The sequence below is a fragment of the Sphingomonas sp. PvP055 genome, assembly GCF_040546365.1.
GTDB lineage: Bacteria > Pseudomonadota > Alphaproteobacteria > Sphingomonadales > Sphingomonadaceae > Sphingomonas > Sphingomonas echinoides_A.
This window is the reverse complement of record NZ_JBEPNS010000001.1, coordinates 1760321-1874417: the sequence shown is the minus strand read 5'-3', so window position 1 is coordinate 1874417 and position 114097 is coordinate 1760321. Positions and strand designations below refer to the sequence as shown.

Annotated in this window: 103 protein-coding genes, 1 tRNA gene and 1 pseudogene (2 of these 105 cut by a window edge); 44 read left to right on the top strand and 61 right to left on the bottom strand. The window is 65.4% G+C overall.

Features of this window, described 5'->3' with window-relative positions:
* The 7 genes from rpoD to ABIC16_RS09020 form a co-directional block, all read left to right on the top strand.
* Positions 1 to 680, top strand: partial view of an RNA polymerase sigma factor RpoD gene (rpoD, locus tag ABIC16_RS09050; RefSeq protein ID WP_354290824.1) — the 3' portion only. It extends 1348 nt beyond the left edge of the window; only the last 680 of its 2028 coding nucleotides appear in the window; its start codon lies beyond the left edge, outside the window; the stop codon is at positions 678 to 680.
* Between the two features lie 122 nt (positions 681 to 802).
* Positions 803 to 1411 (top strand): hypothetical protein, encoded by a 609-nt coding sequence (locus tag ABIC16_RS09045; protein WP_354290823.1) that lies wholly within the window; start codon positions 803 to 805, stop codon positions 1409 to 1411.
* A gap of 306 nt (positions 1412 to 1717) precedes the next feature.
* Positions 1718 to 2383 (top strand): DUF6975 family protein, encoded by a 666-nt coding sequence (locus ABIC16_RS09040; RefSeq protein WP_354290822.1) that lies wholly within the window; start codon positions 1718 to 1720, stop codon positions 2381 to 2383.
* A 69-nt stretch (positions 2384 to 2452) separates the two neighbouring features.
* Positions 2453 to 3307: an AAA family ATPase gene (locus ABIC16_RS09035; protein WP_277970893.1), complete on the top strand. Its 855-nt coding sequence runs from the start codon at positions 2453 to 2455 to the stop codon at positions 3305 to 3307.
* 97 nt (positions 3308 to 3404) lie between these two features.
* Positions 3405 to 3965: a CHAP domain-containing protein gene (locus ABIC16_RS09030; RefSeq protein WP_354290821.1), complete on the top strand. Its 561-nt coding sequence runs from the start codon at positions 3405 to 3407 to the stop codon at positions 3963 to 3965.
* 58 nt (positions 3966 to 4023) lie between these two features.
* Positions 4024 to 5409 carry a glycosyltransferase family protein gene (locus ABIC16_RS09025; protein ID WP_354290820.1) on the top strand — a complete coding sequence of 462 codons (1386 nt, stop codon included), beginning with the start codon at positions 4024 to 4026 and terminating at the stop codon, positions 5407 to 5409.
* 9 nt (positions 5410 to 5418) lie between these two features.
* Positions 5419 to 6597, top strand: coding sequence for a vWA domain-containing protein (locus ABIC16_RS09020; protein WP_354290819.1), 1179 nt, complete (start codon positions 5419 to 5421; stop codon positions 6595 to 6597).
* A gap of 327 nt (positions 6598 to 6924) precedes the next feature.
* Here the strand turns inward: ABIC16_RS09020 and ABIC16_RS09015 are convergent, their stop codons facing one another.
* Genes ABIC16_RS09015 through ABIC16_RS09005 form a run of 3 tightly spaced genes read right to left on the bottom strand, consistent with a single transcriptional unit; the run spans position 6925 to position 9831 of the window.
* Complete coding sequence (locus tag ABIC16_RS09015; RefSeq protein WP_354290818.1) at positions 6925 to 8121, bottom strand: exo-beta-N-acetylmuramidase NamZ family protein; 1197 nt, start codon at positions 8119 to 8121, stop codon at positions 6925 to 6927.
* Positions 8118 to 8657: a DOMON-like domain-containing protein gene (locus ABIC16_RS09010; protein WP_354290817.1), complete on the bottom strand. Its 540-nt coding sequence runs from the start codon at positions 8655 to 8657 to the stop codon at positions 8118 to 8120. The genes ABIC16_RS09015 and ABIC16_RS09010 overlap by 4 nt, the downstream gene beginning before the upstream one ends.
* Positions 8658 to 8664: 7 nt before the next feature.
* Entirely contained in the window at positions 8665 to 9831 is a 1167-nt protein-coding gene (locus ABIC16_RS09005; protein WP_354290816.1) for an isovaleryl-CoA dehydrogenase, read from the bottom strand.
* An 86-nt stretch (positions 9832 to 9917) separates the two neighbouring features.
* Here ABIC16_RS09005 and ABIC16_RS09000 point away from each other — a divergent pair, with 86 nt between their 5' ends.
* The 5 genes from ABIC16_RS09000 to ABIC16_RS08980 all read left to right on the top strand — a co-directional run bounded on the left by ABIC16_RS09000 (position 9918) and on the right by ABIC16_RS08980 (position 16858).
* The gene (locus tag ABIC16_RS09000) at positions 9918 to 10100 is read left to right on the top strand and encodes a hypothetical protein (protein WP_277970908.1); all 183 of its coding nucleotides are present in this window, start codon (positions 9918 to 9920) and stop codon (positions 10098 to 10100) included.
* 132 nt (positions 10101 to 10232) lie between these two features.
* On the top strand, positions 10233 to 11435 hold the full coding sequence (locus tag ABIC16_RS08995) for an efflux RND transporter periplasmic adaptor subunit (protein ID WP_431358428.1): 1203 nt from the start codon (positions 10233 to 10235) through the stop codon (positions 11433 to 11435).
* A 6-nt stretch (positions 11436 to 11441) separates the two neighbouring features.
* Entirely contained in the window at positions 11442 to 14657 is a 3216-nt protein-coding gene (locus tag ABIC16_RS08990) for an efflux RND transporter permease subunit (RefSeq protein WP_354290815.1), read from the top strand.
* Positions 14654 to 16243 (top strand): efflux transporter outer membrane subunit, encoded by a 1590-nt coding sequence (locus tag ABIC16_RS08985; protein ID WP_354290814.1) that lies wholly within the window; start codon positions 14654 to 14656, stop codon positions 16241 to 16243. Before ABIC16_RS08990 ends, ABIC16_RS08985 begins: the two co-directional genes overlap by 4 nt.
* 90 nt (positions 16244 to 16333) lie before the next feature.
* Positions 16334 to 16858 carry a GNAT family N-acetyltransferase gene (locus ABIC16_RS08980; RefSeq protein ID WP_354290813.1) on the top strand — a complete coding sequence of 175 codons (525 nt, stop codon included), beginning with the start codon at positions 16334 to 16336 and terminating at the stop codon, positions 16856 to 16858.
* 31 nt (positions 16859 to 16889) lie between these two features.
* Here the strand turns inward: ABIC16_RS08980 and ABIC16_RS08975 are convergent, their stop codons facing one another.
* From ABIC16_RS08975 to ABIC16_RS08950, 6 genes are all read right to left on the bottom strand, one after another.
* Positions 16890 to 17225: a phasin family protein gene (locus ABIC16_RS08975; RefSeq protein WP_277970883.1), complete on the bottom strand. Its 336-nt coding sequence runs from the start codon at positions 17223 to 17225 to the stop codon at positions 16890 to 16892.
* Positions 17226 to 17361: 136 nt separating this feature from the next.
* Positions 17362 to 18777 carry a hypothetical protein gene (locus ABIC16_RS08970; RefSeq protein ID WP_354290812.1) on the bottom strand — a complete coding sequence of 472 codons (1416 nt, stop codon included), beginning with the start codon at positions 18775 to 18777 and terminating at the stop codon, positions 17362 to 17364.
* 1 nt (position 18778) lies between these two features.
* Positions 18779 to 20173 (bottom strand): dihydrolipoyl dehydrogenase, encoded by a 1395-nt coding sequence (gene lpdA, locus ABIC16_RS08965; RefSeq protein WP_354290811.1) that lies wholly within the window; start codon positions 20171 to 20173, stop codon positions 18779 to 18781.
* Complete coding sequence (locus ABIC16_RS08960; protein WP_354290810.1) at positions 20166 to 20564, bottom strand: acyl-CoA thioesterase; 399 nt, start codon at positions 20562 to 20564, stop codon at positions 20166 to 20168. The genes lpdA and ABIC16_RS08960 overlap by 8 nt, the downstream gene beginning before the upstream one ends.
* The gene (locus ABIC16_RS08955; RefSeq protein ID WP_354290809.1) at positions 20557 to 20778 is read right to left on the bottom strand and encodes a hypothetical protein; all 222 of its coding nucleotides are present in this window, start codon (positions 20776 to 20778) and stop codon (positions 20557 to 20559) included. Before ABIC16_RS08955 ends, ABIC16_RS08960 begins: the two co-directional genes overlap by 8 nt.
* A gap of 1 nt (position 20779) precedes the next feature.
* Positions 20780 to 22144 (bottom strand): pyruvate dehydrogenase complex dihydrolipoamide acetyltransferase, encoded by a 1365-nt coding sequence (locus ABIC16_RS08950; RefSeq protein WP_354290808.1) that lies wholly within the window; start codon positions 22142 to 22144, stop codon positions 20780 to 20782.
* A 128-nt stretch (positions 22145 to 22272) separates the two neighbouring features.
* Between ABIC16_RS08950 and ABIC16_RS08945 the strand changes: the two genes are divergently transcribed.
* Both ABIC16_RS08945 and ABIC16_RS08940 read left to right on the top strand, forming a co-directional pair.
* Positions 22273 to 22728, top strand: coding sequence for a universal stress protein (locus ABIC16_RS08945; RefSeq protein ID WP_277970877.1), 456 nt, complete (start codon positions 22273 to 22275; stop codon positions 22726 to 22728).
* Positions 22729 to 22839: 111 nt separating this feature from the next.
* Positions 22840 to 23523, top strand: coding sequence for an HAD-IA family hydrolase (locus ABIC16_RS08940; RefSeq protein ID WP_354290807.1), 684 nt, complete (start codon positions 22840 to 22842; stop codon positions 23521 to 23523).
* Here the strand turns inward: ABIC16_RS08940 and ABIC16_RS08935 are convergent.
* Together ABIC16_RS08935 and ABIC16_RS08930 are read right to left on the bottom strand one after the other, a co-directional pair.
* Positions 23520 to 25571 carry a TonB-dependent receptor gene (locus ABIC16_RS08935; protein WP_354290806.1) on the bottom strand — a complete coding sequence of 684 codons (2052 nt, stop codon included), beginning with the start codon at positions 25569 to 25571 and terminating at the stop codon, positions 23520 to 23522. The genes ABIC16_RS08940 and ABIC16_RS08935 overlap by 4 nt on opposite strands.
* Positions 25572 to 25654: 83 nt before the next feature.
* Entirely contained in the window at positions 25655 to 26065 is a 411-nt protein-coding gene (locus ABIC16_RS08930) for a hypothetical protein (RefSeq protein ID WP_354290805.1), read from the bottom strand.
* A gap of 135 nt (positions 26066 to 26200) precedes the next feature.
* Here ABIC16_RS08930 and ABIC16_RS08925 point away from each other — a divergent pair, with 135 nt between their 5' ends.
* Positions 26201 to 27538 (top strand): M20/M25/M40 family metallo-hydrolase, encoded by a 1338-nt coding sequence (locus ABIC16_RS08925; RefSeq protein ID WP_354290804.1) that lies wholly within the window; start codon positions 26201 to 26203, stop codon positions 27536 to 27538.
* A 79-nt stretch (positions 27539 to 27617) separates the two neighbouring features.
* Here ABIC16_RS08925 and ABIC16_RS08920 read toward each other — a convergent pair whose 3' ends face one another.
* Positions 27618 to 27980 (bottom strand): hypothetical protein, encoded by a 363-nt coding sequence (locus ABIC16_RS08920; RefSeq protein ID WP_354290803.1) that lies wholly within the window; start codon positions 27978 to 27980, stop codon positions 27618 to 27620.
* A gap of 96 nt (positions 27981 to 28076) precedes the next feature.
* Positions 28077 to 28562: a free L-methionine (R)-S-oxide reductase MsrC gene (gene msrC / locus ABIC16_RS08915; protein WP_354292291.1), complete on the bottom strand. Its 486-nt coding sequence runs from the start codon at positions 28560 to 28562 to the stop codon at positions 28077 to 28079.
* 128 nt (positions 28563 to 28690) lie between these two features.
* Here msrC and arfB point away from each other — a divergent pair, with 128 nt between their 5' ends.
* Positions 28691 to 29113 (top strand): alternative ribosome rescue aminoacyl-tRNA hydrolase ArfB, encoded by a 423-nt coding sequence (arfB, locus tag ABIC16_RS08910; RefSeq protein WP_354290802.1) that lies wholly within the window; start codon positions 28691 to 28693, stop codon positions 29111 to 29113.
* Between the two features lie 183 nt (positions 29114 to 29296).
* Here arfB and ABIC16_RS08905 read toward each other — a convergent pair whose 3' ends face one another.
* Both ABIC16_RS08905 and ABIC16_RS08900 read right to left on the bottom strand, forming a co-directional pair.
* On the bottom strand, positions 29297 to 29947 hold the full coding sequence (locus ABIC16_RS08905) for an RluA family pseudouridine synthase (RefSeq protein WP_354290801.1): 651 nt from the start codon (positions 29945 to 29947) through the stop codon (positions 29297 to 29299).
* An 87-nt stretch (positions 29948 to 30034) separates the two neighbouring features.
* On the bottom strand, positions 30035 to 32368 hold the full coding sequence (locus tag ABIC16_RS08900) for a TonB-dependent receptor (RefSeq protein WP_354290800.1): 2334 nt from the start codon (positions 32366 to 32368) through the stop codon (positions 30035 to 30037).
* A 259-nt stretch (positions 32369 to 32627) separates the two neighbouring features.
* Here ABIC16_RS08900 and ABIC16_RS08895 point away from each other — a divergent pair, with 259 nt between their 5' ends.
* Positions 32628 to 33818 (top strand): molybdopterin molybdotransferase MoeA, encoded by a 1191-nt coding sequence (locus tag ABIC16_RS08895; RefSeq protein WP_354290799.1) that lies wholly within the window; start codon positions 32628 to 32630, stop codon positions 33816 to 33818.
* A gap of 56 nt (positions 33819 to 33874) precedes the next feature.
* Positions 33875 to 34549 (top strand): transcriptional repressor LexA, encoded by a 675-nt coding sequence (gene lexA, locus ABIC16_RS08890; protein WP_354290798.1) that lies wholly within the window; start codon positions 33875 to 33877, stop codon positions 34547 to 34549.
* On the opposite strand, the gene ABIC16_RS08885 is transcribed toward lexA, so the two are convergent.
* Positions 34510 to 36669: a ComEC/Rec2 family competence protein gene (locus ABIC16_RS08885; RefSeq protein WP_502958345.1), complete on the bottom strand. Its 2160-nt coding sequence runs from the start codon at positions 36667 to 36669 to the stop codon at positions 34510 to 34512. The two genes, lexA and ABIC16_RS08885, sit on opposite strands and share 40 nt — an antisense overlap.
* Before the next feature lie 202 nt (positions 36670 to 36871).
* Between ABIC16_RS08885 and gltX the strand changes: the two genes are divergently transcribed.
* The 3 genes from gltX to ABIC16_RS08870 are packed head-to-tail and all read left to right on the top strand — an operon-like array spanning position 36872 to position 39816.
* Entirely contained in the window at positions 36872 to 38329 is a 1458-nt protein-coding gene (gltX, locus tag ABIC16_RS08880; protein WP_354292290.1) for a glutamate--tRNA ligase, read from the top strand.
* 18 nt (positions 38330 to 38347) lie between these two features.
* Positions 38348 to 39634, top strand: coding sequence for a citrate synthase (locus ABIC16_RS08875; protein WP_277970716.1), 1287 nt, complete (start codon positions 38348 to 38350; stop codon positions 39632 to 39634).
* Positions 39631 to 39816: a hypothetical protein gene (locus ABIC16_RS08870; RefSeq protein ID WP_354290796.1), complete on the top strand. Its 186-nt coding sequence runs from the start codon at positions 39631 to 39633 to the stop codon at positions 39814 to 39816. The genes ABIC16_RS08875 and ABIC16_RS08870 overlap by 4 nt, the downstream gene beginning before the upstream one ends.
* Before the next feature lie 131 nt (positions 39817 to 39947).
* Here ABIC16_RS08870 and ABIC16_RS08865 read toward each other — a convergent pair whose 3' ends face one another.
* Both ABIC16_RS08865 and ABIC16_RS08860 read right to left on the bottom strand, forming a co-directional pair.
* On the bottom strand, positions 39948 to 40898 hold the full coding sequence (locus ABIC16_RS08865; protein ID WP_354290795.1) for a cation diffusion facilitator family transporter: 951 nt from the start codon (positions 40896 to 40898) through the stop codon (positions 39948 to 39950).
* Positions 40899 to 40926: 28 nt separating this feature from the next.
* Positions 40927 to 42339 (bottom strand): amino acid permease, encoded by a 1413-nt coding sequence (locus tag ABIC16_RS08860; protein WP_354290794.1) that lies wholly within the window; start codon positions 42337 to 42339, stop codon positions 40927 to 40929.
* A gap of 210 nt (positions 42340 to 42549) precedes the next feature.
* On the opposite strand from ABIC16_RS08860, the gene ABIC16_RS08855 reads away from it, so the two are divergent.
* The 4 genes from ABIC16_RS08855 (at position 42550) to otsA (ending at position 47736) form a co-directional block, all read left to right on the top strand.
* A complete protein-coding gene (locus ABIC16_RS08855) occupies positions 42550 to 43749 on the top strand; it encodes a multidrug effflux MFS transporter (RefSeq protein ID WP_354292289.1) in 1200 nt (399 codons plus the stop codon).
* A gap of 55 nt (positions 43750 to 43804) precedes the next feature.
* On the top strand, positions 43805 to 44488 hold the full coding sequence (otsB, locus tag ABIC16_RS08850) for a trehalose-phosphatase (protein WP_502958297.1): 684 nt from the start codon (positions 43805 to 43807) through the stop codon (positions 44486 to 44488).
* A 69-nt stretch (positions 44489 to 44557) separates the two neighbouring features.
* Entirely contained in the window at positions 44558 to 46339 is a 1782-nt protein-coding gene (locus ABIC16_RS08845; protein WP_277970721.1) for a glycoside hydrolase family 15 protein, read from the top strand.
* Complete coding sequence (gene otsA / locus ABIC16_RS08840) at positions 46336 to 47736, top strand: alpha,alpha-trehalose-phosphate synthase (UDP-forming) (protein ID WP_354290793.1); 1401 nt, start codon at positions 46336 to 46338, stop codon at positions 47734 to 47736. Before ABIC16_RS08845 ends, otsA begins: the two co-directional genes overlap by 4 nt.
* On the opposite strand, the gene ABIC16_RS08835 is transcribed toward otsA, so the two are convergent.
* A complete protein-coding gene (locus tag ABIC16_RS08835; RefSeq protein WP_354290792.1) occupies positions 47717 to 49033 on the bottom strand; it encodes an MFS transporter in 1317 nt (438 codons plus the stop codon). The two genes, otsA and ABIC16_RS08835, sit on opposite strands and share 20 nt — an antisense overlap.
* A gap of 153 nt (positions 49034 to 49186) precedes the next feature.
* Here ABIC16_RS08835 and ABIC16_RS08830 point away from each other — a divergent pair, with 153 nt between their 5' ends.
* From ABIC16_RS08830 to ABIC16_RS08815, 4 genes are all read left to right on the top strand, one after another.
* The gene (locus tag ABIC16_RS08830; protein ID WP_354290791.1) at positions 49187 to 49921 is read left to right on the top strand and encodes a SapC family protein; all 735 of its coding nucleotides are present in this window, start codon (positions 49187 to 49189) and stop codon (positions 49919 to 49921) included.
* The gene (locus ABIC16_RS08825; RefSeq protein WP_502958296.1) at positions 49908 to 50966 is read left to right on the top strand and encodes a cupin-like domain-containing protein; all 1059 of its coding nucleotides are present in this window, start codon (positions 49908 to 49910) and stop codon (positions 50964 to 50966) included. Before ABIC16_RS08830 ends, ABIC16_RS08825 begins: the two co-directional genes overlap by 14 nt.
* Complete coding sequence (locus ABIC16_RS08820) at positions 50963 to 52456, top strand: tryptophan halogenase family protein (protein WP_354290789.1); 1494 nt, start codon at positions 50963 to 50965, stop codon at positions 52454 to 52456. Before ABIC16_RS08825 ends, ABIC16_RS08820 begins: the two co-directional genes overlap by 4 nt.
* A 94-nt stretch (positions 52457 to 52550) precedes the next feature.
* Positions 52551 to 53837 carry an MFS transporter gene (locus ABIC16_RS08815; RefSeq protein ID WP_354290788.1) on the top strand — a complete coding sequence of 429 codons (1287 nt, stop codon included), beginning with the start codon at positions 52551 to 52553 and terminating at the stop codon, positions 53835 to 53837.
* Positions 53838 to 53896: 59 nt separating this feature from the next.
* On the opposite strand, the gene scpC is transcribed toward ABIC16_RS08815, so the two are convergent.
* From scpC to ABIC16_RS08785, 6 genes are all read right to left on the bottom strand, one after another.
* Complete coding sequence (gene scpC, locus ABIC16_RS08810; protein WP_354290787.1) at positions 53897 to 55405, bottom strand: succinyl-CoA:acetate CoA-transferase ScpC; 1509 nt, start codon at positions 55403 to 55405, stop codon at positions 53897 to 53899.
* A 37-nt stretch (positions 55406 to 55442) separates the two neighbouring features.
* The gene (locus ABIC16_RS08805) at positions 55443 to 55994 is read right to left on the bottom strand and encodes a GNAT family N-acetyltransferase (protein ID WP_354290786.1); all 552 of its coding nucleotides are present in this window, start codon (positions 55992 to 55994) and stop codon (positions 55443 to 55445) included.
* Between the two features lie 128 nt (positions 55995 to 56122).
* The gene (locus tag ABIC16_RS08800; protein WP_354290785.1) at positions 56123 to 56797 is read right to left on the bottom strand and encodes a 2-dehydro-3-deoxy-6-phosphogalactonate aldolase; all 675 of its coding nucleotides are present in this window, start codon (positions 56795 to 56797) and stop codon (positions 56123 to 56125) included.
* A 28-nt stretch (positions 56798 to 56825) separates the two neighbouring features.
* Entirely contained in the window at positions 56826 to 56948 is a 123-nt protein-coding gene (locus tag ABIC16_RS08795; protein WP_354290784.1) for a DUF2474 domain-containing protein, read from the bottom strand.
* Entirely contained in the window at positions 56948 to 57955 is a 1008-nt protein-coding gene (gene cydB, locus ABIC16_RS08790; RefSeq protein ID WP_354290783.1) for a cytochrome d ubiquinol oxidase subunit II, read from the bottom strand. The genes ABIC16_RS08795 and cydB overlap by 1 nt, the downstream gene beginning before the upstream one ends.
* Positions 57956 to 57960: 5 nt before the next feature.
* A complete protein-coding gene (locus tag ABIC16_RS08785; protein WP_354290782.1) occupies positions 57961 to 59352 on the bottom strand; it encodes a cytochrome ubiquinol oxidase subunit I in 1392 nt (463 codons plus the stop codon).
* Between the two features lie 309 nt (positions 59353 to 59661).
* On the opposite strand from ABIC16_RS08785, the gene hemA reads away from it, so the two are divergent.
* Both hemA and asd read left to right on the top strand, forming a co-directional pair.
* Positions 59662 to 60876: a 5-aminolevulinate synthase gene (gene hemA, locus ABIC16_RS08780; RefSeq protein ID WP_354290781.1), complete on the top strand. Its 1215-nt coding sequence runs from the start codon at positions 59662 to 59664 to the stop codon at positions 60874 to 60876.
* 138 nt (positions 60877 to 61014) lie between these two features.
* A complete protein-coding gene (asd, locus tag ABIC16_RS08775; protein WP_354290780.1) occupies positions 61015 to 61866 on the top strand; it encodes an archaetidylserine decarboxylase in 852 nt (283 codons plus the stop codon).
* Between the two features lie 19 nt (positions 61867 to 61885).
* Here the strand turns inward: asd and ABIC16_RS08770 are convergent, their stop codons facing one another.
* Positions 61886 to 62317: an Rrf2 family transcriptional regulator gene (locus ABIC16_RS08770; RefSeq protein WP_354290779.1), complete on the bottom strand. Its 432-nt coding sequence runs from the start codon at positions 62315 to 62317 to the stop codon at positions 61886 to 61888.
* An 84-nt stretch (positions 62318 to 62401) separates the two neighbouring features.
* Between ABIC16_RS08770 and ABIC16_RS08765 the strand changes: the two genes are divergently transcribed.
* A complete protein-coding gene (locus ABIC16_RS08765; RefSeq protein ID WP_354290778.1) occupies positions 62402 to 63181 on the top strand; it encodes a class I SAM-dependent methyltransferase in 780 nt (259 codons plus the stop codon).
* Positions 63182 to 63246: 65 nt separating this feature from the next.
* On the opposite strand, the gene ABIC16_RS08760 is transcribed toward ABIC16_RS08765, so the two are convergent.
* The 3 genes from ABIC16_RS08760 to ABIC16_RS08750 form a co-directional block, all read right to left on the bottom strand.
* The gene (locus tag ABIC16_RS08760; protein WP_354290777.1) at positions 63247 to 64299 is read right to left on the bottom strand and encodes a DUF2332 domain-containing protein; all 1053 of its coding nucleotides are present in this window, start codon (positions 64297 to 64299) and stop codon (positions 63247 to 63249) included.
* A 51-nt stretch (positions 64300 to 64350) separates the two neighbouring features.
* Complete coding sequence (locus ABIC16_RS08755) at positions 64351 to 66198, bottom strand: methyl-accepting chemotaxis protein (protein WP_277970739.1); 1848 nt, start codon at positions 66196 to 66198, stop codon at positions 64351 to 64353.
* 97 nt (positions 66199 to 66295) lie between these two features.
* Positions 66296 to 68803 carry a TonB-dependent receptor domain-containing protein gene (locus tag ABIC16_RS08750; RefSeq protein ID WP_354290776.1) on the bottom strand — a complete coding sequence of 836 codons (2508 nt, stop codon included), beginning with the start codon at positions 68801 to 68803 and terminating at the stop codon, positions 66296 to 66298.
* A 495-nt stretch (positions 68804 to 69298) separates the two neighbouring features.
* On the opposite strand from ABIC16_RS08750, the gene ABIC16_RS08745 reads away from it, so the two are divergent.
* On the top strand, positions 69299 to 70285 hold the full coding sequence (locus ABIC16_RS08745) for a GGDEF domain-containing protein (RefSeq protein WP_354290775.1): 987 nt from the start codon (positions 69299 to 69301) through the stop codon (positions 70283 to 70285).
* A gap of 68 nt (positions 70286 to 70353) precedes the next feature.
* Here the strand turns inward: ABIC16_RS08745 and ABIC16_RS08740 are convergent, their stop codons facing one another.
* On the bottom strand, positions 70354 to 72720 hold the full coding sequence (locus ABIC16_RS08740; protein ID WP_354290774.1) for a putative bifunctional diguanylate cyclase/phosphodiesterase: 2367 nt from the start codon (positions 72718 to 72720) through the stop codon (positions 70354 to 70356).
* Complete coding sequence (locus ABIC16_RS08735; protein ID WP_354290773.1) at positions 72717 to 73322, bottom strand: methylamine utilization protein; 606 nt, start codon at positions 73320 to 73322, stop codon at positions 72717 to 72719. Before ABIC16_RS08735 ends, ABIC16_RS08740 begins: the two co-directional genes overlap by 4 nt.
* Positions 73323 to 73432: 110 nt before the next feature.
* Here ABIC16_RS08735 and ABIC16_RS08730 point away from each other — a divergent pair, with 110 nt between their 5' ends.
* Together ABIC16_RS08730 and ABIC16_RS08725 are read left to right on the top strand one after the other, a co-directional pair.
* Complete coding sequence (locus tag ABIC16_RS08730) at positions 73433 to 74317, top strand: DUF3034 family protein (RefSeq protein ID WP_354290772.1); 885 nt, start codon at positions 73433 to 73435, stop codon at positions 74315 to 74317.
* An 18-nt stretch (positions 74318 to 74335) separates the two neighbouring features.
* Positions 74336 to 74803 carry a group I truncated hemoglobin gene (locus tag ABIC16_RS08725; RefSeq protein ID WP_354290771.1) on the top strand — a complete coding sequence of 156 codons (468 nt, stop codon included), beginning with the start codon at positions 74336 to 74338 and terminating at the stop codon, positions 74801 to 74803.
* 317 nt (positions 74804 to 75120) lie between these two features.
* On the opposite strand, the gene ABIC16_RS08720 is transcribed toward ABIC16_RS08725, so the two are convergent.
* Positions 75121 to 76980: a glycoside hydrolase family 97 protein gene (locus tag ABIC16_RS08720; protein WP_354290770.1), complete on the bottom strand. Its 1860-nt coding sequence runs from the start codon at positions 76978 to 76980 to the stop codon at positions 75121 to 75123.
* Positions 76981 to 77018: 38 nt separating this feature from the next.
* On the opposite strand from ABIC16_RS08720, the gene ABIC16_RS08715 reads away from it, so the two are divergent.
* The 3 genes from ABIC16_RS08715 to ABIC16_RS08705 all read left to right on the top strand — a co-directional run bounded on the left by ABIC16_RS08715 (position 77019) and on the right by ABIC16_RS08705 (position 79258).
* Positions 77019 to 77354 carry a hypothetical protein gene (locus tag ABIC16_RS08715; protein ID WP_354290769.1) on the top strand — a complete coding sequence of 112 codons (336 nt, stop codon included), beginning with the start codon at positions 77019 to 77021 and terminating at the stop codon, positions 77352 to 77354.
* Positions 77355 to 77754: 400 nt separating this feature from the next.
* Entirely contained in the window at positions 77755 to 78684 is a 930-nt protein-coding gene (locus tag ABIC16_RS08710) for a hypothetical protein (protein ID WP_354290768.1), read from the top strand.
* A gap of 394 nt (positions 78685 to 79078) precedes the next feature.
* Entirely contained in the window at positions 79079 to 79258 is a 180-nt protein-coding gene (locus tag ABIC16_RS08705) for a DUF5808 domain-containing protein (RefSeq protein WP_354290767.1), read from the top strand.
* 534 nt (positions 79259 to 79792) lie between these two features.
* Here the strand turns inward: ABIC16_RS08705 and ABIC16_RS08700 are convergent.
* From ABIC16_RS08700 to ABIC16_RS08675, 6 genes and pseudogenes are all read right to left on the bottom strand, one after another.
* Positions 79793 to 80455 carry an alpha/beta fold hydrolase gene (locus tag ABIC16_RS08700; RefSeq protein ID WP_354290766.1) on the bottom strand — a complete coding sequence of 221 codons (663 nt, stop codon included), beginning with the start codon at positions 80453 to 80455 and terminating at the stop codon, positions 79793 to 79795.
* Positions 80452 to 81522, bottom strand: coding sequence for an AbrB family transcriptional regulator (locus ABIC16_RS08695; RefSeq protein WP_354290765.1), 1071 nt, complete (start codon positions 81520 to 81522; stop codon positions 80452 to 80454). The genes ABIC16_RS08700 and ABIC16_RS08695 overlap by 4 nt, the downstream gene beginning before the upstream one ends.
* A complete protein-coding gene (locus ABIC16_RS08690) occupies positions 81519 to 82172 on the bottom strand; it encodes a YjbE family putative metal transport protein (protein WP_277970240.1) in 654 nt (217 codons plus the stop codon). Before ABIC16_RS08690 ends, ABIC16_RS08695 begins: the two co-directional genes overlap by 4 nt.
* 5 nt (positions 82173 to 82177) lie before the next feature.
* Positions 82178 to 83479, bottom strand: coding sequence for a CitMHS family transporter (locus ABIC16_RS08685; protein ID WP_354290764.1), 1302 nt, complete (start codon positions 83477 to 83479; stop codon positions 82178 to 82180).
* Between the two features lie 22 nt (positions 83480 to 83501).
* Positions 83502 to 85002: pseudogene (locus ABIC16_RS08680) on the bottom strand (OprO/OprP family phosphate-selective porin).
* Positions 84999 to 86072, bottom strand: coding sequence for an ABC transporter substrate-binding protein (locus ABIC16_RS08675; RefSeq protein ID WP_277970243.1), 1074 nt, complete (start codon positions 86070 to 86072; stop codon positions 84999 to 85001). The pseudogene ABIC16_RS08680 and the gene ABIC16_RS08675 overlap by 4 nt, the downstream one beginning before the upstream one ends.
* Positions 86073 to 86172: 100 nt before the next feature.
* On the opposite strand from ABIC16_RS08675, the gene ABIC16_RS08670 reads away from it, so the two are divergent.
* From ABIC16_RS08670 to ABIC16_RS08660, 3 genes are all read left to right on the top strand, one after another.
* Complete coding sequence (locus ABIC16_RS08670) at positions 86173 to 86838, top strand: response regulator (RefSeq protein WP_277970244.1); 666 nt, start codon at positions 86173 to 86175, stop codon at positions 86836 to 86838.
* A complete protein-coding gene (locus ABIC16_RS08665) occupies positions 86828 to 88228 on the top strand; it encodes a sensor histidine kinase (protein WP_354290763.1) in 1401 nt (466 codons plus the stop codon). Before ABIC16_RS08670 ends, ABIC16_RS08665 begins: the two co-directional genes overlap by 11 nt.
* A 366-nt stretch (positions 88229 to 88594) precedes the next feature.
* The gene (locus ABIC16_RS08660; protein ID WP_354290762.1) at positions 88595 to 90685 is read left to right on the top strand and encodes an epoxide hydrolase family protein; all 2091 of its coding nucleotides are present in this window, start codon (positions 88595 to 88597) and stop codon (positions 90683 to 90685) included.
* Positions 90686 to 90759: 74 nt separating this feature from the next.
* Here the strand turns inward: ABIC16_RS08660 and ABIC16_RS08655 are convergent, their stop codons facing one another.
* From ABIC16_RS08655 to ABIC16_RS08615, 9 genes are all read right to left on the bottom strand, one after another.
* The gene (locus ABIC16_RS08655; protein WP_354292288.1) at positions 90760 to 90984 is read right to left on the bottom strand and encodes an SDR family oxidoreductase; all 225 of its coding nucleotides are present in this window, start codon (positions 90982 to 90984) and stop codon (positions 90760 to 90762) included.
* A gap of 80 nt (positions 90985 to 91064) precedes the next feature.
* Positions 91065 to 91451, bottom strand: a complete 387-nt coding sequence (locus ABIC16_RS08650; RefSeq protein WP_354290761.1) for an SDR family oxidoreductase — start codon at positions 91449 to 91451, stop codon at positions 91065 to 91067.
* A 96-nt stretch (positions 91452 to 91547) separates the two neighbouring features.
* Complete coding sequence (budC, locus tag ABIC16_RS08645; RefSeq protein ID WP_277971284.1) at positions 91548 to 92309, bottom strand: meso-2,3-butanediol dehydrogenase; 762 nt, start codon at positions 92307 to 92309, stop codon at positions 91548 to 91550.
* Positions 92309 to 92878: a type 1 glutamine amidotransferase domain-containing protein gene (locus ABIC16_RS08640; protein ID WP_277971281.1), complete on the bottom strand. Its 570-nt coding sequence runs from the start codon at positions 92876 to 92878 to the stop codon at positions 92309 to 92311. The genes budC and ABIC16_RS08640 overlap by 1 nt, the downstream gene beginning before the upstream one ends.
* Before the next feature lie 37 nt (positions 92879 to 92915).
* Entirely contained in the window at positions 92916 to 94001 is a 1086-nt protein-coding gene (locus ABIC16_RS08635) for a catalase family protein (protein ID WP_354290760.1), read from the bottom strand.
* 76 nt (positions 94002 to 94077) lie between these two features.
* The gene (locus tag ABIC16_RS08630; protein WP_354290759.1) at positions 94078 to 95169 is read right to left on the bottom strand and encodes a catalase family protein; all 1092 of its coding nucleotides are present in this window, start codon (positions 95167 to 95169) and stop codon (positions 94078 to 94080) included.
* A gap of 69 nt (positions 95170 to 95238) precedes the next feature.
* Positions 95239 to 95700 (bottom strand): hypothetical protein, encoded by a 462-nt coding sequence (locus ABIC16_RS08625; protein WP_209566703.1) that lies wholly within the window; start codon positions 95698 to 95700, stop codon positions 95239 to 95241.
* On the bottom strand, positions 95697 to 96305 hold the full coding sequence (locus ABIC16_RS08620; RefSeq protein ID WP_354290758.1) for a carboxymuconolactone decarboxylase family protein: 609 nt from the start codon (positions 96303 to 96305) through the stop codon (positions 95697 to 95699). The genes ABIC16_RS08625 and ABIC16_RS08620 overlap by 4 nt, the downstream gene beginning before the upstream one ends.
* Before the next feature lie 85 nt (positions 96306 to 96390).
* Positions 96391 to 97512 (bottom strand): alpha/beta hydrolase, encoded by a 1122-nt coding sequence (locus ABIC16_RS08615; protein ID WP_354290757.1) that lies wholly within the window; start codon positions 97510 to 97512, stop codon positions 96391 to 96393.
* A gap of 96 nt (positions 97513 to 97608) precedes the next feature.
* On the opposite strand from ABIC16_RS08615, the gene ABIC16_RS08610 reads away from it, so the two are divergent.
* Positions 97609 to 98376, top strand: coding sequence for a Crp/Fnr family transcriptional regulator (locus ABIC16_RS08610; protein WP_354290756.1), 768 nt, complete (start codon positions 97609 to 97611; stop codon positions 98374 to 98376).
* 112 nt (positions 98377 to 98488) lie between these two features.
* On the opposite strand, the gene ABIC16_RS08605 is transcribed toward ABIC16_RS08610, so the two are convergent.
* Positions 98489 to 98725: an LbetaH domain-containing protein gene (locus tag ABIC16_RS08605; RefSeq protein WP_354290755.1), complete on the bottom strand. Its 237-nt coding sequence runs from the start codon at positions 98723 to 98725 to the stop codon at positions 98489 to 98491.
* Between the two features lie 53 nt (positions 98726 to 98778).
* Between ABIC16_RS08605 and ABIC16_RS08600 the strand changes: the two genes are divergently transcribed.
* Positions 98779 to 99411, top strand: a complete 633-nt coding sequence (locus ABIC16_RS08600) for a tyrosine-type recombinase/integrase (RefSeq protein ID WP_354290754.1) — start codon at positions 98779 to 98781, stop codon at positions 99409 to 99411.
* A 124-nt stretch (positions 99412 to 99535) separates the two neighbouring features.
* On the opposite strand, the gene ABIC16_RS08595 is transcribed toward ABIC16_RS08600, so the two are convergent.
* The 9 genes from ABIC16_RS08595 to ABIC16_RS08555 all read right to left on the bottom strand — a co-directional run bounded on the left by ABIC16_RS08595 (position 99536) and on the right by ABIC16_RS08555 (position 111642).
* Positions 99536 to 100495, bottom strand: coding sequence for an SUMF1/EgtB/PvdO family nonheme iron enzyme (locus tag ABIC16_RS08595; RefSeq protein WP_354290753.1), 960 nt, complete (start codon positions 100493 to 100495; stop codon positions 99536 to 99538).
* Positions 100492 to 102159 (bottom strand): arylsulfatase, encoded by a 1668-nt coding sequence (locus tag ABIC16_RS08590; RefSeq protein ID WP_354292287.1) that lies wholly within the window; start codon positions 102157 to 102159, stop codon positions 100492 to 100494. Before ABIC16_RS08590 ends, ABIC16_RS08595 begins: the two co-directional genes overlap by 4 nt.
* 81 nt (positions 102160 to 102240) lie before the next feature.
* Positions 102241 to 103182, bottom strand: coding sequence for a TauD/TfdA dioxygenase family protein (locus ABIC16_RS08585; protein ID WP_354292286.1), 942 nt, complete (start codon positions 103180 to 103182; stop codon positions 102241 to 102243).
* 31 nt (positions 103183 to 103213) lie between these two features.
* The gene (locus ABIC16_RS08580) at positions 103214 to 104596 is read right to left on the bottom strand and encodes an MFS transporter (protein WP_354290752.1); all 1383 of its coding nucleotides are present in this window, start codon (positions 104594 to 104596) and stop codon (positions 103214 to 103216) included.
* A 12-nt stretch (positions 104597 to 104608) separates the two neighbouring features.
* Complete coding sequence (locus ABIC16_RS08575; protein WP_354292285.1) at positions 104609 to 107035, bottom strand: TonB-dependent receptor; 2427 nt, start codon at positions 107033 to 107035, stop codon at positions 104609 to 104611.
* Between the two features lie 1237 nt (positions 107036 to 108272).
* Positions 108273 to 109067, bottom strand: coding sequence for a tyrosine-type recombinase/integrase (locus tag ABIC16_RS08570; RefSeq protein ID WP_354290751.1), 795 nt, complete (start codon positions 109065 to 109067; stop codon positions 108273 to 108275).
* Positions 109068 to 109582: 515 nt separating this feature from the next.
* Positions 109583 to 110125 carry a hypothetical protein gene (locus tag ABIC16_RS08565; protein ID WP_354290750.1) on the bottom strand — a complete coding sequence of 181 codons (543 nt, stop codon included), beginning with the start codon at positions 110123 to 110125 and terminating at the stop codon, positions 109583 to 109585.
* A gap of 226 nt (positions 110126 to 110351) precedes the next feature.
* A tRNA-Gln gene (locus tag ABIC16_RS08560) sits at positions 110352 to 110426 on the bottom strand.
* A gap of 64 nt (positions 110427 to 110490) precedes the next feature.
* Positions 110491 to 111642 carry a branched-chain amino acid aminotransferase gene (locus tag ABIC16_RS08555; RefSeq protein WP_277970748.1) on the bottom strand — a complete coding sequence of 384 codons (1152 nt, stop codon included), beginning with the start codon at positions 111640 to 111642 and terminating at the stop codon, positions 110491 to 110493.
* A 72-nt stretch (positions 111643 to 111714) separates the two neighbouring features.
* Between ABIC16_RS08555 and ABIC16_RS08550 the strand changes: the two genes are divergently transcribed.
* Positions 111715 to 112203 carry a MarR family transcriptional regulator gene (locus tag ABIC16_RS08550; RefSeq protein WP_277970749.1) on the top strand — a complete coding sequence of 163 codons (489 nt, stop codon included), beginning with the start codon at positions 111715 to 111717 and terminating at the stop codon, positions 112201 to 112203.
* 10 nt (positions 112204 to 112213) lie between these two features.
* Here the strand turns inward: ABIC16_RS08550 and proC are convergent, their stop codons facing one another.
* The 4 genes from proC to ABIC16_RS08530 form a co-directional block, all read right to left on the bottom strand.
* On the bottom strand, positions 112214 to 112993 hold the full coding sequence (gene proC / locus ABIC16_RS08545; protein WP_354292284.1) for a pyrroline-5-carboxylate reductase: 780 nt from the start codon (positions 112991 to 112993) through the stop codon (positions 112214 to 112216).
* A gap of 34 nt (positions 112994 to 113027) precedes the next feature.
* Complete coding sequence (locus tag ABIC16_RS08540; RefSeq protein WP_026046515.1) at positions 113028 to 113528, bottom strand: type III secretion system chaperone family protein; 501 nt, start codon at positions 113526 to 113528, stop codon at positions 113028 to 113030.
* Between the two features lie 108 nt (positions 113529 to 113636).
* Entirely contained in the window at positions 113637 to 113915 is a 279-nt protein-coding gene (locus tag ABIC16_RS08535; protein ID WP_354290749.1) for an accessory factor UbiK family protein, read from the bottom strand.
* A gap of 21 nt (positions 113916 to 113936) precedes the next feature.
* A protein-coding gene (locus tag ABIC16_RS08530) for a TspO/MBR family protein (RefSeq protein ID WP_354290748.1) crosses the window boundary here: on the bottom strand, positions 113937 to 114097 show its final stretch. 412 nt of this gene lie beyond the right edge of the window; 161 of the gene's 573 nt are visible here — the last part of the coding sequence; its start codon lies beyond the right edge, outside the window; the stop codon is at positions 113937 to 113939.

Below are 114097 nucleotides of genomic sequence, written 5' to 3'. Positions count from 1 at the left end.
TCTCGATCGCGAAGAAATACACCAACCGTGGCCTGCAGTTCCTGGATCTCATCCAGGAGGGCAACATCGGCCTGATGAAGGCGGTCGACAAGTTCGAGTATCGCCGCGGTTACAAGTTCTCGACCTATGCGACCTGGTGGATCCGTCAGGCGATCACGCGTTCGATCGCGGATCAGGCGCGGACGATCCGTATCCCGGTCCACATGATCGAGACGATCAACAAGCTGGTCCGCACCAGCCGCCAGTTCCTCCACGAGCAGGGCCGCGAGCCCACGCCCGAGGAAATGGCCGAGCGTCTGTCGATGCCGCTCGAGAAGGTCCGCAAGGTGATGAAGATCGCCAAGGAGCCGATTTCGCTCGAAACGCCGATCGGCGACGAGGAGGACAGCCACCTCGGCGATTTCATCGAGGACAAAAATGCGATCATCCCGGTGGATGCCGCGATTCAGGCGAACCTCAAGGAAACCGTCACGCGGGTTCTGGCGAGCCTCACCCCGCGCGAGGAACGCGTGTTGCGGATGCGCTTCGGCATTGGCATGAACACCGATCACACGCTCGAGGAAGTCGGCCAGCAGTTCTCGGTCACCCGCGAGCGTATTCGCCAGATCGAAGCGAAGGCGCTGCGCAAGCTCAAACACCCGAGCCGCAGCCGCAAGATGCGGTCGTTCCTCGACCAGTAAGGCGCGGTGCCTGTAGGGACGTCGATACGGCGATGGTGGGCACCCCCCACCATCGCCGTTTTCATAATCACATCCGTTTTGGCGCGAACCCGTGGCGTCCTCGCCCCGATCGCGCGATCTACTTGGCGATGATTGTCACACCACCGTTCTTCGCCGACGCGTCGATGCCGCGATCCGGCGATTCGTGCGTCACTTCCTCCATTTTGGTGCGGCATTTTGGCCTGTGGGGCCAGCGCGCCGCCAAGTCGCCCGTCGCGATCCTGCAGCATGGGCGCCCCCGCCTGATGCTGGCCTCGTGCGATCACTGGAATGCGCTGGTGGCCAAGGCAGCGGAAACGGCCTCGGTCGGGGCGATTGCGGCCGTCGAGGTGCTGGATGCCATTTCGGATCTGGTGATCGGCGCCAACTCCAAGGCGGTCGTCACCGAGACCAGCAGGACCGCACGTACCCATTTCGGCAGGATCGTGGAGCCCGGCGCGCTGCTGGAGACGATCACTCCGGAAGCCAACCGGGCAATGCTGCACGATGCCATCCGGAACGTGCTGGCGTCCGGGACCGAGGCCATGCTCGTCCTGCCATCCGCGGCCCGGGCCGGACGCACGATCCGATGGCTAATCGTTCCGCAACGCTACGGGATCGCGCTGATCGGTCGAAACGACCCCGCGATCGACCCAAGTTCGATCGGCAATACAGAAACCGACGATCTTGTTTGCCCGGATACAAGGACATGACAGGGTTCGCGCAAAGACATGCAAACGTTTCCGGCTTCGTCAGGACGTTTTCGACTACACGGCGGTTCGTGATTGCACCGGTGTAAAGTCTTTCTCGGGCAAACACTTGTAGAGTATTCTGCAAGAACGATCCTTTCGAAACAGGCTCGAAAAACCGGCTGTACAGGTAACCTGGCATTATTATTGGATGCGCACGAAAGGCCTTAAACAAAGTCTTTACGGTATTTGGCGTAGTCCTTGGGATCAATGGTGCCGTAGCCAGCGTGATCTGCCCACGTGTAGCCGGCATGAGGACGCGTACGAACCATGCCGAGCCGATCGCCCAACACGCCCCGACGCGATCTCGAACCAAGCGGCTTCGCAGTGCTTGCAGCGGCAGACGGAAGCGCCAGCCATCCCCTTCTCGCGCAATTGAGCGACGTTGCCGCGTGGGGCCGCGATATCGCAGATGCAATTCATTGTATTTGCGCGGTTCACGGCGGCACCACGGGCAATTTCAGGGCTGCTGCGCTGCATCCCGTTCCCGGCGTCGCGCAGCATTGGATGGAGGACGCCGCCATCGCGTTCGCAGGCGAGCGTGCCTATCTTGCTGCGGTCACCGCGGCGGTCGGGCCCCTGCCCTCCACACCGGGCCAAGCGGCCAGCGACAGTGCCTTTGCGGCGCTGCGCCACGCGTTCAATATGCTCGCGACGTCCGACCGGGTCGGCTGCTCGGCTGGTGCGGCAATTGCGCTGTTGACGGACTGGACGAGTTTCCGCCAGATTTTTGACACGGCGGCGGATCGGCTCGGTGTCGAGATTCCCGTCAACGCGCTGCCAGACACTACCGCCGTCATCGCAGCCTATGCAGCGCCGGAAGTCCCGGCAGCAGCGCAACGCGCGATCCGGTTCGGGGCACAACAGGCGTTCGCCCAGCATCGCGGTTTGCTCGACCTGCTCGAGGCGCGCGCCGCCGCACGCGATCACGCGTAGCGGCTTGCACTCGACCCGCCTTTGCCTCTATCGCCGTACCCGGAATTCAAACGGACGGGACCGATCGCGATGAAGCGTTTCGAAGGCACGCAAGGCTATGTCGCAACCGCCGATCTGAAAGTCGCGGTCAACGCCGCGGTGACGCTTCGTCGCCCGTTACTTGTCAAGGGCGAGCCTGGGACCGGAAAGACCGTGCTGGCCTATGAAATCGCCAAGGCGCTCGACGCAGAGCTGATCGAATGGAACATCAAGTCGACCACCAAGGCACAGCAAGGGCTGTACGAATATGATGCGGTGGCGCGGCTGCGCGACGGCCAGTTGGGCGACGAACGCGTCCACGACATCGGCAATTACATCCGGCGCGGCAAGTTGTGGGAAGCGTTCACGCGGCCCAAGCCGCCGGTTCTGCTGATCGACGAGATCGACAAGGCGGACATCGAATTTCCCAACGATCTGTTGCAGGAACTCGATCGGATGGAATTCCACGTTTACGAAACGCGCGAAACCGTTCGGGCGATCGAGCGGCCGATCGTCATCATCACGTCGAACAACGAGAAGGAACTGCCCGACGCGTTTCTACGGCGGTGCTTTTTCCACTATATCAAATTCCCCGACCGCGAGACGATGCAGGCGATCGTCGACGTCCATTTTCCGGGGATCCAGAAGATCCTGGTCAACCGCGCGATGGACATCTTCTACGACGTGCGCGACGTGCCGGGGCTGAAAAAGAAGCCAAGTACGAGTGAGTTGCTCGATTGGCTGAAGCTACTGTTGCATGAGGACATGCCGCTCGACGTGCTCCAGAATCGCGATCCTACTAAGGCGATCCCGCCGCTCCACGGGGCGCTGCTCAAGAACGAACAGGACGTCATGTTGTTCGAACGGCTCGCCTTCATGGCCAAGCGGCAGCAGAACAAGGGCTGACCGCGCGCTGGAATTGCCAACAGCCCCGGGTTTGCGGTAACGAGTCGTTACGGTCTTGCCGCTACGGGACGCTCGGGGGTGTCCGTTGGGATACGAGATGCGCAAAACGCTACCGATTGTTGCGGGAATGGCGCTGATCGCCACCGCTTTACCCGCGAATGCCGCCTCTTTGCTCGACTATATCGGCCAATGCGTGCCGTTTGCGCGCGCCGCTTCGGGGATTCAGCTGTTCGGCGATGCGTGGACCTGGTGGGACCAGGCGGACGGACGATACCGCCGCGGCGAACGCCCGCAACCCGGTGCGGTGCTCGTCTTCGCGCGCACCAGCCGATTGCCGCTCGGGCATGTCGCGGTGATCAGCCGGGTGGTGGATTCGCGCGTGGCGATGGTGACGCACGCCAATTGGTCGCGGATGAACGGCGAACGCGGGCATGCCGAACAGGACGTGACGCTGACCGACGTTTCGCCAGACAACGACTGGAGCAAGGTCAAGGTGTGGTTCCGCGACAATGCGGGGCTCGGGGGATCGGTGTTTCCGACCTACGGCTTCATCTATGGCACCCGCACGACCACCGGGGCGAGCGCACGCGCCGATACCGAGCTGACCGGGCGCAGCCCGGATTACGTGGGCGCGTTGATCGACTCCTACGCGCACTGACATCCTTAACGGTCGCGTAAGACGCAGTCGCTACCCCGGGGCCCAACAGGGGTTCCACTTGGTCGACCGGCACTATTCCTTCTTCATCGTGGCGATCGTGGCAGTGGGCCTGCTGCTGCGGATAGCGGCCGCGCAGGGCGGGCTGTGGCTCGACGAAGCGTGGTCGGCGGAATTCGCGCGGCAAGCGGGGACGCCGCTGGGTGTGCTGCTGAGCATCAATCACGACAACAATCATCACCTCACGTCGCTCTGGCTGCTCGCGGTCGGCGAGGCGGCGGCGCCCGTCGTGCAGCGCGCGCTTTCGATCGTCACCGGGACGATCGGCATCATAGTTGCCGCCGAGATTGTCCGTCCGCGCAACCGTGGCGTGGCGGTGATCGCCGCCGCGCTGTTTGCGGTTACGCCGATCCTCGTGACGATGGGGTCCGAAGCGCGCGGATATGCGGGGATGACGCTCGCGCTGCTTACCGCGATCCTGCTCGTCGACCGCTGGTTGGTGGAGGAGCATGGGGACAGGACGGCCTTTCGGCTGGGCCTCTGCTTTTTGCTTGGGGCGCTGTCGCAGCTGACGATGGTGTTCGGGTGCGTCGCGCTGGTCGGGTGGACGTTCGTCACGCTGGCGCAGCGCCATGGGGCCGGGATCGCCGCGCGCCGGACGCTGGCGCTGTTTGCGGCACCGTTGCTGGTCCTGGCGGCCGTGCTTGGGCTCGTCGCGGTTGCGGCGCTGGCAAGCCCCGCCGGATTTCAGATCGGCAGCTACATCCCGTTCCAGAGGAGCCTGTTCGTCCGAGCGCTTACCGATGTCGTCGGCTATACCGTCGGATGGGCGCCGCTGTCGGCGTGGGCGATCGTGCCGGTCCTCATTCTCGTCGCCGTAGCGCGGCGGGCGGGTGCACGGCATGTCGGCTTTTACAGCCTTGCGATCGTGGCGTTCCCGGCGATGCTCGTCCTGCTTCAGATCGGCAATACCGGCTATCCGCGCTACTACATGCTCACCGCCGTCGCGCTGCTGCTGCTGATGGCGGAAACGCTTGGCATCGCCGTCGCACGCGGTGGGTGGCGGCGCGGCGCGGCGCTGGCGGTGCTTGCCGCGATGCTGTCGGGCGGGCTGTGGCAGGATGCCGCGCTGATCCGCAACCAACGCGGTGACCCCGATCGCGCGATCGCCGCGCTGCGCGCCAGAGCACCGGGCGGCGCGACGGTCCTGCTCGATCCCGCAAGCGGCCTGGCGATCCTGCGAGTCGCCGCCGCGCGCCGGCATTACCCGATCGCGTTCGTAATGTCCGGGTGCCGCCCTGCCCGCTTCCTGTTCGCCCATTACTTCGCCGGGGAAAGCGTTCCGCTCGCGCCGATCCGCTGTGGCGTCCGCTATCGCCCGATCGCGAGCGCCACCGCGCAGGGTCTCTCCGGAACCCACTGGACACTGTACGAGCGCCGGCCCTAGCATGACGGCATGTTCCTCACCTTCCTCGACGAGCTGCGCAGCGCAGGCATCCCCGCCAGTTTGAAGGAGCATCTGCTGTTGCTCGAGGCACTCGACGCCGAGGTGATCGATCGCACCCCGGAGGCGTTCTATTATCTGTCGCGCGCGGTGTACGTGAAGGACGAGGGCCTGCTCGATCGGTTCGATCAGGTGTTCGCCAAGGTGTTCAAGGGGATCGCCACCACCTTCGGCGAGACCAGCGCGGAGATCCCGGCGGACTGGCTGCGCGCGGTCGCCGAGAAATATCTCAGCCCCGAGGAAATGGCCGCGATCGAGTCGCTCGGGTCGTGGGACGAGATCATGGAGACGCTCAAGAAGCGGCTCGAGGAACAGCAGGGGCGCCATCAGGGCGGGAACAAATGGGTCGGGACCGGCGGCACCTCGCCCTACGGTAACAGCGGCTATAATCCAGAAGGCGTTCGCATCGGCGGCGAGAGCACGCACAAACGCGCCCTGAAGGTGTGGGACCAGCGCGCGTTCCGCAACCTGGACAACACGCGCGAGCTCGGCACGCGCAACATCAAGGTCGCGCTTCGCCGCCTGCGCAAGTTCGCGCGCGAAGGCGCCGCCGACGAACTGGACATCGACGCGACGATTGCTGGCACGGCGCGGCAAGGCTGGCTCGACGTCGTGATGCGCGCCGAACGTCGCAACGCGGTTAAGCTGTTGCTGTTTCTCGACGTCGGTGGATCGATGGACCCGTGGGTCAAGCTGTGCGAGGAACTGTTCTCCGCCGCCACGACCGAGTTCAAGAACCTGGAGTTCTTCTACTTCCACAACTGTCCGTACGAAGGCGTGTGGAAAGACAATACCCGTCGTTTCGCAGAGCGGACCCCGGTGTGGGACGTGCTCCACAAGTTCGGCCATGATTACAAACTGGTGTTCGTCGGAGACGCGTCGATGAGCCCGTATGAAATCAGCCATCCGGGTGGATCGGTCGAGCATTTCAACGAAGAATCGGGGGGGACGTGGATGCATCGCCTGACGACGACATACCCTGCCGCCGTCTGGCTGAATCCGATCCCCGAACAGCAATGGGGCTATTCGCAGAGCGTGCGAATCATCCGCGAGTTGATGTCCGACCGGATGTATCCCCTAACGCTCGCCGGACTGGACGCGGCGATGCGCGAACTGACCCGCAAGCGTTAGGTCAGGCGGCCGTCAAGTCGGCAGACAGTGCCTGCAGCTTTGCCAAATACGATTGGACGAGGACCAAACGACGGTCGCGCGCTTCAACGGTAATCGCGCGGGCTGCGGCAAGACGTTCTGCCGTAACACGACGCTGGTAAAAAAGACGGTCCGATTCCACGTGATCCACCCTCCATGGCGATCCGACAACCCCCCAGCCGCCGCGAATCACCTGACAATTACTTGTACGATGATTCTGCTGTGCGCCATCGTCAAACAGGACCGTATCCGTGAATGGTTACTGAATTACGACCAATGGAGTATTACATAGCACATACGGGGAATTGCTTAGTATCGCAGCAATGCTTTGCGCTGTTGCGACCATAGTGTTTCATCGCCTGCGCTCATCGCATCGAGATCGCCCGGCGTCGCTTCTCCGTCGTCGACCCAAGTGCGCAAGCCGGGACCACCGTTGATGACGTCGATCGGCAACTTGCCGAATGCATATTCGTACGGGAAGTCACGCCACAAAGGGTAATCGGGATACAACTGCCGGATCACTTTGAACGCCAGCGCCTGGACTCGCCATGGCTTGAAGGCGTCGTGATTGTAATACGGGCCTTCGGCGTGGATGTGCACCCCGTTGCACAATTGGTGAACGTGCTTGTGGAAGGTCGGTTCGAACCAGATCTCCCGCAAGCGGCACCCCGCGAGCCATTCGGGCGCGAGCCGCTGCATTTCCGCGATCACGGCGGGGGCGGAAATGTCGGGCGCGCCGAACAGTTCGAGCGGGCGCGTCGTCCCGCGTCCCTCCGATAGCGACGTTCCCTCGAGCATGACGGTGCCGGGATAGGCGCGCGCCATCATTACGTTGGGCGCATTGGGGCTCGGGTTGATCCAGGTCCGCTCGGTCGGCCAGCCGAAGCCGGGCGCGGCATCGGGGTGCCAGCCTTCCATTTCGACGACCTGATAGTCGACGTCGAGCTTGAGCAGGTCGACGAACCAGTCGCCGAGTTCGCCCATCGTCAGCCCGTGGCGCATCGGCATCGGCCCTGCCCCGACGAAACTCTCCCACCCCGGCAGCAGGGTGAGCCCCTCGACCGGCCGACCGACCGGATTGGGGCGATCGAGCACCCATACCGCCTTGCGGTGCTCGGCGGCGGCTTCAAGCACGTAGCGCAGCGTCGTGATGAAGGTGTAGATCCGCGTGCCGAGATCCTGCAGGTCGACCAGCATCACGTCGAACAGGTCCATCGACGCAGCGGTCGGCCGCCGGACTTCGCCGTACAGGCTGAAGACGGGCATCCCGTAGGTCGGATCGGTGAAGTCAGGCGACTCCATCATATTGTCCTGCAGGTCACCGCGCACGCCGTGCTGCGGGCCGAACATCGCGGTGACGTTCAACCCGACCGCGACCAGCGCATCGACCGAATGGGTCAGGTCTGCGGTGACCGAGGCGGGATGTGCGAGCAGCGCGATGCGCTTCCCCTCGAGCGGCTTGCGCAAGGCGGGGTCGGCGAGCAGGCGATCGATACCGAAGTTCATGCGCCGGTTGGTGCCGGGAGGGTCGCGATAAAGCAATCCCGGTTGTGGAAATCGGGCGGGCCGGGTGCATGTGCGAGCGCCCAATAGGATTTGGTGCCGTTGGTTTCTTCGATCACGGCGGAGAGGTTTATTTGCAGCGGGCCCGGCGGAAGATCGGACAGGATCTGACTAACCGTGACCAACGCGTCGGCCGCGGATGTCCCGCCAACGACCTGCGGTTCGAACGACAGCGCGAGGTCGCATCCGCCGGTTCGGTAGGAGTCGAACCGATATGCCGCCCATTGCGTCGACGGCGCATAGTTGAACTCGAAATAGGCGTCCGACCCGGCAGGGGCGAGGAACAATTCGCAGCAGGTGGTCTTCCACAGGCCGTCGGCGCGGGTGGCGGGCGTCGGATCGGGGATCCGGACCGCATCCTTGCCCGCGACGGAGAACTCCAGCTGCAGCCCTCCGGCGTCCGCGCGGACGTCGACCGTCACGCCCCGGACCGCCGCGGGCGGCGTGTCCGGGTGCGACACTAGCCCGTACGTCGCCATCAGCGCGTCACTGCGCCTTGGGGGCGTCGTGGCCGATCAGTTCGCGGCCGATCAGCATGCGGCGGATCTCGTTGGTCCCCGCCCCGATGTCGAGCAGCTTGGCGTCGCGATAATAGCGCTCGACCGGCCAGTCCTTGGTGTAGCCTGCGCCACCCAGCGCCTGCACCGCCTCGTTCGCGACGCGCACCGCATTCTCGCTCGCGAGCAGGATCGCGCCCGCCGCATCGAACCGCGTGGTCTTGCCCGCATCGCACGACCGCGCGACCGCATAGACATAGGCCCGCGCCGAGTTGAGCGCGACGTACATGTCGGCGATCTTCCCCTGCATCAGCTGGAACGCGCCGATCGGCTTGCCGAACTGCTGCCGCTCGCGGACATAGGGCACGACCACGTCGAGGCACGCCTGCATGATCCCGAGCTGGATCCCGGCGAGCACGGTGCGCTCATAATCGAGCCCCGACATCAACACGCCCGCGCCGCCGTTGACCGGGCCCATGACGTTCTCTTCGGGCACTTCGCAATCGGTGAAGACGAGCTCGGCGGTCGGCGAGCCGCGCATCCCCATCTTGTCGATCTTCTGCCCGATCGCGAACCCGGGCATGTCCTTCTCGATCAGGAAGGTGGTGATCCCGCGCGATCCCTCGCCGGTCTTGGCATAGACGACCAACGTATCAGCATAGGCCGCGTTGGTGATCCAGAACTTAGTGCCGTTGAGGACATAGCCGCCCTGCACCTTGTCCGCCTTGAGCTTCATGCCGATGACGTCGGACCCTGCCCCCGCCTCGGACATGGCGAGGCTGCCGACATGCTCGCCCGAGATCAGCTTGGGGAGATACTTCGCCTTCTGCTCCGGGTTGCCCCAGCGCGCGATCTGGTTGACGCACAGGTTGGAATGCGCGCCGTAGCTGAGCCCGACCGAGGCGGACGCGCGCGACACTTCCTCGCACGCGACGACATGGTCGAGATAGCCGAGCCCCAGCCCGCCATCCTCTTCCGCCACGGTGATCCCATGCAGCCCGAGTGCGCCCATCTCGGGCCACAGCGCTTGCGGGAACCAGTCCTCCGCATCGACCTTGGCGGCCAGCGGCGCGATCCGGTCGGTGGCGAAGCGTTGCGTGGTGTCGCGAATCATGTCCGCGGTCTCGCCCAGCGCGAAATCCATTTCGGCGATCATATCCGTCTCCTTTTGCGCCCCGCCTAAACGTCCCCCCGGTATCGGGCAATGGTATGTCGCCGCGCGATGCGATACCGCTTGTCGACATGAGTGAAGACCGATTCGAGCGCCATCGCCAGCCCTGGACGACGGATGAAATCCAGAAACTGCACACGCTTGCCAAGAAAGGCATGGCGTTGAAGGCGATTTCCAAGGCGCTCAAGCGCAGCGAGGAATCGACCAAGGATCGGGCAAAGGCGGACGGTCTTACGATCGCAAAATTGCGCTAGCGTTGCCGGACCGTGATAGGTCCGTACCGAGACAGTTGCTCGCCCTCCGGAACAAGCCCTATGTGGCCACGTTTGACGACGATTGCGCAGGGTATCCTCCTGTGGCGCATTCCCTGCGGAGCAGCGGCCCGAATGAAATTGCGGTCTTTTCCGGTGTGCGCGGTCGGCGCACTTGGTATCGTGACGCTGGCCATCGGCGGTTGTGCGCAGAAGACGGAAACGAAGGGCGGACGCGGCGGACCCAAAGGTCCCCCCGAAGTCGGCTATATCGAGATCCAGAAATCGAGCGTGCCGTCGATCACCGAGCTGGCTGGCCGCACCTCTGCCTATCAGATGGCTGAAGTCCGCCCGCAGGTTACCGGGCTGATCACCAAGCGCCTGTTTACCGAAGGGTCGATCGTCCAGAAGGGCCAGGCGCTCTACCAGATCGATCCGCGGCTGTACCGGGCATCGGCGAACCAGGCCGCCGCGAACCTCGCCAGCGCCGCCGCCAATGCGACCGCGACCAAGGCCAAGGCGGAGCGCTACAAGCCGCTCGCCGACATGCAGGCGGTCGCGGCGCAGGATTATACCGACGCGCAGGGGCTCGCGCAGCAGGCCGCCGCCTCGGTCCAGCAGACCCGCGCCGCGCTCGAAACCGCGCGGATCAACCTCAAGTTCACCACGGTGCCCGCGCCGATCACCGGCAAGATCGGGCGTTCGCTCTACACCGAGGGGGCGCTCGTCACCTCCAGCCAGACCGACCCGCTGACCGTGATCCAGCGGCTCGACCCGATCTTCGTCGACATCCAGCAGGCGAGCGCAGACCTGTTGCGGCTGCGGCGCGCGCTGGCGGGCGGCGGCGCTTCCGCGGCGAGCCGCGCCGATGTCCGGCTCAAGCTCGAGGACGGCAGCGACTATGGCATGGTCGGCGACGTCCAATTCTCGGAAGCGATGGTCGATGCGACGACCGGGACCGTCACGCTGCGCGCGCGCTTCCCCAACCCCAACGGGTTGCTGCTGCCGGGCATGTTCGTCCGCGCGAGCTTCGCGCAGGCGATCGACAACAACGCGTTCCTCGTGCCGCAGCAGTCGGTAGCGCGCGATGCCAAGGGCAATGCGACCGTGTTCGTCGTCGGCCCCAACAACAAGGCGGTGCAGAAGACCGTGACGACATCGCGCACGGTCGGGACCAACTGGGTGGTGACGAGCGGGCTCGAGCCCGGCGACAAGATCATCACGCAGGGCGTGGGCAAGGTGAAGGCGAACGAAACCGTCAGACCGGTCCCCGCCAACGCGCCGCAGCAGATTCGCAAGCCGGGCAAAGACGCCACCGCCGACCAGAAAAAGAACTGACGCGCAATGCTCTCGCGGATCTTCATCGACCGGCCGATCTTCGCCTGGGTCATCGCGATCATCATCATGCTCGGCGGCGTGGGCGCGATCTACACGCTTCCGGTCGAACAGTTCCCCGACATCGCGCCACCCCAGGTCAACATCCGCGCGAGCTATCCCGGCGCGAACGCGCAGACGCTGGAGAATTCGGTCGCGCAGGTAATCGAGCAGCAGCTGACCGGCATCGACGGCCTGCTGTACTTCACAACCAGCTCGTCCTCGCGCGGACAGGTGACGATCGCGGCGACCTTCTCCAAGGGCACCGACCCCGACATCGCGCAGGTCCAGGTCCAGAACAAGGTCCAGCAGGCGATCTCGCGCTTGCCGCAACAGGTCCAGCAGCAGGGCCTGACCGTTACCAAGTCGAACCCCGACTTCCTGCTGATCGCCGCGATCTACGACACCAGCGACCGCCAGACAAACCAGGACGTGTCCGACTATCTCGTCTCCAACCTGCAGGACACGATCGGCCGCATCAAGGGCGTCGGCGACATCAACGTCTTCGGCGCGCAATATGCGATGCGGATCTGGCTCGATCCCAACAAGCTCGCCAGCTACAGCCTGATGCCGTCCGACGTGACCGCCGCGATCCAGGCGCAGAACGCCGAAGTCGCCGCGGGTGAGATCGGGGGCACGCCCACCACGCCCGAGCAGGTGCTCGACGCGACCGTGACCTCGCAGGCGCGGCTGTCGACGCCCGAGCAGTTCCGCGCGATCGTGCTCAAGACGCAGACCGACGGGTCGGCGGTGCATCTGTCCGACGTCGGACGGATCGAGCTGGGCGCGGAAAGCTACGCGGTCACCAGCCGCGTCAACGGCCATCCGGGCGCGGGCATCGCGGTCAGCCTCGCGCCAGGTGCCGACGCGCTCGGCACCGCCGAACTCGTCAAGGCGGAGATCGAACGCTCGTCCAAGAGCTTCCCCGACGGCTTCGCCTACAGCTTCCCGCAGGATTCGACTGCGTTCATCAAGCTGTCGGTCGAAGAGGTCGAGAAGACGCTGTTCGAGGCGATCATCCTCGTCGTCATCGTGATGTTCGTGTTCCTGCAGAACTGGCGCGCGACGTTGATCCCGACGATCGCGGTGCCGGTCGTGCTGCTCGGCACGTTCGGGATCTTCGCGCTGGCGGGCTTCTCGATCAACACGCTGACGCTGTTCGGGCTGGTGCTCGCGATCGGCCTGCTGGTCGACGATGCGATCGTCGTGGTGGAGAACGTCGAGCGTCTGCTCGAGGAAAACCCCGAGATGACGCCGCGCGAAGCGACGATCCAGTCGATGAACGAGATTACCGTCGCGCTGATCGCGATCGCGCTGGTGCTGTCGGCGGTGTTCCTGCCGATGGCGTTCTTCGGCGGGTCGACCGGCGTGATCTACCGCCAGTTCTCGATCACGATCGTCTCGGCGATGGTGCTGTCGGTCGTGGTCGCGCTGGTGCTGACGCCCGCGCTGACCGCGACCCTGCTCAAGCGCAAGGACGAAGAGAAGAAGGACAGCTGGTTCGCCCGCAAGAGCCAACGCGCCAAGGACTGGTTCAACAATGGGTTCGACCGCACCGTCGACCGGTACAGCAAGGGCGTGCAGAAGGTCGTCGATCGCAAGTGGATCTTCCTGCTGATCTACGCCGGGCTGATGGCGATCCTGGTGTTACTGTTCGTCCGCTTGCCGACCGGGTTCCTCCCGACCGAGGACCAGGGCATCGCCCAGATCCAGTACAACCTCGCGCCGGGTGCGACACTCAACCAGACGCGGGTCGCGCAGCTTCAGATCGAGAAGTATTTCAGCGAGCAGGAAGGCAAGAATGTCGGCGGCTATCTGACGGTCGCGGGCGGCGGCGGCGGTGGTGGCGGGTCGAACGCGGGTCGCGGCTTCATCGCGCTGAAGGACTGGGCGGACCGCAAGGGCGTCGAGAATGGCGCGGATGCGATCACCAGCCGCGCGACCAAGGCGTTGAGCGGCCTGCGCGACGTCGAATTCTATGCGACCGTTCCGTCGGCGGTGCGGGGCCTCGGGCAGTCGAACGGCTTTACGATGGAATTGCAAAACTCGGGCGGTTTGCCGCGCGAGAAGTTCAAGGCGGCGCGTGATGCGTTGCTGGCGGCGGCGCGCGCGGATTCGACGCTTGCGGCGGTTCGCCCGACCGATCTGGAGGACCAGCCTACACTCAAGGTCGCGCTCGATTCGCAGAAACTGAGCACACTCGGGCTGACGCAGACCAACGTGAACTCCACGCTGTCGACCGCCTGGGGCGGCAGTTACGTCAACGACTTCAACGATCGCGGGCGCGTGAAGCGCGTCTATGTGCAGGGCGATGCGCCGTATCGCTCGTCGCCGGACGATCTGTCGAAATGGTTCGTGCGCGGCAGCACGGGGACGATGGCGCCCTTCTCCGCCTTCTCGTCGATCTCGTGGAGCACGGCGCCGCCGACGCTGGCGCGGTTCTCGGGCGTGTCGTCGTACGAAATCTCGGGCCAGGCCGCGCCCGGGCAGAGCTCGGGCCAGGCAATGGACCGGATGGCCGAACTCGCCGCGAAATATCCGGGGACGAGCGTCGCCTGGGCTGGCCTGTCGTATCAGGAGCGCCTGTCCTCGGGTCAGGCGCCGTTCCTCTACGCCATCTCGCTGCTGGTCGTGTTCCTGTGCCTCGCCGCTTTGTATGAAAGCTGGTCGATCCCGGTCGCGGTGCTGCTGATCATTCCGCTCGGCCTCGTCGGCGCGGTGTTCGCGGTGACGCTGCGTGGGTTGCAGAACGACGTGTATCTGCAGATCGGGCTGCTGACGACCATGGGGCTCGCCGCGAAGAACGCGATCCTGATGATCGAGTTCGCCGAGCAAGCCGAGAAATCGGGCATGCGCGTGATCGAGGCGGCGCTGGAAGCCGCGCGGATCCGACTGCGCCCGATCCTGATGACGAGCTTCGCGTTCATCTTCGGCGTGCTGCCGCTGGCGATCTCGACGGGTGCCGGCGCCAACAGCCGGATCGCGATCGGCACGGCGGTAATCGGCGGGATGGTGACCGCGACGATCCTCGCGATCTTCTACATCCCATTGTTCTTCGTGCTCGTCCGCCGGGGGACGCGCGACGTGCTCAAGCATTTCCACCACGACACGCCCGACGACACCGCGTCGGAGCCCTATGGTCCGCCCGCCCCCAAGGCGTCGGACCGCCCGGAGGCAACGGCATGATCCGGAAAATCCTGCTCGGCGTATCGCTCGTCGCGGTGTCCGCCTGTTCGATGGCGCCGAAATATGTTCAGCCCGCGCTGCCGGTGCCGCCGAGCTGGCCGACCGGGGATGCCTATCTGCGGCAAAGCGAAGCGAGCTTGCCGAGTGTCACCTATCGCGACATCTTCCGCGATCCGCGGTTGCAGGCGATCATCGCGCAGGCGTTGACCAACAATCGCGACTTGCGCGTCGCGGCGGCCAATATCGAAACGGCGCGGGCGCAATATCGCATCCAGCGGGCGGAGCTGTTCCCCGCGATCGGCACCACCGCCAATTTCCAGCGGCGCGACAATGGCTCGGGCGGGGTCATTACCAACACCGGGACGGGCACCGGAAACGGCGGCGGGATCGGGGGCGGTACGACCAACCCCGGAACCGGCACTGGGACCGGCACGGGCGTGGGTAACGACAACACCGGCGCTGGCGGCGTGACGAACATCACCGGCGCGCGGAGCAGCTTCTCGCTCAACGCGGGGATTACCGCGTTCGAAATCGATCTGTTCGGCCGGATCCGCTCGCTCACCACCGCCGCGCAGAACCGCTACTTCGCGACCGAGGCGACCGCACGCGCGACCCGGTTGACGCTGGTGGGCGATATCGCCTCGGCCTGGCTGACCTATGCGTCCGACCAAAGCCTGCTGCGGATCGCCCAGGAGACCGCGTCGAGCGCACAACGCAGCGTCACGCTGACCAAGGCGCGGCTGGACGGCGGGATCGCCCCGCGCACCGATCTCGCACAGGCGCTGATCGTGCTGCAGACCGCGCAGTCCGACCTTGCGACGCAGACGACATTGGTCGCGCAGGACGCCAATGCGCTGCAACTGCTCGTGGGTGCCCCGGTGGACGCAGCGCTGCTCCCCAAATCGATCGAGGAAGTCGCACCGACCGTCGCCGAGTTACCCGCCGGGCTCAACTCGGCAATCCTGTTGCGTCGGCCTGACGTGCTCCAGGCGGAATATGAATTGCGCGCGACCAATGCCGAAATCGGCGCGGCGCGAGCGGCGCTGTTCCCGCGCATCTCGCTAACTGCGCTTGCCGGTCTCGCCAGCACGTCGCTGTCGAGCTTATTCACGGGGGGCGCGTTCAACTATTCGGTGTCGCCGAGTGCGACCTATTCGATCTTCCAGGCGGGCGCGGCGCGCGCTGGCGTCGCGCAGACGCGTGCCCAACGCGATGCCGCGCTGGCGACGTATGAGAAGGCGATCCAGACCGCGTTCAGCGAGGTCGCCGATGCGCTGGCGCGGCGCGGGACGATCGATCGTCAGCTTGCCGCGCAGGTCGCGTTGTCGGCGGCGGCGGGGGACAATTACCGGCTGTCGGACGCGCGCTATCGCGGCGGGATCGACACGTTCCTGCAAAGCCTCGATGCGCAGCGGTCGCTCTACTCTGCGCAGCGGACGCTGGTCACGACGCGGCTGACCGGGGCGACCAATCTCGTGACGCTGTACCGCGTACTGGGCGGGGATTCGCTGCTCGACCCGACGGTGGACGGGCCACGTCCCGTTCCCGTACAGGCGACGGACGGAGCTTCGCCACGGAACGGGTGACTTTGCGGAGTCTTTCTGCAAGGGTTCCGGCGGGGCGATGGTGACCGGGCGGTACTGGCCATCCGGTGGATCGGCTGGGATACGATCGACATGAGCCACCGCATCCGGCGTTTTACCGCTGCCGATCAGCCTGCGATGATCGCCTTCGCGCAGCAATTGCCGGAGCACGACCTGCTTTTCCTGGGACGCGATCTGCGCCATCCCCGAGTCGTTGCCGCATGGGTCGATGCGATGGACGAGGGCTATATCGACGGTCTGGTCGCGGAAGAGAGCGGCCAATTGGTCGGCACCGCGGCGCTGGTCTGCGACCCGCTCGGCTGGAGCGGACACGTCGGGGAAGTCCGCTTGCTCGTCACGCCGCCGCGCCGCGGGGTCGGGGTCGGGCGGGATCTCCTCGAAGGGATTTACGTGATCGCGCAGGAGCGCGGGCTGACCAAACTCATCGCGAACCTCACGCCCGACCAGATCGGATCGGTCATGCTGTTCGAAAGCCTGGGGTTCCGCGCCGAGGCGCTGCTGCGCGACCATGTGCGGGATCGCGAGGGCGTGTACCACGACCTCGCGATCATGAGCGCGGACATCGGGCGGGAGACGGCCGCGGCAGCGGGCGCCTAGCCTCTAGTCGGCGGCGCCCGCCCGGAAGGGGTCAGCCCTTCTCGCCGCGTACCATGCCGACGGTGTCGCGCCCGAATTTCAGAATCAACTCGCCGATCTCGCGTGCCTGGGTCATGTTCCGCGCGCTTTGCTCGCGGATGAAATCGCCCTGGATCTTCATCACCTCGGAAAGATCGGTCGCCGACGCTGCGGCGCGCATCGCGTTGAACGCTTCGCGCGTGTTGGTCTCGGCCTGATCGAGCATCTTGAGGCTGACGGTCGACCCGTTCTCGGCCATCTTGCCGCCCGCGTCGCGCAACGCTTCGCCGGCCTTGCGGGCGGGGTCGACGATCTTTTCCTTGAACGCGTCCTGCATATGGTCGGTCATGCCTTGGCTCCTTCTGCTTGGATGCCGCTCTCCGAACGGCCGGTCCCGACGGTACGTGCCGGTATTGCGTGCGGGTGCCGACAGACGCGCCGCCGATCACCCATAAATGTAACGCACCAAACGGCTTTTCGAACCGTCACAGCAATTGCGCCGCGTAGGTCGCCGGTGCCTGTGGCAGCACGATCCTGGCGATCGTCCCGCTTACCGTGATCAGCAGCAACGCCGCGCCACCGGCCAGCCATTCGCGCCGAGTCGGCCGCCGCTCCGCTATCAGCAGAACGAGCGCGACCGACGTCGCCACCATCGACCACAGATGATAGCGCAGATCGGACGCGATGCTGAGGACGAGGAAGCTGGTTTCGAGCAGGATTGCCGACACGAGCAGCGCGAGCGCGATCTCACGAAGCGCCCCCGCCGGTCGACGCACCGCCACGACGAACCCCACCAGCGCCAACACATAGAACGCAATCGGCCAGCCGAGCGGCGTGTCGACCGTAACGCGCTCGACGTTCAGCCACAGCCGAACCGTCGGCGCGGGGCTGGCCAGTCCCAGCGTGTTGGCCTCGCTGACCACCGGCGGAAGCGCGCCCGGTGCCCCTGCCCCGACCAGCCAGCGCTCGGTCGAATTCCAATGCGCCATCCGATGCGCGAGATAGGTGCCGGGCGCGCGGACGATCGCGGCAGCGAGCAGGCCGTACAACGTTCCGGGCGGATAGGCGTGCAGCGCATCGACCAGCCCGCCACAGCGCGTCGCCTCGCCGAGCGGGTCCCAGAAATACGGTTTGACGCAGTGGCGTGCCGCGATCTCGCGGACGCTCGCAGCCGACAGGCCGGTCGGCGTCCCCGGCGCCCCGACGGCGATCGCTGACAGATCGTAGATCGCCTCGGTCCGCTCGACCCCGCTGCTGGCCGCACCGAACAAGCCGTGGTTGATCGGCGACGACACCGCGAGCACGGCGCCGACCCCGACGAGCGCCAGCGCGCCGCGTCCCCACCAGTTGCGCGGACCGACGAGCATCACCGCGAGCGCGACGGTCGCGAACACCGCATTGGCGCGCACCAGCGTCGCATAGCCCAGCAGGACGCTCACCAGCAGCCATGCCCAGGCCGGAACCGGCACCGCGCGCAACCGCCACCAGGCGACCAGCCCGACCGCCGCCAGCATCGCGCCCAGCATCTGCGCGTCCTTGAGCACGGTGCCCTGCCAGCCGAGGAACAGCGGCGTCAGCCCGATCGCGAGCACCGCCACGCCCGACCGCGCCTTGCCGGTCCGGGCGAGCGCGGTGGCGACCAAGCCGAGCCCAGTCCAGTACAGCGTCATTTGCAGGACGAGCATGGGCGCGGCTTCGCCACCGACGGCGCCGTGCAGCACGGTCCAGAGCCGCGCCATGATCGGGGGATGCCAGTCGTCGAAGCGACCGGACACCACCTGACCGAATTGCGCGATCGTGTCGTACATCGCGACGCCCGGCCAGAACAGGCCGAGCGCTACGACGCAGAGCGCCAGCGCCACCCCGGCCAGGATTGCGGGGTTGCGCTGGTCAACGGTCATATCAGAAGTGGATCGCTCGGCCGTACGCGCCGAGGACGCTCTCGTGCATCATCTCGCTGAGGGTCGGATGCGCGAACACCGTCTCCATCAGCTCTGCCTCGGTCGTCTCGAGCTGCCGCGCGACGACATAGCCCTGGATCAGCTCGGTGACTTCCGCGCCGACCATGTGCGCGCCGAGCAACTCGCCGGTCTTGGCGTCGAACACGGTCTTCACGAAGCCTTCCGCCTCGCCGAGCGCGATCGCCTTGCCGTTGCCGATGAACGGGAATTTGCCGACCTTGAGCTCGTATCCGGCCTCCTTGGCCTTCGCCTCGGTGAAGCCGACGCTCGCGACCTGCGGGCGCGAATAGGTGCAGCCCGGGATGTTCCACTTCTCGAACGGATGCGGCTTCAGCCCGGCGATCGCCTCGACGCAGACAATGCCCTCGTGGCTCGCCTTGTGCGCGAGCCACGGTGCGCCGGTCACGTCGCCGATCGCGTAGATCCCCTCGACGTTGGTGCGCGCATAGCCATCGACCTTGATGTGCCCGCGCTCGGTCTCGATCCCGAGCGTGTCGATCCCGATGTTCTCGGTGTTGGGGACGATCCCGATCGCGACGATGACATGGCTATACTCTTCCGAGGTAACCTTCCCGTCCTTGCCCTTGATCTTGGCGGTGACACCCTTGGCCGAGGTCTCGATGCCTTCGAGCCCGGTCCCGACGAGCAGCTTGATCCCCTGCTTGGTCAGTGCCTTGTCCATGAACGCGGAGACTTCCTCGTCCTCTACCGGCAGGATCCGCGGGAGCATCTCCACGATCGTAACGTCCGCGCCCATGTCGTTGTAGAAGCTCGCGAATTCCACGCCGATCGCGCCCGATCCGATGACCAGCAGCTTGGTCGGCATTTCGGGCGGGACCATCGCGTGCCGGTACGTCCAGATCCGCTCGCCGTCCGCCTTGGCGAACGGCAGGTCGCGCGCACGCGCGCCGGTCGCGACGATGATGTGCTTGGCTTCGAGCTCGGTGGTCTTGTCGCCCTGCTTGACCGTAAGCTTGCCCTTCCCCGTCAGCGCGCCGACGCCTTCGAACACCTGGATCTTGTTCTTCTTCATCAGGCCTTTGACGCCAGCGTTGAGCTGGCCCGCGACCTTGCGGCTGCGCTCGACCACCTTGTTGAGGTCGAAGCTGACGTTGTCCGCACTGAGGCCGTAGCTCTCGGCATTCTGCATGTAGTGATAGATTTCGGACGTGCGCAGCAGCGCCTTGGTCGGGATGCAGCCCCAGTTGAGGCAAATGCCGCCCAGGCGCTCGCGCTCGATGATCGCGGTCTTGAGACCGAGCTGCGAAGCGCGGATCGCGGCGACATAGCCGCCGGGGCCGGAGCCGAGGATGACGAGGTCGAACGTATCAGCCAAGGGAGGATCCTTCTTCTTGCAACGGGCTTGGACGGTCGTCCGCCCCCATCGAAACCAGGGTAAAGCGCCCGCTTGCCGCGCGGGCAGTGTGTTCGCCGTGCCGATCGCGCCGCCAGACGGTGACCGCGACGGTCATCGAGGTGCGGCCGGTGGCGGTGATCTCGGCGTGGAAGCTGACTTCGTCGCCGATCTCCACCGGCGCGGTGAAGCTGAAGCCGTCCGCCGCGACGACGGGGGCCCGCCCGCCGCAATGACGCGACGCGACCGACCCCGCGGCCAGCGCCATTTGCCCCATCAACCAGCCGACGAAGATCTTGCCGTACGGGTTGGCGTCGCACGCCATCGCGGTCGCGCGGATCGCGGGGGCGGCGCTGGGCGGCGCTTCAGACATTGGGGGGATCGCTCCGCCCCGCGCGGTCCCGCGCGAGCGCCAGCCGGAGCGGCCCGATGCCCATCAACACCAGCACGAACATCGAGACATACGCCACACCCCAGATCGAATCCCGCGCCGACGGAACCGACCAGGTCGCGAGCGATGCGAACACCGCCGCGCCGATCAGCCCCGCGACGATCCACAGGACCTCGATCAGGGTGCGCCACAGCATCTCAGGCGAGCATGCCGAGCGGCGATTCGACCAGCGCCTTGAACGCCTGCATCAACTGCGCGCCGTCCGCACCGTCGATCGCGCGGTGGTCGAAGCTGCCGGTCGCAGACATCACGGTTGCCACACCGAGCTGGTCGTCGACGATGTACGGACGCTTCTCGCCCGCGCCGATCGCCATGATCATGCCCTGCGGCGGGTTGATCACCGCCTCGAACTGCTTGATCCCGTACATGCCCATGTTGCTGAGCGATGCCGTACCGCCCTGATATTCCTCAGGCTTCAGCTTGTTGTCGCGGGCCCGCGCCGCAAGGTCCTTCATCTGCGTCGAGATCGCGGCGACGCCCTTGGTGTCGGCATGCGAGACGATCGGCGTGATCAGCCCCGACGGGGTCGACACCGCGACCGAGATGTCCGCGCGCTCGAAGCTGATCAGCTGGTCGGGCGTGAACATGACGTTGCACTTGGGCACCTGCATCAGGCTGGCGGCGAGCGCCTTGATCAGCAGATCGTTGACCGACAGCTTCACGCCACGGCTTTCGAGGCCCTTGTTCATGTCGCTGCGCAGCTTGAGCAGCGCGTCGAGCCGGATGTCGACCGTCAGGTAGATATGCGGAACCGTCTGCTTCGATTCGGTCAAGCGACGCGCGATCGTCTTGCGGACGTTGCTGAGCTTCTCGGCGGTGTGCGGAATGTCCGGGATCGCGGCAGGCTTGGCGGCGGGCGCAGGCGCAGCACTCGGCGTGGGCGTAGCGGCGGCGTCGCTCGACGCAGGCGCAGCGGCCTTGGTCGCGCCGGCCTTGGCGTTGTCCAGATCCGCCCGGACGATCCGACCGTTCGGGCCGGAACCCTGCAACGCCGCGAGATCGATGCTCTTCTCGGCGGCAATGCGGCGCGCGAGCGGGCTCGCCTTGACGCGCTCGCCATCCTGGCGCGGTGCGGGCGTCGGCGCAGGCGCAGCCGACTTGGGCGCAGCGCCGCCTTCCGGATTGCCGTGATCCTCGGCCTGCTCGGGCGTGCGCGCGACGGGCTTGGCTTCGCTGCCGGTCTTGTTGGGGTCTTCCGCCGACGGTTTGGGCTCGGATTCCTTCGCGGCGGGCGCCGGCGTGGTGTCGCCCGCGCTCTCGCCGTCCTCGAGCAACGTCGCGATGACCGTGCCGACCTTCACGTTGTCGGTCCCCTCGGCAACGAGGATCTTGCCGATCGTGCCTTCGTCGACCGCTTCGAATTCCATCGTCGCCTTGTCGGTCTCGATTTCGGCCATCAGGTCACCGGATTTGACGACGTCGCCTTCCTTGACCAGCCACTTGGCCAGCGTACCCTCCTCCATCGTCGGGGAAAGCGCAGGCATTTTGATCTCGACCGGCATCGACACGTCCTTGTTTTGACCGAATCCTATGGCCGCTGTCCTTCGCGCCCGATCAAGGTGCGGTCAAGACCGACGCTTGCGTCAAGCGGCCGTTAACCCCACTTAACCATAGGGGAGAGTTCACACAAATGCGCATATATCTGGTCGTGATCGACGAAACGCCCGAAAGCAGCATCGCGCTGCGCTTCGCCGCACGCCGCGCGGTCAAGACGGGGGGCGGCGTCGAGATCCTCGCGCTGGTGCCGCCGACCGAATTCACGCCGTTCGGCGGCGTGCAGGCGACGATTGAAGACGAAGCGCGCGACCATGCCGAAGCGCTGGTGACCGGGGCGGCGGGAACGCTGATCCAGGAATCGGGGCTCCGCCCGTCGATCACGGTGCGCCAGGGCGAAGGCCCCAAGGTGATCCGCGAAATGATCGGCGCCAATCCGGACATCGCCGCGCTGGTGCTGGCGACGGCAGCGTCGGGCGCGCCCGGGCCGCTGGTCGCGCATTTCGCGGGACAGGATGCGGGCGGTCTGCCGATCCCGCTGATGATCGTGCCGGGCTCGCTCGACCGCGAAGCGATCGACCGGTTGAGCTGAGCTGCACGGCGGAAACCGCTGCGGAAAAAGGGTCTTTGTAAAGTTTCGTGAAACTGCGGTCGCCAGCGCGCGCTCTTGAATTCCGTCGGAAATTCCACGAACGCACGCGCTATGCAGTATCCCCCCTCGGCATCGCCGGTGCCCCACCCGGATCGCGGCTTCCAGGCCTGTCTGTTCGACATGGACGGCACGCTCCTGACCTCGATCGAGTCCGCGGAACGCGTCTGGTCGCGCTGGCTGCGCGGGCACGGGCTCGATCCGGTGAAGATCCTTCCGACGATCCACGGGGTGCAGACGATCGAGACGATCAAGCGGCTCGCCATTCCGGGGATCGACCCGGTCGAAGAAGCCGCGTGGATCGCGCGCAAGGAGATGGTGGACCTGGAAGGCGTCCGCGCGATCGATGGCGCGCGCGATTTCGTCGCGAGACTCCCCCACGACGGCTGGGCGATCGTGACCTCGGCCACGCGCGCACTCGCCGAGGCGCGGCTCGCGGCGGCCGGGCTGGTCGCGCCCGGCCTGTTCATCACCGCCGAGGACATCGCCGCCGGCAAGCCCGCCCCCGATTGCTACATCGAAGCCGCCAGCCGCCTCGGCAAGGACGTGACGCAATGCCTCGTGTTCGAGGACGCGCCCGCCGGGATCCAGGCGGGCCGCGCCGCGGGCGCGCCCGTCGTGGTGATCACGGTGACGCACCAGCACCCGCTAGACACCGAATATCCGCACATCCGCGATTATCGCGGTCTCACCACGCGCCACGCGGACGGGCTGATCCGGCTCGCCGCGATCGGCTAGAGCGCGCCCAGCTTGATCCTTACCCCCGTGACCGCGGTGAACGGCTTGCCGTAGAGCGCGGCGGTAAACCCGTCGTTGGTCCCGATGTAGCGGCGGTCGAAAAGGTTTTCGATCTGACCGAACAGTTCGACGTCGCGCCGGACGGGAATGCTCGCCCCGAGGTCGGCGATGACATGCGCGTCGGTCCGATACAGCGCATCCGGGTCGCCGTTGGTCCGCGCCAGATACCGAACGCGCGGCGACAGCGTGATCCCATAGGGTCCGCGCCAGTCGACGGCGGCGCTCGCGCGGTGCTTCGGGATCCCCGGCTGCTGGACGCCGATGCTCGCGGAGTCCTCCGGGTTCCGCGTGACGACTGAATCCGCATAGGTGTAGGCGATCGTCGCGGTCAGCGTCGGCCGCGGTTTCCACGTCAGTTCGGCCTCCACCCCACGGGTGCGCGCGCGCCCGGCGTTGATGAGCCGCGCGCCGATGTCGAACCCTGTCGGCAAGGTTGCGGGGTCGAGATAGCGATAGGTCAGGAAATCGGCGATCCGACTGGCGTAGGCCGTCGCCTGGAACCGGACCGCCCCACGATCCACGTCGAACCCCGCCTCCACGCCCTCGAGCGTCTCGGGCTTCAGCGCGGCATTGCCGTACAGGATATAGCCGGGCACGGAGGCACCGCGGTACAGATTGTCGAGCGTCGGCGCACGGAACGCGCGGTAGAGCGCGCCGCGCAAGGCGACGCCCTCGGGAAGCTGATAGCGGATCGACAATCGCGGATCGACATCGCTGTCGTGGCGGCGCGCCACCTTGCCCAGCCCGCCCGGCGTATCGTCCACGCCGTCATAGCTGTAGAAATCCTGGTAGCGGACGCTGAGCAAGACTTGCAGGCGGTCGAGCGGCCGCAGATCGGCTTGCGCGAAGCCACCGAGGAAGCGCTGGTTGCCGGACCCGGTATCGAGCCGCACGCGCGCGCCGGTCTCGTCGAAAATGGTCGCGCGGTCGCTTCCGCGCACGCCGTGATAGTCAGCGCCGACCGACACAGCGCGCAGCGGGCCGGAGAAGGTCTTCGCCCAGATCAGCGACACGCCCGTGTCGTGCGCGCGGGTGCGGTGGCTGTTCTGGACGAACTCGACGTCGTTGGGGTTCGCGCCTTCCGGCGCACCCGGATTGTTGGTGAGGAACCGCTCGTCATTGTGGAACGCGGTCAGATCGACCGACTCGCCGTCGCGAGGCTTCCAGGTCAGCGTGCCGGTGTAGCGCCAGGTCCGCTGATCGTTGGTGTTGCGCCGGGTCAGGAAGGTCTGGTCGTTGTCGTAATAGCTTGCCCGTGCGCGTGCGGAGAGGGTGGGCGTCAGCGCCGCATTTCCCGAAAGCGCGACCGAGCGCGCGGTGAAGGACGTCGGCACCGTCGCCGCGCCGCGCGCGCTTTCGACTTGCTGGACATAGCCGTCGCTGTGGTTGATCCCGGCGTCGATACCGACTCCGTATCCGTTTCCGGCAAGCGCGGCATGCCCATCGGCACGGTAGCTACCGCGACTGCCGCCCGCCGCTTCGGCGACCACGCCGGTCTGGTCGATCGGGCGAGTCAGGATGTTGATGACGCCCCCCATCGCGTAATTCCCCCACAGCGGCGCGCCACCCCCGCGGACGACCTCGACCCGATCGATCGTCTGCAGCGGCACCTCGCTCCACTGGACATAGCCGAAGAACGGGTCGTTGATCGGCACGCCGTCCAGCAGGACGAGCGCACGGATCCCGCTCAACCCCCGCATCGAGACGATCGTGTTGGTCGGATGCTGTTCGTTGGTGCTGGCGATCGGCAGGTCGACCGAGGGCACGCGTCGCAACACGTCGTCGATCGTGCGCGCGGGCGTGCCGGCGATCTGTTCGGCGGTAATGACGCTGACACTGGACGGCACGTCCGCGAGCGCGCGCGCGGAGCGCGTGGCGGTGACGACGATGTCGTTCGAGGGAGACGCGGCGGCATCCTCGGCGGATGCGGGAGCGGCCAGCACGAGGCACGACAGCGCGCCCCCTGCCAGCAGGTAGGGTCTGGACATGGCAATACCTTTGACCGGTTCGACGTCTGCAACGCCGACCGTAGTTCACGAACGCGACGGTCGGGCCGACGCGGGGAGACGGATCAAAGGCGGCGCGGCGGTCCGCGCAGCGGCGGTCGCAAATGCGTGGGAGCGAACGGGGCGGGCAGCAATACCCCGCCCAGCCCGATCGCGATCACGAAGGCGATGAGGGCGGCCACCTGGATCGGGTCGATCGCCCCCGTCATCGCCGCCGACAGTCCCGCGAAGGCGCAGGGCATTTCCGCCTTGCCATGGTCGCTGGACTTGCCCTGGCCCGTCGCGTCGTGCTGCATGCCGGGCATCGCCATCGCCGTGGCAGGCGGCACGACCCCCGGGCAGACGGTGATCGCGATGTGGCCGTGGTCGACCCCGATCATATAACCGGTCGGGACGAGCACCTTGAGCAGCAGCGTGGCGGTGCAGAGCAGGACGACCAGCACGCGTTGCGCGAAAAGGTGTCGAATGGCCTGCACCGCCGCGGCTTATCGCCTCCCACCGATCCTGTCACTCGGACCTTCGTCCTAATCCGGTCGCCCCCGCCGTCGTCAGCCGACCCCAGCGGTCCGACACCCCTTGAAGCCACGCCGCTTCCCCGCCACGATGAGCCGATGCGTATCTTCCCCCTTCCGCTCGCGGCCCTCGCGATCCTCGCCACCCCAGCCCTCGCCCAGACCACGCCGCCGCAAGCCCCTCACCCTGCCCGCCTGCCCGACCCTGCCCGCCTGAAGGCCACCGTCGAAAAGCTCGTCAGCTTCGGCACGCGCCACACGCTGTCCTCCGCCGACGACCCCGTCCGTGGGATCGGCGCGGCGCGGAAATGGGCGGGCGGCGAGCTGACCCGCATCGCGGACGGCTGCGACGGCTGCATCACGGTCGCCAACATCGCGCAGACCGTCACCAACGCGCGCGCGCCGAACGGCGTCAACATTGTCGACGTACTCGGCTTCCAGCAGGGGCTAGACCCCAAGCGCGTCGTCATCGTCGGCGCGCATATCGACAGCCGCGTCACCGACGTGATGGATATCACCAAGGATGCGCCCGGCGCGAACGACGATGCATCGGGCGTAGCGCTGGTGCTCGAGGCGGCGCGACTGCTGTCGAAGGAGAAGTTCCGCGCGACGATCGTCTATGCGGTGTTCTCGGGCGAGGAGCAGGGACTGCTCGGCGCGACGCTGCTCGCCGACACCGCCAAGCAGCGCGGCTGGACGGTTTCGGCGATGCTTAACAACGACATCGTCGGCAACACCGTCGGCCAGAACGGGGTGCGCGTCGCCGATCGGGTGCGCGTGTTCTCGGAAGGGATTCGCGCGTCGGAGGACCTCCCCGCGCAGATCGCGCGGCGCGGCAGTGGCGGTGAGGACGACGGCCCCTCGCGCAGCTTGGCAAAGGCGATCGACGGCGTCGCTCAAGGCATCCCCGGCGGGCTCGACGTGATGCTCGACCGCCGCCCGGATCGGTTCGGGCGCGGCGGCGACCATGAGCCGTTCCTCAAGCTCGGCTATCCCGCGGTGCGCTTCTCGGTCGCCGCGGAGAATTACACGCAGCAGCACCAGGACCTGCGCACCGAAAATGGTGTCGTCTACGGCGACACCGTCGACAAGATGGACTTCCCCTATCTCGCGAAGGTCACCGCGATCAACGTCGCGACGATCCGCCGGATCGCCGCCGCCCCCGCCGCGCCGACCGGCGTGACGATCGCGGGCGCGCTCGCGACCGACACGACGGTCAAGTGGGAGCCGGTCGCAGGCGCGGTGCGTTACCGCGTCCATTACCGCCGCAACGATGTGCAGGACTGGCAGAAGGTCGTGGAGGTCGCCGCGCCCGCCGTCACCTCGGTGCTCAAGGACGTGATCGTCGACGACACGTTCGTCGGCGTCGGCGCGGTCGGTGCGGATGGGGCGGAAAGCCTGATCACGTTCGCCAGACCGGAGCCGCGCAAGCGCTGAGGTTGGGGATCCCCTCCCCGACGACGGTCGGGGAGGCGCAAAGGGTAGACTCAGGCGTCCTGCGCTCGAAGGGCGATCGTTACCGTCGTCGTGCGCGTTTGCGGTGGCGCGGTGGGGCGACCGCTTCCGGATATCCATAAGACGCGCCACTCCGCACCGTCACGACGCTGCTGCCCCCGGCTTCATAGCGTTGCCCAGCCCCGCCCAGATACGCGCCGTTGGTCGCGTAGCTCGTCACGCCGCCGCGCGACACGACCTGGGGCAGCTCGACCACAGGCGGTACGTCCAGATAGCCATAGTCGCCGGTCCGGTCGGCCCGGTCGTTCGCCTCTCGCACGATCGCGCCTGCATCGACGTAGACGAGCGGCGCCGCATCCTGGGGTGGCGCGGGGGCGCGGGTCCGTTGCGCATGCCCCGCGGTCCCGACGAATACCGCCGCCATCGTCGCTATAAAAACGCCAAACCGAACCATCACACTACTCCCAGCAGTACCGAGCCTGCCGCAGCGGGATGAAGGTTCGGTAAACCCCAGCGCCGGTCAGCCAGCGATCCGCGGCGCGAGCAACGCCATCAGCGCCTCGCATCCGGCGGCATCCTGCGCGTCGAACCGCGCCGCGCTCGGGCTGTCGAGATCGAGCACGCCGATCAACCGGCTCTCATGGACGATCGGCACGACCAGTTCGGAACGGCTCGCGGCATCGCATGCGATATGCCCCGGGAACGCGTGAACGTCCTCGACCAGCTGCGTCTCCAGCGTCTTCGCCGCCGCGCCGCAGACCCCGTCACCGACAGCGATCCGGATGCAGGCTGGCTTGCCGAGGAACGGCCCGACGACCAGCTCGCCCGCGACCATCCGGTAAAAGCCCGACCAGTTGAGATCAGGCAGATATTGCGCAATCAGCGCCGCCGCATTCGCCATATTGGCGATCGCATCGTGCTCGCCCTCGGTCAGCGCGTCGAGCGCGGCGTGCAGGTCGCGATACAGTTCGGCCTTGGAGTCCGCGGACACCGTGAATTCGTACATCGTCATCTCCGTCGCGCGAACGCCCTGCGCGCCCCCGCTCTTGGCAAAGCTGGCCGGTCGGAACAACCCGCCCGTCCGCGCGTGACAGCCAATCGACCCGGGCGCGCTCTTGGATTAGGAGGCGATTCATGGTCGCCATTCCCGTCACCCGTTCGATCAGCATCGACAGCGACGAGCTCCTCGAATCGTTCACCCGTGCGGGCGGTCCGGGCGGGCAGCACGTCAACACCACCGACAGCGCGGTGCTGCTGCGCTTCGATGTCGGCGCGTGTCCGACGCTACCCGATGCGGTCAAGACCCGGCTCGCGGTGCTGGCAGGATCGCGGCTGACGCGCGAGGGCGTGCTGGTGCTGCGCAGCGAAGGCGCGCGGTCGCAATTGCTCAACCGCGCGGAAGTGCGCGAGCGGCTGATCGACATGATCCGCGAGGCAACGATTGTCCCCAAGCGCCGCCGCCCGACCAAGCCGTCCAAGGCGGCCAAGACCCGGCGGATGGAGGGGAAGACCAAGCGCGGGACGGTCAAATCGCTGCGCGGGCGGGTTACGGATTGATTGGGGCCCCTCGACTCCCGAACACCCCCCAACCGTTAGTGCTGAGTAGCGACCGAGTAGCCCCTCTCGGGGCGTATCGAGGGCGCGTATCGAAGCACCATTCCGCACTCAACCCTGTCCTTCGCTACGGGACGAACGGAAGGTGTGGAGCAGAGCCATGCCAAAAGACAGAAGCGCTGGCGTTCAGCCCTCGCTGAACCCCGCCGCTAGGAAGCGCTCGGGGAGCGGTGCCTTCGCCACGATCGACTCCTTGCCCGCGCGCGGGATCGTCAGTTCGGCGGCGTGGAGCAAAGTCTGCCCGCCGCCCTTGCCGTACACCGGATCGCCGACCACCGCCGCGCCAAGCCCTTCGAGCGCATGGACGCGGATCTGGTGGGTGCGCCCGGTTTCGGGAACGAATTCGACGAAGCTGCGCCCGTCCTTGACGTCGAGCACACGCCAGTGCGTCCGCGACGCCTTGCCCTGAGGGCTGCCGACCATCCGCCAGCCCTCCTCGACCGTGCTGACCTTCGCCAGCGCAATGTCGATCAGACCGCCCTCGCCCTCCACGACGCCGTCGAGCACCGCGAGATAGCGTTTGCGCACCAGCCCCTGTTCGAACGCCTGTTGCAGCTTCGCGTGCGCCTTGGGGTTGCGCGAGAGCAGCAGGCAGCCCGACGTATCGCGGTCGAGCCGGTGGACCGGAACCGGCCAGCGCTTGAACCCGAAGGTCAGCCCATCGAGGTGATTTTCAAGGCTCAGCGAACCGTCGCGGGGACGGTCGACCGGGAGCCCGGCGGGCTTGTCGATGACGAGCGCCTCGCCGTCGAGGAAGAGAACGTGATTTACCAGCATGCGCGCCTCTTGCCACCGGAAGCGCGCCCACGCCAGAGCCGCCGCGCCCACCAACCGCAAAGCGGCGGGGGGCGCGGCGGGATCGCGTCAGAACTTGCCCGCCAACGACACGCCGATGATGCGCGGATCGTTGAACACGGCGGCGTTGTAATTCTCGATCACGCCCTTGAGGTTCTTCTCGTTGGTGAGGTTGCGGACGAACACCGCCAGCTCATACTTGTTGTCGGGCGCGACATAGCCCGCCTTGAGGCCGGCCTCGAACGTGCCGTCCGAGGTGAACTCGGCGGTCTTGTACAGCACGAAGCTGGTGTAGCCCTGGACGTTGGCATCGCCCGCGAGGAACAGCGACCCGCCGTTGCCGAGCGGCACGTCGTAGCGCGCGGTCGCATTGAACTGATATTTCGGCGCATTCGGCAGCGGATTGCCGTCGATCTGGGCGAAGGTGTTCGCGCCCACCTTGATCGTCGGGTCCTGCACCGTGCAGGTGATCACGCCGCCCAGGATGCAGACCTGCGCGAAGACGCGCGGGTCGTTGATCTCGGAGTGGAGCACGCTGCCGCCGAGCCCGAGCGTCAACTGGCGCACCGGACGCCACGTCAGTTCGGCCTCTCCGCCCCACGCCTTCGCCTTGTCCGCGTTGAACAGCACGCCGTTGCCGAAGGAATCGTTGCCGTTCAGCTGGATGTCGCTGACTTCGTAATAGAATCCGGTCGCGTTGAAGCGCAGCGTGTTGCCGAACAGGTTCGACTTCACGCCCGCCTCATACGACATGATCGTCTCGGAATTGGCGGTGGTGAAGTCCGCGTTGAACACCGCCGAACGGCCCTGGATCGTCGGCCCGCGGAAGCCGCGCGCGACGCGGGCATAGACGCTGACGTTGCGGTCGAACTGGTACAGTGCGCTCGCGTCCCAACTCGGCTGCGTGTCCGACAGGCGGACGTAGCGACGCCCGGTGTAGCTCGACACGCCCGCCGCATTGGCGTTGGCTACGAGCAACCGGGTCGACTTGGTGTCGTTGGTGACGCGCACGCCGCCGGTCAGCGTCAGCTTCGGCACGATCTCGTAGCTGACCTGCCCGAAGCCGGCATAGGAGGTGTTGATGTCGCGCAGCAGCACGCGGTTGTTGGGGTTGGGGCGGGTGCCGTTGAGATCAGGCTGCGTCAGGAACACGCCGCGCTGTGCGAATTCGGTCACGTCGCGCGACTCGAAGTACATCCCGCCGATCTGCCACTTGAATCGCCCGGTGCCGTCGTCAGACAACCGGACTTCCTGCGTCAGCTGGTCGAGATCGCGGATCCGGCCCTGGCTCTCGCCGTAGAAGCGGGGGCCGGTGAAGTTGGTCGCGGCCCCGCCGTCGGTGTCGCCGCGGCTGTAGCCCGAGGTCGTCTCCCACGCGCTGATCGAGGTCAGCACGACCCCGCCGAAGTCGTTCTTGAGGTTCAGCGAGCCGCCATAGGTCTTGTACGCCTGCGGGTTGTTCGCCGCTTCGTCGAGCGCGACCGATGCGCGCGGCTCTGCGCTGACGTCGTTCGACCCGCGCTTGAGCGCGCCGCGATGGAAGATCGTCGAGGTGCCGCTATAATCGCGTGCATGTGCCGACAACAGGCCGGTGAAGCCGGTGTCGGGGGGGGTCAGCATCAACTGGACGCGGACGTCGCGCTCATCGAACCCGCCGAGCTTGTCCTTGCCGCCGACGGTGCCGTCCGCGCTGACGCCGGTGTAGGTATTGTCGACCCAGTTATCGCGGTGCTGGACCAGCCCCGACACGCGGAACGACAGCACGTCCTTGACGATCGGCCCGCCGATCCCTGCATCGAGCGTCGCGGTATTGTAGCTGCCGTAGGAGGCCGATGCGCGACCGTGGAAGTCGTTGGTCGGGCGGTTGGTGTCGAACTTGATGATGCCCGCGGTGGTGTTGCGACCGAACAGCGTGCCCTGCGGGCCGCGCAACACTTCAACCTGGCGGACGTCGAACACCGGGTTAGACTTGAGAACGACATGCTCGAGCACGACGTCGTCCTGGATGATCGACACCGGCTGCGACGCGCCGAGATAGAAATCGATGTTGCCCAGACCACGGATGTAGAAGCGCGGGAAGATGCGCCCGGTGGTCGTCTCGGCGTACAGGCCGGGAACGCGGTTGGCGAGTTCGAGCACGTCGCCGCCGCCGCTCTGGAACGCGCGCAAATCGTCACCGCCGACGACACCGACCGAGATCGGCACCTTCTGCAGGTTTTCGGTGCGGCGCTCGGCGGTCACGACGATGTCGCCCAGCCCGTCCTGGCTGGCCGACGCACCGACCGTCGCCGTGGCGGCCGCGGCGGGATCGCTCGCGGTCTGCGCCAGTGCCGTGCCCGTGGCGAACAAAGCGGAGCCGGCGGCCCCGGCGAGCAACAGCGATTTGACGACGGTCTTGGTCACGAATTTCCCCTTTGATCGAACTCGGCAAGCCGCCGCCCGACGCCGTCGCCCGCACCATCGGTGTCGCGCGCGCTTGGGTTTTGCTGTGTGGAGGCTTCCGTGACCGGGGCGCTAGACAGCGATTGTTGCTGAATTATGACAAAGTTGGACGCTGCACCCGCATCGTTAAAGTCGCTGACGGACTGTGGCCGGTCTGCATCACTTATCGCCGATCGTCGGGGGTCGACGGACACTGGTTCAAGACGTTAGGGAACGCCTAATGACTCAGCCCCCCGCCCTGCTTGCCGTTGCCGACGCGCTGTCCCGGCTCCTTGCGCTCGCGCCTGTCATTGCGACGGAAACCGTGCCGTTGCGCGCCGCCGCGGGGCGATGGGCAACCAGCGACGTCGCCGCCAATCGGACGCAACCCGCGCGCGACCTGTCGGCGATGGACGGCTACGCCGTTCGCTTCGATGATCTGGGCGGCCCCTTGCGGCTGATCGGCGAAAGTGCGGCGGGCAACCCGTTCGACGGCACCCTCGGCGCGGGTGAAACCGTGCGCATCTTCACCGGTGCGGCGCTCCCGCCAGGCGCCGACGCGGTGCTCGTCCAGGAGGAAGCCGCCCGCGATGGCGATATCGTTCGACGGTCGGGCGACGGGCCGGTGCGTGGTGGCAATATCCGGCGCGCCGGGATCGATTTCACCCATAACGATACGCTGATCGCGATGGGCGACCGGCTGACACCAGCACGGATCGCGCTCGCGGCAAGCGGCGGGCACGGCAGCCTGACGGTCGCGCGCCGGGTGCGCGTCGCGATCGTGGCGAGCGGGGATGAACTCACCCTGCCCGGCGCGCCCTTGAGCGACCGGACCTTGCCGGAATCGAACGGGGTGATGCTGGCGGCAATGCTGGCCGACCTTCCCGTGGAGATCATCGATCTTGGGATCCTCCCCGATCGGCTCGACACGATCACCGATGCGTTCCGGACGGTCGAAGCCGATATCCTGGTGACCACCGGCGGCGCATCGGTCGGGGATCACGACCTGATCCGTCCGGCGCTGGCAGCGGCGGGTGGCGCGATCGACTTCTGGCGGATCGCGCTGCGCCCGGGCAAGCCGATGCTCGCGGGGAAGATCGGCGACATGCTGGTCCTCGGTCTTCCGGGTAACCCGGTGTCGGCCTTCGTCACCGCAACGATCTTCCTGAAACCGCTGATCGCCGCGATGGCGGGTGCGCGCGATCCGCACCCCGTTTTCTACCCCGCCATTCTCGGCGCCCCCGTGCGCGAAAACGATCGGCGGCAGGATTACATGCGCGCGGTTACGCGCGATGGACGCGTCTATGTCGCCGAGCGGCAGGACTCGTCGCTGCTCAAGACGCTTGCCGGGGCGGATTGCATGATCGTGCGCGCGCCCTTCGCGCCGGCCGCTGCGGTGGGCGACTCGGTGGAAATCCTGCCGATCGCTTGACGCCTGACTTTATGTTCCGTATAGGTTCGTCGTCTGTTCCGACGAAAGGGCCCGGAATGCTTACACGCAAACAGCATGAGTTGATCTGCTTCATCAACGACCGGCTGGAGGAGACGGGAGTCTCGCCCTCGTTCGAGGAAATGAAGGAAGCGCTCGACCTGAAATCCAAGTCGGGGGTCCACCGCTTGATCAGCGCGCTGGAAGAACGCGCGTTCATCCGCCGCCTCCCCAATCGGGCGCGCGCGCTCGAAGTGCTCAAGATGCCCGAACGCGGCACGAAGACCCCGGTTCGCGCCACGCCCGAAGCAGCGCCCGCCAACGTCCGCGTCCTGCCCGCCCCCGCCAACGACGTGATCGAGATCCCGCTCCACGGCCGGATCGCGGCCGGTATGCCGATCGAGGCGTTCGAGGGTGCGTCGATGTTGTCGGTGCCGGCGGCCCTGCTCGGCGGCGGCGAACATTATGCGCTGGAAGTCGCAGGGGATTCGATGGTCGAGGCCGGGATTCTCGATGGCGATTATGCGCTGATCAAGCGCCAGGACATCGCGCGCGACGGCGAGATCGTCGTGGCGCTGATCGACGACAGCGAAGCGACGCTCAAGTTCTTCCGCCGCGAAGGCGCGATGGTGCGGCTCGATCCGGCGAACCGGGCCTACGATCCGCAGCGCTACACACCTGCGCAGGTCCGTGTTCAGGGCAAGCTTGCCGGATTGCTGCGCCGGTACGACTGACCCGGCATGGCATGCCGCCAGCGGAAGCCGTGGCGGCGGGCAGGATAGGATCGGGGCCGCTCGGGCGGCAGGATCCACGGGTGCGCGTCTTCCGGATGGCGTACCATCTTGATGGTTGGCGAACCGGGTCCCTTCCCGGTCGGCCAGAAGGACGGCGCGGAAAAGGTGATCGTCACGCCCCCCGTCCGCGCCAGCGTAGCGCGATCGAGCCGCAACCACCGGGGGTGACAGCCGCGCGGAAGCCTGCGGTCGCTGATCGCAATATCCGCGGTTGCACAGGCGTGGAGCAGCGCATCGATCGGGACAGTATAGGCGCTGCGGGTGGCCAGCACGGTCCAGCGGCGATTACCCGTAGCGCGTTCCGCCAGGCACAGATCGCGGCTGCAGCGCGCATCGCGCTGGTCCGACCACAAGACCGGTAGCCCCGCCACGCCGCCGCCCTGCGCCAGCATGTCCGCGGTATAATCCCCGGTCCGATCGCGCAGCAGCGCGACGTCGCCCTGCGCCGTGCGGATCGCGACATGACGCCCATCACCGGTGACCAGCACGTCGGGGGCGGGTGTCGCAATCGCCCAGGTCGCACCGATCGCGAACGGGACGACCCCAAGGGCACGCCACCGCGTCCGCCATAGCGTAACCCAGATCCCGCCGATCGCCATCGCGGCATAGGCAGCGCCGGGCATCGCCGGTAGCGGTGCGACCGACCCCGGGATCGCCGCGGTCGTCCGCGCGATCCACAACAGCAGCTCGATCGCTTGGCGCGTGACCCACCAAAAGGGTTCCCCGAGGCCCGCGGTATCGAACAGCAACGCCGCCGCCTCGAGTGGCATGATGACGAACGTCGTCAGCGGGATCGCACAGATGTTGGCGACCGCGCCGTACACCCCCGCCTTCTGGAAATGATAGAGCGAGATCGGCAGCAACGCCGCCTCGACCACCAGACCCGTCATCAGCAACGATCCCAGACTTCGCCCCAAGCGTTTCAGCCGAGGCTCTTCCCGCGGCGCGGCGAAGCCGCGGATCCCCGGATGATCGTTCCACGCGATGATCGCGGCCACCGCTGCGAAGGAAAGCTGGAAACTCGGCCCGGCCAGCGACTCCGGATAGAGCAGCAACACCACCAGCGCGCCCGCTGCGACCAGCCGCAAGGTCAACGCCTCCCGCCCCAGCGCGAGTGCGAGCAGGACGCACAACGCCGCGACGCACGAGCGGATCGTCGGCACCTCCGCCCCCGTCAGCAGCGTATAGCCGACCGCGACCAACGCCCCCGCCGCGCCCGCGACGAAGGGCAATCGGTATCGCAGCGCCAACCACGGGAACACCGCCAGCACGTGCGTGACGAGGATCATCGTCGCCGCCACCGCCGCCGAGATGTGCAACCCACTCACCGAAAGCAGATGCGCCAGGCCCGACCGCCGCATCGCCTCGGTATCCGCGACCGGTATCGATCCCTGATCCCCGGTGGCGAGCGCGGCGGCGATCCCGCCCGCGCCGCCACCGTCCGCCTGCGTCTGGATGTGCTGCGAGAGACGCGCGCGTAGTCCGGGCAGCACCGACGGCCGCCCCGGCGTGACGATCGTCACCGGAGCGAAGCCGCGGCCGGTTGCGCCGATCCCGTCGAACCAGGCGCTCCGCGCATAATCATACGCACCCGGCACGGCGGGCTCGGGCGGCGGCAGCAAGCGCGCGGAGAGCCGCAGCACCGCGCCCGAGGTCAACCCGGCGGGAACGTCGATCGTCGCGAGATTGACCCGCAAATGGCGCGGCAAGCGCGGCACCGGGCGCGTGCCTGCCTCGGGGCGCGGGAGGACGGCGATCGGCGCCAGCCGAAGCCGCACGAGGTCGCGCGCCGGGAGCGGCTCGATCCGTTCGACCCGTGCGGTGAAGGTCGCGATCGTCGGGCGCGTCAGGACGACATGGGCGACGTGGTCCGACCGCCACCAGATCAGGCCGATCCCGAGCGCGAGCGTCGCTGCGGCCACCGCGATGCTGCGCGCGGCACGCCCGTGGCGCCCGATCGTCGCGCCGCCCAGCGCGACACCCGACGCGCCGAGGATCGCGATCCGCCAGCTCGCGGCGTCCGGGAGGATGAACCATAAGGCGATCCCAGCGCCGAGCATCACGGGCAGCCACAACGGAAGTTGGTCGCGTTCCGCCTCGAGCCAGCGTTCGATGGCACGCGCCAGACAACGGCCAGCAACGAAAAATTGCGACAGCCATCCGCGCACGCCGATTTGAAGCGCTGGAAAGCGCGTGCTAGGGGCGCTGCAGGCTGATCCGGCCATCGAATTTCTAGTCTGGGAGTATGCGCGGTTGAGCGCAATCACTGAAACCACTGCAGCGACCGACGGCACGCGCACCACGACCCCCGGCACCGAGGTCGTGACGCGCTTCGCGCCCTCGCCGACCGGCTTCCTGCACATCGGCGGCGCGCGCACCGCGTTGTTCAACTGGCTGTATGCGCGGCATCACGGCGGGCGGTTCCTGCTGCGGATCGAGGATACCGATCGCGCGCGCTCGACTCAGCCCGCGATCGACGCGATCCTGACCTCTTTGCGCTGGCTCGGGCTCGATTGGGATGGCGAAGAAGTGTATCAGTCGGCGCGTGCCGATCGCCACGCCGAAGTCGCGCATCGCATGGTCGAGCATGGCCACGCCTATCGCTGCTACCTGACGACCGAAGAGCTCGCCGCGATGCGCGCCGAGGCCGAGGCGGCGAAGAAGCCGCTCCGCGTCCGCAGCCCGTGGCGCGACAAGGCGGCGGAAGCCGACGACAGCCGTCCGTTCGTGGTCCGCCTCAAGGCGCCGACCGATGGCGCGGTGACGATCGAAGATCGCGTCCAGGGGTCGGTCACGGTGCAGAATGCCGAACTGGACGACCTCGTCCTGCTCCGCTCGGACGGCACGCCGACCTATATGCTCGCGGTCGTGGTCGACGATCACGACATGGGCGTGACGCACGTGATTCGCGGCGACGATCATCTCAACAACGCGTTCCGCCAATTGCCCATCATACGGGCAATGGATGCGATCGAGGGCGGCTGGCCCGATCCCGTTTACGCACATATTCCGCTGATCCACGGGTCGGATGGTGCGAAGCTTTCGAAGCGCCACGGTGCGGTCGGGGTGGAATATTATCGCGACGAGTTGGGCATGCTGCCCGAAGCGCTCGACAATTACTTGCTGCGGCTGGGTTGGGGCCATGGTGACGACGAAATCATCAGCCGTACCCAAGCCGTCGAATGGTTCGATCTTGCCGGAGTCGGCAAGTCGCCGTCGCGCTTCGACTTCAAGAAGCTCGAGAATTTGAACGGGCAGTACATCCGTGTTGCGGACGATGAGCGGCTCGCTACGCTGGTAGCGGATCGGCTTGATTTCGCACCGACGGAGGAGCAACGCGGTCTTCTTGGTCGAAGCATGGCGTCGCTCAAGCCGCGCGCCGCCGATCTGCTCGATCTGGCGAACGGCGCGGCCTTCCTGTTTCGGAAACGCCCGCTGGAAATGGATCGCGATGCCACCGCGCTCGTTTCCGGTGAGGCGCCGAAGCTCCTCGCCCGGCTGCACGCAGCGCTTGACGCGCTCGAAAGCTGGGATACGGAGAGCCTCGAAACTGCGGTACGGCAGGTTGCCGATGACGCAGGAGTCAAACTCGGCCAGGTCGCGCAACCCCTTCGCGCGGCCCTGACCGGGCGGAAGACCTCCCCCGGAATCTTCGATGTGCTCGAGTTGCTCGGGCGCGAAGAAAGTCTTGGTCGGATCGCCGACCAGATGATCGTTTAAGGCACGAAAGGACAACCGATGACCGACACCGCCAAGCTGAGCGCCGCCGGCAAGGACCTCGATTTGAAGGTCATGCACGGCAGCGTCGGTCCCGACGTGATCGATATCCGCAAGCTGTATGCGCAGACGGGTATGTTCACCTACGATCCGGGCTTCACCTCGACCGCGAGCTGCGACTCCGCGATCACCTATATCGATGGTGACGAAGGCGTGCTGCTCCACCGCGGCTACCCGATCGGGCAGCTGGCCGAGCAGTCGAGCTTCATGGAGGTCTGCCACCTTCTCCTCAACGGCGAGCTGCCGACCAAGGCGGAACTCGACAAGTTCAGCTACACGATCAGCCGTCACACGATGTTGCACGAGCAGCTCGCGACCTTCTATCGCGGCTTCCGTCGCGATGCGCACCCGATGGCGATCATGTGCGGCGTCGTCGGCGCGCTGTCGGCCTTCTACCAGGATTCGGCGGACATCACCGATCCGCAGCAGCGCATGATCGCGAGCCATCGCCTCATCGCCAAGATGCCGACGATCGCGGCGATGGCGTATAAGTATTCGATCGGCCAGCCGTTCATGCATCCGCGCAACGACCTGAGCTACACCGGCAACTTCCTGCAGATGACCTTCGGCGTGCCCGCTGAGGAATATGTGGTGAACCCGGTGGTCGAGAAGGCAATGGACCGGATCTTCATCCTCCACGCCGATCACGAGCAGAACGCGTCGACCTCGACGGTGCGTCTTGCAGGGTCTTCGGGCGCGAACCCATTCGCGTGCATCGCGGCCGGCATCGCCTGCCTGTGGGGCCCGGCGCATGGCGGCGCCAATGAAGCGGCGCTCAACATGCTGCGCGAGATCGGCACGGTCGACCGCATCCCCGAGTATATCGCGCGCGCCAAGGACAAGAACGATCCGTTCCGCCTGATGGGCTTCGGTCACCGCGTGTACAAGAACTACGATCCGCGCGCGACCGTGATGCAGCAGACCGTGCGCGAAGTGCTCGGCGAGCTCGGCGTGACCGATCCGGTGTTCGACGTCGCGATCGCGCTCGAGGAAATGGCGCTCAGCGACCCATACTTCATCGAGAAGAAGCTGTTCCCGAACGTCGATTTCTATTCGGGCGTGATCCTCTCGGCGATCGGTTTCCCGACGACGATGTTCACGGCATTGTTCGCGCTCGCCCGCACCGTCGGCTGGGTCGCGCAGTGGAACGAGATGATCTCGGATCCAGAGCAGAAGATCGGCCGTCCGCGGCAGCTCTACACCGGCCCGACGCAGCGCGATTACGTGGCGCTGGACGCGCGTAAGTGAAAACCCTGGTGGCTCTTGTCGGCGTGCTTGCCACGCTGATGGGGCTGCTGTGGATTGGTCAGGGGCTCGGGCTGGTGCATTGGCCGGCATCGAGCTTCATGATCGCGCAGACGCAATGGGCCGTGTACGGCGCGGTCCTCGCGGCGATTGGCCTCGCGGCGATCTGGTGGTCGCGCCGATAGACTCTTCTAAAGCCCCTCCCCTTCAGGGGAGGGGTTGGGGGTGGGGCAGTCCAGCGGGGACCAACGTGTGGATTCGCGGCACGTCCCCACCCCAACCCCTCCCTTGAAGGGGAGGGGCTAAGGAAGAGGCATTACTCCTCCTCCGCCACCCTCAGCGTCGCGGCATTCTCGCTTTTCTCCGGGCGGATGTAGATCGACGACAACATCGGCTCCGCCGCCTTGAGCTCGGTTTCGATCGTTTCGATCAGCGTTTCCGCCTCCCCCAGCGTCAGCGAATCACGGAAGTCCGCGCTGATCGCGACGAAGATGCTCTGCGGCGCGGTGTGGATCGTGCGGACGTGGTTGACCGCGGTGATGTCCGGATACCCAGAAACGATCCCCTCGACCCGCGCGACGATGACAGGGTCCGCGCCCTCCCCGATCAGCAACCCCTTCGCCTCGCGCGCCAGCAACATCGCAACGACGCCGAGAATGACGCCGATGAGGATCGAGGCGACGCCGTCGATCCGCGGATCAGCATAGGCATGGCTCGCCCATACGCCGATCGCCGCGACGATCAGCCCGGCGAGCGCCGCCGAATCCTCGAACAGGACGATGAACCCGGTCGGATCCTTCGACCGGCGCACCGCCTGCCACCAGCCGCGACCTTGGTTGTCCTTGGCGAAACCGCGCATCGCGAGGAACCATGACCCGCCCTCCAACAGGAAGGCGACGCCCAGGACGACATAATTGACGAGCGGATCGCGGAGCGGCTCGGGCTCCTCGATATGCACCCAGCCTTCGTAGACCGACACACCCGCACCGACGCCGAAGATCAGGATCGCGACGACGAAGCTCCAGAAATACAGCTCGCGACCATAGCCGAACGGATGCGCGGTATCGGGCGGGCGCTTGCCGCGATGCTGGCCGTAGAGCAGCAGCAGCTGGTTGAGGCTGTCGACGACCGAGTGGAACCCCTCGGTCAGCATCGACGACGACCCGGTGATCGCCGACGCGATAAACTTCGCCACGGCAATGCCGAGGTTCGCCGCAAGGGCAGCGAAGATCACCAGATTGGATTCGCCTCGTTTGGCAGCGGACATGCTTGTGGTTTCCTGTTTCCGGCGCCGATCAGACGACCATCGTCGCGCGGGCCCGGCCGTAGACGAAGTACACAACCAGCCCCAATACGTTCCAACCCAGGAACGAAAGCTGCGTCACCACCTGCAAACTGGTGAAAAGATAGACGCACCCAAGGATCGCGAGCGGCGCGACGATCCACGCCAGCGGCATCCGGAACGGCCGGCGCGCATCCGGCGAACGTCGGCGCATCACCAGCACGCACGCCGCCACCGCGACGAACGCGCAGAGCGTCCCCGCATTGGCGAGGCTGGCGATCACGTCGATCGGCATCAACGCGGCGATCACCGCGACGAACAATGCGGTCACGATCGTGACGCGCGCAGGCGTCCCGCGCTTCGAAACGCGTGCGAGCGCGGGCGGGAGGAAGCCGTCGCGCGCCATGACGAGGAAGATCCGGCTCTGACCGTACAGAAACCCCAGCAGCACCGTCGGCAAGGCGATCGCCGCCGCCGCTGCGATGACGGTGGCGATGCCGGGCTGGCCCAACTGGACGAGGATCAGCGCGAGCGGCTCCGCGCTCTTGCCGAACACGCTGTAATGGACCGCACCGACCGCGGCGAGCGCGACCACGATATAGATGATCGTGCAGGCCACCATCGACCCGACGATCCCGATCGCCAGATCGCGCTCCGGGTTCTTGGTTTCCTCCGCTGCGGTCGAGATCGCGTCGAAGCCGTAGAAGGCGAAGAAGATGATCGCGGCGGCACCCATCATCCCGTATTTGACCCCGTCCGCGCCCGCGACGCTGCCATAGCCATAAGGCGCGAACGGCGTGAGATTGGCGGTGTCGAAGTGCGGCAGCGCGACGATGACGAACAACGTCAGCGTGACGATCTTGAGGATCACCAGCGCGCTGTTGATCCGCGCGCTCTCGCGCGTACCCAGCGTCAGCAGCCCGGCGACGACCGCGATGATGAACACCGCCGGCAGGTTGATCCCGAACGCGCCCGCAGCACTGGGCCCATGCGTCAGCACATCGGGCAGGACGATGCCCACCCCCGCCAGGAACCGCACGGCATAGCTCGACCACCCGACCGCGACTGCCGAGACGACGAGCGAATATTCGAGGATCAGGCTCCATCCGACGACCCAGGCGATGATCTCGCCGAGAACGGCATAGCTGTAGGTATAGGCGCTGCCCGACGCCGGGATCATCGTCGCCATCTCGGCGTAGCACAACGCCGCGCAGGCACAGATGGCGCCTGCGACGACGAAGCTCAGCAACACGGCGGGGCCCGCCCGGTCGGATGCCACGCCGATCAGCGTGAGGATCCCCGTCCCCACGATCGCCCCGACCCCTAGCGCGACGAGATGCGGCCAGGACAGCGTCCGCGCGAGCTGATGCTCGGCGGGCTGCTCCGCGCCGGTCTTGATGATCTTGCGGCGCAACAGACTGGCCATGCTTCCCCCGGGATTTTTCTATCGTTGGTCGAGCGCCTTACAGTGGGAGGGTCGCTGGAGGAAAGCCCCCGGGCGGCGGGGGTGGTAATCGTGGCGCGAGTCCCCCGTTCGATTCCATCAGACAGCGGGCAAGCCCGCCATCCCCCATGGCCTATCCCACCCCACCGCATTAAGCGGTCGCGCATGACCAGTCCCTCCCCCGCCGTCCCGATGCACCGGCATGAGTTCGTCGCCTTCGTCGCGGCCTTGATGGCGGTGAACGCGCTTGGCGTCGACCTGATGCTGCCAGCGCTGGCCGACATCGGGCGCGACCTGTCGATCGCGACCGCCAATCACCGGCAGTGGATCATCACCTTCTATATGCTCGGCTTCGGAGTCGGGCAGCTTGCCTATGGCCCGCTGACCGATCGCTACGGGCGCAGGCCGATCCTGCTCATCACGCTGGTCGGCTTCGTCGCCGCGAGCATCTTCGCGGCGAGCTCCGCAACCTTTCCGGCGCTGATCGGCGCGCGCGTCCTGCAGGGGCTGATGTCGGCGGCGACGCGGGTGCTGGCGGTGGCGATCGTGCGCGACAACTTCTCGGGCCGGACGATGGCGCGGACCCTGTCGATCGCGCAGATGATCTTCTTCCTCGTGCCCATCCTCGCGCCGAGCCTGGGGCAGATGCTGCTCGTCATCGGACCGTGGCGGTTCATCTTCTACGCGCTGGCCGGGTTCGCCGCGTTCGTGCTGGCGTGGACATTCGCGCGCCTCCCCGAGACGTTGCGCGTCGAGAGGCGCGTGCCGATTTCGCTCGCCACGCTCAGCGCGTCGTACCGGCTGACGCTGACCAACCGCGATTCCGCAGGCTATGCGGTGGCGGCGTCGCTGACCTTTGGCGGGATCATCGCGTTCGTCGCGTCGTCGCAGCAGATCTTCGTCGAGGAATTCCACGCGGGCGACCGGTTCACGATCCTGTTCGCGGTGTGCGCCTTCTCGATGGGGTGTGCATCGTTCGCCAACAGCCGGTTGGTCGAGCGGCTGGGGACACGGCTGATCTCGCAGGCGGCGGTGTTCGGGCTGATCGGCCTGTCGGTGCTGCATCTCGGGGTGATCGCGCTGGGGGACGAGACCCTCGTCACCTACATGATCTTCCAGGCGCTCAGCATGACGTGCATCGGGCTTTGCGGGTCGAACTTCGGCGCGATGGCGATGGAGCCGGTCGGGCACATCGCGGGCACGGCCTCGTCCGTCCAGGGGTTCATCGTCAGCGTCGGCGCAGTGCTGGTCGGGTCCGCGATCGGCCAATCGTACAACGGCACGACGCTTCCGCTCGCGATCGGATATCTCGCGATCGGTGTGGCGGTTCTGCTTCTGATCCTGGTGATCGAGAACGGCAAGCTGTTCCAGCCGCGCATGCTGGATCACTAGAAGCCATCCACGACGCGGGGTGACGCGCACCGCCAAGCGTTGCTATCGGGCGCGGATGATGACTTCCCCCCCGGATTCGCCACCGCCCGTCTCGCTCCTGCAGGGAGCGGCGCTGTTTCTCGATTTCGACGGGACGCTCGTCGAACTCGCCGAACGCCCGGAGCTGGTGCATGTCGATGCGCGCCTCGCCGCCCTGCTCGACCGCCTGCGCGTGAAGCTGGACGGACGCGTCGCGATCATCAGCGGGCGTTCGGTCGACAGCATCCTCGGGCTTTTCGGTCCGTTGCCGATCACGATCGCCGGAAGTCACGGCCTGGAGGTACAATCGTACGACGGAAAGCGCTCGCTACCGGAACGACCGGTTGCCCTCGATCGTATTCTGCAGACCATGACAGACTTTGCACATACGACACCCGGCCTGTTGGTCGAGGAGAAACCCTTTGGCGCAGCGCTCCACTATCGCGGCGCGGCGCATATGGAAGACGCCGCGAACGCCCTCGCGCGGACGCTGGCCGACGAGACCGCGCTGCACCTTCAGACCGGCAAGATGATGGTCGAGCTGCGCGTCGGCGGTGGCGACAAGGGATCGGCGTTGCGGCGCTTGATGGCGGAATCCCCGATGCGCGGGTTCACGCCGGTCTTCCTCGGGGATGACGATACCGATGAGCCCGCGATGGTCCGTGGCTGCCGCCGAACACGGCGGTGCGGGGATCCTGATCGGCGCGCCGCGCGAGAGTAGTGCGCGCTATCGCCTGCCCGACGTCGACGCCACGCTCGACTGGCTAGAACGCGCTTGCGAGGGTGCGGCATGAGCTCGCTCGATCTTTGGCCGATCGGCAATTGCCAGGTCAGCGCGCTGGTCGACCGCGCCGGCAGCTTCGTATGGGGCTGCGTGCCGAGGATCGACGGCGACCCGTTGTTCTCCGCGCTGCTCGGCGGCGAGAAGCCCGAGCGTGGCTATTGGGGGATTGCGATCGAGGACAGCGTCTCGGTCGAACAGCATTACATCCGCAACACCCCGATCCTGATCACGCGGCATACCGACAGCGGCGGAAACGCGATCGAGGTGATCGATTTCTGCCCGCGCTTCGTCAGCAATGGCCGCAGCTATCGCCCGGTATCGTTCGCGCGGATCGTCCGCCCGGTCGCGGGCAGCCCGCGGGTCCGCATCCAGTTGCGTCCGACGTGTGGCTGGGGCGGCACGTGCAACGAGAAGATCGGCGGGTCGAACCACATCCGTTTCCTGCTCGAGACGATGTCGCTGCGCCTGAGCACGACCGCGCCGGTCGGCATGATCCAGAACGAATTGCCGTTCCGGGTCGAACGGCCGCTGCACTTCTTCCTCGGGCCGGACGAGAGTTTCGCTGGCGATCTCGCCGAGACGCTGGATGCGATGCTCGCGAAGACCACGGCGCACTGGCAGGAATGGGTCCGCGGCCTCGCGATCCCGCTCGAATGGCAGGACGTGGTGATCCGCTCGGCGATCACGCTCAAGCTGTGCCAGCATGAGGAAACCGGCGCGATCGTCGCGGCGATGACCACGTCGGTCCCGGAACATGCTGGTTCGCAGCGCAACTGGGATTACCGCTACTGCTGGGTGCGCGATGCCTATTATACCGTGCAGGCGCTCAACCGCCTGGGCGCGCTCGACGTGCTCGAGGGGTATCTCGGCTATCTGCGCAACATCGTCGATGCGGCGGCGGGCGGCCACATCCAGCCGCTGTACGGCGTGCTCGGCGAGGCGCAGCTCGAGGAACGCGAGGAACCCGCGCTTCCGGGCTATCGCGGGATGGGCCCGGTGCGCGTCGGCAATCAGGCGTATGAGCAGATCCAGCACGACGCGTACGGCCAGATCGTGTTGTGCAGCGTCCATGCCTTCTTCGACACGCGTCTGTTCCGGCTCGCCGGGCTCGAGGATTTCGAATCGCTCGAACATGTCGGCGAACGCGCCTGGGCGAATTACGACCAGCCCGACGCGGGTCTATGGGAGTTGCGGACGCGACAGAGCGTGCATACCTATTCATCGGCAATGTGCTGGGCGGCGTGCGACCGGCTCGCCAACGCCGCGCACAAGCTCGGGCTCTCCGAGCGTGCAATACTATGGCAGGAACGCGCGCAAACCATCCGCGAACGGATCGAAACCGCTGCCTGGCGGCCCGAAACCCGACGCATGTCGGCAACTTTTGCAGGCGATGATCTCGATGCGAGCCTGTTGCAGCTGCTCGACCTGCGTTTCCTCGAGCCCGAGGATCCCCGCTTCATCGATACGCTGAAGGCTGCGGAGGAAGGGCTGCGACGCGGCTCGTTCATGCTGCGCTATGCGATCGAGGACGATTTCGGGATGCCCGAAACTGCCTTCAATGTCTGCACGTTCTGGCTGATCGAGGCGCTCCACTTCACGGGGCGCAGCGAAGATGCCCGCGCCCTGTTCGAGGAGATGCTCGCACGGCGGACCGCCGCGGGTCTGCTGTCCGAGGACATCGAACCGGAAACGGGTGAATTGTGGGGGAATTATCCCCAAACCTATTCGCTGGTCGGCATGATCAATTGCGCCGCCCTGCTGAGCAAACCGTGGAGCTCAATCCGATGACACGGCTGGTAATCATCTCAAACCGCGTTTCCGCCCCCAAGGGGTCGGAGTCGGGTGCCCAGGGTGGCCTGGCGGTCGCGCTGCAATCCGCGTTGCGGCAATATCGCGGCGTGTGGTTCGGCTGGTCAGGGGAGCGGACCGATCACTTCACCGGCGACATCAACTTCCATCGCAACGACGGCGTGACGACCGCGACGATCGACCTGGAAGACCAGGATATCGACGAATATTACAACGGCTACGCCAACCGGACGTTGTGGCCGCTGTTCCACTACCGCGTCGATCTTGCTGAATATGAACGAGATTTTGCAGGCGGGTATCAGCGCGTCAACGAACGCTTCGCGGCCACCGTCCACCCGCTGATCGAGACCGAAGACGTCGTGTGGATCCAGGATTACCACATGTTCCCGCTCGGCGACGAACTGCGCAAACACGGGTGCAAGAACCGGATCGGCTTTTTCCTCCACATCCCGTGGCCACCGCGCCGCTTGCTGTCGATCTTGCCGGAAGCGCAGGAGCTCGTCCGTCGGCTCTTCGCCTATGACGTGATCGGGTTCCACACCGAGGAGTGGCTGGAAAGCTTCCTCGATTTCGTCCGTCTAGAAATGGGCGCGTCGGTATCCGACGACGGCATCGTGACACTCGGCGAGCGGAGCGTCCGCGTGCTCGCCTGTCCGATCGGGATCGACGCACCGGAATTTGCCGACCTTGCGCGCAGTGTTGTGGCACGGCTCACCTATCGCCGGATGCGTGACAGCGCGGATGGTCGCGACATGATCGTCGGGGTTGACCGGCTCGATTATTCCAAAGGTCTGGAAGAACGCTTCCTCGGCTACGAACGGTTTCTCGTCGAGCATCCCGAAGAACGCAAGGAAGTGTTCCTGCTCCAGATCGCCCCGCCATCGCGCGGCGCGGTGGGGAGCTATCAACGCATCCGCAACACGCTCGAGAGCCTGTCGGGGCGGATCAACGGTGCGTATGCCGATGTCGACTGGGTGCCGATCCGCTACGTCAATCAGGGCTATGGCCGCGATACGCTGGCCGGCATCTATCGGGCGTCCAAGATCGGGCTCGTTACGCCACTGCGCGACGGGATGAACCTCGTTGCCAAGGAATATGTCGCCGCGCAGGACCCGGAAGACCCCGGCGTGCTGATCCTGTCGCGCTTTGCCGGAGCGGCGGCGCAGCTGACCGAGGCAATTCTCGTAAACCCCTACAGCGCCGAGGAAATGTCGGATGCGATCCAGCGCGCCTTGCGGATGGACCGGGACGAGCGAATTCGGCGCTGGCGCGCGTGCATGGATTCGATCGAGGAGCAGGACATCAATTGGTGGCGCGAGACGTTCCTAGCGGCGCTGATTTCGTCCAGCGACACCGCTACGTCCGCGGCAGCCTGATCGGGCTGCGGACGATCGGGGGGCCGTGCTCGGAGGAAGGTCGTTCCGGACCTCCGATCCGCGTGCAGCAGAACGCGAACATTGCGATGCCAAGGTAGCACACCCCCGGTAGCAGCAGCGCATTGCCAAGACCCACTCGGTCAGCGAGCCCCCCAGTCAGCACCGGGACGATCGCCCCCCCGACCACCGCCATGCACAGCAGCATCGACGCGTGCGGCGCGAGGCTCTTGTCGTCGGGCAACGACAAAGCGAACAGCATCGGGTACATGATCGAGTTGCAGAGCCCGACTGCGAGCAACGCAATCGCGCCAAGCACGCCCTGCGCCTGCGTCGCGACGACGACGAGCACCATCGCCGCAACCGCCGCAAACGCCAGCAAGCGGGGCGGCGGTACGCGGGTGATGATCGCAGCACCCACGAACCGCCCCAGCATCGCCCCGCCCCAGTACAGGCTGACGAGCCGCCCCGCCGTGATCGGCTCGACCGCGAGGATTTCGGGCGCAATGAGATACCCGGCCAGCAGCCCGCCGATCGTGACCTCCGCCCCGACATAGGCAAACATTGCGAGCGACCCGGCCACCAGTCTGCGATCGGCAAGCAAGCGACGCACCTCGCCCACGCCAACGCGACGCGGGTTCGGCATTCCCGCCAGCAACCCCCGGTTCGCCCAGAAGGCGCGCGCCAACCCAAGCAGCACGAGCATGCACGCGACGAACGGGATCGCCAGCATCGTCCACGCCCCGTCCGACGTGGCGCTGCCATGGTCCGCGAACATGAACCACGCGCCAATCAACGGCGCCAGTACCGTGCCGACCGCATTGAACCCTTGCAGCAATGTCACGCGCGGGATCGCGCGTCGCGCAGGCTCGACCACGGCGACCGTCACGCTGCAGGCAATCTGCAGGAACGTCACGCCCGCCGACAGCGTCAGCAACGCGAGCAGCACCACCGCGTAACTGTGTAGCGCCGCCGCACCGACGAAGCTGACGCACCCCACCGCCATGACCAGCAGCCCCGTCGCAATGCCGCGCATGTAGCCGATCCGCACCAACCAGGCGGTGATCGGCAGCGCGAACAGCAGATAGCTTGAATGAAAGGCGAACTGGACCAAGGATGACTGGACGTAATCCAGCGCCATCAACAACTTGAGCCGCAGCACCAGCAAGCTGACGAGCGACACGACGAACCCGCCCATGAAATACGGGCCGATCGACAGCGCGAACATCCGTTGCGCGCGCTTAGGATCCGGGGCGATGCCGTCGGCGGGAGTCTGCGAGGACGGAGCTGGGCGCGACATCTGAGTGATCTGTTTACCCGGTCACCGCGCACGTGCAATGATTGCGTCGACCGCGGCAGAAACCATGCAGCGGTTCCTGGGGAGGACCATCGCGGGGCCGCGCTCGGCTGCACGGTGGCAGGATAAGATCTGATAGGGGGCACAGCGGCGACTATGACCGGACCGGTTCATTCAAGTACCCCCGTCCTGCTCAACAACGTTGATCATCACGACGTCGGCATCGTCACGACGCGCGGTGCGCCGTGGGGGGACCATGTCAACGAGGTCACCGTCTTCCCTACGGAATTCGAAGCGCTCGCGCGGGACTATACGATCCTGTTCCGGCGTTCGGGTAATGGTGCGCTGCGCGCTTCGGTGCTGCTCGGGCTGGACCGGGGCGAGAACCTGTTCGTCGCGGACGGGTCGTGGAACGCCCGCTTCGTGCCCGCGCTGATGCAACGCGGTCCGTTTTCGATCGGCGTTCCTCCCCCCGGCGAACCGGGCGAGCCGATGATTCATATCGATCTTTCCGATCCGCGCGTGAGCAGGACGACGGGGGAGCCGGTCTTCCGCGATCACGGCGGGAATGCACCGTATCTCGATCACGTCAGCGGAATCTTGCGGACGATCTACGCCGGGGAGCAGGTCACGCCCGCGATGATGCAGGCATTTGCCGAAGCGGGGCTGATCGAGGAAGCGACCCTCGATCTCGATCTGGGGGATGGTCGCCGGTATGCCATTGCCGATGTCTGTTTCCTCTCGGCGGACCGGTTTGCGGCGCTCGACGGCCCGGCGCTGGCAAAACTGCATGCTGGGGACTTCCTGCGCTGCGCGGTCTGGGCGATCAGCTCGCTCGGCAACCTGTCCGCGTTGCTCGATCGAAAGCGGGTGCGCGATGCCGCCGGTTGAGCCGGCTGGGCGTCCTGCCGTGGTTCGCGCTACAGCCGAGCGATCCGACATCGCGATCGATTCGATCGCAGTAAGCGCGCTGATCGCGGAGGGACGACCGATCGTCCTGAAGGGCGCGGCGCGCGACTGGCCGCTGGTCAAGGCCGGGCGCGAATCGCCTGCCGCGGCGGCAGCGTTGCTCCGCGCGGCGGACGGCGGGCAACCGGTCGTGGTCTATGTCGGCGCGCCGGCGATCGGCGGACGCTTCCACTACACCGAGGATGCGACCGGGATGAACTTCTCGTCGGAGCGCGCAGCCGCGTTCGGTGCGGTGCTGGACCGGCTGCTCGACCTGCCCGACGACGCGACTGCGCCCGCCGTGTATCTCGGGTCGACCGACATCGACACGTATCTTCCCGGCCTGCGCGCGGCCAACGATATCGTCCCGTCCGACGGCACCTTCACGGATCACCCTCCGCTTGCCAGCATCTGGATCGGCAACCGCACGATCGCCGCGACGCATTGGGACATGTCGAACAACATGGCGGTGTGCGTCGCAGGGCATCGCCGCTTCACGCTGTTCCCGCCCGATCATGTGAGCAACCTCTACCCCGGCCCGATCGAACCAACCCCGGCCGGGCAGGTCGTCAGCATGGTCGACCTCCGCGCGCCCGATCTTGAGCGCTATCCGCGCTTCGCCGAAGCGCTGGAGGCGGCCGAAGTGGCGGAACTCGAACCGGGTGACGTGCTGATCTACCCCGCGTTGTGGTGGCACCATGTCGAGGCGCTGGACGGCTTCAACATCCTGGTGAACTATTGGTGGAACAGTGTTCCCGCATTCCTGGATACGCCGATGACGACGCTGCTGCACGGATTGCTGAGCCTGCGGGGGCGCCCCGAAGCCGAACGGCAGGCGTGGCGCGCGATGTTCGATCATTATCTCTTCGGCGCGTCCGACGTCGCCACCGCGCATCTTCCGCCCCCGGCGCACGGGCCGCTCGCGCCGCTCGACGCCATGGCCGCGCGGCGGCTGCGCGCGATGGTCGCCAACCGGCTCAACCGATGACCGACCCCCGCCCCCTTCCGCAAAAGCGTGTCGTCATCGCCGGCGGCGGGACCGCCGGTTGGCTTGCCGCGACGGCGCTCGCGCGGCAGCTTGCCGGGCTGGTCGAGGTCACACTCGTCGAATCCGACGATATCGGCACGATCGGGGTCGGGGAATCGACGATCCCGACGATCAACGCCTTCCACAAGTTCATCGGCGTGGACGAGGACGCATTCATCCGCGCGACCGGCGCGACGTTCAAGCTTGGGATCGCGTTCGAACAGTGGGACCGGATCGACGCCCGCTATTTCCATGCGTTCGGATCGGTCGGGCGATCCACGTTCGTCGCCGATTTCCAGCATTTCTGGCTCGAAGCCCGCGCGCGCGGGTTCGGCGGCGACTATGGCGACTATTCGCTCGAACTGCAGGCAGCGGCGGCGCAGCGCTTCGCGCTCGATCCCGACCGGACGCTTGCCTATGCCTACCACCTCGATGCGACCGGCTATGCGCACTTCCTGCGGGGGATCGCGACATCAGCGGGCGTGCGGCGCGTCGAGGGCCACATCGCGCAGGTCGAGCGGAACAGCGAAAGCGGTGCGATCGCCGCGCTGCTGATGGGCTCGGGCGAGCGGATTGTCGGGGATTTCTTCATCGATTGCACCGGCTTCCGCGCGTTGTTGATCGAGGATGCGCTGGAGACGGGGTTCGAGGACTGGTCGCACTGGTTGCCGACCGATCGCGCCTTTGCCGTCCAGACCGAGTCGGACGGGCCACCCCTGCCCTACACGCGTGCGATCGCGCATGGCGAAGGGTGGCGCTGGAAGATCCCGTTGCAGAATCGCACCGGCAATGGCCTGGTCTATTCGAGCAAGTATCTCTCTGATGATGCCGCGCGCGACCGTTTGCTCGCCGCGCTCGACGGTCGGCCGCTGACCGAACCGCGTCAGATCCGCTTTACCAGCGGGATGCGGAAGCGGGTCTGGAACCACAACTGCCTGTCACTCGGCTTGGCCAGCGGCTTCGTAGAACCGCTTGAATCGACCAGCATTCATCTTGTCATGGTCGCGGTGACGTGGCTGATCCAGAATTTCCCGTTCGGGGAAGACAGCGCGGCCCTGGCGGAACGGTTCAACCAACGCACCCGCCGCGAGTGGGAGCAGGTTCGCGACTTCATCATCCTGCATTACGTGCTGACCCAGCGGGATGACACCCCCTTCTGGCGCTCACGCCGCGAGCTGACGGTCCCGGACGGTCTGGCGAGCCGGATCGCGTTGTTCCGTGAGTCCGCCACGGCCTATCAGGACAAGGACGAGCTGTTCCGGACCGATAGCTGGATCGAAGTAATGCTGGGCCAGGGCGTGGTCCCGCGCAGTCATCACCGATTGCCCGCGACGATGCCGACCGAGCACCTCCGTGCCGCGTTGGCCGACCTCAAACGCGGGGTGTCCGCAACGGTCGAGCGGCTGCCGCCCTATGCGACGTTCCTGCAGCAGTATGCCCGCGCCGAGTGAAGGGGCGGATCGCTCGTTCGTCACCAGGCGGCGATATCCCGAGCGAAACTGCCCGACCTTCGACACACGGCTAAACGCGCGATAGAGCCCAGATATGACGAACGCTCCCCCCCGCGCCGATCGTGCGCCGACCGCCGCCGCGTCGACGCGGCGTATCTTGCTGGCAAGCCTGATCGGTACGTCGGTCGAGTTCTACGATTTCTACATCTATGCGACGGCGGCGGCGCTGGTCTTCGGTCCGCTGTTCTTCCCGGCGGAAGATCCGGGAGTCCAATTGCTCGCGTCCTACGCCAGCTTCGGGCTCGCTTTTCTCGCGCGTCCACTGGGTGCCGCGGTGTTCGGTCATTTCGGCGACAGGCTCGGGCGGAAGTCCACACTCGTCGCGTCGCTGATGTTGATGGGCGGCTCGACCGTCGCGATCGCGTTCCTGCCGAGCTACGCGCAGATCGGCTGGGTCGCCCCGTTGCTGCTGTGCATCCTTCGTTTTGGACAGGGGTTGGGGCTCGGCGGCGAATGGGGCGGCGCATCGCTGCTGGCGGTAGAAAATGCGCCCAAGGGGCGTGAGAACCGGTGGGGAATGTTCCCCCCGCTCGGTGCCCCGATCGGGTTCATTGCGGCGAATGGCTTTTTCCTGATCCTCGGAGCCCTGTTGAGCGATCAGCAATTTCGGGACTGGGGCTGGCGGTTGCCGTTCCTTGCGAGCTCGGTCCTCGTTGGGCTTGGCTTGTGGGTGCGGCTCAAACTCACCGAGACGCCCGCGTTCCGGGAAGCCGCGGCGCACGACGCGCTCCCGCGCGTTCCGATCGCGCATTTGTTCGGCTCGCATCTGCGCGCGACGATCGCCGGGACGACGGGAGTCGTCGCGTGTTTCGCGCTATTCTACCTCACCACCGCCTTCGCGCTGAGCTACGGGACCACGACCCTCGGATACGGTCGCCAGGCCTTCCTCGGGGTCGAGATCGGTGCGATCCTGTTCCTCGCGCTCGGGGTTATCGTCGCCTGTACGCTGGCGGACCGGACCGGCGCGACGCGGATGCTGCGCTGGGGTTTCGTCGGGTGCGTGCTCTCGGGCATGCTGATGGGGCCGATGCTTGGGTCGGGCGCATTGTGGATCGTGTTCGTCTGGCTCGCCGCCTCGCTGTTCGCGATGGGCTTCGCCTATGGCCCGCTTGGCGGATGGCTGCCGTCGCTGTTCGAGCCGGGAGTGCGCTACACCGGCGTTTCGATCACGTTCAACCTGGGCGGCATCATCGGTGGCGCGCTGGCGCCGATCGCCGCCCAGGCGCTCGCGGCACAAGGCGGGCTATCGTTGGTTGGGGTGTATCTGGTCGCTGCCGGGGTGCTGAGCTTGGGCGGCCTGACGTTGCTCAAGACGCGCTAGGGGAGCGGACGGCGACCTTTTCCCGTTCTGAACGGTCGCCGCCTCCGCATCCGGCGCGGCTACATTCGCATGGTGCCGGTATCGATGTAGCGCTGATGCCAGGACAGCGCTTCACCCGGCAGCATCGGAGTCTGCTGGCCGTAGGAGCCTGCCCGGGCACGGCGGTAATAGTCGTTCAGTGCAGGACGGTAATCCGGATGCGCACAATTCTCGATAATCACCTGCGCGCGCTGCTTCGGGCTCAGCCCGCGTAGATCCGCCAGGCCCTGTTCGGTGACCAAGACCTGCACGTCCTGACTGATGTGGTCGACATGGCTGGCTTGCGGAACGATCGCCGATATAGCGCCGCCCTTGGCGATCGACGGGGTCATGAAGATCGAAACATAAGCGTTGCGCGCGAAATCGCCCGACCCGCCAATGCCGTTCTGGATTCGCGATCCCATGATATGGGTTGAGTTGACGTTCCCGTAGATGTCGGCTTCGATCAGCCCGTTCATCGCCAGACAGCCGAGACGACGGATCAGTTCAGGGTGATTGCTGATTTCCTGCGGCCGCAAGATCATCCTGTCGCGATACGTGCGCATGTTCGCGTTGAGCCGCGCGGCGGCTTCAGGGCTGAGCGAGAAGGCGGTTGCCGACGCCATGCGCAGCTTCCCCGAATCGAGCAGGTCGAGCATGCCGTCCTGGATCACTTCGGTGTAGGAGGTCATGTCCTCGAACGGCCCAGCGACAAGCCCGGTCAGCACGGCATTGGCAATGTTGCCGACGCCGGACTGAAGCGGCAGCAGTGTCGCGGGCAAGCGCCCCCGCGCCACTTCATGCCGATAGAACTCGATCAGATGGCCCGCGATCGCATGCGCGGCGGCATCGGGCGCAGCGAACGGCAGGTTGCGGTCGGGGGCGTCGGTCTCGACGATCGCGACGATCTTGGCAGGGTCCACCCGGAAATACGCTTCGCCGATCCGGTCATCGGGCCGCACCAGCGGGATCGGCACGCGGTGCGGCGGCAAGGCCGTACCGTAATAGATGTCGTGCATCCCCTCGAGCGCCGGGTTCTGCCAGCGATTGACCTCGAGAATGATCTGGTCGGCGCGGTCGAGCCAGGTCTTGTTGTTGCCGATCGAAGACGACGGGATCAGCGACCCGTCGGCCCGAATTCCCGACACTTCGACCACGGCGGTATCGAGCGGCCCGAGAAAGCCCTGCCACGCCATCGGCGCGACTTGGCTCAGATGCATGTCGAAATAGTCCATCTCGCCGCGGTTGATCTTCTCGCGTGCGATCGGGTCGGAGTTATACGGCAGGCGAAATTCGATGCCGTTCGCCTTGGCGAGCGCACCGTCGAGTTCGGGCCCGGTCGAGGCACCGGTCCATACGCGAATTTGAAACGCGTTGCCGAGCGCGTGTTCCGCCTCGATCCGTGCGGCGAGCGCAAGCGGAACCGCCTTGGGATAGCCCGATCCAGTAAAGCCACTCAGACCGACGGTACTTCCCGCAGTGATCAACCCGGCGGCCGCATCAGCGCTCATGATCCGGTCGCGAAGCTGCGCGCTAATTCTGCCTGTCATGATCGGGTCGTCCTTAACACGGCGTCGTTGGATGCGGTCACTTGGTTACGGCACCAATCGAACCAGGCAGACCATCGCGGCCCAGCGCGCGGCTGACGCACAACAACGTGCTGTCGCCCGGATAGGGTTCCACCGTAAAGCCCATGTCGCGCTCCACTTCGATCGCGGCATGGTTCGCGCGGCTCTCGATTGCCTCCAGCACCTTTACCCCATTGGCATCGGCGACGCGTGCGACATGCGCGAGCAACGCCCAGCCGATGCCGTTCGCCTTGAAGTCCTTGCGGATCGCAATGGCAACTTCGCCCCGGTCGAAATTCCGGTCACACGCAAGCATGGCGGTCGCGATCATCGTCGATCCATCGGAGGTGAAGGCGAGGAAGTTCTCCGACCAGCGGTGGTCGACATGCGTCAGCGCCGTGATCTGCGCCGGACCGACGTCGCTCAACGCGGTCAGGAAGCGGAAGCGCAAATCCTCGCGAGTCACGTGGGTGAAGAATTCTGCGACCGTGCCGTCGTCCGCCGGGCGGGCGGGACGAACCTGAAACGTGAAACCGCTACGAGTGGACAGTTGCTGGCTCGGCTGGATCATCGGGAGACCTTTCGCGCAGGGATGCCCCCGTTCTGGACGCTCCTGCGAAATGCTGCCTTGCCGCCGACCCACGCCCGACGCCAGAACGGAAACTACTTAGCTCGACCAATATCCGCCGCCATCGGCGATCACGCCTCGAACGCCCTTGATCGCGCGTATTCTTCGTCCGGGCGGCGCCACGCGGCGACGAAAGCGTCGGCGGATTGCCGGGTGGCAGCGGGCGATGCACCCGGCGCGTATAACGCCGAACCGAGACCGAAGCCCGAGGCACCGGCGGCCACATATTCCCGCATCGCCAAGGGCGTGATCCCACCTGTCGGGCATAAGAGCGTGTCGCCCATCACCGTCCGCCAAGCGCGCAACGTCGATGTGGCAAGCGTATCGGCGGGAAATATCTTCAGACCGTCCGCCCCGGCATCGATCGCGGCAAATCCCTCGGTCGGGGTGGCCACGCCCGGCAGCGTGAACAAACCAAGCGCTTTGGCGGCGCGGATCAACGCGACGTCGCCATGCGGCGTGACCATCAGGCGACCGCCGCAATCGACGAGGTGCCGCAGTTGGTCGACCGTGCGAACCGTCCCCGCCCCGACGACGACGTCCGGCCCTACCCGCTTCACCAGACTGGCGATGCTGACAAAGGCATCGGGCGACGTCAGCGGCACTTCGATCAGCCGAAAGCCAGCCTCGACCAGCGTATCGCCGGTTTCGTCGATTTCGGCGGGGGTGATGCCGCGCAGGATCGCGACCAGCGGCAAGGCCGCAAATGCTTGACCGAAGTCGGTCACACCGTCGTCATGTGTCATCGAATTTCCGTTCTGATGGAAGGAATACTCATGCGTGAAGCCAAAATCGGATCACCAACGACACCGCGCCGAGCGCCAGCACGCTGCCCAGCCAGATCAGCAGCATCCACCCGATCCGGCGCCACAGCGGGCGCGAGCAAGAGCCGGACATCAATGATATCCCGCCACGCCGGCTTTGCCGCGAAACACATAATAGGCCCAGGCGGTGTAGCCGATGATGACCGGAATGATGGTCACCGTTCCCACCAGCATGAAGACTAGGCTTCCCGCTGGCGCTGCCGCGTCCCAGATCGTCACGGCGCGCGGCACGACGTAAGGGAACATGCTGATCCCCAGCCCGGCAAACCCCAGCGCGAACAGGCCGAGCGTCAGCAGAAACGGCATCCGTTCCCCCCCGCGCTGGAGGCTACGGAAGAACAGCACGGCAGTGATGACCACCAGCAGCGGAACCTGCGCGGTAAGCAGGATGCCCGGGAAGGCGAGCCAGCGTCGCCAGTAATCGAACGCCAGAAGCGGCGTCGCGATGCTGACCGCGGCCATCGCCATCAGCATTGCGATGCCGAGCCCGAACGCCATCCGGCGCGCATGCGCCTGCGCAGCGCCTTCCGTCTTGCCGATCAGCCAGGTGGCGCCGAGCAGCGCATAGCCGATCAGCAGTGCCACGCCGGTCAGCACCGTGAACGGCGTCAGCCAATCGAGCCACCCGCCCCCATAGCCGCGCCCGACGACGTGAACGCCCTGCAGCACAGCGCCGAGCACCATGCCTTGCGCCAGCGTGGCGATCACCGACCCGGCGCAGAACGCGACATCCCACAGCGCGCGATGCCGTGGATCGCGCCAGCGGAACTCGAACGCGACACCGCGGAATACGAGACCGAGCAGCATCGCGATGACCAGCGGATAGGTTGCCGGGAGGATGATCGCATACGCCAGCGGAAACGCCGCCATCAGTCCGCCGCCGCCCAGCACCAGCCACGTTTCGTTGCCGTCCCACACCGGCGCGATCGAGTTCATTGCCTGATCGCGCTCATTGCCGACCGCAAAGCCCGGGAACAGGATGCCGATGCCGAGGTCGAAACCGTCCATCACGACGTAGGCGAAAATGGCGAACGCGAGGATCCCCGCCCAGATCGTCGCAAGATCGAAGAAATTGGACATTGGCGTCACTCCAGTCCAGCTGCGGGAACGAGCCCGGCTGCGCGTTGCGGAACGTGCGGCGGCTCGCTCTCGTGCGCTTGCGGGGCATGCGCCATCAGCCGCAGCAGATAATAGGTGCCCGCACCGAACACCGCGAAATAGACGATCACGAACGCGAGGAGCGACGTCGCCACTGCGGGCGCCGCGAGTGGCGATCGCGACTGCGCGGTGAGTAGATAACCGTACACCGTGTACGGCTGTCGCCCCACCTCGGTCGTCACCCAGCCGGCCAGCACCGCGATGAATCCAGTCGGCCCCATCGCGACGGCTGCACGATGCAGCCATGCCGTTTCATACAAGCGACCCCGCAGCCGCGCCCACAATCCCCATACCGCGAGGCCAAGCATCGCCATGCCGAGCCCGACCATGATCCGGAACGACCAGAAGACGATCGGTACGGGCGGCCATTTGGCGCGCGGGAAATCCTTGAGCCCTGGAAGCGGCGCGTTTGGCGAATGCTTCAGGATCAGCGAGCCGAGCTGCGGGATCTCGACCTTGTAATAGACCTTGGCGTCCTTCTGGCTCGGAATGCCGAACAGGATCAGCGGCGCGCCCTGCGGGCTGGGTTCGAAATCACCTTCCATCGCCAGGACCTTGGGGGTCTGGTGTTCGAGCGTGTTGAGCCCTTGCGTATCGCCCGCTAAAATCTGCAGCGGTGCAGCAATCGCGATCATGCCCATCGCCATAGCGAACATCTTGCGCGCACCCGGATTGCGCCGATCCCGCAGCAAGTGCCACGCACCGACTGCGGCGACGACCAGCGAGGTCGTGAGATACGCGGCGATCACGACGTGGACGAGGCGATACGGAATGCTCGGGTTGAAGATGATCGGCAGCCACGACCCAGCTGGCATGAATTGGCCTTTGGCGTTGATGACGAAACCGGCCGGGGTGTGCATCCAGCTGTTCGCCGCGGTGATCCAGGTTGCCGATATCAATGTCCCGAGGGCGACCATGCAGGTGGCGAAGAAGTGCAGCCCCTTGCCCACCTTGCTGATTCCGAACAGCATGACCCCCAGGAAACCCGCTTCGAGGAAAAAGGCGGTCAGAACTTCATAAGCCATCAGCGGCCCGACGATCGGCCCGGCCTTGTCCGAGAACACCGCCCAGTTGGTGCCGAACTGGTAGGACATGACGATCCCGGAGACGACGCCCATGCCGAACGTCACGGCGAAGATCTTGAGCCAGTAGCGATACAGGTTGGCGTACACGCCACTTCCCGTCTTCAGCCACAGACCCTCGAGTACCATCAGATAGCTGGCCAACCCGATCGAGAAAGCGGGGAAGACGAAATGGAACGAGATGGTGAACGCGAATTGCGCGCGCGCCAGCGTCAACGCATCGAAGCTGAAATCCATGACCGTCCTTTTACCGACAAGCGCCGGGGAGCGCGTTTATGTATGGCACAACGCCGCTTTGCACCGCTCTTCGATGCCATACAATAGGTCAGATTGTCCTACCGACCGCTTCCAAGGTCGGTAAACCTCGACTATCTCCGCCCAGCAAAGCAGCGGGAAACAGGATCTCTTTCCTTGTATGGTGTATTTTCGATATTGCATGCAGACATATACCATACATATATGTTGTCCGGTGCCCCAGACCGCATTTCTCGTTCGGGCACGTATCACGGTCGATCGCGACCTAGGCACTGATTCAGGACACGTATCATGAATCTATTTTCGCATTTCGAAGCGTTGCTCACCCAGACCAAGCTCGACGGTCGCTATCGCACCTTCGTGGAGCTCGAACGCATCGTCGGCGCGTTCCCGAAGGCGATCTGGCACAGCCCACACGGCGCGACGGAAGTAACCGTCTGGTGCAGCAACGACTATCTGGGCATGGGCCAGGACCCCGCCGTGCTGACCGCGATGCATGAGACGATCGCCACCTCCGGCGCCGGTGCCGGCGGCACGCGCAACATCTCGGGCACCAACCGCCAGCATGTCGCGCTCGAGGCGGAGCTGGCCAGCTTGCATGACAAGGATGCGGCGCTGGTCTTCACCTCGGGCTGGATCTCCAATCTCGCCAGCCTCGGCACGCTCGGTAAACTGCTCCCCGGCTGTGCGATCTTTTCCGACGCGCTCAACCATAATTCGATGATCGAAGGAATCCGGCGCTCGGGCGCCGAACGGTTCATCTTTGCCCACAACGATCTCGCCGACCTCGAACGATTGCTCCAGTCGGTCGACCCCGCCCGGCCGAAGATCATCGCGTTCGAAAGCGTCTATTCAATGGACGGCGACATCGCGCCAATCTCGGCAATCTGCGACCTAGCCGACCGCTATGACGCGCTCACCTATCTCGACGAAGTGCATGCCGTCGGCATGTATGGCGCGACCGGCGCCGGTGTCGCGCAGCGCGACGGCGTCGCTGACAGGGTCACGCTGATCGAAGGAACCCTTGCCAAAGCATTTGGCGTAATGGGGGGCTATGTTGCGGGGCCGGATCTGCTGATCGATGTGATCCGCAGTTTCGCCGACAGCTTCATCTTCACGACGTCGCTCTGCCCGCACCTCGCGGCAGGCGCGCTCGCCGCGGTCCGTCGCCTGAAGGAAGATCCAACGCTTCGCGAACGGCAGCAAGCGAATGCGACTCGCCTGAAGACGCTGCTACGCGCTGCGGGTTTCACGCTCAGCGCGACGCAAAGCCACCTTGTTCCCGTACTGATCGGCGACGCGCATCTGTGTCGGGCGATGAGCACCTATCTGCTCGAACACCACGCGCTCTACGTCCAGCCGATCAACTATCCGACGGTTCCGGTCGGACAGGAGCGGCTGCGGATCACCCCGACGCCGGCGCACAGCGACGCGGACATCGAGGACCTTGTCGCGGCCCTCGTCGAGGCTCGAGCGGCTTGTTCCGAGAGGGCGCTTGCCGCGTAGACGGGAGATCCGGCGTCTCCTGTCTCGCCGCGAGCTCATCACCACGCATCGCGGCCCATCGCCATGCCCGTAGCATTCAGAAGGTCGACCTGCCCGCTTCTGCCGTTACAGGTGTGTCGTCGATGTTACGAGGTTCTGATGCCCGACCGCTTGAAGATACTTCTCCAGCACATGCTGCCCAAGCAGCGCCTGACCACGCTCGCGGGCCGAATCGCTGGAGCGGAGGGCGGGGCGTGGACCACCAGACTGATCCACTGGTTCGTCCGCACATATGCCGTCGACATGAGCGAAGCCGCAAATTCGGACGTCGCAAGCTACAAGAGTTTCAACGACTTCTTCACCCGCCCCCTCAAAGTCGGCAGCCGCCCGATCGCGACTGCCGATTTCGTGTGTCCGGTCGATGGCGCGATCAGCCAGTTCGGGACCATCGATGACGACCAGATCGTCCAGGCCAAGGGGCATCGCTTTACGACCACAGACCTGGTCGGCGGGGACGCTGCGCTCGCGGGGCAGCTCCGCCATGGCGCGTTCGCCAATTTGTACCTTTCCCCCAAGGACTATCATCGCTTGCACATGCCGTGCGACGGCACGCTCACGCGGATGATTCACGTGCCGGGGAAGTTCTTCTCGGTAAACCCGACCACGGCGCGCGGCGTGCCCAACCTGTTTGCCCGCAATGAACGGGTCGTCTGCGTCTTCGCATCGCCGGAACATGGGCCGTTCGTGATGGTGCTGGTCGGGGCGACGATCGTCGGGAGCATCGCAACCGTCTGGCATGGCGTGGTCAATCGAAAGCGTACCAGGACGCCGTCCGAATGGACCTATACCGATCAGGACATCGTCTTGAAAAAGGGCGCGGAGATGGGCCGTTTCCTACTCGGTTCGACGGTCGTGATGCTCTTTCAGCAGGGCGCGATCACGTTCAACGAAGACTGGGCGCCGGAGCGACCAGTTCGGCTTGGCGAGCGGATGGGCGACAGCGCGGCCTGAGCGATAGGCACGGCGCGTTCTAATCGGGTGGATTGCACCGCACGTCGAAACTTCCGGCCAATTCCGCCAGACTTACCGCGCCCAACCGGGCGACCAACAGCGCCTCCGCCTCCCGCAGCGCCCCCTCGACCGCGGCGTTGACGACCTTTTCGACCGCGCAGTCGGCGTTCGGATGTTCGTTTCCGATCGCGAACAGGCGGGGACCACCTACCGCGCGGTGGACATCCAGCAGCGACACGCTCGCCAGGTCCGTCGCGATCGCCCAGCCACCGCCATGCCCCTTTTCCGACCGCACATATCCCGCATCGCGCAAGCCGGCCATCGTGCGGCGCACAACGACCGGGTTGGTTCCGAGCATTCGCGCGATCGCGTCGGAGGTCATCGGGCCGTCATGCCGTGCCATGTGGAGCAGCACGTGGAGCATGCGGGAAAGGCGGCTATCGTTGCGCACGTTGAGGTCCTTCGCATGTCAAACACGATTGGCAAACGCGCGTTATCACGATACTTATGATGTTACGTGATTCGGAGTCTCCCTATGCCTGCGTTCGACGATCCTCACCATTGGGACACGGTTGCCCAGCATTATGAAAAGACCGCGCATCCCTTCACCGGCCTATATGCCCAAGCAGCAATCGAGCGGGTTCCCCTGACGGCGGACAGCCGCGTTCTTGACGTTGCAGCCGGTACGGGTGCGCTGGCGTTGATTGCAGCCAGGACGGGCGCGCACGTCGTCGCCACCGACTTTTCGCCTGCGATGGTCGCCCGCATCGCGGCGGCAAACGTGCCCAATATCGAGCCTCTCGTCATGGACGGACAAGCGCTTGCGCTGGAAGATGGCAGCTTTGACGCGGTTTTCTCGATCTTTGGCGTCGTTATGTTTCCCGATTGGCGCAAAGGTCTGGCCGAAATGGCGCGCGTGACGCGCCCCGGCGGATACGGCGTGATCGCGACATGGCAGGATCGCGGGGCCGCGACCTTCCTGCTGCTGGGTCAGATCCGTCAGAAGCTTTTCCCCGAACGGGACGGTATGACCATGCCCGACGCGATCAGAGCGCTGAGCAACCCGGACGCGCTTGCGCGCGAACTGACGACCGCGGGATATCGCGCGCCGCATGTCGAGCACGTCACGCGGGACTTCGCGCTCGAACTGGACGCGCTCGCCGAGCCCGACACGCTGTTCGGCATGTCTCCCGACTGGACGAGCCTGAGCGACGCGGAGAAAGCAGCGGTGGTCCGCGAAGTTCGGACCATGGCGGGCGACCGCACGATCCTGCCGGTTCCATCGACCGCGCTGATCGCCGTGGCCCGGCGGTAAGCCAGCGTCGAACGTCTTGCAGGCCGTCAGGCCGCGGGCGTTCGACGCTTTTGTTTCAGGTCACCCTAACGGGCCGTTCCGGCCCGCCAATCGATCCACTCCCCATAAGCGTGGCAGATCGCCAACACCCGCGTCTCGCCCCCCGGCCAGCATGTCAGGCAAAGCTGCACTTCGTCGCGCGTTTGTGACCATTCGAAGCTGATCCACGCCAGTGGCCGCTCGATTATCGCGCGCGCACCGGCGTGGCGGATCGTGGCGATGATGACATCCCGGTCCCGCGCGGACAGATATTGCAACACCATCGAATGGTAGACGACCCGACACTGCCCAACGGGTTGTGCCTCCTCCAGTCGCGCCGCCAGCCAGGGAAGGGCGTTCGCATGATCGACTCGTGGCGGGTATCGCAGCGCCAACGCGAGTGCCGCTTCCAGCCGCCGCGCGCGATGCGGTTGATCCGCCCAGACATAGGACAGCAACCGATCCCGCGTGCCCGCCTCGCTTGCCTTGAGCGGGTTCAGATCGACCCCGCGAGCGGCAATCACGTCGAGCGGTGCGGGGGGCGGATTCGCGCCCGACCATTTCGGCGCGATCTGCACCGGCGAGCCGCCGACGCCCGCCGAAATGCCCCCAAGATCATAACCATAGCGGCCAAGGTTCAGATTGAGTCCACAACTGGAACCGATCTCGAACAGTTCGAACGGCATGCCGAACGTCTGATAGGCCACCATCAATGCCGCGGCGATCGCGGCGGATCGCCCGACTTCGTTGGTCTGCGGGGTATCCTGCATCGACACCGCGATGACATCGTCGGATGCGGCGAGCGCCGCACCGATCGCCCCGTCGAAGTCGTCATGCTGCTGCGTGTACAGCGCGGTCAGCGCCGGCTGGCGACCGGCGCGTGCGATCGCGTGGAGCGCGGCGTTGAACCGCATCGCAACTGCGTCGGAGCCGGTCTCCCCGGGCCAGTCGCGGATCAGCGCCGCCGTGCGCGGCGCGTGCGGCAACTGGCGCTCTCCGGCTTCGAGCACTGCCGCGACGAACGGCGATCCCAACGCACGCGCGACTTCGGCAAATCGCCCTAGCTCCCCGCGTTCGGGAGAAGACGTGATCCTATGCATATCGGTTCCCAGAGGGCCGCAATGCGACCGAGGCAGTGACGAGAACCGGGATCAGAAGGACTGCCAGTCGTCCGCGCCGGCATCCGGCCGGACCAATTTGGCGACCGCCGCCGCCGGAAGCTGCTTCACCGGTCCGGAAAAACGCGCCTGGCTTGCGTTTGGCACCGCCTTCACCGGGCCGCCGACGTTGAAGCGGGCAGCATGTTCGGACAGGAGGTTCACTTCCGTGGCGAGACTGCGCGCAGCGGCAGAGGTTTCCTCGACCATCGCCGCATTCTGCTGGGTCGCATGATCCATGGTCGAGATTGCCGCGCTGATTTGCGTGATCGCGCTCGACTGGGTCTGATTGTCCGTCGCGATCGCCCCGAGCAGCTCGTTCACGTCGCTGACGCCAGCGGTGATGTCGGCGAGCGCGGCATCGACCTTGTGCACCGCCTCGACTGCGGTGACGATGTCGGTCTGCGTCGCGCTCAACTGGTCGCGCGCGCGACCGGCTTCCTCCTCGGCGCGCATCGCCAGCGCCGAAACGAGATCGGCGACGACCGCGAACCCGCGTCCGGCATCCCCCGCACGCCCGGCCTCTACCGCCGCATTCATCGCCAACACGCGTGTCTGGAAGGCGATCTTGTCGAGCCCCTCGATCACGCTGTCGATCCCCTTGGCACTGTCGGACACCCGGCTCATTGCCTCCACTGCCTCGTCCGCAGTCGAGCGGCCCTCGGCCACCGTGGCCATCGTGCCGTTGGCGCGTTCGGCGGTTCGGTTGGCGGCCTCGGCGGTGTTCTTCAGACGTCCGTCCATCTGGACGACCGCGGCCGACGTCTCTTCGAGGTTCGACGCGTTGCTCTCGGTCCGACGCGCAAGATCCTCCGATGCTTGCGCGATCTCGACTGATCCGGTCCGGATCGACGTGGTTGATTCCCGCACCGAGGAAATCAGGTCGCGCAGGGCGACCACCGCTGCGTTGAAATTCGTCTTTACCGCGGCATAGGTGCTCGGGAAGTCGCGGGTAATCTCGGCGGTGAGATTGCCCTCCGCGACCTCCGACAGATGCAGCGAGACCGTGTCGACGACCATCTGCTGTTCTGCCTCCGCGCGCGCTGCGCCCCGGTCGGCAGCTTCCTTTGCAACCGCCGCATCGCGAAACACCAGCACGGCCCGCGCCATATCGCCCAGTTCGTCGCTCCGATCGAGGTCGGGCACCGAGAGATCGTTCTTGCCCGCCGCGAGATCCGCCATTGTCTTGGTCAGGCGTGATACCGGCTGCGCGATCAGGCGGCTGAGGACGAAAGCGAGCGTGACGGCGATCGCGATCAACGCCATTCCGCCAATAACCAGCACGGTCACGGCTGCCGCAATAGCGGATTGCTGGCTCGCCGAATTCTTCTCGATCAATGCGATTTCGGCGTCACGAATATCGCGCAGCGGCAGCACGGCTGCCGTCGTCAGCACTGCCTTCCCAGCCGCACGCACCTCGGCCTCCGCGCGCTCGCGCTCGCCTGCCTTGACGAGATCGATCAGACGGTCGCCCCACGCCTTGCGCCAGTCGAGCGTCGCCGCGCGCGACTTGAGAAGTGCGGCGTGCAACTCCGGTTGGGTCAAGAGGGTCTCAAGCTCTTCCGACGCGGCGTCATAGTCGCCCTGGGCTTCGGTGTAGGATTTCAGATACGTGGGGTCGGCCGTGACGAGGAAACCGCGCATCTGGCTGTTCTGGCGCAGCAGCGACGTTTCCAGCGTGAGCGCCTTGGCATGAATACCCTGGCTGAGATTGTTGCCATCAGAGGCGTGGCGGATTGCCGTGATGTTCGTGAAGAACACCCCCATCATCGCCGCTGCCGAGATACAGATGATCAGGAAAGAGAGCGCCAGCTTCCTCGGGATCTTCATGGATTTGAACATCAAAAGACTTTCGATAGGTAATGGCCGGCATTGCGGACGCCGGGGTGAACTTCCGAGACTGGGGCTCCGGGCACGCTCGCGCCCGGAGCGGAAAAATTCAGAAGTCCATGCGCACCGCCGCAGAAACAGTCCGACCCGGCAGCGTCCGGCCCATCACAATTCCGCCGGCAGGCATCGTCGTGTCCTGCACGCCAGTGATGGCTTTCGAGTCGAACAGGTTGGCAGCGTTCACGGACAACAGAAGCTGCTGGGTGACGTGGAACTGCACAAAGGCGTTGGTCGTGACATACGCCGGGATCCGCAGCTGTTCGTCATCGCCGGCGTAGCTGCCGGTCGTTCCGATGATCACTGCGCCGATATTGAACCGGTCCGCGCTGATCTGCGGCGTAACCTGATAGATCAGCCCCGCCTGGTTATGCGGGGTATTCCCGACGAAGATCGGCGTGACCTTGTCCTTAGCGATCTTCGCACTGGTGTAGGTCGCACCCGCCGTGATGCTGGCAATGCCGCGCGTGTAGCTGCCCTCGAGCTCAATTCCCTTGGCCCGGAACAAGCGCTCAACCGGTGCGCCGTCGCGCGGGTCGAGGTTGGTGTCCATTGCCTCCGCCCAGAACCCTGTCAGATTGAACATCGTCGAGTCGGTGCGGTATTTGAACCCGCCCTCGGCCTGTGTAACCTTGTCCACCGCCGTTTCCGGCCGGAGCAGGCTGCCGTCCTTGAAGTTGAGGAAGCGGGACGAGATGATGCGGTCGGCGTTGGCTCGCCCGCCGCGACTGTACCGCCCGAAGACCGACCAGGTCTGGGCGATGCGATAGTTGGCGCTCGCCGAGTAGGACAGGTTGTTGTACGAATAGTCGATCAGTCCCGGTACCGCTGCGCCGAAGCGTGACGTACGGGACTCCGCGTCGGAAATGACGCCATTACCGTCGATGTCGTAGGATGAGAATCCCGTGCCCTCGGTATAGGTCCCGTTGGCGCTGCCCATATCGTACCGCAGGCTACCGCCAAGCGACAGCTTGCCGATCTGATAGTTGACCGAGCCGTAAGGCGCGTTGACATCGTAGGCGACGTTGTAATTTAGGCGGCAGCATCCGCCGAGCAACGCGGCACCGAAGCCGTAAACCCCATTCTGCGTGATTGGTACGCCGGTCGCCGAAGTAACGTCGATCAGCGCTCCGCGACCGCCGCCGCGCACGTCCTGGATCACGGACGTCCAAAGGAACGTCGTGCCGATATTCTGGCGCGACTTGTAGAAGCCCGCTGTGGTGGTGAGCGCGCCGCTACCGACGCTCCACGTCCGGCTGCCCCGAAGATCGTTGGTGACGTTATCGAGGCTATTGTAGCGGTTGCTGGCCATCCCGATTGCCGCAAGCAGGCCGTTGCCGTTGAGCGCCGATGGGTTGGCGATCACGGTGCCGGCGTTGGGGCCGTTCGCAAAGGCAATGCTGCCACCCGATCCGCCCAAGCGACCGGTGATCGCCGCGGCATCGCCGACCTGAACGAATTGCGGGCTGACGAAGCTGCCACTGATGCCTGCGTAGCGGAAACGATTGGTGATCGACCATCCCGCGACCGTGAATTGCGCTTCGAACCCGACTGATTTGACGATCGGATGCTGGCCATCGCGGACGTTCTGGCGCGACAGCGCGTCATTTCCGTCCAGCCCGACGATCGTGGTGAAATTCCGGTTCAGCAGCGTATCGCGCTTCATGTCGAAATTGGCGACGCTGGAGTAGGTCGGATCGCTGTTGGTCCCGGTAACCTTCATCGGAATATAGCCGTAGACCGGCGTCCGATCGTTCAGATACTTACCGTAGAAACGAATATAACCGCCGGTAAACTCCTTGGTGACGTTGACCTTGATCTGGCCGCCGTCCTGACCGTCAAAGCCGGTGGACCGCGGCCCCTCGCCCCGACGGTAAAAGCCGCCGACGTTGACGCGCAGCGTGTCGGACAAGGGCGTGCCGTAATCGAAGTCGAGCCGGTAGGATCGATGATCGAGACCAAAGGTCGTCTGTACGGCGCCACCGGCGTTCACCCCGGTCTTGGAGATGAAGTTGATCACGCCGCCGGGGGAATTCGACGCGAACGTCGAGGCCGATCCGCCGCGGATCGCCTGCACCTGACCGACGGTCGTGTCATACCGCAGGAACGTGTCTGCCGTCGCGAACCCGATATCGCCGAATTCGAAGACGGGAAGCCCATCCTCCTGGAGTTGGACGAACTTGCTGCCGGTCGCGGCGATCGGCAGGCCGCGGATCGAGATATTGCCATAACCGTCGCCCTGGGACGCATCCGAGCGCACGCCCGGCAAGTTGCGCAGCAGGTCGGCGACCGACTGTGGCGAAAATTTCAGGATTTCCTGCTCGCTGAGCGAACTGGTCGAGATCGCGCTGTCCAGCAGGTCACGCGCCTTGGCGACGCCGGTGGAGAAGACTTCCTTGGCTGGCGCCTTGTCGACCGATGGCTCGACCGCGGCGGTGGCGGCGGCTGGCGGCGCTTCCGCGTTTGCGGACACCGGCAAGGCATGGGCGAAAGCAGGAAACATCAACGCCACTGGCGCGGCAGTGAGCAAAAGGCGGCTGTGCTTCAACGTGTTTTCCATTCCGATGGCAAGCGACCGCGAAACCCGCCTGCGATGATCAACGCAGATGCGCTGATGATGCGCGCGAGCGACTTCCCAGGACTTGCGAAACATGGCGAAAGTGCTCATGGATTTATTATAGGACAAAATTGTCATTTGCCGCTTTTAGGCGGGTTTCCCGAAATTCTGGGGCCGGATTCGTCGCGATCGCGGCCGCGAGCGTCCCCCTCTTTCGGCACTCCGCGCGCGCACTGATCCGACGCCGCGGGCCATCCTTGTTTATCGCCATCGGCATGATCTACGTGCTGGGCGGCGTCAGTCTAATCAGCGTGATCGAAAGTCGGCTACGCTCGAACCTCGCCGAGGTAGAACGACCGGCCTGAACCGTCTCTGGAACCGGTCGCCGACCCTTCCATCGTTCCAAAGGATCATGCTGTCTTAACGGCCGATCCTGTACGCCAGGGAATATCGCCGATATTCGATAGCTTGCTCCACTCCGTGAACGGATCAGCTTCCATGCCGCACCAAGACGCCCTCGCCGCGACCCTGCACAGTGGCTCGGTGCCCACGAGTGACACCAGTATGGATCCTGGAGGCGAAGAAGCGGTCTACCGGACGCTTCTTGAATCGACGCGCGCGATCCCGTGGAAGATCGACTGGGCGACGATGCGCTTCACCTATATCGGCCCGCAGATCGAAACGCTGCTCGGCTGGCCGCAGGACAGCTGGATTTCGGTCGAGGACTGGTCATCGCGGATGCACGAGGACGACCGCGAGCATGTCGTCAACTATTGCGTCGCGCAGTCGATCGCCGGGATCGACCACGAAGCCGATTATCGCGCGCTGACCAGAGACCGCGGGTTCGTGTGGATCCGGGACGTCGTCCACGTCGTGCGCAACGCGGCGGGCGATGTCGAAAGCCTGATCGGCTTCATGTTCGATATCAGCGAGCGCAAGCGGATCGAGCAGGAGCTCGTCAAGATGCAGAAAAAGCTGGAGGCGTTGTCGTTCGAGGACGGCCTGACCCGCACCGCCAACCGCCGCCGCTTCGATGAACGGTTTCAGGCCGATTGGGACAATGCCCATCGTACCGAACGTCCGCTGTCGATGATCCTGCTCGACATCGATTATTTCAAGCGGTTCAACGATCGCTATGGCCACGTCCAAGGCGACGAGTGCCTCGTCCGGGTGGCTGCGGCGCTGAAGCAGATCGGTCGCGCGCAGGACGTCGTTGCGCGCTTTGGCGGCGAGGAGTTCGTCCTGCTGCTTCCCGACACGGACGAAGCGACCGCGCTAACGATCGCACGCCAAAGCTGTCAGGCGATCGAGGCGCTCGCCATTCCGCACGACGATTCGGATTGCAGCCCGTTCGTCACTGCGAGCGTCGGCGTCAACACCGTGATCCCGAGCGCGGACGCACAGGCGCGCGACTTTTGCGAAAGCGTCGATCGGCTGCTCTACGGTGCAAAGCAAAATGGGCGGAATCAGCTGCTCTCCGCTTAAAGATTAAGGGCTTCAGCTCCCCCGTTCGTTTTCGATCGAGACAGGCACTTTGGCGGCGTCCGTTCGGCTCAGGCGGCCGCCGTCATGCGCTCGGCGATCATGCCTGCCACCATTCCCGCTTCGATCGGCCGACTGAACAGATAGCCCTGAATGCTGCCACACCCCTGCCCGCGCAGTTTCGCGAGTTGGTCGCGATCCTCCACCCCTTCCGCGGTCGTATCCATGTGCAGCGCATCGGCGAGATCGAGGATGGCGCGGACGATCGCGGCCGACCCGGCGTCTCGCGCAACCGTATCGACGAAAGATTTGTCGATCTTGATCTTGTCGAACGGGAAACTGCGCAGATAGCTCAGCGACGAATAACCAGTCCCGAAATCGTCGAGCGCAATGCGGACGCCCATCGCCCGAAGCCGATGGAGCAGTGTCACCACGGTGCCCTCGCCTTCCAGAAAGACCGATTCCGTAATTTCGACCTCGAGCCGCTCGGGCGCTAGGCCGCTGTTCGACAGCGCCTGGAAGACGATGTTGGCAAACCCAGTCGAGCGGAACTGCAGCGGCGAGACGTTCACCGCGACGCGCACATGCGCCGGCCAGTTCACCGCCTGGCGGCAGGCTTCGAGCATGACCCATTCGCCGATCGCGACGATCAATCCGCTCTCCTCGGCGACCGGAATGAAGTCGATCGGAGCGACCGCCCCGCGTTCGGGATGCTCCCAGCGGAGCAGCGCTTCGAACCCGCCGATACGATCCGCCTTGAGATCGAAGATCGGCTGGAAATTCAGCCGAAACTGACCGGTGTGCAAGGCATCGCGCAAGTCGAGTTCGAGCTGACGGCGTTTGCGGGCCGCGGCATCGAGCGCGGGTTCGAAGAACCGGAAGACCCCGCGACCGTCGCGCTTGGCGCGGTACAACGCAAGGTCGGCATTCTTGAGCAGTGTGTCGGGATCGGCACCGTCGCCGGGGCTGACAGCGATCCCGATGCTGACCCCGCACGGAATCTCGTGCCCGTCGACGCGCATCGGCAGCCGGAGTTTGTCCAGGATCGCTTGTGCCAGCGCGCGCGGTCGGTCCGCATCGTCGGGGTCGGCGAGGATGATCGCAAATTCGTCGCCGCCCAGCCGCGACACCAACCCATCGACCGCCAGCGTCGCCAGAAGGCCGCCGAAATGCCGTAGCAGCGCATCCCCGACCGGATGACCGAGCGTATCGTTGACGCCCTTGAACCCGTCGAGATCGAGACAGAGGACGACGACCTTGCGGTTCATCTTCCCCGCGCGGGTCAGGTCCGCTTCGAGTTGCTGGCGGAACAGAGTGCGATTGGGCAAGCCCGTCAGCGAATCATGAAAAGCGAGATGCGCGATGCGATGCTCGCGCTCATTGATGCCCGCGGACATCAGGTTGAAGCTTTCTGCCAGCCGCCCGATCTCGTCGCTGCTGGCCACCGCGACCTGGATGCTTCCGCCTTCTTCCAGCGCCTTGGCGGCAGCATCCAGCGCCGTGATCGGGCGTGCGATACTTTGGGCAAGGCGACCGCTGCCGACGAGCACCACGACAAGCCCAAGGACTCCGGCCAGCGCAATGCCGAGTTGCAGCGCGCGATAGGAGGCCAAAGCGCGCGCTTGGGGATAGCTCAGCAGCAATACCGCTTCCGGAATACCGTTGCGGCCCTTGAGGCGCTTCACGAGTGCAAACGCGCGGCCTCCGGGCAGGTCGAGCGTCGTCGGCGTCGCGTCACCACTGCCGTGCGCGATCATCGTATCCAGCGCCGGCGTCACCGGAACGCTCGCATCGCGCGCAATCCAGTGGCCACGCGGATCGCGGTGGAGGATCGTCGCGTTAAGCGGGATTGCCGACAGGCGCTGAAGCGCACTGATCTCGCGGGCGTCGAGCGGAACGGCAAAGATCACCGATCCGATCTTGACCGGCGCGAGGATCGGGGACGCCAGGACGCGATACGCGCCGCTCTCGGTCATGACGGTTGCGTCCGCCCGGTCGCCGGACAGGCTCGTCGGCAAGTCGCGCACGATGCTGCGCAACTCCGCCGGCCCGTCGCCGATCACGTCGCCGGATTGATCGACGACGAACGCGTTCGGTACGTCCGCGCGGTCGCGTAGATTGACGACCGCCGACGCAATCGTTTCACGGTCGCCACTCGCGACCGCGCTGCGGAACCCGAAATCGCGCGCCAGCACGTCGCCCGAACTCGCCAGCGCGCTCGCGCGCAGCGCCCAGATCCGGTCGTACACGGTGCCGCTCGTCGCCAGTTCGGCCCGAACGCTGTCTTTCGCGTGGTTGAGGATCATGATCTGACCGACCACCGCGACCACGATCAGCGCAGCGGCGAACAGTGCGGTATACAGCACCGACAACCGCGTGCTGAGGTTCCGAAACCGCAACCGCCTGACGATCCGGCGCAGCGCGCGACGCAAGATCATTTGTTCCGGATGGTATAGGTGGTGGACAGCCCAGCCGCCGGAACCGCCAAGTTTTGCGACAGCATGTTGCCGCTGGCCCGGATCACCGGGTTCCACACGCGCACGGTGACGGTCCCGGCGGGAACGTTCGGAATGGTGACGCGGCCTTGCGCGTCGGTCGTCATCGCAAACGGCGTATCGACGACGAAGATGAACGCGTTCATCGCATCATGAATGTTGCAGCCGAGCGAAACGACCCCGGGCTTGTCGAACACGACACTGCGCGTTTCGTCCTTACCGTACAGCTTGAGGTTGAACTTCTTCGCTGCGGAGAAGGAATAGACGTGATGCCGGACACGATCGCGGTTGGGAAAGGTCACACTCGCGCCGACCGGGACGATCAGGATATGCGGTGCGAACATGATGTTCTGTTGCGCCATCTGGTACGATCCGGCGGATCTCATCGCGCCCGCGGGTTTGTTCGGACTGTCGATCAATACGACGGAATTGGGCAGCGGCTGGCCCGCTGCATCGCGCACGTCGATCGTGAGCGTGGCGGCGTGAACGGCGGACGGAGCACATCCGACGGCAAGCGCCGCAATCCAGGCATGAGAGCGTTGCATCGGGATACTCTAAGGCCAAACGCTTTCTAAACCCTCAATGCCGCATTTACGAAAAACTCACGGCAATCTGCCATATTCTGGTCCGACCCAAATCCGAGCGCCGGTATTCCATGACGTCCTTTCTGGCATCCCTGATCGCATCGGTGCTTGGTGCCGTGCTTCTCATCGCCACACCGGCTGGGGCGAGTGAACGACGCCAGGGCGGCAAGCTTTTGCTGACCGATGGCGTGTCCACCGTCGATGGGTCTGCCGGCGGCGGGCTGGCGACCTGGGCGGTCATTTCCGGCGCCGAGACCAAGGACGGCATCGGTGGTAGCGTGCATGCCAGCTATGTCGCCCTCCCGGACTTCGACCTGACCAGCTTCGGAGGCGCAATCGGCTTTTCCAATCGGGTCGAGCTATCCTATGCGCATCAGGCGTTCGACACGCGCGCAGCCGGAGCGGCGCTCGGGCTAGGCCGGGGCTTCACGTTCGGGCAGCATATCGTCGGGGCGAAACTCCGTCTTGTCGGGGATGCCGTCTTTGATCAGGACCGGTTGCTGCCGCAGATCGCGATCGGTGTGCAGTACAAGATCGCCACCAAGGGCGCCGTCATCCGCGCGGTCGGCGGACGCGCGCAGCGCGGCATGGATTTCTATGCCGCCGCAACCAAGCTGGTCCTGTCGAAAAGCGTGTTGATCGGTGCGACCGTGCGGTTCACCAAGGCCAACCAGTTTGGCCTTCTGGGGTTCGGGGGCGATCGCGAGGATCGGTATCGCCCCCAGTTCGAAGGGTCGATCGGCCGCCTGCTGACTCGCAATCTGGTGATCGGCGCCGAATATCGCACCAAGCCGAACAATCTCGGTTTCGCGCGGGAGCAGAATGCGTGGGACGGCTTCGCGGCGTGGTCGTTCAACCGCCACGCGACGCTGACCGCCGCCTATACCGACCTCGGCGATATCGCGACCGTCCGCGGCCAACGCGGCGCGCTCGTGTCGCTTCAGGGACGTTTCTGACATGCGGATGGTGCCACGATGATCTTGCTTCTCGCGCTTGCCGCTGCCGCCCAGACGATCCCGCCGGGCGAAGACCCCGTCGCGCCGTACGCGCAGCACGACACCAACGCCGGAGCGACGCCGTTCCGCGGATCTGCCATGCTCCGCGCGTTTCACGGGCGCGTCGGGATCGATCGGATGACCGACGATTTCGTAAACCGTCTGGTGGCGGACGACCGCATCGCCGACATCTTCAAAGGCCAGGACATCGTTCGGCTGCGGCGTCTGCTGAAGGAACAGTTCTGCTACATCCTCGCCGGAGGCTGCACCTATACCGGGCGCACCATGCGGGATTCCCACAAGAACCTCGGCGTGCAGCAAGCCGACATGGGCGCGCTGGTCGAGGACTTGCAGGCGGCGATGCGGAAGGAAGGCGTCGCGTTCCCGGCGCAGAACCGTTTCCTGGCGAAGCTTGCGCCAATGCGCCGCGATACCGTGCAACGCTGATCGAGGATGGACGGCGACGCGTGACACCGGGGAAACCCTGAACCCTTCGAAGGCCGGGTCCTGCAGAAACCGCAGGCGTGTCGCAGCCAGCGCCATCGCGATTACACCATCGTCGATCTGCCGCGGGAGATCCCGGTGCGGCTTCTGCACCACAACGCGATTATCGACAACGCCGGCAACATCGCAGTGCGGACCGCCCCCGATGGCTGGAACGATACCGTCGCGGCAAAGCTCGGATTTCCCGGCGACGTAACGAAACGCGCCACCCCCGATGCGATCGACATCGGGCCCTCAGCCAACGTGGCAACGATGCCGGGTCACGGTCGTTCGAAAACGAGGGCGGCGCCCCCGTTCGCCGCTATCGGAACGCCTAGCCGAGTCCCGGCGCGGACCTTCCCGGTCCGATCGCCGAGCGCGCTGGGGGTCTTGCCATCAATCCACGCACGAACCTTCCAGCGTCCGTTCTTGGGAAAAACGAGCGGGAGGGTAACGGTCCGCGCCGCGCTGTCGGTGATGGCCCCGACGTACCAGCGTTCCCCGTTGCGGCGCGCGACGGCGATCCATTCGCCCATGGCTCCCGCAATCCCATGCGTCTCGTCCCAGGTCGTCGGGACTTGCTGAATGAAGGCCACGCCCGGCGCCCAGCGTCCATCCGCACTGCGGTATGCGACAGGCGCGTCGGCCAAACTGGTCAGCGGGCTGGGATAGAGTACAAACAGCGCGAGCTGATGCGCCCGCGTCGTCATCACTTCCGGAGCGGGCGCCTTTGGCGAGAACGCGGCGGGTGTCACGTTGCGGAACCCGCCCGGCGTATAGTCCATCGGTCCGATCGTCGCGCGGGTGTAGGCGGCGCGGACATCGTAGCCCGCCGTGACCTTCCGGCGCCAGCGGTTGTACTCGTTGCCCATCGCCCCTTCCTGCGTGAGGAAATTGGGATAGGTCGTCTCCAGTCCGCGCGGGACGAACGCAGCGTGCATGTTGACGAGGATGCGGTGCCGGGCGGCGGTGGCGAGCAGTCGGTGATAGAACCCGACAACGGCCTGATCCTGCCGGTAGATGAAGTCGACCTTCATCCCCGCAACGCCCCAGCCCTGCCAGCGCGCGAGCACGGCATCCATCCGCCCGTCGAGCGACGTCCAGTCGGTCCACAACCAGATGTGCACGCCGCGCCGACGGGCATATTCGACCAGTTCGGGTACGTTGATGCCCTCGGCCGGCGTCAGGACGTCGGCCGGCTGACCAGGTCCGGACGGCTTCGACGCCCACCCCTGGTCAATGACGTAATAGCGAAGCCGCATGCGACCGGCAAAATCGATATAGCGTCGGTACGTCGCCATGTTGTGGCCCGCATTGGGCACATCCGGCGCAAGGAGACCCGACCACCACCCCCATGCGGCCTTGCCAGGTATTATCCAGGTAGTGTCAGCGATCCGGGACGGCGCAGCGAGACGCTGCACCATACGGTTCTCGACCAATCGCTCGGGCCGGTCGGCGATCATCACGATGCGCCACGGCGTCGTGATCTTTTCCCCGGCAGGCAAGACGACGGCGAGCCGATCGTCGTCGGGCCGCGGTGTCAGGCGGACCGAGACAGCGTTGCCAGAGACCGTTCCCGTCAGATAGGCCGCCGCGTAATTCTCGATGTTGCTCTCGGTGAGTGCGTAGGTTTCCCCCTCTCGCCCGGTGGCACAGGTCAGCGGGAGGTCGTACAGATCGTCATGCTTGAGCGTGCGGAGGCGCACGGGCTTGTAGTCGCCCTCGTGGCTGTTAAAGAACTTCTCATGCCGAACGCCCAGACAGGCATCGTTGCGGGCGGTGACAAAGCGGGTCGACTCCCCTGTCACACGCCAAACGCCCTCGGACGGATGTCCGGGGACGATCACCCTGAACGCGGCCCCGTCATCGCACGCTGCTGTTTCCAGAATGACAGCGCGGCCGCGCGGGCCCTTCTCGCGCGCGCTGATCCGCTCGCCGGGGCAGCCGAGTGCCGCGATCAAACGGGTCCGTCCTGTCTCGACCAGCGGCCCGAAAGGGTGATCCGCCAGCAGGATACCGGCCGGCGAAGGATCGATCAGGGATTTGCCGCGATGCCTGATCGAAACCTCGAACGCACCATTCGGCGCGATCCCGGCGGCGATCCCAATGGTTCCGTCAGGCGACACATCCGGTTTTGCCACGTCGAATTTCGTACAGCCGCCGACGGCAAAATCTTTGGGTGGAAGGAGCCGACACGGTTCTTCGCGACGAAGGCGTTGGGGACGTCGATCAGCTTGTCAATAAGGTCGGGGTCAGTCGCCGAGAAGTCGACACCGAACAAGACCGATCCGAACTTGGCTTTGTTGGCGATCAAGGCATCGGCGACGTCGGTCAGGTCGCCCCAGGCGACGGCAATGGAGATGCTGTCATGTTTTTGGATAAGCAACTTCCAGCGGCGCGCGATCGCGGCTCATTCCATGAGTTCAATCTTCATCCGCCGCCCTGCTGCCCCTTCGACCGACTTGGCCGGTACTTAGCGATGTATCTAAACGAGAAAGAGACCGCTTCCTATTGAACGGCGACAGGTGAGCCGCGGTGCTGAAACATCTGCGTTGACCAGCATCGATAGGCGGCTTTCGTCAGTACCGGACGTTCATTAGAAATGAGTGAACGACTGGCTTTGGGTCGACTCCCGCCGCCAGCTTCGCGGCAGCTTCGACCCACAAGTGGACATTCAAGTGCCCTAAGCCGCCTTCCACCTCCGGACATTCGTTCATCCGGTTAGACAGCGGTTTTTGGGAGTTTCCAGACCGGCAGCTTTGCCGCCCGATAGCTGCCAGTCGGGTTTGGAGAACAGCCGGCGAGCCGGCCGTGCCTAAACGTCGCGACCCGAGCGTCGGCGATCATTCCGTTGATCGCAGGCTAGATTGTCGCATTATGGTGGCGAGCGAATGTACAGCTTGATAGCATCTCTCATGCCAACCAACGCCACGTGCATCGTTTTCTCTCTAGTACTTGGCACGCTGGCCGCGTTGGCAACGGCCAAGGAGCCGCAGCAGGCGCGAAACGTCCGCTTCGCCGGGCCGGTCGAACGGGTGGCCGCCACTAGTCTGACCGAGTTATCGTCGAGCCTAGAGCGATTGGCGGCGATCGACCCAAGCAATCCGCCAAGCGACACTGGCACCAGGCAGACGCTCAGTCTGTTCGGCCGGGAAGACCTGATCGCAGCGACCAGCGCGTATTATAAGCCCAACGGATGCGCGCCGTCGAAGACGGCGGTGGACGTTGTGCCCGAGATCGAGCGACGCGCACGGCAGACCTCGATCGTCATCGTCACGGAAAGCCACGAGCGATCGGAGCATCGCGGCTTCAGCACGGTGCTCGCGACGCGCTTGCGGCCGCTGGGGTACAATACGCTGGCGCTGGAGGCGCTGTCGCCATCCATGCCCGACACGCCGGCTCAATACCTGCCGTCATTCGTCCAACACCCGGCGCTGAAGTATTTTGAGGATGGCGACGGGCATTATCTGTCCGAAGCGGGATATGGCCGGTTAGGCCGGCGCGCCAAAAAGCTCGGTTATCATCTTCTAGCGTACGACTTCATCGACGAGCATCCGGCGGCTGATGCTACGACGGAGCAGCGGATCGCAGCGCGCGAGGAAGGAGAAGCACGCAACCTAGCTGCGTACGTCCACGATCATCCGGGCGCGAAACTGCTGATCCACGTCGGCTATGCGCATGCTGCGGAGGTGCCTGGCGCGGATGGCACACAGTGGATGGCTGCACGGTTGAAGAAGAAGACCGGGATCGACCCGCTCACCATCTCGCAGACTGCCTGTAGCGGGGGTGGCGGCACTGTGCGGCTATCAGCTTTGCCGGCCGATAAGCCGCCCCGGAACCTTTGATCTGGTCGTCGATCATCCCATTGCGCACTTCTTTCGCGGACGCCCCGTATGGCGGCAGCAAGCGGGCGACCAGGCGGTGCGCATCCCGCAGAGGCTCTATCCGGCGCGCGGCTGGTGCGTAGTCGAGGCGCGCCCAGTCGATGAGCCGACCGCGTCGGTGCCGATGGACCGCGTCGCGATCCGCGCCGGCGACGATGTTGCGCTGATGCTACCGCCCGGACGCTATCGATTGCGGGTCATTAATCTCGAACCTACGCCAAGATCACCAGCATAGAGCGGACGGCGCTGAGCGGTGAGAGCGCCCATTTTAAATGTTAGTCGGATGGTCAATTTTGGTGGAAAGTTGACGTGCGCGATACAGTAGATGCGCACTCCATTTTGAGGAACTAAGGCGATGGAAGAGGGATACGACTGGTTAGGGTTGTATCACGATGCAGACGACCCCCGCATCGTTGTGCCCAAGCGAATGAAGGCTTTGGGATGGACCGTCAACGTCGGGCATCGAAGGGGGCAAGTGCTGTTTGCATTCGTAGGGCTCGCCATCGTGATCGCCGCCGCAATACAGTATAGATAGCTGAGCCTAAGTCAGCAGTTGAGCGCTAGCCGACGGTCCGTTTGTAGCTGTCAAGACCCATAAGTGGCCATTCGCGCACCCTTCCCCGCTTCCTAACTGAAGACATTCGTTCACCTGCGCTCTGACGGCGCCTGGCGCATGATCGTCCGTCATGAATGCCGTGAAAGGTGAGACGCGGTCGTTCGACGATCATGGCGCGCTTCCTCGCGTCCGGTTTCTGCTCGCTGCGGGCACAAGCAGGATCAACAAGACGATAACGATCGTGAGCGTTGCTGTGGCCAGCGGACGATCGAAATCCGGTCCAGATTTTGGGACCGGAGAAAATAAGCCACCAGGCCGAGGCCCCGCCCCCCGAAGTTACGACGTTCAGGCACGGCCAGCGCACCGACTGTTCCTCAAAGCGGACTTGCAGCTTTTGGGCGGCTAAGCGGACGGACTGGAAGCGCCCGAGGCATGAGCTTCCATCGGTAGCTCATGCCTCGGATTAAGACGGTTCCAGGGCTTATGTAATCCGGGGCCAGGTTTTTGGCTGAGTCAATTTCGAGTGCGCAGCCAATTGCGCAGAAGCATCGTAACCTCGCCCGGACGTTCCATGGGCGCGAGATGCCCGCAGTTGCTGAGGACGTGGAAATGCGCACCTGGGATACGGTCGGCGAGCGCCTGGGCATCATCAGGCAGGCAGATCCGGTCACGGTTCCCTACGGCGATCAGGGTCGGCATGCGCACCGCAGCGATCGCCGGACCGATATTCGGGCGCTCAAGCAACGCACGCTGCTGGCGCTCGAACACCTCGGTACCGACACGCTCCGCCATTGCCTGAACCGGGCCGGTCAGAATGGGCGTCAGCAACGGATCGGCGTGCGGGGCGATCGCGAGCAACCCCTGCTCGGTCACGGTGCGCGGGCGCATCTGCATCGTGGCGCGGGTCGCGAACAGCGCGACGCGCTCGATCCGCTCGGGCGCCTGGCGGATCATCTCGAGCGCGACATAGCCGCCCAGGCTGACGCCTGCGACCGCGATCCGCGGCGGCGCATGCGCAAGGACGCGCGCCGCCATCGCAGCGAGCGTGTCGTCCGCGGTCAGATCCCCCAGTTCGGGATGCGCGACATTGCCGAGATCGACCACCTGTCGTGCCCAGAGCTGCCCGTCGCACCCCATCGCGGGCAGGAGCACGAGCGGGGTCTGCTTGCGGATCATGATCGTTTCTCCTGATGAAATGGCCGGAAGCCCAGCGGGGCACCGACAAGGACGAGCACCACGCGCGTGACGTGGTGCAGGACGACGACGCCTGATTCGAGCCCGAGGCTCAGCGCGACCATGCTCATCTCGGCGAGCCCGCCGGGAGAGTAAGCCAGCGCGAGCAGCGTCACGTCGAGCCCGGTGATCCGTCCGAGCACGAAGGCAAAGGCGAAGGTCAGCGACAGCAGGATCACGCTCGACCCCGCGGCAAGCGCGAGGATACCGAGGAACGCACGCACCCCGAGCCCGGCGAAGCGGCACCCGATCGTCGCGCCGAGCCCGACCTGCGCCGCGGCCAGCAGCCATACGGGCACGCGGAAATCGGTGATGCCGGTCGCGTGGAGCACGCCGCTGATCGCGAGCGGCCCCATCAGGTGCCACGCGGGCAACCGCAGCAGGCGACCCAGCACGCCCCCCACGATCATGCTCCCGCCGCCCCACAGCAGCAGCGACAGATCGGGCCAGGCGGAGGCGCTGGTAAAGCCCGCCGCCGCCACCACAACCGGCGCATGAAACTGGCGGATGACGAAGGGCAGCACGAACACGACGACGAAAATGCGGGCGGCATGGATCAGCCCGACGGTGCGTTCGTCCGCGCCGCGTTCGCTACCCAGCAACACCATTTCCGCGATCCCGCCGGGCATCCCCGCGAAATAAGCGGTGGCGGGGTCGAACCCGGCGACGCGGCGGAACCACGTCGCGCACAGGACCGCCGCGATCGTCAGGAACAGCGGCAACACCAGCAGCGGCAACCACCAATCGGCGACCAGTGCGAACAACCCCGGGTGGAACGAACTGCCCAGCACCACCCCAATCACCGCCGCCATCGGCCGTCGCGTCGCCGCCCCTGCCGCGATCGGCAAACCCGCGATGCTGGCCAGCGCGCACGCCCCCATCGATCCCAGCACCCACGGCAGCGGCGCACCAAGCGCAGCAAACGCCGCGCCCCCCGCCGCCCCGATCGCAATCGCCGCGACGAAGCGCAGCGCGACTCGCGCCGCATCCCCGTCGCGCGGCACGATCATCCGAACAGGCCGAGTACGCCGCGGGTCGGATCGGTCAGGCCTTCCCAGATCATCCGCCCGGCGACGTAGACGATCACGAGCAGCCCGACATAGGCGAGCCAGCGATACCGTTCGATCACGCGCGCGAGCACGTTGGCGGCAAGCCCCATCAGCGCGACCGACAGGATCAGCCCGATCGCGAGGATCCCCGGATGATCGCGCGCAGCACCCGCCACCGCGAGGACATTGTCGAGGCTCATCGACACGTCGGCGACGGCGACCGCCCATGCCGCCGCCCAGAATTTGCGCGGCGCCCTGTTGGCGATCTCGTCGGTGTCGGTGCCGCCCTCTTCGGTGCGCAGCTCGCGCCACATCTTCCACGCCACCCACACCAGCAGCAACCCGCCAGCAAACACGAGGCCGACGACTTGTAGCAACTGCGTCACCACCAGCGCGAACACAACGCGCAAGATGAGAGCGGCGGCAACCCCGATCAGGATCACGTTGCGGCGCATCGCCGCGGGTAGCCCCGCTGCCAGCGCGCCGACGACGATCGCATTGTCGGCGGCGAGCATGATGTCGATCATTACCACCTGCGCGAAGGCGGCGAGCGCGGCGGGCGACCCGATATTGGCAAAGTCCGCGGCAATATGCTGCCAGAGTTCGGTCACGGTCGTCATCCTATCAGCGGGAACGCGAGCACCAGCATGCCCACGATCGTCATTACCGCACACACCAGCGCGGCGGGGATCAGGGAAAACCGTTGATGGTCGGCCAGGTCAATCCCTGCCAGACTGACCAGCAGATAGGTGGAGGGCACCAGCGGGCTCAACAAATGGACCGGCTGGCCCATCAGCGAAGCGCGCGCGATCGCCATTGGCGACACGCCATAGTGGCTCCCCGCCTCCGCCAGGATAGGCAGCATCCCGAAATAAAAGGCGTCGTTCGAGATGAAGAAGGTAAACGGCAGGCTGAGCGCCGCGGTGATCGGCGCCATATACGGCCCGAGCGCGGGCGGGATCATCGCGACCACTTCCTTGCTCATCGCCTCGACCATCCCAGTGCCCGAAAGGATGCCGGTGAAGATGCCCGCCGCGAAAATGAGCGACACTACCGACAGCACGTTGCCGGCATGCGCGGTGATCCGCTCCTTCTGCTCGGCGATCTGCGGATAATTGACGATCATCGCGATCGCGAACGCTAGCATCATCAGCACCGACAGCGGCAGCACCCCGGAAACAAGCCCGGCAAGCAGCGCGACCGTCAGCACCGCGTTGAACCAGCGCAGCTTCGGGCGACGCGCCTCGGGGAATTGCGAGACCGCCATGCCGGTGAAGGCAGTCGGCCCGGTCCCCTTGACCTCGCCGATGCGGCGACGCTCCTTGCGTCCGAAGAAGATCGCCAGCCCGATCAGGAACGCCAGCCCGGCGATCATCCCCGGGATCAACGGCAGGAACAGCGTCGCCGGATCGAGCTTGAGCGCACTCGCCGCGCGCGCGGTCGGACCGCCCCAGGGGGTCAGGTTCATGATCCCGCTGGTGCTCATCAGCAGGCAGCACAGGTACAGCCGGCTCATGTCATAGCGCTTGTAGAGCGGCAGCAACGCCGAGATCGTGATGATGTACGTCGTCGATCCGTCGCCATCGAGGCTGACCAGCGCGCACAGCACGACCGAACCGATTAGGATCAGCAGCGGATCGCCGTGCACCACGCGGAGCAACCGGTTGACCAGCGGATCGAACAGCCCGGTATCGGTCATGATCGAAAAGAACAGGATCGCAAACAGCAGCATCACGCCGGTTGGCGCGAGGTTCTTGATCCCGTCGATCATCATGCCGCCAACGCCGCCGGCAAAGCCGGCAAGCAATGCGAACGCGGTCGGCACGACGATCAGCGCGACCAGCGGGGTCATCCGCTTGGTCATGATCAGCGTCATGAAGGTGGCCACCATGAGGAAGCCGAGAAGCGCTAAATCCATCGATATTGTCCTCTAGGCCGCGTCAGAAGGTGACGGCGATGCGGGTGCTGACGGTTTGGCCGTCGTCCTGCCCGGTGTAGGCACCGTCGCGATTGTCGGTGTTCCAGTGGATCGCGTTAAGCTGGATCCGGGTGAAACTGTTGAGATACCAGTTCGCGCCAATCGTCGCGGCCCAGCCACGCCCGCCGGTGACGAGATCGCTGTAATCGAGGTTCTCGTAGCGCGCGGTCAGCTCGATCGCGCCGGCGCCACCCTCGAACAGCGGCTTGAGCACGCGCGGCTGGCCGAAGCTGCCAAGGCGCGGATTGTACGGCGGAAGGTCTCCGGTGATGAACCAGCCGCCCGACAGGCTCCATGCCTTGCTGACGAAATCAGGCCGTCCGGCGTTCAATCGCGCGTTGCGCTGCCCCGCCTCGCCCATCACCCATAGCGGGCCGAGATAGCCGCCGAGATTCCGCGCCATAGCCGGTGGTGCCGGTGCCGCCGGTCAGCGGCCCCGACCCGACCCGCAGCGCGCCGTTGAAGCGCCCACCGATCACGGTATTGCGCGTCAGCGAGGTCGCCGCGCTCGACAGGCTTTCATCGAACCCCCACAGCCCGAGATGCAGCACGCCGGTATCGCTCTTGACGGGGTTCCAGTGTGCGCGTGCCAGCACGGTGCGGCTGTCGCTGACCGCCTGATTGCCGTCGACGCGGTCGCCCGTGACGGTGACCGAGGCATGGCCGGTCTTCCAGAACAGCCGCGGCATGATGCCGATGCCGTAGAAACCACGCTGCGGGATGATCGCGGTCGAGACCGTGCTGCGTTCCATGAACGGGGTCGAGTCAGAGCCGGTCGAGCCTTCGAACGCGCGGTCGTTGAACAGATGCCCCGCGCGCACGTCATAATCGAGCCCGGGCCTGATGCGGTTGCGCCAGCCGATGAAGGCGGTGACGATATCGACTTCGTTTTCGCTGAAGTCGGTCTCGAACTGATAGAAGAAGCGTGTCCCCACCCCGCCCTCGATCCCGAGCCGCAGCGCGCGCATCCCCGTGGTGGTGATGTTGCGCCCGTCGTAGCGCGAGCCAAAGGTCGAGCTAACGTCGGTGAGGATCCGTCCGCGCGGCTTGAACGTGTAGAGCCCATCGACCGAGTGGAACACGGGCAACCCCGATCCCCATTCGGTCGTCACGCCCGCGGCTCTGGCTTCGCCTGCACGCGCAACGTCGCGTTCGGCCGGACCGGGGGGGACGAGCTGTGCGGCATAAGGTGCGGTGACGATCGGGCGGCGGGGCGGCGGCGTGGTCTGCGCCATCTGGACCGGCGGGGTCGCGGCGACGGCTGGCGGCGTCGCCGGAACCGCGTCTTGCGTCGCAACGGCCTGCGTCGCTTCCAGCCGGTCGAGCCGCGCCTTCAGCGTCGCGATCTCGCTCGCCTGCGCACGCACCAACGCGCTCAAGTCTTCCTGGCTCGGCGTCTGCGCAAGCGCAGGCGTGGCGATGACGAGCGCCACAAGCGCACAGCCAGTTCGTAACAGGGTCATTTCGCGGTCAGTCCTTCGGCCAGAATGGCGGTCCAGTCGGCAAGGAAGCGCCGACGCTTGATCGAATCGAGATTGACGAGCAGCTGCGGGCCGACCCGGATCGGGCGCCCCTGATCGGCAGCGAGATGGGGCGCGGGAACGTCACCGCGAACCGGGAACAGCTCCTGCCGCGCCAGCAACGTCTGCCCGCTGCGCGACAGCAGGAAATCGAGGAACAGTTTCGCCGCAGCGGGGTGGCGGGCGTCGCGGGCGATGAACGCAACGCGCGACGCGACGATCGTGTAATCGCGTGGGAACACCACCCCGATCCGCGCATCGCGCCGCGCGCGTGCCAGCGCATACGGCCCGACGACATTATACGCGATCGCCGCGCGCCCGCTTGCGACCGCATCCAGCATCGGGCCCGTCGTCCGCGACAACAAGGGACGCGTCGCGGCGATCGCCTGAAGCAGCCCGCGCGTGTCGCGCGTGGTGCCATAATCTTCGGTCAGGTACAGATAGCCCACGTTGGAGCGCGTCGGATCATAGGTCGCGACTCGCCCGGTCAGGGGACCGCGCCGGTCGCGCAACAACCGCTCGAACGCTTCATGCGTCCGTGGGACCGCAGCGGGTGGGATCAGACGCCGGTTGTAGACGAAGCCGACCGGCTCGGCGGTGATGCCATACCCCATGTTCTTCCACACCGCGGCCTGCGGAAGCGCGGGCTTTTCGGGGCTTTGATAGGCTTGCGCGAAACCGTCGTTGATCAGCTTTGCCTGCAGATCCATCGCCGACGACCAGACCAGATCGGCGGAGGGACGGCGCGCGCGGGTTTCGCTGACGGCGCGGCGGTACAGGTCACGGGACTCGAGCTCGACATAATTGACACGGACGCCGGGAAAGGCCCGCCGGAACGCCGCGATCGTCGGCCCCATCGCCGCGGTATCCGCATTGCCGTAGACGTCCACCACGCGCTCGACCCGCGCCTCGGCGATCAGCGCATCGTAAGAGCGCGGATAGCCAGCCGGACGCTGCGCCGTTGCCGGCACGGCGACGCCCGTCAGTAGCATCAACAGAAAGATGGTCCGCATCATCAAGCTCCTCTCGCCTCCCGCCTCTACGTTCGGGTAAGCCGTTGAGCATGCGGTACGCGTTCAACCTGTCACCCACCTTTCACGGATCGGCACTGCCATGCGGATCCTGATCGTCGAGGATGACGCGGCACTCGCGCGCAGCATCGCGACCCTGCTGCGCGCCGCTGGCCACGCGATCGACCATGTCGCGACCGGCGAGGATGCGTTGCTGGTCAGCGAGAGCGAACCCTATGCGCTGGTGATCCTGGACGTCGGCCTGCCCGATATCGACGGTTTTGCCGTACTCCAGACGCTCCGCCGCCGTGGCGAGCGCGTGCCCGTGCTGATGCTGACCGCGCGCGACGCGCTGGACGACCGGGTGCGCGGGCTCGATCTCGGCGCGGACGACTATCTGCGCAAACCCTTCGCGCCTGAGGAACTAGAGGCGAGAATCCGGGCGCTCGGGCGACGGCGCGGGGGCGATCCGACCCCGGCGCTGATCATCGGTACGCTCGCGCTCAACCGCTCCACCAGCGAGGCGCGGGTCGGGGAGCGGCTGCTCGATCTGCGGCGGCGCGAATGGGCGGTGCTCGACGCACTCGCAACCCGCGTGGGTCAGATCGTCCCGCGGGACACGCTCCATGCCGAGGTGTTCGGGTTCGACGAACCGGTCGGCCCCAATGCGATCGAGGTCAACATCACGCGACTGCGCGGAAAGCTCGCGCCAGACGGACCGACGATCCGCACCATTCGCGGCGTAGGTTATCTGCTCGATGCCGGGTAACCCGCGCCCGCGTGCGCTGGCGCTGCGTACCCGGCTGCTTGCGGCGATGCTCGCGCCGCTGCTCGGGATCGCGGTGCTGCTGGGTGTCGCGGGGGCGACGCTGATCGCCGATGTCGTCCGCCGCACCAACGATCGGGTGCTTGGCGGTGCGCTGGGTGCGATCGCTGAAACCGTGCAGGTCGAGCGCGGCGCGGTGACGCTCGACCTGCCCGCCGCGGCGTTCGGGATGCTTGAGAACAGCGAGCGCGACAACGTCTATTACCGGGTCGCCGTCGGAGGGCAGTTGCTGACCGGCTATGCCGATCTGCCCGCGCCCGCGCCCGCGCTTGCGAGCCTTGCAGTCGATACGCCGCGCTTCCGCTTCGCGCGGTACAAGGACCAGGACATTCGCATCGCCGAAGTCCGCCGCGCGCTTCCGCGGATTCCGCAGCCGGTCATCGTTCAGGTGGCGGAGACACTCGACGGGCGCACCGCGCTGCAAAACCGGTTGCTGATCGCGCTGCTGATCGGGGAGCTGGTGTTGGTGGGGGTCGCGATGCTGCTGATCCGCCCGGCGCTGTCGTGGAGCCTGCGGCCGCTCGCGCTGCTGCGCGACGCGATTTCGTCACGCGATACCCGCGCCACGCCGGACCTGTCGCCGCTTGCGACCGGACCGTTGCCGATCGAACTTGGCCCGCTGGCGGATGCGTTCGATCATCTGCTTGCACGGCTCGATTCGGCCACGGCCGGCGTGCGCCGCTTCACCGCCGACGCCTCCCACCAGATGCGCACCCCGCTGTCGGTGCTGAAAGTCCAGGTCGCGCTTGCGCGTCGCGGCAGTCCGCAAGCGCTTGGCGAGATTGCGGATGCCGCGGACCGGCTGGAACGGCTGGTGACGCAATTGCTCGCGCTCGCGCGTGCGGAGGAAAGCGGAACCGCGCCGCCAACCGAGCAGGTCGATCTGCGCGAAGTCGCGGTCGCAGTCATCAATCGGCGGATCGCGCAGGCGATCGACGCGCACGTCGACATTCAGCTCGATGCGCCGGACGGCCGTATCCTACTTGCAGGCTATCGAACGTTGCTGTTTGAGATCCTATCGAACCTGCTCGACAATGCGATCCGCTACAATCGCGCGGGCGGCATGGCCGCGATCACGCTTGAGCGATCGGATAACGCGGCCATTGTCACGGTGCTTGACGATGGCCCCGGTCTAGCCGACGAGGATCTCGCCCGGATCGGCGAGCGTTTCGTCCGCCTCGCAACCAGTGCCGGACACGAAGGCAGCGGGCTCGGCCTTGCAATCGTCCGCTCCGCTGCGTTGCGGCTGGGCGCCGAGCTTCTTGTAACCAATACGCATCCAGGGCTACGAGTAACACTGCGCCTTCCAATAAAAGCCGACAACAGGCGTTAATTGGAAACTGCCCCACCTTTGCGGTGAAGGCTGCTAATTCACCGCCGGAGCCTACCCAGTCCATCCAAGCCTTGCGCCAGTGTCTCGGAGAGTTTTCACGGTGACGGGGTCCCAAACTCGTAGCCCTGGTGATCGACGAGGTCGGTATCGGGTCTGAGATGGATCATGCCGAATAGGGCTGCCGACGATCGCGCGAGCTACCCACGCTTCTTTGACCCAATTCCAGACGTCCAAACCGCCGTACCCGCTTCCCAAAAGCAGCCGTCCGTTCATCCCGCTTCGAAGCGCCTTTCGGCGGCTTTCGCGCGTTCGATGTTAGGCTTTCAATCGGGAAGCAGGATTTACCCCCTTCGGCAGGATCGACACATGGCAGAACCCTTCTTCATAGCGGTACCCGACGACCGGCTCGCCGCCATCCGCGCCAAGGTCGAAGCGTTCGACTGGAGCCTTATGCCGGACGCGGGAAGCTGGCAGTCGGGCGTCGGCCTCGCCGATCTCAAGCGTCTCGTCGACTATTGGCTGGCGGACTACGACTGGCGCGCACAGGAGCGGCGGCTCAATATGCTGCCGCAGTTTACGGCCGACGTGCAGGGGCAGAGCCTCCACTTCATTCATGCGCGCGGCGATGGCTCACGTCCTCCGCTGCTTCTGCTACACGGCTGGCCGGGGTCGTTCCTCGAATTCGAGGCGCTGATCGCGCCGCTCGTCGCCGATGGTCACGACGTCGTTGTTCCCTCGCTCCCCGGCTACGCGTTTTCGGACCGCCCCGTGTCTCCGATCGGACCGAAACAGACCGCAGAACTCATGCACGGCCTGATGGTCGAGCTGTTCGGCACGCGACGCTATCTCGTGCAGGGCGGCGACTGGGGTGCCGCCATCGGTGGCTGGATGGCGCACGCGCATCCCGATGCGATCGCCGGACTCCATCTGAACATGGTGCTGCTCCAGGCCAACGACGCGGTGCCGAAAAAGCCCGACGAGGTCGCCTGGGCTGCGAAACGCGCCAAGCTCGCCAAGGAAGAAACTGGCTATTCGCAGGAACAGGGCACGCGCCCGCAGACGCTCGGCGTGGCGATGTCGGACAGCCCGGTCGGCGTCGCGGCGTGGATCTTGGAGAAGTTCGGCGCATGGGCCGACGTGCCGCGCGACGCGCACAACCGCCCCGACCTGTGGCAGGCGTTCGACGAGGACCTGCTCCTTACCAACATCATGCTGTATCTGGTCGAGGGATCGTTCGTGACGTCGACCTGGATGTACCGTGGCCGCGTGCTGGAGGGTTCGGGCTCTTTTCCTGCGGGAACGCGAATTACCGTACCGACCGGTGTCGCGGTATTCCCCGACCCGGTCTTCCCGCCGCCACCGCGCTCGCAGGCGGAGAAGACCTATGACATCGTTCAGTGGACCGAGATGCCCGCGGGCGGCCACTTCGCCGCGCTCGAGCAACCCGAATTGCTGCTCGCCGACATGCGCCGTTTCTTCGCGTCCAGATCGGTTTCCGACGACGCCCCGAAACGCTCGATCGCACTTCGCTCGGCTGGGATCATCGCTGCAACACTGGCAGCAGCCGCGGTCTACACTCGCGCGACGACCAAGTGGATCGAGCAGGACGTGCCCGCCGACGGCCGTTTCATCGACGTCGCAGGTGCACGGATCCACTATGTCGATCGCGGTGCGGGACCGCCGATCGTCCTGATCCACGGGCTGGGCGCGCAGCTCCGCAACTTCTCCTACGGCGTCGCCGATGCGCTGGCCGACGAGTATCGCGTTATTCTCGTCGACCGGCCCGGCTCGGGCTATTCGGTGCCGACCGGCGAACAGCCCGGTGTCCTTGGCCAGTCGGCGATCATTGCAAGCCTCATCGACACGCTCGCGCTCGATCGTCCGCCGCTGCTCGTCGGTCATTCGCTGGGCGGTGCGGTAGCCCTCGGCGTGGCCACGCACCATCCCGGTTCGGTCGCCGGCCTCGCGTTGCTGGCGCCGATGACGCAGCCGCCTGGATCGATGCCCGCCTCAGTGGCAAACGCGATCGAAGGCAGCCCGCGCTCACGCTCGATATTCGCCAATCTGATAGGTACGCCGATCAGCCGTGCGGCGTATGGCCTGCGCTGGGGCAAGATCTTCGCGCCCGATCCAGTCCCGGCCGACTTCGCCACGCGCGGCGGCGGTGGGCTCGACGATCGCCCGGTTTCGGTGAACGCCGCGCTGGTCGAACTGGCCAGCGCAGACGTCGACCTGGCCGCGATCGTCAACCGTTATGCCGAGCTGACGATCCCGGTTGCGTTGCTCTACGGTCGTGACGATCAGGTGATAGCCCCTTCGATCGACGGCGACCGGGCAGTAGCCGCAATTCCAGGCGCGACGCTGGAGATAACCGACGGAGGCCATATGCTCCCGGTCGCGCATCCGCAGGCCAGCGCCGCGTTCGTCCGCCGACGCGCCGAGCACGTCTTGCAGTAGCGCCAAGGGGGCCAGGGGGCTCGGCGCCTGCTGACCCCCTCGGAGGAGATAACGACGCGTGCCTGTCTTACGCGTCAGTGTGCGGCGACCTGCCCACCGTCGACGTGGAGTATCTCGCCGGTCACGAACGTGGCATCCTCGAGGTACAGCACCGCGCCGACCACGTCCGCGACCGTGCCCATCCGACCGAGCGGGTGAAACGCTCCGAGCCCGGCGCGCGTCTCGGGAGGATGCATCGGCGTTTCGGTGATTTCGGGCGACACCGCGTTGGCGCGGACCCCCCGGGCGGCATATTCGATCGCCAGGCTGCGCGTTGCCGCAGCGAGCCCACCACCGACGGGAATTCGACATTGGCGTGCTCCGCCAACGTCGTGACGATCTACAGGATATGGCCACTGCCCTGCTCGACCATCAGCGGCAGCGCCGCCTGCGTCATGTGGAAGAAGCCATCGAGATTGGTCTGCGTGATCTGGCGGTACTGCTCCGCCGTATAGTCGGTGAAACGCTCACCGATGAAAACGCCAGCGTTGTTGACGAGCGTGTCGACACGCCCGAACCGGTCGCGCGCGGCCATCACGGCGCGCCTCGCGGTTTCAGGATCGGCGACGTCGCCCGCAACGGTGATCCAATCGTCAGCCTGCGAAGGTGCGATCGATCGCGACACGCCGACGACGCGCCAGCCGCGCGCGCGATACGCGTCTGCAATCCCCTCACCCAAGCCTTGCGAGGCGCCGGTGACGATAGCGACCTTGGGCGCGTCAGACATCGACCGCGTCGATCTGCGCGCGAAAGGTAACGGGGGTCGTCATTGCCGAATGGACTCCAAAAGAGAACGAGAGCGCATTGGTGCGCTCTCGCGATGTCAGGACAGCGGAGGTTGGCCGTTGGACGCGGTCAGTCCGCCGTCGACCGGCAGGTTGACGCCCGTCACGAAGCGCGCGTCGTCGCTCGCCAGGAACGCGATCGCACCGGCGATGTCGGCGGGCTCGGCACCACGCCCGATCGGGATTCGCTCCTCGAACTTGGCGATCAGGTCGGGCTGTTCCTTCATTCCCGCGGTCAGCGCGGTATAGGTCAGCGACGGGTTGACCGCGTTGACGCGAACGCCATTCCTGGCCTCGTCCATCGCCAGCGCGCGCGTGAAGTTGCTGACCGCACCCTTGGCCGCACAGTAGAAGCTGTGGTTCCAGTCGCCGCCGAGCCCCGACACCGACGACACGTTGATGATGCAGCCCTTCGACGCACGCAGATGTGCGATCGCCGCGCGGCTCATATGGACGACGCCGTACAGGTCCGTCTCGATCACCTTGGTGAATTCCGAAAAGTCGCCCTCGTCGAGCTTGCCCAGATGGTCGACGCCGGCGTCGTTGACGAGCACGTCGATCCGACCGAAGCGGTCGATTGCCGCCTCGACCAGCGCCTCGCACGCGGCACGGTCGGTGACGTCGGTTTCCCGCGTCTCGACGGTGCCGCCCAGCTCGGCTGCCAACTTGCCGAGCGCGCCCGTGTCGATGTCGCCCAGCACCAACGTCGCGCCTTCCTCGGCAAAGCGGCGCGCGGCCCCCTCACCGATGCCCGAGGCGGCACCGGTGATTACGACGACCTTGTCGGCAAAGCGCGCCATCATGCGTTCTCCGCCTGCGCCTCGTGCCTGCCCTCGCAGAACTCCTCGACGAGCTTTGCACAGAACGCGGGCAAGTCATCCGGGGTGCGGCTGGTGACGAGGCCCTGGTCGACGACGACCTCCTGATCGACCCAGGTCCCGCCCGCGTTGCGGATGTCGGTGGCGAGCGTCGGGTACGACGTGAGCGTACGACCGCGTACCTGATCGGCCTCGATCAACGTCCACGGCGCGTGGCAGATCGCAGCGACCGGCTTTCCGGCGGCGAAGAAATCGCGGACGAACGCCACGATCTTGTCCGACGACCGCAGCGTATCCGCGCCGACGCACCCGCCCGGGATTACCAGGCCATGGAAGTCGGACGCCGATACGTCGTCGATCGCCTTGTCGATGGCGAACGTCTTGCCGGGATCGAGGTCGTTGTTGAACGTCTCCGCGTCGCCGGTTTTGAGGCTGATGACGGTCACTGCGCCGCCCGCCTGCTCGACCGCCGCCTTGGGCTGCGCGAACTCGGGTTCCTCGGTGCCACGGGGTGCGATCAGGATCGCGATTTTCTTGCCTTGGAGCTTCATGGGTATCCTTTCGAAATTTGATTAAGCGTGAGCGGTATTAGGCCGGAATATCGGTGATAGCCGCGGTGTTCGCGGCGGTGATGCCGGTCTCGCGGTGGCGGAAATCGCTGAGCGCGCGGTACACATGCATGCGTGCGCGCATCACGCCGCCGAGCGGGCGGTGCGCTTCGAGCGCGTGCGCCGGCCGGAACGTCATCACCTCGTCGAAATAGCGGACGCGGTCCGGCCCATAGGCGGCCTGCCGCGGCAGACGGATCGTTGCGATCGTGCGGTATTCGCTGACCCGCGTCGGCCAGTCGACCGACGTATCCTCGATCGGCTGCGTCTCGGCATCGGCCCAGAGTTGCGCGCGCAGTTCGAAGACCGCGTCATTGCCGTCGAAATACGCGATCGCGGCGTGACGGAAGCCATCCTCATCCTGGTGCGGGTCGAGCCGCCAATCGTCGAGTGCACGCTGCTCAGGCGAGACCGGAAACACGCCGAGTTTCGCGACATGATCGCCGTAGCGGATGGGGCACTGGCTGAAGTAGGTCTCGACGAGCGGGTGGCTGAACGGATGGCCGTAAAAGTCCAGCGTTGGGCTTGGTTCTGCACCGACGGCGTTCAGGACCGTATTGATGTTGCGCGCGATCAATGCGGCCGCGCTTTTGACGCCTTCGGGCATCGGCACGGTCATGCCGATCTTCTTCGCCTGGGCGAGAAACCCGGCGGCGGTGCCGGCCGGAAACGTTGTGCCGCTCGCCAGGACGAAGTCCTGCGTCGGCGCGTCGTGACCGGGCAGCTTGGCGCCTTCGACACCAAAGACCTTGATCGCCATGCCACGGTGCGTCGAGACGCGGTCTCCAAGCTTCTCCCCAGGCCCTTGCGCAAAGCGGACCGCGACGTCGAACGTCCCCGGGTTCGCGAACAGCCCCTGCGCCAGTTCCGGCGGCAGATCGTCAGCGACGACCATCGTTCCGATGACGCAGGCCGTGCTCTTGGCATGACTGGCGCGCACCGCATGGCCGTCGCGCTTTTCGACCGTCTCGCTCTCCTGCGTCATCCCCTTGATGATGCCGTCGATACTCTCCTGCTCGCCGGGCTCAGGCGTCTCGATGTCGTCGCGATAGGGTAGATAGGGCATGGGAAGCTCCTGTTAGATCAGGATGTTAACACTCGAATGCCCCGCGACGTTTCGGTACGGTTCCGTGCAGACCCGGTCAGTCGAGCGCAGGCAGCGACCGCGGCTCGTGCATCGGGCAGCCGTTCAACTGGCTGCGCAAATCCTGGATGACCGGGTAGACCGCACGGCGCGCGCGCATGACCGACCCGAGCGGCCGATGTGCCTCGACGCCGTGCCAGGGGCGGAACGCGGTCTGTTCGTTGAGCACGGTAACGCGCTCCTCGGACCAGCTCTTCTGCGGCTTCACCGTGATGGTCGCGACCGGGATGTAGGGATTGCCCTGCTCGGGCCACGGCGTCGCGGCGTCCTCGATCGGGTTCTCCTCGAGGTCGCGGCAGAGTTGCGCGCGCAGCGTCCATGCACCACCCTCGTTCGCGAAGATCGCCATCAGTTCTTTGCGGATCGAGTCGGGGCTCTTGCTCTCGTCGAGCTTCTGATCGGTCAGTGCACGAAAGTTGGGCGATTCCGGCACGATGTCGAACTTGGCGATATAGTCGCCAAAGCGGAGCGGCGCCTGCGAGCCATAGCGGTCGCCGATCGGGTTGGTGTCCGGATAGCCGCCAAAGCCCTTGAGCAACGCGCTCTCGCCGCCGACGGCTTCCAACGCCTGCTCGATCGGGCGCAACACCTTCGACAGCGCCGCCTTCGCCCATTCCGCGCGGTTGGTCGTCGCGGCGAGCAGCTTGGTGTTGCGCAGGAACCCGACCGGCGTCGGGTTCGAGAAGGCGACCCCGGAGGCCATCAGAAAGTCCTGCGTCACCTCATCCTCGGCGCCCGGCAGCCGCTCGCCGTCGACACCGATCACCTTGATCGAGAAGCCGCGCGGCAGGGAGACGCTGTCGCGGATCGGGTCGCCCGGGATCGCAGACATGCGGATGATGACCGGGTAGCGACGCCCGCGCTCGAAAATGCCCTGCGCCTGCTCGTCCGCAAGGTCGTCGTGGACCACCATCTCGCCTTCGAGCAAGGCATGACTCTTGGCGTGAACGCCGCGCTGCGCATGGCCGAGGTCCTCGTGCGTCTTCTCGACGATGTAGCTGAACGTCTTGTTGAGACCGTCGATCGTCTCCTGCTCGTCGGGACCGATCGTCTCGACGTCGGGGCTGTAGCGGATCGGGTTCTTCAACATGGGAAATCCCTTTGGTTCAGCGCAGTAACGCGCGGTTCGCGCTTTGGGGGCGTCGGTATTCCGGAATGGTCAGGCGTTGGCCGCTGCCTTCGCGCCGGCCGCGGTCGCCACGCCGAAGACGAGGTGGACCATCGTGTGCGTACCAATCGTCGCCGCATCGGCCTGCCATTCGGGCTTCTTCAGCCCCAGCAGCGGCCCGGTGATCCAGTGCATCGCGGCGTAGAACGCCAGGCCGAACATGATTCCCGACGGCACTATGCCTGCATCTTCGTCGACGATCGCCGCATAGACCGCGCCGGCTGCCGCAGACAGCAGGAGGTGGCTACCCTGCACGATGGCCTGCTCGGCCGCATCCGGCAGGTCGCTCGACGGTAAGGAGCGAACGCCGAGTTGCCGCGCGCCGGCCCGTTCGAGATCGGTGAGCTCGGACGCGATGCCGCTCTTCTTCTCGCCCGCCATCATCATCGCGGTGATGCCGAGGCCTGCCACCAACCCACCGGCGATCGCGCCGGCCATCCGCTTGCCGTTCATGCGCGCTCTCCCTCTTCCTTTGGATCGTCGGGCAAGCCCTCCTCGCTGCCGGGGACCGACATGTCGTAGGCGTTGAGCAACAGCGACACGAGGCAATAGCCGCCTACCAGATAGACCAGCTCCGCGGTCCGATCCTCGCCGAACGCGCGCACCGCACGGTTGTAGGTCGAAGCCGGCAATTGTCGTCCACCCGCCAGCGTCGCGGCGACGTCGTAGGCGGCGGCCTCCTCTTCGGTCAGGTCGGCGGGACGCTGGCCAGCGGCGATCGTCGCGACCTTCTCGGCCGACAGACCCGCCGCCTCGCCGACCCGCTCGTGGGCGTAGAGTTCGTAGCGCGAGTTGAAGACCGCGCCGGTCGCCAGGATCGCGACCTCGTGCGCCGCCTTCGGCAACGTGGCGTTGTCGATCAGCGCCTTGGTATACGTCCAGGCAGCGCGACCGAACGCGGGAAAGCGCAACATCGGCGCGAACGGCCCGACCAGCGCCCCATCCGCCCGGTGCGAGACGAAGCCCTTCAGATGCTCGGTGATGTAGGCGTCCATCTCGTCGTGAAGCGGACGCAGAGCCGCGGGCATGTCCGCGGGCGGGTAAGGCGGGGTACGCATCGCTTGCTCCGTTGTCAGGCCGCGCCGGCCGGATGCCGGTCACGCATTGATCGACGGGGCGGCACCGGCCACCCCGTCGAACCGATCAGCGGCGGGGCGCCCCTGCGAACGCTGCCTTCAGGCGCGCGACCGCCAGTTCGTTGGCGTCCTTGGCACCGCGAACGACCTTCGCCATGCCGAAGAACTCATGCGTGACGCCTGGATACGTCTTCTGCTCAACCTTCACGCCCGCGGTGCGCATCGCCGCGGCCAGCGTCTCGCCGTCCGAGCGCAGCGGATCGATCTGCGCATTGATGATCGTCGTCGGCGGCAGGCCGCGCAGATTGGCGGCGACCAGGTTCAGCCGCGGATCCTGCGCATCGGCGGCGCTGGTCTGGTAATAATAGCCGAACCACTTCAGCATCGCGGCATTCAACGGCTTGGCATTCGCCGAATCCTTACGCGACGGCAGCGTCATGCTGCTGTTGGCGATCGGATAGACCGAGACGATGTAGCGCGGCACGGTCAGGCGATTGTCACGTGCGTAGATCGCGGTCGCGACTGCAAGGTTGCCGCCCGCGCTTTCACCGGCAACTGCGATCTTCGCAGGGTCGCCGCCCCAGCTCGCCGCATTCAGCAACGTCCAGCGATAGGCCGCCGCGGCGTCGTCATGCTGCGCGGGGAACTTGAACTCGGGAGCGTGGCGATACTCGACCGACACGACGATCGCGTTCAGCGCCTTGGCCATCGCGCGTGGTGCCGAATCATACGTGTTCACGTCAGCAATCACCCAGCCGCCGCCATGATAATAAACGACGACCGGCATCGGCTTGCCATTCGCGGGCGCTGCCGCGGGCTTGTAGATCCGCGCGAATTGCTGGGCGTCCGAGCCATACGGCACGTCCTGCGTCGTTGCCGAAGCGTCGGGCGCGGTTGACATGCCCTGCTGGACCATCGCCGCCTTGGCGCCATCGGCGGCCGAAGGCTGCATCCGCGCCTGCGCCGGGGTCAGCGTCTCGATCGGCTTGCCGTCGAGACCCGCGAGCGCGTCGAGCACCTTTTGCATGTCTGGTGCCGCCTTGGGGGGCTGCGTCGCGCTTGCCGGCGGGGCGGCGGGTGGCGGTGCGCTCGGCAAGCGGGCCGATTGCGCGAGCACGCCGGCCGATGCCGTCAGTAGCGCCGCCGCGAAAAGGCTGCGCACGACGGGGCGCTTCGAGATGGAAACCATGTGATCCTCCTGTTTGATCGCTCATGAACAAAGCAGGATGGCCGACGTTGCTGTACGGAACCGTGCAAAGTCCGCCAATTAGAGGGAAAGACGGATATGTCGACGATCGTATCTTTAGCGCGCGGAGCGGCCGTCGCCACGCCCCGTCGCGATGACGCCCCGCTCGGCAATCGACTGCTGACCAGTCTCTCGCCGGAGGATTTCGGTCTGCTGGCGCCACACCTCGAGCTGGTATCGTTCGCAGTCGGTGACTGCATCACCCGAGCCGGCGATCCGATCGACAGCGTGTGCTTTCTCGAACAGGGCATTGCCGGCGTACTCGACTCGCTCGATGACGATCGTCGCTACGCCGTCGGGCTGGTCGGCGCGGAGGGCTTCATCGGCTGGCCTCTGGTGATGGGCGACGATCGCTCGCCCTACGATGTCACCATGCGCGCCGAGCGCGGCCAGGCGCTGCGCATGCCCGCTGAGGCGTTGCTGGCAGCGGTGGACCAAAGCCCTACGCTGCGCCTGACACTGCTCCGCTTCGCCCACGTGTTCATGGTGCAGATGGGCCGGACCGTCGTGTCATCGCTGGCGCATTCGATCGAACGCCGCATGGCCCGGTGGATCCTACTCTACCACGACCGTGTCCAGGCCGACGAGATCTGCATGACGCATGAGGAGTTCCGGCTAATGCTCGGTGTTCGCCGTAGCAGCGTTACCGACGCACTCCACCGGCTGGAGGAGGAGCATGCCATCCGAGCCGTCCGGGCCAAGGTTCTGGTCCATGATCGGACAAAGCTCATGGCCCTGGCGGGAAATACATACGGCCAACCAGAACAGGACTATGTCCGTCTCCTACAGATGGACCGAAGACGCTAAGGAATTGCGCCAAGTGACCCAGTTGCGGCGGTTCGCGGGCGCTTTTGACTTTCCGAACTTCGGACATTCACTCATGTCGGTGTGAAGCTCGGCGCGTATAAGTAATCGGACCCTATCCCAGTAGGCTAGCGGGGTTGCCCGCCACGGTCACGCAGTCGGGAACATCGCGTATTACAACACTGCTTGCGCCCATGATCGCGTCGTCACCGATTGTGATGCCGGGCAGGATCAGCGCAGCACCGCCTATCCAGACGTTTCGACCGATGGTGACCGACCGCCCGGACCGGCCGTTCGTTCGTTCGTTCGTTCGTTCACGGGCATCGTGCCAACCATAGATGTAAACGGCCAATTCACCCTCTCGATGTAGCCTGCGGCGCTGACTCTAAAACGTGGAGATAAGCGATGGGACACTCGTCGATAGATCCAGCTTTCAACGAGCTCCGCCCTTGGAACGAAGGCCGCGTGCTGGGCCCAAAGCGCGCGCTTAAACCGCAGCAAGTCTGGGCTATTCGCTTCTGGCTTGACCAACATCGGCGGCTGCGGGATCGGGCACTTTTCGACTTCGCGATCGACAGCAAGCTGCGCGGATGCGACGTCGTGAAAGTTCGCATTGGCGACATCGTTGCTGGTGGCCGCGTTCGGGATCGCGCGATCGTAGTGCAGCAAAAAACGAAACGCCCCGTGCAGTTCGAGCTTGTCGAACCTGCCCGCAAAACCCTCCTCGCTTGGCTCGAGCGCCGTGGCGGCACATTGAACGATTTCGTCTTTCCGAGCCGTAACGACTATATGGGGCACATGAGCACGAGGCAGTATGCGCGCCTCGTTCGCGAGTGGATCGTCGGCATCGGCCTCCAAGCTGAGGATTACGGTACTCACTCCCTTCGACGCACCAAGGCGTCGATTATCTACAAGGCGACGGGCAACCTTCGCGCAGTGCAAATCCTGCTTGGTCATGCCAAGATCGAAAGCACCGTCCGCTATCTTGGCGTCGATGTGGAAGATGCTTTGGAGCTGTCGGACCGGACCGAAGTCTGACGAGGTCAGTTTGACCCAAAAGTCGACGTTCGCAGTATCGTTTGCGCCCAACGATTTCAGCCATTCGTTCAGATTGCACTTTGGCCCGCATAGTGCCGGTCGTATTCGATCTCACAACGTCGTCCTATAGATCGGGCACGCGCTGCGCCCGTTGCTGAACCGCCGAAATCGTCCGAAACCCAAGGTGCGACGCAGCAAGCGTTTCTTCCTGTGCATGCCGCGCGGCCGGGCGATAGCGCGCGCAGTAGTTGCTGGCGCAGAGGAACGAGCCGCCCTTGATCACGCGCGCCCGCGCGCCCGGCTGGCGCGGATCGTAGCTCGGGTTGCCCGGCGTACCGTCGCCGGTAACGAACGCGCCATGACCGGGGACGTACCAGCTCTTGGTCCATTCCCAGACATTGCCGATCAGATCATGCGCGCCGAGCACATTGGGCTCGAAACACCCGACCGGCGCCGGGCCGACATAGCCGTCCTCGCCGCTGTTGGTGTCGGGGAAGCGCCCCTGCCAGGTGTTGGCGTGGCGCGTGTCGGGGCGGGCGTCGGGATCGCGCAGCCCGGCACGCGCCGCTGCCTCGAACTGTTCCTCGCTCGGCAGCGCGCGGCCGGCCCAATGCGCATAGGCGGCGGCGTCGGCATAGCTCACGTCGACCACCGGCAGTTCGGCGCGCCCGGCGAGATCGGTCGCGGGGCCGTGCGGATGCCGCCAATCGGCGCCCTTCACGAAGCGCCACCACTGCGCCGGGTTCGGCGTCTCGACCGGGTTGGTCGGCGGCTTGAACACGAAGGCGCCGCCACCCGGGCGCTCGGCCTGGGTGACATAGCCGGTTGCCGCGACGAACGCGGCGAACTGGCGGTTGGTCACTTCATGCCGGTCGAGATCGAACGCCGCGACCTCGACCGGCACTGGCGGGCCTTCCTCGGGATAGAAATGGTCGCTGCCGAGCAGGAAGCGGCTGGCGGGCACCGTCACCCCGCCGTCGCGATCGCCGCCGCAGCGGGCGAGCGCAGCCGTAGCGGGCGCCGGCTGCGCATCGGCGCGCACCAGCAGCACGGCGCCCAGCGCGAGCAGAAGCGCGCGGATCATGGATAGCTCGCGGCTTTGGAGGGCATGATCACGCCGACCTGCTTGCCATAGCTATCCCACGCGGCAACCAATGCGGCGATGCGCTTGGGCTCTGCCTTGGCAAGGTCGCGCGTTTCGCCGGGATCATCGGCGAGGTTGAACAGCCGCCAGCCGTCCCCGAGATCGACCGCCTTCCAATCGCCCTGGCGGATCGCACGCCGACCGAACAATTCGCTCCCGACGGGCTCGCTCGCGGCATGTACGCGCGGCGCATCGCCGAGCAGATAGGGGCGCCAGCTCGCGCCACGCACCGGCTGGACCGTGCGCCCGGCATAGCGGCCCCCGCGCCACTGCCCGCCGGCGGCCTCGACCAGCGTCGGCACCACGTCCATCACCGTGCCATAGACGCCCGAAATGCCCTGCCGCTTCGATCCCGGCCAGTCGACGAAGGCGGCAACGCGCGTTCCGCCCTCGGTGGTGTAGGCCTTGTAGAGCCACGACGGCGCGGTCGCCGCCTGCGCCCAGCCCGGGCCGTAGCCGATATAGGAGGTCGGCTTGCCGTAATTCTCCAGCCGGTTGTCGGCCGCCTTCACCCGCTCCGTGAGACCCGGGATCTCGGCATGCGCGACATCCACCCCCTCCGCGCCATTGTCGGCGGTGAACAGGATGATGGTGTTATCATACTGGCCGGTCGCCTTGAGATGCGCGATCACGCGGCCGACATTCTGGTCCATCCGGTCGACCATCGCGGCATAGATCTCCATCGCGCGCGACTGCTCGGCCTTTTCGGCGGGCGAGAGATCGGCCCAGCGTTTCGCCCCCTTGCCATATTCGATCGGGTGCGCGGCGACGTCTTTCGGGATCAGGCCGAGGGCCCTCATCCGCGCAAGCCGCTGGTCGCGCAGCACTTCGAACCCGGCGTCGTAGCGCCCCTTGTAACGCGCGACGTCTTCGTCGGGCGCCTGCAACGGCCAGTGCGGCGCGGTGAAGGTGAGATAGGCGAAGAACGGCTTGGCCTTGTCGGCCTTGCCGAGAAACGCGATCAGCTTCGACGCATAGGTGTCGGACGAATAGAAATTCGCCGGCAGCGAGGCGAGCTTGACGCCATTCTCCCAATAGGTCGTGCCGATCTTCGTCGGGGTGGCGATGTCGAGCCCGTAATGGTTGCCGCCACCCTGCGCGAGATCGAAGCTCTGATCGAAACCGTGCCGGGCCGGGCTGTCCTCGGGCCGCGTGCCGAGATGCCATTTACCCGCCATCAGCGTGGTGTAATCGAGGTCGTGCAGCCGGTCGGCAAGCGTCACGACGTCGGCTGGCAGATAGCCTTCATAGCCACGCTGCCCCTGCTGGTTCGGAGCGAGCAGTTCGGCCATGCTGCCCAGCCCCGCCAGATGATTGTCGGTGCCCGACAGCAGCATCGAGCGCGTCGGCGAGCAGGTCGGCGCCGAGTGGAAACCGGTCAGCTTCAACCCGCGGGCTGCGAGCGCGTCGAGATTGGGCGTGCGGATCTCGCCGCCGAACGCGCCGATGTCGGAGTAGCCGAGATCGTCGGCGACGATGATCAGGATGTTGGGCTTGCGCGCCGGCTCGGCGGCGCGCGCGTGCGATGTCGGGGCGCCAGTGGTGAGCGTCGCAAGCGGCGACAGCAACACCGCTGCGGAAAGAAGAAGGTAGCGTTTTTTCATCATCGCCTCGGGAAGGAGGAGGGCCGGTGCCCGGATCGAGCCCCTCCCCGCGTCGGGGAGAGGCTCGGGGTCTCTGCGCGGCTATTCCGCCGCTTCGAGCGCGCGCACCGGTTCGGGCTTGAGCACCCGGCTGGTCGACCCGTCGACGCCGACCGGGACCTGCCCGGCGATCGTCGCGCGGCGCAGCAGGCGGCGCTGCTTGCCGAAATCGGCGATCGCGCGGTGCTGCGTCGCGCGATTGTCCCAGATCGCCACGTCGCCCGGCGTCCAGCGCCAGCGCACCGTATTCTCGGGCTTGGTGATGTGATCCTGCAGAATGCTGAAAATCCGCGCCGAATCCTCGCGGTTGAGCCCGACGAACGATTTCACGAAGCTGCCGAGCAGCAGCACGCGCTCCTGCGTCTCGGGGTGGACATGCACCACCGGATGCTCGGTCTCGTAGACGGTCGAGGCGAATACCTCCTGATAGCGCTTGATCGCCTCGCTCGTCGCCTCGGGCCGGGCCGCGGCATAGTCATAAGCGTTCGAATGAACCGCGCGCAGCTGATCGGCGAGCGCCTTGAGCGGAGCGGGCAAACCGGCATACGCCGCCGCGCCGTTCGCCCACAAGGTATCGCCCCCGGCCGGCGGGATGATCAGGGCGCGCAGGATAGACGCCTCGGGATAGGCTGGCAGGAAGGTGATATCGGTGTGCCACTGCGATGCCGCCTCGCCTTCCTTCGAATTGAGCTCGAGCAAATAGCGCGAGCCCTCGGCGACCGGCACCGTCGGGTGCGCCAGCGGCTGTCCGAGCAGCCCGGCGAAATCCTCATGGCTCTCGTCGGTCAGCTGCGTCTGGTCGCGGAAGAAGATCACCTTGTGGCGTACCAGCGCCGCGCGGATCGCCGCGACGGTCTCGGGTTGCAGGTCCCCGCCGAGCTTCACCCCGCGGACCTCCGCACCGATCCGCCCGCCGACGGGGACGATATCGAGCGGGCCATCGGCATCCTGCACATTGTCGAAATGATGGATCAGGGCAGTCATCATACTTCTCCTCTTCGAGACACGTTGGATTTCAGCGGGTGGAACGGGCGTCGAGCGCGCGGCGAATGTCGCGATGCGCGGCTTCATCGAGCGGGAAGCGCCAGATCAGTGCGGCCGCGACGACGTGCGCGAGCGCCGGGCCAAGCGCGAAGACGTATTTAAGCCCTTCGAGCGCCGCCGGGCTGCTGTGCCCCTTGGGCGCGAAGCCGAACCAGGCGACCAGTGGCAGCGCGATCCCGATGCCGAGCGCCGGGCCGGTCTTGCTGGCGAGGCTGAACACCGAGAAGAACAGGCCGGTGCGGTTGTGCCCGGTCTCGAGCTCATGCGCGTCGGCGACGTCGGCGACCATCGCGCGCAGCATCAGATTGCCCGAGCCCTGCGTAAGCCCCTGCGCCGCGGCGAGCGCGATGAGCAGCCACAGCATGCCGGGGAACACCGCGAGCAAGGCGATGTTGATCGCCGCCTGGGTCAGCTCGCCGGCAATCGCGGTGCGGCGCTTGCCGTGGCGTTTGCCGATCGCCAGCCAGATCGGCCCGGCGAACACGCCAAACACGAATTGCAGCAGGTACAGCCCGCTCGCCCAGGCCGGCAGGCCCATATAATTGACCGCGAAGAACACGATCAGCCCGGCGCGGATCGACTGGCCGGCCGTCACCGCGGCGTCGGAGGCGAGCACGCGCAGCAGCAGGCGGTCGCGAAAGATCAGCGTCGCGGTCTGCCAGAAGCGTGGCCGCGGGAGATGCTTTTGCGGAGCCGGCTGCTCGGGGAAGGCGAACAGCGTCAGCGCGAGCGCCGGCAGCAGGGTCGCGAGGATGAAGCCGCCGACGACATGCAGCTTGAGCGCGATGTCGGCCGGGCGGACCTGTTCGAGCAAGGTCGGCAGGATCAGCACGAGCAGCAGGCCGAGTGAGCGCATCGTCGCCTGATAGGTCACGATGCGGGTGCGCTCGTGATAATCGCCCGACAGCTCCCCCGCCCAGGCCGAGAACGGGATCTCGATCATCGTCCAGCCGCTGTAGAAGAGGAACAGGACCGCCCCGAGATAGAGCGGCGACACCGTCCCCGGCGGAAAGAAGAGCAGCGCCGAGCCGAGCCCGAACAGCATTCCGCCCGCGGCGATCCACGGGCGGCGGCGGCCGAAGCGGCTGTGCGTGCGGTCGCTCAGCGCGCCGACGATCGGGTCGCTCGCCACGTCCCAGAAGCGGCCGATGAAGAACACCAGCCCGATCGCCGCGAGCGACAGTCCGTAATGCGTCGCATAGAGTTGCGGCACGAACAGCATGAGCGGCAGCCCCGCCCCCGCGATCGGAATCGCGAGCGACCCGAATGCGAGCAATCTGGCACCGTCGGCGCGTGTCGCGTCGGTGCGCCGGGCACCGGTCGCGCGGGACGCGAAATAGGGGATGCTGGCCATCTACCGCGCTCCTCAGAGTTTTACGCGGACGGTGCCGCCGAAGGTGCGCGGATCGCCGAGCGTCGCGGTGAACAGCCCGTAATTGAGCACGCTCAGCGTCTGGAAATAGTCCTTCCCGAACAGGTTGCGCGCCCACACCGACACGTCATATTTCCCGCCGGCAAGGCGCACGCCGACGCGCGCATTGGCCAGATCGTAGCCCGGCACCAAGCCGTAGCGGCTGTTGCTGGCGACGGTGTAATAAGACGAGCGATACGACCAATCGGCATGGCCATAGAGCTCGCTGCCGCCGCGCAACGGGATCGACCCGTCGCCGCCGAGCGCGGCCGACCATTTCGGCACGCCGGCGAGCGGCTTGCCGGTCATGTCCTGCACCGCCCCCTGGTTGAGCGTCTCGACCGGCGCGGGGCCGTTGGGATAGTTGGCGTAGACCGCATCGGTATACGCCACCGAGCCAGTGAAGCTGACGTGCGGCGAGACGCGCCATGCGGCATCGCCCTCGAACCCGCGCGAGCGGACCTTGGGGATGTTGGCGATATAGTTGATGTAGGTGTTGGTGCCGATCAGCTGCTGGACGATCGTCGTCTGGTAATTGGCGACCTCGGTCCAATAGCCCGCGAGGTTGAGGGTCACCGCGCGGTCGAAGAATTGCGATTTGATGCCCGCTTCGAAATTGTCGACCTTCTCGGGCGCGACCACGGGTGAAACGCCCGCGGGAAGGTTGGTGAGGTTCAGCCCCTGCGATTTGCTGCCACGCGAATAGGTCGCGTAGAGCAACACGTCGTCGGTCGCCTTCCAGCCCAGCGTGGCGAGCCCCGACAGGCTGTCATTTTTCGCCGAGACTTCGAACGCGGTGACGGGGGTCAGCGCGACGCGGATCGCGGTGACGCGCGCGATCTGCGTCGCGGTGAGTCCGGTGGTCGGCAGCGCCGAGACGACCTGGTTGCTGTAGCTGCCCCATTTGTCTTCGTGCGTGAAGCGCAGGCCGGTGGTCAGGCTCAGTGCCGGGGTGATGTGCCACACCGTCTGCCCGAACGCGGCGAAGCTGCGCGTGTGCGGATCGGAGCGCGATTGCGCCGTCAGGCCGTTGGTGGCGATGCTGGCGACGCCGCCGGCGAGGTCGGCCGGGTAGAGATAGCTCGCCGCATCGGGGCCGAATTGCGTCGCGCCGACGCCGCGGACCTTCTGGAAGAAATAATAGAGCCCCGCGACGTAATCGATCGTGTGGCTGCCGTCCGAGGCGAGGCGAAGTTCCTGGCTGAACTGGCGTTGGAAATTCTGCTGGTGCCCCTGCAGATTGACCGACAGCGCGGTGTAGTCGCCATCATTTAGCGGGAACCAGTTCCAGTTGCGCAGCGCGGTGATCGAGGTGAGCGTGGCCGAGCCCAAATCGTAATTGACCTCGCCCGACACTCCCCAGGTGTTCATGTTTGCCTGGAACGGCGAGTTGGCGTCGGTCTTCCGCGCGAAGGGATCGAACGCCAGCGGCGTATAGCCGGCGCGCGCGATGCGGCTGGCGAAGTTGTTGGCGATCGTCGCGCCATTGTCATAGCTCGCGAAGCTGCCGACGAGCACGTTGATGCAGCACTGCTGGTCCTGCTTGCCCCAATCGCCGATCAGCCGGACGGTGAGATCGCTCGCCGGGGTGAGCAGCAGCTGTCCGCGCACCGTGATGTTGCGGTAATCGTGGACGTCTTTCTGTTTGGTCGTGTCATACAGATAGCCGCTGCGGTCGGTATAGGCGGCGCTCAGTCGGAAGGCGGCAAGGTTGGCGATCAGCGGTCCGGTGAGCGAACCGCGGAGCTGCTTGAAATCGTAATTGCCGATGTCGGCCTGGCCGTCGAACCCCCAGTCGAAGTTGGGCAGTTTCGAGCTGATGTTGAGCGCGCCGGCGGTGGTGTTCTTGCCGAACAGCGTGCCCTGCGGGCCGCGCAGCACCTCGACGCGGTCGAGATCGACCAGGTCGAACTGGCTTTGCCCGACGCGGCCGTAATAGACATTGTCGACATAGACGCCGACGCCATTCTCCAGCCCGTCATTGGTCAGCGCGACGTTCGAGCCGAGCCCGCGGATGTTGATATTGGTGTTGCGCGGGTTGAAGCTGAACACCTGCAGCGACGGGACCGACTGCTGCACCTGGTCGAGCCGGAAGTCGCCGCGCACCGCCAGCGCCTGGCTATCGACCACGCTGATCGCGATCGGGACATCCTGCGCCCGCTCCTGGCGGCGACGCGCGGTGACGACGATGTCGGCGGCGCCGGCTGCGGGCTCGGCGTCAGCTACAACCGGCCGGGATTCGGACGACGCGGATTCCGGCGGCGGCGTCGCGATGCTGGCGAGCGTGGCCGGCGGTATGGTCTGCGCCATAAGCGGGGATGCGAAGAAGGCGAGCGGTGCAACGCCGGCAAATCGTGTCAGTTTCGTATAGGCGTGCGGCATCACTGCCCTTCCCCTTATGGTTCGAAAAGTGCTGGTCGGGATCGTCGACGATGGTCGGCCGCAAAGCCCAGGCACACGCCCTCACCCCGCGCTCCCTGCGAGCGCGGCTGCCAGGCAAGCCACTACCGTCATGCGCCACAGCGGCGCACGCGGACGTTACGGTCACAAAGCGGACGTCAGGCCCTTACGGGCGACAGCGGGTCCCGCGTGTTATCTGGAGAGACGGGCAACGCATCATCGCGAGCTCCTCGCTTGGTTGGACGGCGACGCCGATCGAGATCCTCGGCGTGCACTGCATTCCTATCGTATTGATGGGAATTAGCGAACAAGTTCGGCTTGTCTTTGTGAAAGCGCGGCTAAGCGAGGATCGCTTCAAAACCTGATAGAGATCTTGGTGCCACTGAGCGGCCGAGGGTAAGCTTCTCGCTAGCCCGCGGTGTCATCGGGTAGGCCGGCCACCGAGGCGGCATGCAAGCTCACCACCGGACCAGATGATCGCAAAGGCCTCGCTACCTTCCAGGTCCGGCCAGGTCTGCCGCCGCCGTGATAGGTGCCTAAGCATGAGCACTCGCAGAGCTCGCGCTTCGCGTTCGAACACGATCCGGCGCAGACTTCGGCTCGGTTTAGCGGTTGGATCACGGAAACCTGGCCGCATCGCTCGACGCGTCGCCGAAGGAGCGACCCGTACCACACCACGGGTAGGGCCGCGGCCTAATGACTGACTTTAGCGCATTATCAGATCTTGCGATCAAGATGAACGAACGGCAGCTTACCTCACCTCGTCGCTCCAAAGCGGCCAGGCCGTTCTCCACTAATTTCCCGAGTTTTAAGTGCTCCGAGGCGTTCCAGATTACTGAAAGCGGACCGGCTGCTATGACGCACGAAAGCTGCCGGTGCGCAATCGACCAATAGCGGCTTTAGGTTAGCTACGAACCACAAAACTGGCCACACCGGCGAGGGAAGCGTAAGCAGGACCCGCACCGCGAGGGGGACCTTTGCGGCAACTTTCTTCGGATAGGGAAGCGATAGCGTTCTCAGTGGAGGCAACAAAAGTTGCGCTCGCGCCAGCCATCCGAAGCCAATTTAAAGTTAGCCACTACCGAGGCAGTTAGACGACGGAGCGTCGTAGATCGTGTCTTCACGCGAGATCCGAGTGGCATATTTTACGGGGCGTGCAGCCACGCATCATCATAACGCGAAATCCGTCATATACAGCGTCAATGAAGGTCCGAGGATATTAAATATTCTTCGTAGCCTTAGGCAATCTCGCTGGTCTCGAAACTCGCATGCCGGGAGGCAACAAATTGATCGCACGGGCATCAGAAATTTGGTCTGTCACAATTGGAATTTGATCGACGAGTGCCTTTAGCTTTGCGACCCGGGTAGCCTTGGCATAACGAGTTGATCCCTCGCCCTTACCCTCATGACCCAAAGCATCATTTCGATGCTCCTCGAACACCTCGAGATTTTTGAGCTCCGTGCTCACGGTGTGACGGGCCGCGTGAAGCGCCTGCCCACGCTGCAACGTCGTCATCATCGGGGCGATGCATAGCCACCACAATTTGTAGAAGGTGTCACCCTTTTTGGACCCCGCTCTCTCGGAGACGAGCTCTGGAAATACCGCACCATGCCCAGCCGCCTTGATCGATTGAACGTAGGCGGCGAAACCGAGCCGAACCAGCTCATCGGAAATCGCTATGAGCCTGACAGCAGACTGATTTTTGACGCGACCGGCTGCAGTGAAACCAATATCGATGTACCAGATGTCGTTGAGGCACTCGACGTCGGTAACAAGCAACTTACACACTTCTTCCCGTCGCATGCCCGCATACCAGACGACGAGCGGAACGTAAAACAAGCTATCATGGTAGGTTTTGTCGCCGACGTGGAGACGGTCTCTCAAGGACTTACAGCCTGTCCAGGCCGGAAGTGCAAAAAGCTCCTTTCTCTGCTCCCGTCTATAGGCGGCTCGGGCGTTGCGCTCATCTTTGAGGTCGGGGACCATAAACTTTGAGAAGTCGAGCGGCGCCACCTCCGGCACGTGCTCACGCAAAAACTGTGGATTTGAGCAAGTTTGCGGAAGTGCTTATTGGTGGTGGCCGAGAGCAACCCCGTAACGTCCGCCTCGTATTCGCCCTGCTCGATCTTATTATCGGCGTCTTCACAGATCGCAGCGAGCATGATGTCAGGGTTACAGTGCCATGGTGCCTTGCCGCAAGTTATTGGAAGTCGGTCAAACCAAAGGTCCAGCACCTTCAGATCCTCGAAGGTGAGAGTCCATCGCGGCCGCCGTTGCATCGATCGCTCCAACAAGAACGCCGTCCACCGTATCTGACGCGGTGTCTGCTCCCCGACTTGATCCTCGGCCCGTTGCCCGCCTTTGCGGTGCTCAAACATTTTCGGCGTGTCGGCGATTCGGCGTTCGCCCACTCGCGTCGCAGTCAAGTCGCGCCACTCGACTGGAACCGACACTGAGGTAAGATCGCCGATAGGCTCTTTGTCGACCTGACGTCGCCCTGCGCGGACAGGAGCCAATGCTACCCCACGCTAAGTGGTCGACAGTTGGCTAGCCAAGGACGCCTCGGCGTCGAGATGTGCGTCGCGAAAGGCAGGATAAAGTGCCAGTTCAACTACCCAGCGCAACATGGCATTTGGTGTGAAGCTGTGATCACGCAGCAACCCGTCGAGATAGTCGGGTTGGAACCGGGTCAAGTCCTCATCTTGACGGAGTTTGATGATTACCTTCTGGTCTTCGATCTGCTGAGCGTTCCAGCCTGCCTCGGCAAGACGCTGCTCTTCTTCCAGCAGCATCGAAGAATGCCCGCCGTTGTCGGCCAACGTCTGATAATAGTTCGCAAGGGCGAGGTTGGACATGCTAAATTGCGAAGCGTGGTATGGGGTCGATCGCTGCTCTCGGCAAAGCTCAGCGAGCAATCGTTCGTACGCGTCCTTGGCGATCGCCTTCAATTCGGACTCGGTGGGACCCCGCTCGTCCCGGCTGCGCTGATCCAACATTTCCATCACACCTTGCGACGTGAAGGTGAGAGCTGCACCTCTGCGGCTTGCTTCAATCCGGTCGGACGTTTTCAACGATAAGCGAATGTCGAGCTTTCGGCCATCGCAGATTGGGTGAAAACGTCGCCACCAAAAGACGTGGTCGCGCCGGAAGATGTGTAGGGACGCCATAGCTGACCTTCAGGCCGACAGGTTGGCACACTCTGATGCACGATCAGGACACGCCACCCACAAACCAATTAATTAGAAGTCAGCGATATCAGTCGCTTAGCGCGCTATTGGTTGGGACCAAAGCAAGGTTTGGCTGGGGCGGCAGGGTTCGAACCTGCGAATGGCGGCATCAAAAGCCGCTGCCTTACCACTTGGCGACGCCCCAATCCGGGAGCGCAGGCCTTTAAGCTGCGCGTGCCCCGATGCAAACCGAAAAAATGCGGATCGCGTCAGATAACGCGTTCGAGCCACCCGTGTGGGTCGGGCGCGACGCCGCGTTGGAGGTCGATCAGCGCCTGGCGCAACCGGCTCGTCGTCTCGCCTGCGCCCCCGTCTGCGATGTCGAATGCGCCATCGACCATCTTCATCGTGCCGATCGGCGTGACCACCGCCGCGGTCCCACACGCGAACGCCTCGCGCAGCCGGCCGCTCGCAGCGTCCGCGCGGCACTGGTCGATCGCATAGGGTTCCTCCCGCACCGTCAGCCCCATGTCGCGTGCCAGCGTGATCAGCGAGTCGCGGGTGATGCCCGGCAGGATCGTACCGGTCAGCGGCGGCGTCTGCAGCGTGCCGTCGTCGAACACGAAGAAGATGTTCATGCCGCCCAGTTCCTCGATCCAGCGGCGCTCGACCGCGTCGAGGAACAGCACCTGGTCACACCCCTGTCGGGTCGCCTCGGCCTGCGCGATCAGGCTGGCGGCGTAATTGCCGCCGCACTTCGCCGCGCCGGTGCCCCCCGGAGCGGCGCGCGTGTAATCCTGCGACACCCAAAGGGTCACTGCCGGAGCGCCCCCCTTGAAATAGGCGCCGACCGACGAGGCGATGACTGCGTAGAGATATTCGGCGGATGGTTTGACCCCGAGGAACACCTCGCTCGCGATCATGAACGGGCGGAGGTACAGCGCACCGCCGTCGATGTCCGGGATCCAATCGGCTTCCTGGCGAACGATCGCGCGGACCGATTCGACGAAGAGCTCTTCCGGCAGCGGCACCATCGCCATGCGTTCGGCCGAAGACCGGAATCGCGCGGCATTGGCGGTCGGGCGAAACAGCGCGGCGCCGCCGTCGGGCAGCCGATACGCCTTCATCCCCTCGAAAATCTCCTGCGCGTAATGCAGCACGGCGGAGGCGCTATCCATGGTGAACGGCGCCCGCGCGACGATCTTGGCGTCATGCCACCCCGCCGCCTCGCTGTAGCGGATCGTCACCATGTGATCGGTGAAGACCCGGCCGAAGCCGGGATTGACGAGCTGCGCCGCACGCTCGTTCGCCGCGATCGGATTCGCATTCGGTTCGAACGCGAACGTCGGCGAAGAGTGCACCGCGCCGCCATCCGACGGATCGGCAAGCGGAGCGTTGGCGAGCGAGGCGGTGTGCGACATGGTATCCTTGCGACATATTGCGACAATTTGGGGGTTGAAGGGGTGTACGGGACACGTCAAACGCGGTCAACAATGGCAACCGCAATCGCCTCTGCTTCGCCGCTCTTCCTCCGCGAGAATGAAATTCGTCGCGGGATGGAATTGCTCTACTTCGCCCAAAGTACGCTCGCGCGCACGACGGAAGCGCGTCTGGCCGAAATGGGCCTGGGCCGCGCGCATCATCGCGCAATGTACTTTATCGCGCGGCACCCGGATCTTACGGTCAGTGCCCTGCTGAGCTTGCTGGGAATCACCAAGCAATCGCTCGGCCGCGTGCTCAACGAACTGGTCGACCGCGAGCTGGTCGAAACGCGCGTGGGCGAACGCGACCGCCGTCAGCGCCTGCTGCGATTGTCCGACACGGGGACGGCGTTCGAACGGGAGCTGTTCCAGATGCTGCGCGAGCACTGGTCGCGAGCGTATGCGCGCGCAGGGCAAAATGCCGTGACGGGCTTCTGGTCGGTGCTCGAAGGCATGATCGACGACGAGGGTCTCACTCGCCTGTCGGGACCGCACGAATAGCGCCACGCGGTCAGGTGCGGGCGGTCGCGGCCATTTCCGCATTGCGCCGCGTCGCCGCGTCGATCGTCCGGGTCAGCAATAGCGTTAGCGCATTATCGGCATCGAGCACGTCGAGCCCTTTACGAGTCGATCCCCCAGGGCTCGCCACCTGCTCCGCGAGCGCCCCCGGCGCGACCTCCGCCGCGGCGGCGAGAAGCCCCGCCCCTTCGACGGTCGCAAGCGCGAGCCGTTCCGCCTGATCGCGGTCGAGCCCCTGCGCGACCCCTGCGAGCGTCAGCGATTCAATGAAACGGTAGAGAAACGCCGGCCCGCTCCCGGCCAACGCCGTCACCGCATCGAACTGGGCGGGCGCGACCCACTCGACCAGGCCGAGCGGCTGCATCAGCTGCTTGACCAGCGTCTTTGCTGTCGCAGATGCGCTGGCGCTGTCGAGCGCGACGACGCCCTTGCCGATCGCGACGGGAAGATTGGGCATCGCCCGCACGATCGCCGCAACGTCGAACCGCGCGGACAAAGCGGCTTCCTCGACCCCCGCAAGGATCGAAACGAGCATCCCCGCCCCCGTCAATCGCGACGCGAACCGCGCGGCGATGGCGTCGAGTTGCTGCGGCTTCATCGCGAGGATGACGATATCGGGCAACGGCCCGTCGGGCAGATCACGCGCCTGCCGCACCCCATCGGGAAGGCTCCGGCCGGTGCGGTTGACGACATCGACGTCGCCACCCGCCACCACACCGCTCGCGATCCAGCGGCGCAGCATCGCGCCGCCCATATTGCCGCATCCGACCATCCAGATCCGGCACCCGCGCAAATCCGTCACGCGCTCAGGCTTCGCCCTGGGTTTCGGTCATGGCGGCGGCCAGCGCCTCCTTGGGGGTCTTACCACCCCACAGGATGAACTGGAACACCGGATAGAAGCGCTCGCACTCGTCGATCGCGCTTTCCACCATCAACTCCGCAGACCCGAGCGACAAGGTCCCGCCGTCGCCATCGATCATCGCGGCATGGCGGTACAGCAAGATCCCGCTCGACGACCACAATTCGAAATGGCCGACCCACAATTGCTCGTTGATCAGCCCGATCGCCTCGTACATCGCGGCGCGCTTGTCATCCGCGACCTTGATGTCCGGGAAGGCGAGGAACTGGATGACTCCGTCCTCGTCCCGCCACAGCGCGCGCAATTCATATTGCGCCCAGCTGCCCTTGACCTTGGCAATGACCTCATCGTCCTGCCGCTCGTAATCCCACCCGTGCGCCGCAAAATAGCTCTCGAGCATATCGATCGGCGCCGCGTCGTCGCGGTCGAAATCGGCTTCGTCCAACATCATTCCGAGCCCTCCGTCCACGCTACGACCAAAAGCGTGGCCGCTGCGACGCGGCGACACAAGCGATAGGTGCGAATGCCCGGAGAATTTCCTGTGGATAAGATGAGGTCAGACTCCGCTTGCCGGCGCAGCCGTAGGGGCGCCTGCCGCCTTGGCTTCCAGCGCATCAAGCCGTGCGCGCAGCGTATCGGCTTCGTCCCGTGCTGCGGTCGCCATCGCTTTCACGACTTCGAACTCGTCGCGCGAAACGAAGTCGAGCCCGCCGATCCACTCGCGTGCCCGCGCACGCGCGCCAGCCTCGGCTTCTCGGCCAACGCCCGCCAGCGTACCCGCCGCGCCGTTGACGAATTTTGCGAAATCATCGAAGATTTTGTTGTCGGCTTGCATCTGCGAAAAATCCAATCGAACTCATGTAGCAAGAATTTGGGTGGTCGTCGAACCGGGTGCAAGGGTTTCCACCCCCGGGTTCAGCGCCAGAATCTCGTAATTGAGATACGCGGCGAACAGCAGCCAGGCAAGATAGGGCACCAGCAGCACCGCCGCGACCCCGCGAACCTGCGAAAACAGGA

Bases quoted from the DNA above. Each gene is read 5' to 3' on its own strand.
- ABIC16_RS09040 (WP_354290822.1), top strand. From the start codon at position 1,718: ATGCCGAGCCGATCGCCCAACACGCCCCGACGCGATCTCGAACCAAGC.
- ABIC16_RS09035 (WP_277970893.1), top strand. From the start codon at position 2,453: ATGAAGCGTTTCGAAGGCACGCAAGGCTATGTCGCAACCGCCGATCTG.
- ABIC16_RS09030 (WP_354290821.1), top strand. From the start codon at position 3,405: ATGCGCAAAACGCTACCGATTGTTGCGGGAATGGCGCTGATCGCCACC.
- ABIC16_RS09020 (WP_354290819.1), top strand. From the start codon at position 5,419: ATGTTCCTCACCTTCCTCGACGAGCTGCGCAGCGCAGGCATCCCCGCC.
- ABIC16_RS09015 (WP_354290818.1), bottom strand. From the start codon at position 8,121: ATGAACTTCGGTATCGATCGCCTGCTCGCCGACCCCGCCTTGCGCAAG.
- ABIC16_RS09010 (WP_354290817.1), bottom strand. From the start codon at position 8,657: ATGGCGACGTACGGGCTAGTGTCGCACCCGGACACGCCGCCCGCGGCG.
- ABIC16_RS09005 (WP_354290816.1), bottom strand. From the start codon at position 9,831: ATGATCGCCGAAATGGATTTCGCGCTGGGCGAGACCGCGGACATGATT.
- ABIC16_RS09000 (WP_277970908.1), top strand. From the start codon at position 9,918: ATGAGTGAAGACCGATTCGAGCGCCATCGCCAGCCCTGGACGACGGAT.
- ABIC16_RS08995 (WP_431358428.1), top strand. From the start codon at position 10,233: ATGAAATTGCGGTCTTTTCCGGTGTGCGCGGTCGGCGCACTTGGTATC.
- ABIC16_RS08990 (WP_354290815.1), top strand. From the start codon at position 11,442: ATGCTCTCGCGGATCTTCATCGACCGGCCGATCTTCGCCTGGGTCATC.
- ABIC16_RS08985 (WP_354290814.1), top strand. From the start codon at position 14,654: ATGATCCGGAAAATCCTGCTCGGCGTATCGCTCGTCGCGGTGTCCGCC.
- ABIC16_RS08980 (WP_354290813.1), top strand. From the start codon at position 16,334: ATGAGCCACCGCATCCGGCGTTTTACCGCTGCCGATCAGCCTGCGATG.
- ABIC16_RS08975 (WP_277970883.1), bottom strand. From the start codon at position 17,225: ATGACCGACCATATGCAGGACGCGTTCAAGGAAAAGATCGTCGACCCC.
- ABIC16_RS08970 (WP_354290812.1), bottom strand. From the start codon at position 18,777: ATGACCGTTGACCAGCGCAACCCCGCAATCCTGGCCGGGGTGGCGCTG.
- ABIC16_RS08960 (WP_354290810.1), bottom strand. From the start codon at position 20,564: ATGTCTGAAGCGCCGCCCAGCGCCGCCCCCGCGATCCGCGCGACCGCG.
- ABIC16_RS08955 (WP_354290809.1), bottom strand. From the start codon at position 20,778: ATGCTGTGGCGCACCCTGATCGAGGTCCTGTGGATCGTCGCGGGGCTG.
- ABIC16_RS08950 (WP_354290808.1), bottom strand. From the start codon at position 22,144: ATGCCGGTCGAGATCAAAATGCCTGCGCTTTCCCCGACGATGGAGGAG.
- ABIC16_RS08945 (WP_277970877.1), top strand. From the start codon at position 22,273: ATGCGCATATATCTGGTCGTGATCGACGAAACGCCCGAAAGCAGCATC.
- ABIC16_RS08940 (WP_354290807.1), top strand. From the start codon at position 22,840: ATGCAGTATCCCCCCTCGGCATCGCCGGTGCCCCACCCGGATCGCGGC.
- ABIC16_RS08935 (WP_354290806.1), bottom strand. From the start codon at position 25,571: ATGTCCAGACCCTACCTGCTGGCAGGGGGCGCGCTGTCGTGCCTCGTG.
- ABIC16_RS08925 (WP_354290804.1), top strand. From the start codon at position 26,201: ATGCGTATCTTCCCCCTTCCGCTCGCGGCCCTCGCGATCCTCGCCACC.
- ABIC16_RS08920 (WP_354290803.1), bottom strand. From the start codon at position 27,980: ATGGCGGCGGTATTCGTCGGGACCGCGGGGCATGCGCAACGGACCCGC.
- msrC (WP_354292291.1), bottom strand. From the start codon at position 28,562: ATGTACGAATTCACGGTGTCCGCGGACTCCAAGGCCGAACTGTATCGC.
- arfB (WP_354290802.1), top strand. From the start codon at position 28,691: ATGGTCGCCATTCCCGTCACCCGTTCGATCAGCATCGACAGCGACGAG.
- ABIC16_RS08905 (WP_354290801.1), bottom strand. From the start codon at position 29,947: ATGCTGGTAAATCACGTTCTCTTCCTCGACGGCGAGGCGCTCGTCATC.
- ABIC16_RS08895 (WP_354290799.1), top strand. From the start codon at position 32,628: ATGACTCAGCCCCCCGCCCTGCTTGCCGTTGCCGACGCGCTGTCCCGG.
- lexA (WP_354290798.1), top strand. From the start codon at position 33,875: ATGCTTACACGCAAACAGCATGAGTTGATCTGCTTCATCAACGACCGG.
- ABIC16_RS08885 (WP_502958345.1), bottom strand. From the start codon at position 36,669: ATGCTCGGCGCTGGGATCGCCTTATGGTTCATCCTCCCGGACGCCGCG.
- ABIC16_RS08875 (WP_277970716.1), top strand. From the start codon at position 38,348: ATGACCGACACCGCCAAGCTGAGCGCCGCCGGCAAGGACCTCGATTTG.
- ABIC16_RS08865 (WP_354290795.1), bottom strand. From the start codon at position 40,898: ATGTCCGCTGCCAAACGAGGCGAATCCAATCTGGTGATCTTCGCTGCC.
- ABIC16_RS08860 (WP_354290794.1), bottom strand. From the start codon at position 42,339: ATGGCCAGTCTGTTGCGCCGCAAGATCATCAAGACCGGCGCGGAGCAG.
- ABIC16_RS08855 (WP_354292289.1), top strand. From the start codon at position 42,550: ATGCACCGGCATGAGTTCGTCGCCTTCGTCGCGGCCTTGATGGCGGTG.
- otsB (WP_502958297.1), top strand. From the start codon at position 43,805: ATGATGACTTCCCCCCCGGATTCGCCACCGCCCGTCTCGCTCCTGCAG.
- ABIC16_RS08845 (WP_277970721.1), top strand. From the start codon at position 44,558: ATGAGCTCGCTCGATCTTTGGCCGATCGGCAATTGCCAGGTCAGCGCG.
- otsA (WP_354290793.1), top strand. From the start codon at position 46,336: ATGACACGGCTGGTAATCATCTCAAACCGCGTTTCCGCCCCCAAGGGG.
- ABIC16_RS08835 (WP_354290792.1), bottom strand. From the start codon at position 49,033: ATGTCGCGCCCAGCTCCGTCCTCGCAGACTCCCGCCGACGGCATCGCC.
- ABIC16_RS08830 (WP_354290791.1), top strand. From the start codon at position 49,187: ATGACCGGACCGGTTCATTCAAGTACCCCCGTCCTGCTCAACAACGTT.
- ABIC16_RS08825 (WP_502958296.1), top strand. From the start codon at position 49,908: ATGCCGCCGGTTGAGCCGGCTGGGCGTCCTGCCGTGGTTCGCGCTACA.
- ABIC16_RS08820 (WP_354290789.1), top strand. From the start codon at position 50,963: ATGACCGACCCCCGCCCCCTTCCGCAAAAGCGTGTCGTCATCGCCGGC.
- ABIC16_RS08815 (WP_354290788.1), top strand. From the start codon at position 52,551: ATGACGAACGCTCCCCCCCGCGCCGATCGTGCGCCGACCGCCGCCGCG.
- scpC (WP_354290787.1), bottom strand. From the start codon at position 55,405: ATGACAGGCAGAATTAGCGCGCAGCTTCGCGACCGGATCATGAGCGCT.
- ABIC16_RS08805 (WP_354290786.1), bottom strand. From the start codon at position 55,994: ATGATCCAGCCGAGCCAGCAACTGTCCACTCGTAGCGGTTTCACGTTT.
- ABIC16_RS08800 (WP_354290785.1), bottom strand. From the start codon at position 56,797: ATGACACATGACGACGGTGTGACCGACTTCGGTCAAGCATTTGCGGCC.
- ABIC16_RS08795 (WP_354290784.1), bottom strand. From the start codon at position 56,948: ATGTCCGGCTCTTGCTCGCGCCCGCTGTGGCGCCGGATCGGGTGGATG.
- cydB (WP_354290783.1), bottom strand. From the start codon at position 57,955: ATGTCCAATTTCTTCGATCTTGCGACGATCTGGGCGGGGATCCTCGCG.
- ABIC16_RS08785 (WP_354290782.1), bottom strand. From the start codon at position 59,352: ATGGATTTCAGCTTCGATGCGTTGACGCTGGCGCGCGCGCAATTCGCG.
- hemA (WP_354290781.1), top strand. From the start codon at position 59,662: ATGAATCTATTTTCGCATTTCGAAGCGTTGCTCACCCAGACCAAGCTC.
- asd (WP_354290780.1), top strand. From the start codon at position 61,015: ATGCCCGACCGCTTGAAGATACTTCTCCAGCACATGCTGCCCAAGCAG.
- ABIC16_RS08765 (WP_354290778.1), top strand. From the start codon at position 62,402: ATGCCTGCGTTCGACGATCCTCACCATTGGGACACGGTTGCCCAGCAT.
- ABIC16_RS08760 (WP_354290777.1), bottom strand. From the start codon at position 64,299: ATGCATAGGATCACGTCTTCTCCCGAACGCGGGGAGCTAGGGCGATTT.
- ABIC16_RS08755 (WP_277970739.1), bottom strand. From the start codon at position 66,198: ATGTTCAAATCCATGAAGATCCCGAGGAAGCTGGCGCTCTCTTTCCTG.
- ABIC16_RS08750 (WP_354290776.1), bottom strand. From the start codon at position 68,803: ATGGAAAACACGTTGAAGCACAGCCGCCTTTTGCTCACTGCCGCGCCA.
- ABIC16_RS08745 (WP_354290775.1), top strand. From the start codon at position 69,299: ATGCCGCACCAAGACGCCCTCGCCGCGACCCTGCACAGTGGCTCGGTG.
- ABIC16_RS08740 (WP_354290774.1), bottom strand. From the start codon at position 72,720: ATGATCTTGCGTCGCGCGCTGCGCCGGATCGTCAGGCGGTTGCGGTTT.
- ABIC16_RS08735 (WP_354290773.1), bottom strand. From the start codon at position 73,322: ATGCAACGCTCTCATGCCTGGATTGCGGCGCTTGCCGTCGGATGTGCT.
- ABIC16_RS08730 (WP_354290772.1), top strand. From the start codon at position 73,433: ATGACGTCCTTTCTGGCATCCCTGATCGCATCGGTGCTTGGTGCCGTG.
- ABIC16_RS08725 (WP_354290771.1), top strand. From the start codon at position 74,336: ATGATCTTGCTTCTCGCGCTTGCCGCTGCCGCCCAGACGATCCCGCCG.
- ABIC16_RS08710 (WP_354290768.1), top strand. From the start codon at position 77,755: ATGCCAACCAACGCCACGTGCATCGTTTTCTCTCTAGTACTTGGCACG.
- ABIC16_RS08705 (WP_354290767.1), top strand. From the start codon at position 79,079: ATGGAAGAGGGATACGACTGGTTAGGGTTGTATCACGATGCAGACGAC.
- ABIC16_RS08700 (WP_354290766.1), bottom strand. From the start codon at position 80,455: ATGATCCGCAAGCAGACCCCGCTCGTGCTCCTGCCCGCGATGGGGTGC.
- ABIC16_RS08695 (WP_354290765.1), bottom strand. From the start codon at position 81,522: ATGATCGTGCCGCGCGACGGGGATGCGGCGCGAGTCGCGCTGCGCTTC.
- ABIC16_RS08685 (WP_354290764.1), bottom strand. From the start codon at position 83,479: ATGGATTTAGCGCTTCTCGGCTTCCTCATGGTGGCCACCTTCATGACG.
- ABIC16_RS08675 (WP_277970243.1), bottom strand. From the start codon at position 86,072: ATGCGGACCATCTTTCTGTTGATGCTACTGACGGGCGTCGCCGTGCCG.
- ABIC16_RS08670 (WP_277970244.1), top strand. From the start codon at position 86,173: ATGCGGATCCTGATCGTCGAGGATGACGCGGCACTCGCGCGCAGCATC.
- ABIC16_RS08665 (WP_354290763.1), top strand. From the start codon at position 86,828: ATGCCGGGTAACCCGCGCCCGCGTGCGCTGGCGCTGCGTACCCGGCTG.
- ABIC16_RS08660 (WP_354290762.1), top strand. From the start codon at position 88,595: ATGGCAGAACCCTTCTTCATAGCGGTACCCGACGACCGGCTCGCCGCC.
- ABIC16_RS08650 (WP_354290761.1), bottom strand. From the start codon at position 91,451: ATGTCTGACGCGCCCAAGGTCGCTATCGTCACCGGCGCCTCGCAAGGC.
- budC (WP_277971284.1), bottom strand. From the start codon at position 92,309: ATGGCGCGCTTTGCCGACAAGGTCGTCGTAATCACCGGTGCCGCCTCG.
- ABIC16_RS08640 (WP_277971281.1), bottom strand. From the start codon at position 92,878: ATGAAGCTCCAAGGCAAGAAAATCGCGATCCTGATCGCACCCCGTGGC.
- ABIC16_RS08635 (WP_354290760.1), bottom strand. From the start codon at position 94,001: ATGCCCTATCTACCCTATCGCGACGACATCGAGACGCCTGAGCCCGGC.
- ABIC16_RS08630 (WP_354290759.1), bottom strand. From the start codon at position 95,169: ATGTTGAAGAACCCGATCCGCTACAGCCCCGACGTCGAGACGATCGGT.
- ABIC16_RS08625 (WP_209566703.1), bottom strand. From the start codon at position 95,700: ATGAACGGCAAGCGGATGGCCGGCGCGATCGCCGGTGGGTTGGTGGCA.
- ABIC16_RS08620 (WP_354290758.1), bottom strand. From the start codon at position 96,305: ATGCGTACCCCGCCTTACCCGCCCGCGGACATGCCCGCGGCTCTGCGT.
- ABIC16_RS08615 (WP_354290757.1), bottom strand. From the start codon at position 97,512: ATGGTTTCCATCTCGAAGCGCCCCGTCGTGCGCAGCCTTTTCGCGGCG.
- ABIC16_RS08610 (WP_354290756.1), top strand. From the start codon at position 97,609: ATGTCGACGATCGTATCTTTAGCGCGCGGAGCGGCCGTCGCCACGCCC.
- ABIC16_RS08600 (WP_354290754.1), top strand. From the start codon at position 98,779: ATGGGACACTCGTCGATAGATCCAGCTTTCAACGAGCTCCGCCCTTGG.
- ABIC16_RS08595 (WP_354290753.1), bottom strand. From the start codon at position 100,495: ATGATCCGCGCGCTTCTGCTCGCGCTGGGCGCCGTGCTGCTGGTGCGC.
- ABIC16_RS08590 (WP_354292287.1), bottom strand. From the start codon at position 102,159: ATGAAAAAACGCTACCTTCTTCTTTCCGCAGCGGTGTTGCTGTCGCCG.
- ABIC16_RS08585 (WP_354292286.1), bottom strand. From the start codon at position 103,182: ATGACTGCCCTGATCCATCATTTCGACAATGTGCAGGATGCCGATGGC.
- ABIC16_RS08580 (WP_354290752.1), bottom strand. From the start codon at position 104,596: ATGGCCAGCATCCCCTATTTCGCGTCCCGCGCGACCGGTGCCCGGCGC.
- ABIC16_RS08575 (WP_354292285.1), bottom strand. From the start codon at position 107,035: ATGCCGCACGCCTATACGAAACTGACACGATTTGCCGGCGTTGCACCG.
- ABIC16_RS08555 (WP_277970748.1), bottom strand. From the start codon at position 111,642: ATGTCGCACACCGCCTCGCTCGCCAACGCTCCGCTTGCCGATCCGTCG.
- ABIC16_RS08550 (WP_277970749.1), top strand. From the start codon at position 111,715: ATGGCAACCGCAATCGCCTCTGCTTCGCCGCTCTTCCTCCGCGAGAAT.
- proC (WP_354292284.1), bottom strand. From the start codon at position 112,993: ATGGTCGGATGCGGCAATATGGGCGGCGCGATGCTGCGCCGCTGGATC.
- ABIC16_RS08540 (WP_026046515.1), bottom strand. From the start codon at position 113,528: ATGTTGGACGAAGCCGATTTCGACCGCGACGACGCGGCGCCGATCGAT.
- ABIC16_RS08535 (WP_354290749.1), bottom strand. From the start codon at position 113,915: ATGCAAGCCGACAACAAAATCTTCGATGATTTCGCAAAATTCGTCAAC.